Annotated in this window: 102 protein-coding genes, 4 tRNA genes and 1 riboswitch (2 of these 107 only partly in view); of the genes, 52 read left to right on the plus strand and 54 right to left on the minus strand. The window is 70.7% G+C overall.

From position 1 onward, the window contains the following. On the plus strand, positions 1-356 hold the 3' end of the coding sequence (locus DI272_RS22195; protein WP_109497042.1) for an RNA polymerase sigma factor SigF. Its footprint begins 538 nt before the window's first position; only the last 356 of its 894 coding nucleotides appear in the window; its start codon lies off the left edge, out of view; it ends in the stop codon at positions 354-356. Between the two features lie 78 nt (positions 357-434). Beyond that, entirely contained in the window at positions 435-1,103 is a 669-nt protein-coding gene (locus tag DI272_RS22200; RefSeq protein ID WP_309221666.1) for a hypothetical protein, read from the plus strand. 9 nt (positions 1,104-1,112) lie between these two features. Here the strand turns inward: DI272_RS22200 and DI272_RS22205 are convergent, their stop codons facing one another. Beyond that, the gene (locus DI272_RS22205; RefSeq protein WP_181387278.1) at positions 1,113-1,316 is read right to left on the minus strand and encodes a hypothetical protein; all 204 of its coding nucleotides are present in this window, start codon (positions 1,314-1,316) and stop codon (positions 1,113-1,115) included. A gap of 194 nt (positions 1,317-1,510) precedes the next feature. Here DI272_RS22205 and DI272_RS22210 point away from each other — a divergent pair, with 194 nt between their 5' ends. The 4 genes from DI272_RS22210 (at position 1,511) to DI272_RS22225 (ending at position 5,981) form a co-directional block, all read left to right on the plus strand. Beyond that, on the plus strand, positions 1,511-2,020 hold the full coding sequence (locus tag DI272_RS22210; RefSeq protein ID WP_109497045.1) for a MarR family winged helix-turn-helix transcriptional regulator: 510 nt from the start codon (positions 1,511-1,513) through the stop codon (positions 2,018-2,020). Between the two features lie 13 nt (positions 2,021-2,033). Then, positions 2,034-4,568: an MFS transporter gene (locus DI272_RS22215; RefSeq protein ID WP_109497046.1), complete on the plus strand. Its 2,535-nt coding sequence runs from the start codon at positions 2,034-2,036 to the stop codon at positions 4,566-4,568. Positions 4,569-4,651: 83 nt separating this feature from the next. Continuing rightward, on the plus strand, positions 4,652-5,476 hold the full coding sequence (locus DI272_RS22220; RefSeq protein ID WP_109497047.1) for a YceI family protein: 825 nt from the start codon (positions 4,652-4,654) through the stop codon (positions 5,474-5,476). A 31-nt stretch (positions 5,477-5,507) separates the two neighbouring features. Next, complete coding sequence (locus DI272_RS22225; RefSeq protein ID WP_109497048.1) at positions 5,508-5,981, plus strand: PPOX class F420-dependent oxidoreductase; 474 nt, start codon at positions 5,508-5,510, stop codon at positions 5,979-5,981. Here DI272_RS22225 and DI272_RS22230 read toward each other — a convergent pair. The 8 genes from DI272_RS22230 to DI272_RS22265 all read right to left on the minus strand — a co-directional run bounded on the left by DI272_RS22230 (position 5,978) and on the right by DI272_RS22265 (position 15,994). After that, positions 5,978-6,751 (minus strand): TetR/AcrR family transcriptional regulator, encoded by a 774-nt coding sequence (locus DI272_RS22230; protein WP_109497049.1) that lies wholly within the window; start codon positions 6,749-6,751, stop codon positions 5,978-5,980. The genes DI272_RS22225 and DI272_RS22230 overlap by 4 nt on opposite strands. Before the next feature lie 35 nt (positions 6,752-6,786). Next, positions 6,787-8,280 (minus strand): MFS transporter, encoded by a 1,494-nt coding sequence (locus DI272_RS22235; RefSeq protein ID WP_109500976.1) that lies wholly within the window; start codon positions 8,278-8,280, stop codon positions 6,787-6,789. Between the two features lie 148 nt (positions 8,281-8,428). Continuing rightward, positions 8,429-10,573, minus strand: coding sequence for a glycosyltransferase family 39 protein (locus DI272_RS22240; RefSeq protein ID WP_109497050.1), 2,145 nt, complete (start codon positions 10,571-10,573; stop codon positions 8,429-8,431). Next, positions 10,570-12,078 (minus strand): bifunctional glycosyltransferase family 2/GtrA family protein, encoded by a 1,509-nt coding sequence (locus tag DI272_RS22245; RefSeq protein ID WP_109497051.1) that lies wholly within the window; start codon positions 12,076-12,078, stop codon positions 10,570-10,572. Before DI272_RS22245 ends, DI272_RS22240 begins: the two co-directional genes overlap by 4 nt. Positions 12,079-12,092: 14 nt before the next feature. Then, positions 12,093-13,721: a HAMP domain-containing sensor histidine kinase gene (locus DI272_RS22250; RefSeq protein ID WP_109497052.1), complete on the minus strand. Its 1,629-nt coding sequence runs from the start codon at positions 13,719-13,721 to the stop codon at positions 12,093-12,095. Then, positions 13,718-14,458 carry a response regulator transcription factor gene (locus tag DI272_RS22255; RefSeq protein WP_194078854.1) on the minus strand — a complete coding sequence of 247 codons (741 nt, stop codon included), beginning with the start codon at positions 14,456-14,458 and terminating at the stop codon, positions 13,718-13,720. The genes DI272_RS22250 and DI272_RS22255 overlap by 4 nt, the downstream gene beginning before the upstream one ends. A 122-nt stretch (positions 14,459-14,580) precedes the next feature. Then, complete coding sequence (locus DI272_RS22260; protein ID WP_109497054.1) at positions 14,581-15,453, minus strand: DUF2797 domain-containing protein; 873 nt, start codon at positions 15,451-15,453, stop codon at positions 14,581-14,583. A 178-nt stretch (positions 15,454-15,631) separates the two neighbouring features. Beyond that, positions 15,632-15,994, minus strand: a complete 363-nt coding sequence (locus DI272_RS22265; protein ID WP_109497055.1) for an HGxxPAAW family protein — start codon at positions 15,992-15,994, stop codon at positions 15,632-15,634. Between the two features lie 97 nt (positions 15,995-16,091). Here DI272_RS22265 and DI272_RS22270 point away from each other — a divergent pair, with 97 nt between their 5' ends. Continuing rightward, positions 16,092-16,601, plus strand: a complete 510-nt coding sequence (locus tag DI272_RS22270) for a MarR family transcriptional regulator (protein WP_109497056.1) — start codon at positions 16,092-16,094, stop codon at positions 16,599-16,601. Positions 16,602-16,634: 33 nt separating this feature from the next. On the opposite strand, the gene DI272_RS22275 is transcribed toward DI272_RS22270, so the two are convergent. Next, positions 16,635-17,918: a hypothetical protein gene (locus DI272_RS22275; RefSeq protein ID WP_181387279.1), complete on the minus strand. Its 1,284-nt coding sequence runs from the start codon at positions 17,916-17,918 to the stop codon at positions 16,635-16,637. Positions 17,919-18,184: 266 nt separating this feature from the next. Between DI272_RS22275 and DI272_RS22280 the strand changes: the two genes are divergently transcribed. Then, on the plus strand, positions 18,185-18,364 hold the full coding sequence (locus tag DI272_RS22280) for a hypothetical protein (protein ID WP_109497058.1): 180 nt from the start codon (positions 18,185-18,187) through the stop codon (positions 18,362-18,364). Between the two features lie 15 nt (positions 18,365-18,379). On the opposite strand, the gene DI272_RS22285 is transcribed toward DI272_RS22280, so the two are convergent. From DI272_RS22285 to DI272_RS22295, 3 genes are all read right to left on the minus strand, one after another. Next, entirely contained in the window at positions 18,380-19,072 is a 693-nt protein-coding gene (locus DI272_RS22285) for a signal protein (RefSeq protein WP_109497059.1), read from the minus strand. Between the two features lie 68 nt (positions 19,073-19,140). Beyond that, positions 19,141-19,213: transfer RNA gene (locus tag DI272_RS22290), tRNA-Arg, on the minus strand. 188 nt (positions 19,214-19,401) lie between these two features. Next, positions 19,402-19,492: transfer RNA gene (locus DI272_RS22295), tRNA-Ser, on the minus strand. Between the two features lie 171 nt (positions 19,493-19,663). Between DI272_RS22295 and DI272_RS22300 the strand changes: the two genes are divergently transcribed. Both DI272_RS22300 and DI272_RS22305 read left to right on the plus strand, forming a co-directional pair. Then, a complete protein-coding gene (locus DI272_RS22300) occupies positions 19,664-20,137 on the plus strand; it encodes an SSI family serine proteinase inhibitor (protein WP_109497060.1) in 474 nt (157 codons plus the stop codon). Positions 20,138-20,492: 355 nt separating this feature from the next. Then, on the plus strand, positions 20,493-25,061 hold the full coding sequence (locus DI272_RS22305; protein WP_109497061.1) for a PAS domain-containing protein: 4,569 nt from the start codon (positions 20,493-20,495) through the stop codon (positions 25,059-25,061). A gap of 39 nt (positions 25,062-25,100) precedes the next feature. Here the strand turns inward: DI272_RS22305 and DI272_RS22310 are convergent, their stop codons facing one another. The 6 genes from DI272_RS22310 to DI272_RS22335 form a co-directional block, all read right to left on the minus strand. After that, the gene (locus tag DI272_RS22310) at positions 25,101-26,777 is read right to left on the minus strand and encodes a long-chain fatty acid--CoA ligase (protein ID WP_109497062.1); all 1,677 of its coding nucleotides are present in this window, start codon (positions 26,775-26,777) and stop codon (positions 25,101-25,103) included. 193 nt (positions 26,778-26,970) lie between these two features. Continuing rightward, positions 26,971-27,537 carry a SigE family RNA polymerase sigma factor gene (locus tag DI272_RS22315; protein WP_109497063.1) on the minus strand — a complete coding sequence of 189 codons (567 nt, stop codon included), beginning with the start codon at positions 27,535-27,537 and terminating at the stop codon, positions 26,971-26,973. 196 nt (positions 27,538-27,733) lie between these two features. Further along, positions 27,734-28,900: a lipid-transfer protein gene (locus tag DI272_RS22320; protein WP_109497064.1), complete on the minus strand. Its 1,167-nt coding sequence runs from the start codon at positions 28,898-28,900 to the stop codon at positions 27,734-27,736. After that, positions 28,897-29,292: a MaoC family dehydratase gene (locus DI272_RS22325; protein WP_109497065.1), complete on the minus strand. Its 396-nt coding sequence runs from the start codon at positions 29,290-29,292 to the stop codon at positions 28,897-28,899. The genes DI272_RS22320 and DI272_RS22325 overlap by 4 nt, the downstream gene beginning before the upstream one ends. After that, entirely contained in the window at positions 29,289-30,257 is a 969-nt protein-coding gene (locus DI272_RS22330; protein ID WP_109497066.1) for a bifunctional MaoC family dehydratase N-terminal/OB-fold nucleic acid binding domain-containing protein, read from the minus strand. The genes DI272_RS22325 and DI272_RS22330 overlap by 4 nt, the downstream gene beginning before the upstream one ends. Before the next feature lie 334 nt (positions 30,258-30,591). After that, complete coding sequence (locus DI272_RS22335; RefSeq protein ID WP_109497067.1) at positions 30,592-30,906, minus strand: hypothetical protein; 315 nt, start codon at positions 30,904-30,906, stop codon at positions 30,592-30,594. A gap of 348 nt (positions 30,907-31,254) precedes the next feature. Here DI272_RS22335 and DI272_RS22340 point away from each other — a divergent pair, with 348 nt between their 5' ends. Both DI272_RS22340 and DI272_RS22345 read left to right on the plus strand, forming a co-directional pair. Then, positions 31,255-32,151, plus strand: a complete 897-nt coding sequence (locus DI272_RS22340; protein ID WP_109497068.1) for a bifunctional DNA primase/polymerase — start codon at positions 31,255-31,257, stop codon at positions 32,149-32,151. 218 nt (positions 32,152-32,369) lie between these two features. Then, entirely contained in the window at positions 32,370-32,831 is a 462-nt protein-coding gene (locus DI272_RS22345; protein WP_258314630.1) for a hypothetical protein, read from the plus strand. Between the two features lie 53 nt (positions 32,832-32,884). Here DI272_RS22345 and DI272_RS22350 read toward each other — a convergent pair. Both DI272_RS22350 and DI272_RS22355 read right to left on the minus strand, forming a co-directional pair. Then, positions 32,885-32,971: transfer RNA gene (locus DI272_RS22350), tRNA-Ser, on the minus strand. A gap of 90 nt (positions 32,972-33,061) precedes the next feature. Beyond that, entirely contained in the window at positions 33,062-34,657 is a 1,596-nt protein-coding gene (locus DI272_RS22355; protein ID WP_109497070.1) for a S1C family serine protease, read from the minus strand. 294 nt (positions 34,658-34,951) lie between these two features. On the opposite strand from DI272_RS22355, the gene DI272_RS22360 reads away from it, so the two are divergent. The 3 genes from DI272_RS22360 (at position 34,952) to DI272_RS22370 (ending at position 37,657) form a co-directional block, all read left to right on the plus strand. Further along, positions 34,952-35,761, plus strand: a complete 810-nt coding sequence (locus tag DI272_RS22360; protein ID WP_109497071.1) for a glycerophosphodiester phosphodiesterase — start codon at positions 34,952-34,954, stop codon at positions 35,759-35,761. 173 nt (positions 35,762-35,934) lie between these two features. Next, on the plus strand, positions 35,935-36,573 hold the full coding sequence (locus DI272_RS22365; protein ID WP_109497072.1) for an ATP-binding protein: 639 nt from the start codon (positions 35,935-35,937) through the stop codon (positions 36,571-36,573). A 118-nt stretch (positions 36,574-36,691) separates the two neighbouring features. Beyond that, on the plus strand, positions 36,692-37,657 hold the full coding sequence (locus tag DI272_RS22370; protein ID WP_109497073.1) for a DUF5926 family protein: 966 nt from the start codon (positions 36,692-36,694) through the stop codon (positions 37,655-37,657). Between the two features lie 254 nt (positions 37,658-37,911). On the opposite strand, the gene DI272_RS22375 is transcribed toward DI272_RS22370, so the two are convergent. Together DI272_RS22375 and DI272_RS22380 are read right to left on the minus strand one after the other, a co-directional pair. Then, entirely contained in the window at positions 37,912-38,493 is a 582-nt protein-coding gene (locus DI272_RS22375) for a hypothetical protein (RefSeq protein WP_109497074.1), read from the minus strand. Positions 38,494-38,550: 57 nt separating this feature from the next. Continuing rightward, positions 38,551-39,216 (minus strand): bifunctional DNA primase/polymerase, encoded by a 666-nt coding sequence (locus DI272_RS22380; protein ID WP_109497075.1) that lies wholly within the window; start codon positions 39,214-39,216, stop codon positions 38,551-38,553. A 492-nt stretch (positions 39,217-39,708) separates the two neighbouring features. On the opposite strand from DI272_RS22380, the gene DI272_RS22385 reads away from it, so the two are divergent. From DI272_RS22385 to DI272_RS22400, 4 genes are all read left to right on the plus strand, one after another. Continuing rightward, positions 39,709-41,220, plus strand: coding sequence for a PP2C family protein-serine/threonine phosphatase (locus DI272_RS22385; RefSeq protein ID WP_181387280.1), 1,512 nt, complete (start codon positions 39,709-39,711; stop codon positions 41,218-41,220). 109 nt (positions 41,221-41,329) lie between these two features. Continuing rightward, positions 41,330-42,826 carry an aminopeptidase P family protein gene (locus tag DI272_RS22390; RefSeq protein WP_181387281.1) on the plus strand — a complete coding sequence of 499 codons (1,497 nt, stop codon included), beginning with the start codon at positions 41,330-41,332 and terminating at the stop codon, positions 42,824-42,826. 112 nt (positions 42,827-42,938) lie between these two features. Beyond that, positions 42,939-44,291, plus strand: coding sequence for a PLP-dependent aminotransferase family protein (locus DI272_RS22395; protein ID WP_258314631.1), 1,353 nt, complete (start codon positions 42,939-42,941; stop codon positions 44,289-44,291). 175 nt (positions 44,292-44,466) lie between these two features. Then, positions 44,467-45,885 (plus strand): MFS transporter, encoded by a 1,419-nt coding sequence (locus tag DI272_RS22400; protein ID WP_109497079.1) that lies wholly within the window; start codon positions 44,467-44,469, stop codon positions 45,883-45,885. A 268-nt stretch (positions 45,886-46,153) separates the two neighbouring features. Here the strand turns inward: DI272_RS22400 and DI272_RS22405 are convergent, their stop codons facing one another. The 4 genes from DI272_RS22405 to DI272_RS22420 form a co-directional block, all read right to left on the minus strand. Then, complete coding sequence (locus tag DI272_RS22405) at positions 46,154-46,993, minus strand: triphosphoribosyl-dephospho-CoA synthase (protein ID WP_109497080.1); 840 nt, start codon at positions 46,991-46,993, stop codon at positions 46,154-46,156. 9 nt (positions 46,994-47,002) lie between these two features. Then, complete coding sequence (locus DI272_RS22410) at positions 47,003-47,950, minus strand: intradiol ring-cleavage dioxygenase (protein ID WP_181387282.1); 948 nt, start codon at positions 47,948-47,950, stop codon at positions 47,003-47,005. A gap of 114 nt (positions 47,951-48,064) precedes the next feature. After that, on the minus strand, positions 48,065-48,625 hold the full coding sequence (locus tag DI272_RS22415; protein ID WP_109497081.1) for a GNAT family N-acetyltransferase: 561 nt from the start codon (positions 48,623-48,625) through the stop codon (positions 48,065-48,067). A 118-nt stretch (positions 48,626-48,743) separates the two neighbouring features. Further along, positions 48,744-49,193 carry an ATP-binding protein gene (locus DI272_RS22420; protein WP_109497082.1) on the minus strand — a complete coding sequence of 150 codons (450 nt, stop codon included), beginning with the start codon at positions 49,191-49,193 and terminating at the stop codon, positions 48,744-48,746. 232 nt (positions 49,194-49,425) lie between these two features. Here DI272_RS22420 and DI272_RS22425 point away from each other — a divergent pair, with 232 nt between their 5' ends. The 9 genes from DI272_RS22425 (at position 49,426) to DI272_RS22465 (ending at position 59,375) form a co-directional block, all read left to right on the plus strand. Next, positions 49,426-50,256: a hypothetical protein gene (locus DI272_RS22425; protein ID WP_109497083.1), complete on the plus strand. Its 831-nt coding sequence runs from the start codon at positions 49,426-49,428 to the stop codon at positions 50,254-50,256. Between the two features lie 221 nt (positions 50,257-50,477). Beyond that, positions 50,478-51,224 carry a YcnI family protein gene (locus DI272_RS22430; RefSeq protein WP_109497084.1) on the plus strand — a complete coding sequence of 249 codons (747 nt, stop codon included), beginning with the start codon at positions 50,478-50,480 and terminating at the stop codon, positions 51,222-51,224. 90 nt (positions 51,225-51,314) lie between these two features. Beyond that, positions 51,315-51,968, plus strand: coding sequence for an SCO family protein (locus DI272_RS22435; RefSeq protein ID WP_109497085.1), 654 nt, complete (start codon positions 51,315-51,317; stop codon positions 51,966-51,968). Further along, complete coding sequence (locus DI272_RS22440) at positions 51,965-52,414, plus strand: copper chaperone PCu(A)C (protein ID WP_109497086.1); 450 nt, start codon at positions 51,965-51,967, stop codon at positions 52,412-52,414. Before DI272_RS22435 ends, DI272_RS22440 begins: the two co-directional genes overlap by 4 nt. 14 nt (positions 52,415-52,428) lie before the next feature. Continuing rightward, a complete protein-coding gene (locus DI272_RS22445; RefSeq protein WP_109497087.1) occupies positions 52,429-54,384 on the plus strand; it encodes a copper resistance protein CopC in 1,956 nt (651 codons plus the stop codon). A gap of 6 nt (positions 54,385-54,390) precedes the next feature. Further along, a complete protein-coding gene (gene efeB / locus DI272_RS22450; protein ID WP_109497088.1) occupies positions 54,391-55,680 on the plus strand; it encodes an iron uptake transporter deferrochelatase/peroxidase subunit in 1,290 nt (429 codons plus the stop codon). Between the two features lie 123 nt (positions 55,681-55,803). Continuing rightward, positions 55,804-56,736 carry a prephenate dehydratase gene (gene pheA, locus DI272_RS22455; protein WP_109497089.1) on the plus strand — a complete coding sequence of 311 codons (933 nt, stop codon included), beginning with the start codon at positions 55,804-55,806 and terminating at the stop codon, positions 56,734-56,736. Between the two features lie 540 nt (positions 56,737-57,276). Further along, positions 57,277-58,554: a serine--tRNA ligase gene (serS, locus tag DI272_RS22460; RefSeq protein ID WP_109497090.1), complete on the plus strand. Its 1,278-nt coding sequence runs from the start codon at positions 57,277-57,279 to the stop codon at positions 58,552-58,554. Continuing rightward, positions 58,551-59,375 carry an HAD family hydrolase gene (locus DI272_RS22465; RefSeq protein WP_109497091.1) on the plus strand — a complete coding sequence of 275 codons (825 nt, stop codon included), beginning with the start codon at positions 58,551-58,553 and terminating at the stop codon, positions 59,373-59,375. The genes serS and DI272_RS22465 overlap by 4 nt, the downstream gene beginning before the upstream one ends. Before the next feature lie 90 nt (positions 59,376-59,465). On the opposite strand, the gene DI272_RS22470 is transcribed toward DI272_RS22465, so the two are convergent. From DI272_RS22470 to DI272_RS22495, 6 genes are all read right to left on the minus strand, one after another. Next, positions 59,466-59,550, minus strand: a tRNA-Ser gene (locus DI272_RS22470). 264 nt (positions 59,551-59,814) lie between these two features. Next, positions 59,815-60,048 (minus strand): hypothetical protein, encoded by a 234-nt coding sequence (locus tag DI272_RS22475; protein WP_109497092.1) that lies wholly within the window; start codon positions 60,046-60,048, stop codon positions 59,815-59,817. Between the two features lie 95 nt (positions 60,049-60,143). Then, entirely contained in the window at positions 60,144-60,863 is a 720-nt protein-coding gene (locus tag DI272_RS22480) for an ABC transporter permease subunit (protein WP_109497093.1), read from the minus strand. 10 nt (positions 60,864-60,873) lie between these two features. Further along, positions 60,874-61,785 (minus strand): ABC transporter ATP-binding protein, encoded by a 912-nt coding sequence (locus DI272_RS22485; RefSeq protein WP_109497094.1) that lies wholly within the window; start codon positions 61,783-61,785, stop codon positions 60,874-60,876. Next, on the minus strand, positions 61,782-62,690 hold the full coding sequence (locus tag DI272_RS22490; protein WP_109497095.1) for an ABC transporter permease subunit: 909 nt from the start codon (positions 62,688-62,690) through the stop codon (positions 61,782-61,784). Before DI272_RS22490 ends, DI272_RS22485 begins: the two co-directional genes overlap by 4 nt. Next, positions 62,680-63,654, minus strand: coding sequence for an ABC transporter ATP-binding protein (locus tag DI272_RS22495; RefSeq protein ID WP_109497096.1), 975 nt, complete (start codon positions 63,652-63,654; stop codon positions 62,680-62,682). The genes DI272_RS22490 and DI272_RS22495 overlap by 11 nt, the downstream gene beginning before the upstream one ends. 306 nt (positions 63,655-63,960) lie before the next feature. On the opposite strand from DI272_RS22495, the gene DI272_RS22500 reads away from it, so the two are divergent. The 7 genes from DI272_RS22500 to DI272_RS22530 all read left to right on the plus strand — a co-directional run bounded on the left by DI272_RS22500 (position 63,961) and on the right by DI272_RS22530 (position 71,042). Beyond that, a complete protein-coding gene (locus DI272_RS22500; RefSeq protein WP_181387283.1) occupies positions 63,961-64,803 on the plus strand; it encodes a M24 family metallopeptidase in 843 nt (280 codons plus the stop codon). 5 nt (positions 64,804-64,808) lie between these two features. Continuing rightward, entirely contained in the window at positions 64,809-66,563 is a 1,755-nt protein-coding gene (locus DI272_RS22505; protein ID WP_109497097.1) for an SDR family oxidoreductase, read from the plus strand. Positions 66,564-66,939: 376 nt separating this feature from the next. Then, a complete protein-coding gene (locus DI272_RS22510; protein WP_258314896.1) occupies positions 66,940-67,854 on the plus strand; it encodes a MerR family transcriptional regulator in 915 nt (304 codons plus the stop codon). A gap of 123 nt (positions 67,855-67,977) precedes the next feature. Then, positions 67,978-68,526: an RNA 2'-phosphotransferase gene (locus DI272_RS22515; protein ID WP_109497099.1), complete on the plus strand. Its 549-nt coding sequence runs from the start codon at positions 67,978-67,980 to the stop codon at positions 68,524-68,526. Between the two features lie 45 nt (positions 68,527-68,571). Next, positions 68,572-69,036 carry a hypothetical protein gene (locus DI272_RS22520; protein ID WP_109500979.1) on the plus strand — a complete coding sequence of 155 codons (465 nt, stop codon included), beginning with the start codon at positions 68,572-68,574 and terminating at the stop codon, positions 69,034-69,036. 117 nt (positions 69,037-69,153) lie between these two features. Further along, positions 69,154-70,065, plus strand: coding sequence for an LLM class flavin-dependent oxidoreductase (locus tag DI272_RS22525; protein WP_109497100.1), 912 nt, complete (start codon positions 69,154-69,156; stop codon positions 70,063-70,065). 95 nt (positions 70,066-70,160) lie between these two features. Then, positions 70,161-71,042 (plus strand): Cof-type HAD-IIB family hydrolase, encoded by an 882-nt coding sequence (locus DI272_RS22530; RefSeq protein ID WP_109497101.1) that lies wholly within the window; start codon positions 70,161-70,163, stop codon positions 71,040-71,042. Positions 71,043-71,055: 13 nt separating this feature from the next. Here the strand turns inward: DI272_RS22530 and DI272_RS22535 are convergent, their stop codons facing one another. From DI272_RS22535 to DI272_RS22555, 5 genes are all read right to left on the minus strand, one after another. Then, positions 71,056-72,120 carry a M23 family metallopeptidase gene (locus DI272_RS22535; protein ID WP_109497102.1) on the minus strand — a complete coding sequence of 355 codons (1,065 nt, stop codon included), beginning with the start codon at positions 72,118-72,120 and terminating at the stop codon, positions 71,056-71,058. 169 nt (positions 72,121-72,289) lie between these two features. Next, positions 72,290-73,993 (minus strand): GAF domain-containing sensor histidine kinase, encoded by a 1,704-nt coding sequence (locus tag DI272_RS22540; RefSeq protein WP_109497103.1) that lies wholly within the window; start codon positions 73,991-73,993, stop codon positions 72,290-72,292. Between the two features lie 96 nt (positions 73,994-74,089). Then, the gene (gene cydD, locus DI272_RS22545) at positions 74,090-77,686 is read right to left on the minus strand and encodes a thiol reductant ABC exporter subunit CydD (RefSeq protein ID WP_109500980.1); all 3,597 of its coding nucleotides are present in this window, start codon (positions 77,684-77,686) and stop codon (positions 74,090-74,092) included. An 87-nt stretch (positions 77,687-77,773) separates the two neighbouring features. Beyond that, positions 77,774-78,793, minus strand: a complete 1,020-nt coding sequence (gene cydB / locus DI272_RS22550; RefSeq protein WP_109497104.1) for a cytochrome d ubiquinol oxidase subunit II — start codon at positions 78,791-78,793, stop codon at positions 77,774-77,776. An 18-nt stretch (positions 78,794-78,811) separates the two neighbouring features. Beyond that, positions 78,812-80,326, minus strand: a complete 1,515-nt coding sequence (locus tag DI272_RS22555) for a cytochrome ubiquinol oxidase subunit I (RefSeq protein WP_109497105.1) — start codon at positions 80,324-80,326, stop codon at positions 78,812-78,814. Positions 80,327-80,579: 253 nt separating this feature from the next. On the opposite strand from DI272_RS22555, the gene DI272_RS22560 reads away from it, so the two are divergent. Next, entirely contained in the window at positions 80,580-80,966 is a 387-nt protein-coding gene (locus DI272_RS22560; RefSeq protein ID WP_109497106.1) for a cyclophilin-like fold protein, read from the plus strand. Here the strand turns inward: DI272_RS22560 and hisC are convergent. Beyond that, entirely contained in the window at positions 80,963-82,042 is a 1,080-nt protein-coding gene (hisC, locus tag DI272_RS22565) for a histidinol-phosphate transaminase (protein WP_109497107.1), read from the minus strand. The genes DI272_RS22560 and hisC overlap by 4 nt on opposite strands. Positions 82,043-82,471: 429 nt before the next feature. On the opposite strand from hisC, the gene DI272_RS22570 reads away from it, so the two are divergent. The 3 genes from DI272_RS22570 to DI272_RS22580 all read left to right on the plus strand — a co-directional run bounded on the left by DI272_RS22570 (position 82,472) and on the right by DI272_RS22580 (position 85,937). Next, on the plus strand, positions 82,472-83,584 hold the full coding sequence (locus DI272_RS22570; protein WP_109497108.1) for a LacI family DNA-binding transcriptional regulator: 1,113 nt from the start codon (positions 82,472-82,474) through the stop codon (positions 83,582-83,584). A gap of 222 nt (positions 83,585-83,806) precedes the next feature. Further along, positions 83,807-84,877, plus strand: coding sequence for a metallophosphoesterase (locus DI272_RS22575; protein ID WP_109497109.1), 1,071 nt, complete (start codon positions 83,807-83,809; stop codon positions 84,875-84,877). Between the two features lie 193 nt (positions 84,878-85,070). After that, positions 85,071-85,937 (plus strand): hypothetical protein, encoded by an 867-nt coding sequence (locus DI272_RS22580; protein WP_109497110.1) that lies wholly within the window; start codon positions 85,071-85,073, stop codon positions 85,935-85,937. 182 nt (positions 85,938-86,119) lie between these two features. Here DI272_RS22580 and thiC read toward each other — a convergent pair whose 3' ends face one another. Beyond that, positions 86,120-87,928, minus strand: coding sequence for a phosphomethylpyrimidine synthase ThiC (thiC, locus tag DI272_RS22585; RefSeq protein WP_109497111.1), 1,809 nt, complete (start codon positions 87,926-87,928; stop codon positions 86,120-86,122). Next, positions 87,921-88,110: riboswitch (TPP riboswitch) on the minus strand. (Overlaps the previous gene by 8 nt.) A 230-nt stretch (positions 88,111-88,340) precedes the next feature. On the opposite strand from thiC, the gene DI272_RS22590 reads away from it, so the two are divergent. Further along, positions 88,341-90,053, plus strand: a complete 1,713-nt coding sequence (locus tag DI272_RS22590; protein ID WP_109500981.1) for a YibE/F family protein — start codon at positions 88,341-88,343, stop codon at positions 90,051-90,053. A 157-nt stretch (positions 90,054-90,210) separates the two neighbouring features. On the opposite strand, the gene DI272_RS22595 is transcribed toward DI272_RS22590, so the two are convergent. The 4 genes from DI272_RS22595 to DI272_RS22610 form a co-directional block, all read right to left on the minus strand. Then, positions 90,211-90,648, minus strand: coding sequence for an SsgA family sporulation/cell division regulator (locus DI272_RS22595; protein ID WP_109497112.1), 438 nt, complete (start codon positions 90,646-90,648; stop codon positions 90,211-90,213). Positions 90,649-90,747: 99 nt separating this feature from the next. Beyond that, positions 90,748-91,683 carry an IclR family transcriptional regulator gene (locus tag DI272_RS22600; RefSeq protein WP_375138057.1) on the minus strand — a complete coding sequence of 312 codons (936 nt, stop codon included), beginning with the start codon at positions 91,681-91,683 and terminating at the stop codon, positions 90,748-90,750. A gap of 197 nt (positions 91,684-91,880) precedes the next feature. Next, on the minus strand, positions 91,881-92,093 hold the full coding sequence (locus DI272_RS22605) for a DUF5326 family protein (protein WP_109497113.1): 213 nt from the start codon (positions 92,091-92,093) through the stop codon (positions 91,881-91,883). Between the two features lie 149 nt (positions 92,094-92,242). Then, positions 92,243-92,560 (minus strand): cupin domain-containing protein, encoded by a 318-nt coding sequence (locus DI272_RS22610; protein ID WP_109497114.1) that lies wholly within the window; start codon positions 92,558-92,560, stop codon positions 92,243-92,245. 60 nt (positions 92,561-92,620) lie between these two features. Here DI272_RS22610 and DI272_RS22615 point away from each other — a divergent pair, with 60 nt between their 5' ends. From DI272_RS22615 to DI272_RS22635, 5 genes are all read left to right on the plus strand, one after another. Then, positions 92,621-92,998 carry a phage holin family protein gene (locus tag DI272_RS22615; protein ID WP_109497115.1) on the plus strand — a complete coding sequence of 126 codons (378 nt, stop codon included), beginning with the start codon at positions 92,621-92,623 and terminating at the stop codon, positions 92,996-92,998. Between the two features lie 8 nt (positions 92,999-93,006). After that, positions 93,007-93,498: a low molecular weight protein-tyrosine-phosphatase gene (locus DI272_RS22620; RefSeq protein WP_109497116.1), complete on the plus strand. Its 492-nt coding sequence runs from the start codon at positions 93,007-93,009 to the stop codon at positions 93,496-93,498. Continuing rightward, entirely contained in the window at positions 93,495-94,652 is a 1,158-nt protein-coding gene (locus tag DI272_RS22625; protein WP_109497117.1) for a cystathionine gamma-lyase, read from the plus strand. Before DI272_RS22620 ends, DI272_RS22625 begins: the two co-directional genes overlap by 4 nt. Before the next feature lie 296 nt (positions 94,653-94,948). Next, positions 94,949-95,854 carry a LysR family transcriptional regulator gene (locus DI272_RS22630; protein ID WP_109497118.1) on the plus strand — a complete coding sequence of 302 codons (906 nt, stop codon included), beginning with the start codon at positions 94,949-94,951 and terminating at the stop codon, positions 95,852-95,854. Positions 95,855-95,942: 88 nt separating this feature from the next. Continuing rightward, positions 95,943-96,425 (plus strand): NUDIX domain-containing protein, encoded by a 483-nt coding sequence (locus tag DI272_RS22635; RefSeq protein ID WP_109497119.1) that lies wholly within the window; start codon positions 95,943-95,945, stop codon positions 96,423-96,425. A gap of 14 nt (positions 96,426-96,439) precedes the next feature. Here the strand turns inward: DI272_RS22635 and DI272_RS22640 are convergent, their stop codons facing one another. Together DI272_RS22640 and DI272_RS22645 are read right to left on the minus strand one after the other, a co-directional pair. Then, positions 96,440-97,831 (minus strand): globin domain-containing protein, encoded by a 1,392-nt coding sequence (locus tag DI272_RS22640; RefSeq protein WP_109497120.1) that lies wholly within the window; start codon positions 97,829-97,831, stop codon positions 96,440-96,442. Between the two features lie 406 nt (positions 97,832-98,237). Beyond that, a complete protein-coding gene (locus DI272_RS22645; protein WP_109500983.1) occupies positions 98,238-98,870 on the minus strand; it encodes an HAD family phosphatase in 633 nt (210 codons plus the stop codon). A gap of 221 nt (positions 98,871-99,091) precedes the next feature. Between DI272_RS22645 and DI272_RS22650 the strand changes: the two genes are divergently transcribed. Continuing rightward, complete coding sequence (locus DI272_RS22650; RefSeq protein ID WP_109497121.1) at positions 99,092-99,958, plus strand: GNAT family N-acetyltransferase; 867 nt, start codon at positions 99,092-99,094, stop codon at positions 99,956-99,958. Between the two features lie 90 nt (positions 99,959-100,048). On the opposite strand, the gene DI272_RS22655 is transcribed toward DI272_RS22650, so the two are convergent. After that, the gene (locus tag DI272_RS22655) at positions 100,049-101,266 is read right to left on the minus strand and encodes an MFS transporter (protein ID WP_109497122.1); all 1,218 of its coding nucleotides are present in this window, start codon (positions 101,264-101,266) and stop codon (positions 100,049-100,051) included. Between the two features lie 141 nt (positions 101,267-101,407). Here DI272_RS22655 and DI272_RS22660 point away from each other — a divergent pair, with 141 nt between their 5' ends. Further along, positions 101,408-101,866: a MarR family winged helix-turn-helix transcriptional regulator gene (locus DI272_RS22660; RefSeq protein ID WP_109497123.1), complete on the plus strand. Its 459-nt coding sequence runs from the start codon at positions 101,408-101,410 to the stop codon at positions 101,864-101,866. A gap of 9 nt (positions 101,867-101,875) precedes the next feature. Next, positions 101,876-102,328, plus strand: coding sequence for a GNAT family N-acetyltransferase (locus tag DI272_RS22665; protein ID WP_109497124.1), 453 nt, complete (start codon positions 101,876-101,878; stop codon positions 102,326-102,328). A gap of 102 nt (positions 102,329-102,430) precedes the next feature. On the opposite strand, the gene DI272_RS22670 is transcribed toward DI272_RS22665, so the two are convergent. Together DI272_RS22670 and dnaB are read right to left on the minus strand one after the other, a co-directional pair. Beyond that, positions 102,431-103,816 carry a serine hydrolase gene (locus DI272_RS22670; protein ID WP_109497125.1) on the minus strand — a complete coding sequence of 462 codons (1,386 nt, stop codon included), beginning with the start codon at positions 103,814-103,816 and terminating at the stop codon, positions 102,431-102,433. A 61-nt stretch (positions 103,817-103,877) separates the two neighbouring features. Next, entirely contained in the window at positions 103,878-105,350 is a 1,473-nt protein-coding gene (dnaB, locus tag DI272_RS22675) for a replicative DNA helicase (RefSeq protein WP_109497126.1), read from the minus strand. Positions 105,351-105,808: 458 nt separating this feature from the next. Here dnaB and DI272_RS22680 point away from each other — a divergent pair, with 458 nt between their 5' ends. Beyond that, positions 105,809-107,146, plus strand: a complete 1,338-nt coding sequence (locus DI272_RS22680; RefSeq protein WP_109497127.1) for an MATE family efflux transporter — start codon at positions 105,809-105,811, stop codon at positions 107,144-107,146. Between the two features lie 215 nt (positions 107,147-107,361). Here DI272_RS22680 and rplI read toward each other — a convergent pair whose 3' ends face one another. The 4 genes from rplI to rpsF all read right to left on the minus strand — a co-directional run bounded on the left by rplI (position 107,362) and on the right by rpsF (position 109,086). Beyond that, the gene (gene rplI, locus DI272_RS22685; protein WP_059194386.1) at positions 107,362-107,808 is read right to left on the minus strand and encodes a 50S ribosomal protein L9; all 447 of its coding nucleotides are present in this window, start codon (positions 107,806-107,808) and stop codon (positions 107,362-107,364) included. A gap of 18 nt (positions 107,809-107,826) precedes the next feature. Continuing rightward, a complete protein-coding gene (gene rpsR / locus DI272_RS22690) occupies positions 107,827-108,063 on the minus strand; it encodes a 30S ribosomal protein S18 (RefSeq protein ID WP_003949403.1) in 237 nt (78 codons plus the stop codon). Between the two features lie 57 nt (positions 108,064-108,120). After that, entirely contained in the window at positions 108,121-108,714 is a 594-nt protein-coding gene (locus DI272_RS22695; protein WP_109497128.1) for a single-stranded DNA-binding protein, read from the minus strand. A gap of 81 nt (positions 108,715-108,795) precedes the next feature. Further along, positions 108,796-109,086, minus strand: coding sequence for a 30S ribosomal protein S6 (gene rpsF, locus DI272_RS22700; protein WP_005482942.1), 291 nt, complete (start codon positions 109,084-109,086; stop codon positions 108,796-108,798). 264 nt (positions 109,087-109,350) lie between these two features. Between rpsF and DI272_RS22705 the strand changes: the two genes are divergently transcribed. The 3 genes from DI272_RS22705 (at position 109,351) to DI272_RS22715 (ending at position 112,094) form a co-directional block, all read left to right on the plus strand. Further along, entirely contained in the window at positions 109,351-109,665 is a 315-nt protein-coding gene (locus tag DI272_RS22705) for a hypothetical protein (protein WP_109497129.1), read from the plus strand. 180 nt (positions 109,666-109,845) lie between these two features. Next, positions 109,846-110,967: a peptidoglycan bridge formation glycyltransferase FemX gene (femX, locus tag DI272_RS22710; protein WP_109497130.1), complete on the plus strand. Its 1,122-nt coding sequence runs from the start codon at positions 109,846-109,848 to the stop codon at positions 110,965-110,967. Positions 110,968-111,062: 95 nt separating this feature from the next. Next, positions 111,063-112,094 (plus strand): alanine racemase, encoded by a 1,032-nt coding sequence (locus DI272_RS22715; RefSeq protein WP_109497131.1) that lies wholly within the window; start codon positions 111,063-111,065, stop codon positions 112,092-112,094. A 109-nt stretch (positions 112,095-112,203) separates the two neighbouring features. On the opposite strand, the gene DI272_RS22720 is transcribed toward DI272_RS22715, so the two are convergent. Further along, on the minus strand, positions 112,204-113,376 hold the 3' portion of the coding sequence (locus DI272_RS22720) for a glycosyltransferase family 87 protein (protein ID WP_109497132.1). 336 nt of this gene lie beyond the right edge of the window; the window shows 1,173 of its 1,509 coding nt (coding positions 337-1,509); its start codon lies beyond the right edge, outside the window — the gene reads right to left on this strand; the stop codon is at positions 112,204-112,206.

Consider the following 113,376-nt stretch of genomic DNA (forward strand, 5'->3'; position numbering starts at 1 on the left):
TCGCCGCCGTCCTCGGGGTGTCGGAGGAGGACGTCGTCGACGGCCTCGCGGTCGGCAACGCCTACACCGCGTCCTCGCTGGACTCACCGGCGCCGGAGGACGACGGCGGCGAGGGCTCCCTCGCGGACCGCCTCGGCTACGAGGACAGCGCCCTGGAGGGCGTCGAGTACCGCGAGTCACTCAAGCCGCTGCTCGCCAAACTGCCGCCCCGTGAACGGCAGATCATCATGCTGCGCTTCTTCGCCAACATGACCCAGTCGCAGATCGGCGAGGAGGTCGGCATCTCCCAGATGCACGTCTCCCGGCTGCTGACCCGGACGCTGGCGCAGCTGCGGGAAGGCCTGATCTCCGACTGACCCCTTCATAATTGACGGGGCGTCAGCCACTATGGCCCGATGCTGCGTACGACATGGACGTATGGCCGTCGAGGTGCCGTGACCGGCGCATCGGCGGCCGTCGTCTGTCTGGGCGTGGCGCTGACCTCGTGCGGGAGCACCGGTGAGGGGCGGGTGGCCGTCGGGGCGGCGGGCGGGCCGTCCGCGTCCGCGGCGGCGAGACCGACGGGGAGCGTCCGGGTGGTGCCGCTGGACGGCGAGCCCACGCCCCGCGCGAGCACGCCGGGCAGCGGCGACTCCCCCGCCCCCGGTGACACTTCGGCACCTGCGGCACCCGCGACGCCGAGCGGCGGCCCGACGGGCGGTGGTCCGATGAGCGGTGCTCCGACGAGCGGCGTCAAGTCCGGTCGTACGGGGTCCGGTTCACCGTCCCCGACGGCCTCCTCCAGCCGTACCACCGCACCCGCCGCCCTCACCTGGGACGACCCGGTGCGGGCGGCCGGAGAGCGGCGGTGGTGCGAGGACGTGACGCTTGTCTTCCACAACTCCGGGGACGCCGCGGTCCGTTCGGGGACCGTCGGGTTCGGGACGCACATCATCGGTGCGCTCGGGGTGGACTGGGGGACCGTCGAGTCGGAGGTGGACCTTCCGGCGCCGATCGCGGGCGGCACGCGGAAGGAGCGGACGTGGACGGTGTGCGTCGAGGCGTGGCGGGTGCCGCTCGGCATGCACGTCGAGACGCGGGACGTCGACGTCCGCTGGACGTGACGTCGGGAGCTACTTGAGCGCCAGCCAGGCCACGGCGGCGACGATCGCCACCGCCACGACGACACCGACGATCAGGCCGAGGCGCGGGCCGGAGGAAGAGGGGGCGGCGGCCGCCTGCTGCCGGCCCTGCGGGCCCTCGTCGACGAACGCGCGGAACATCTGGGTGCTGCCGGCGGGGTCGTAGTTGCCCTGGGGGTCCTGGGTGTTAGCCATGCCCCGAGACACTAGCGAATCCGCCGTGACGGCCCAAGTGCGGGGCAGGGACCGGATACGGCCCCTCTCACATGCGTGTTTACGTTCGCAATACTTGCCTTTGCCAAGTTTTTATGCGCATCCACCCCGTTTTATTTGCCTGTAGCAACCAACCGCTCCTATGGTTGCCCCAAGCAACGAATACGGGAGATGGGATGGCCGGGCAGTCGCAGTACGAGGAGCTGATGCGCCAGTTCAGTGCCTTCGGTGCCGTGAAGCGGGAGATGGGACGGATCCTGCCGTCCGACTGCCCGAGCGGTTCCGCCGCCGTGCTGACGCTGCTCGCCCGTCATGGGGACATGCGCATGAGCAAGCTCTCGGAGCTGCTCGCCGTGGACATGTCGGTGACCAGCCGGCACGCGGCGCACCTCGCCGAGCGGGGCTGGCTCGACCGGTCCCCCGACCCGGCGGACAAGCGCTCCCGCATCCTGCACGTCACCCCGGCGGGCCTGGCCCAGCTGGAGAAACTCTCGCAGCGGACCTGCGAACTGCTGGCCGAGCGGCTCAGCGACTGGAGCGACGACGAAGTGGCCCAGCTGACCGACCTCATGGCCCGGCTCCGGGCGAGCTTCGACGACTGCCGCGGCGCCCCTCACGTATCCGAAGCCGTAGACGTATCCGCGGACGTGTCCGCGCAGACCACCCGTACACCCGCGAACACTTAAGAGAAGGAAGACCATGGCAACGACCACACCAGCCGGTGTGCGGGCTCATGCCAAGCACGGGGGAGGCGCGGAGCACGCCCCCATGACGCACCGGCAGATCATGGAGGCGCTCTCCGGGCTGCTGCTCGGGATGTTCGTGGCGATCCTGTCGTCGACGATCGTCTCGAACGCCCTCCCGGAGATCATCGGTGACCTCGGCGGCGGCCAGTCCGCCTACACCTGGGTCGTCACCGCCGCGCTGCTGTCGATGACGGCCTCCACCCCCCTGTGGGGCAAGCTCGCCGACCTCTACAGCAAGAAGGCGCTCGTCCAGATAGCGCTGGTCGTCTATGTGCTGGGATCGGCCGCGGCCGGACTCTCCCAGAACGCCGGCATGCTGATCACCTTCCGGGTGGTGCAGGGCATCGGCGTTGGCGGTCTGTCCGCCCTGGCGCAGATCGTGATGGCGGCGATGATCTCGCCGCGCGAGCGCGGCCGCTACTCCGGCTACCTCGGCGCCACCTTCGCCGTCGCCACCGTCGGCGGCCCGCTGCTCGGCGGCGTCATCACCGACACCTCCTGGCTCGGCTGGCGCTGGTGCTTCTACGTCGGTGTGCCCTTCGCCGTGATCGCGCTGATCGTGCTCCAGAAGACCCTGCACCTGCCGGTCGTGAAGCGGGACGTGAAGGTCGACTGGGCCGGTGCGTTCTTCGTCGCGGCGGCGGTCTCGCTGCTGCTGATCTGGGTCACCTTCGCCGGTGACAAGTACGACTGGGTGTCCTGGCAGACCTACGCGATGGTCGGCGGCTCGATCGCGCTCGCCCTGATCTTCGTGCTCGTGGAGTCCAGGGCCGCCGAGCCGCTCATCCCGCTGCGGCTGTTCCGCAACCGCACCATCACCCTGTCGTCGATCGCCTCGATGTTCGTCGGCACCGCGATGTTCTCCGGCACGGTCTTCTTCGCCCAGTACTTCCAGCTGGCCCGCGACGAGTCGCCGACCATGTCCGGCGTGCTGACCATCCCGATGATCGGCGGGCTGTTCGTCTCCTCCACCGTCTCCGGGCAGTTCATCACCCGCACCGGCCGCTGGAAGGCCTGGCTGGTCAGCGGTGGCGTGCTCATCACGGCGGGCCTCGGCCTGCTGGGCACCATCCGCTACGACACGGACTACTGGAAGACCGCGATCTTCATGGCCCTGCTGGGGCTGGGCATCGGCATGATGATGCAGAACCTGGTGCTGTGCACGCAGAACCAGGTCGAGCCCAAGGACCTCGGCTCGGCGTCCTCCACGGTCACCTTCTTCCGGTCCCTCGGCGGTGCGATGGGCGTCTCGGTGCTCGGTGCCGTGATGGCCAACAAGATCACCGACTACGTCAAGGACGGCCTGACCGACCTCGGCCCCAAGTACGCCTCCCTCGCCTCCGGTTCGAGCGGCTCCAGCGAGATCCCGGACATGGACAAGCTGCCGGCGCCGCTTCGCACGGTCATGGAGAGCGCGTACGGCCACGGCATCGCGGACGTGTTCCTGATCGCCGCCGGTCTGGCCGCGGTCGCCTTCCTGATCTCGCTGTTCATCAAGGAGGTTCCGCTGCGGACGAAGGGCGCGATGGCCCAGGAGGCCGCTCCGGCCACCGAGGAGACCGTGGCCCCGGCTGACGAGGAGGCCGCGGCTCCGGCCGCCGCCGAGGCCGTCGCCGAGGAGCGCGTTCCCAGCTGGGCCGTCGCCGCCGAGACGCAGCCCGCCGCCACCGACGGCGGCACGCAGAGGCTCGCCGCCGTCGCCACCGTCGAGGCGCCCGCCGCCGGCGGCGGCATCCCGGTCCGCGGTCACGTCCGCGGCGCCGAGTCCGCGCCCGTGCCGCAGGCCGCGGTCACGCTGATCTCGCTCGCGGGACGGCAGCTGGGCCGGTCGGTGACGCAGGCGGACGGTTCGTACGGTCTGGAGGCGCCGAGCGTCGGGTCGTACGTCCTGATCGCCTCCGCGGACGGCTTCCAGCCGCAGGCGTCCACCGTCGTGGTCAACGGCGAGCCGGTGGCCTACGACATCCTGCTCAGCGGCACCAGCGGGCTGAGCGGTGTCGTGCGGGCCTCGGACGGCGCCCTGCCGGTGAAGGACGCCATGGTGATCGTCACCGATGTGCGCGGTGATCTGCTGGCCACCGGGACCACCGGTGAGCAGGGCGAGTTCGGCTTCGCCGAGCTGGTGCCGGGCGCCGTGACCGTCGCGGTGAACGCCGCCGGGTACCGGCCGCGCGCGCTGCCCGTCGAGGTCGGCGGCACCGGCGTCACCCGCGTCGAGGTGGAGCTGGACTCCGGCGCCCAGGTCCAGGGCGTCGTACGAGCGCCGCACGGTCCGCTGGCCGACGCACGGGTGACCCTCGTGGACGCGGCCGGGAACGTGGTCGGCACCGCCACCACCGGGTCGGACGGGGCGTATGCCTTCACCGACCTGGACGGCGGCGAGTACACGGTCATCGCGACGGGCTACCCGCCGGTCGCGACGGCCCTGACGGTGGCCGGCCGGGGGACGGACGGCCACGACATCGAGCTCGCGCACCCCGGCGAGTGAGGCACTGAGAAACCCCGGCCCGTGGGGCGCGTCCCGAGCGGAGGCGTGCCCCACGGGCCGGTTTCCTGCGAGGAGTTGTTGAGATGGGACTGACCGCGAGGATCCGTACCCGGGACGGATGGGCCGTGTCGCACGCGGTCGTCACGGTGACCGACATGACCGGCACCCAGGTGCTGCGCGTGGAGGCCGACGAGGAGGGCGCGGTACGCGACCCCGAGCCGCTGCCGCCCGGGGCGTACACCGTCATCGTCACGGCCGTCGGCTACGCGCCCGCGGCGTCGAGCGCGATCGTCACCGCGAGCGGCCGGGCAGAGGTCGGCACCGTCACCCTGGCCCGCCAGGGCGGTACCGAACTGCCGCCGCCGGGACCGTGGACCGTCGACCCGGCGCACTCCAGTGTCGGCGCGGTGGCCCAGCACCTGGGCATCTCCAGCGTGCACGGCCGCTTCACGGACTTCTCCGGCACGATCGAGATCGCGCCGGACGACGTCACCAAGTCCCGGGTGGAGGCGGTGATCCGGGCCGCCTCGATCGACACGGGCAACGCCATGCGCGACGGGCACCTGCGGTCGGCGGACTTCCTGGACGTCGAGGTGCACCCCGAGATCACCTACCGGTCCACCGGGATCTCGGTCGCCGGGGCCGACCGCTGGACCGTGCACGGGGAGCTGGGCATGCACGGTGTCGTACGGCCCGTCGACCTGGACCTCGCCTACCTCGGCACCGGAGCCGACCCGTGGGGCGGGACGCGGGCGGCGTTCCGGGCGACGACCGAGCTGCGGCGGGAGGACTTCGCCATGCACTACAACCAGGTCGTGCAGGCGGGCATCGCGGCGATCGGTACGACGCTGCGGGTGGAGCTCGACATTCAGGCGGTGCAAGGGGAATCGCTGCCTGCGCAGGGCTAGGCGGGGACACGGCGGGCCTAGGCTGGGCGTCATGGCACCGAACATCGCTACCAACACCCGGGTATCCCTCGACGAGTTGCTGGACTTCGTACGGCCCCGACACCGGGCTCTGCTGCTCACGCGGCGGAATGACGGCGGCCCGCAGGCGTCTCCGCTGACCTGCGGGGTCGACGACTCGGGGCGGATCGTCGTCTCGACCTACCCCGAGCGGGCCAAGACGCGGAACGCCAAGCGGGACGAGCGGGTGAGCGTCGTCGTGCTGAGCGACGACTGGAACGGGCCGTGGGTGCAGATCGACGGAACCGCCGAGGTCGTCGACTCCCCCGACTCCGTCGAGCCACTCGTGGAGTACTACCGGAACATCGCCGGGGAGCACCCGGACTGGGACGAGTACCGGGCGGCGATGCTGAAGCAGGGGAAGTCGATCATCCGGATCACGCCGGAGAAGTGGGGACCGGTGGCCACCGGCGGGTTCCCGGCGCGGCTGGTCTCCCCGGAGGCCTAAGCCGTACCGCCCGCCTTCTGCACCATCGCCTCGATCCCCGCGATCAGCAGGTCCAGGGCGAAGTCGAAGTCCCGCTCCCACATCTCCTCGACCGTGTCGCCGCCCCGCGCCGCCATGATGTCCTTGGCCTCCTCGACGAGGTCGGCGGTCTGCGGGGCCTGGCTCACCGCGCTCATCGCGTCCCGGAAGTACTCGTCCGGGGTCATGCCGACCTGCGCGGAACGGGCGTTGAACTGGCCCTCGATCGTGCCGAAGCCGTACACGAACTGGAAGACCGCGGAGATGGCCGCCGCCAGGCCGTGCGCGGGCAGGCCGGTGCGGCGGATGACGCCGTGGATGACCCGGGAGGAGGCCAGGCTGTTCGGGCCGATGTTGAGGAAGGTGCCGACCAGCGGGGAGATCCAGGGGTGCCGCACCAGGAGGGAACGGTAGCCCCGGGCCAGGGTGCGGAGCTGGTCCCGCCAGTCCTCGCCGTCCGCCTCCGGGTCGGGCAGGTCCAGTTCGCCGTAGATGGCGTCGAGGGCGAGTTCGAGGAGGTCATCCTTGGTGTCGACGTACCAGTAGACGGACATCGCGGTGACGTTCAGCTCGGCGGCGAGACGGCGCATGGAGAACTTGGCCAGTCCCTCGCCGTCGAGGAGCCGGACGGTGGCCGAGGTGATGCGGTCCCGGTCGAGTCCGGAGGGCTGACCACCGCCCCGGCTGCCGCGCCGTGCCTTGCCTTCGAGCCACACACTGGTACGCGCCGCCCGCTGCCCCGCCTCCACCATGGCGCACCTTCCTAGGTCTGATGATCCCGATCAGCCTAAACGGCCCCCTGGGCGCTCTCTCCCCGCTCAGCCCTCCGCAGCAACGCGGCAGCGACAAGTCCTCCCGCCAACACCGCAACCGCCCCCACCAGCAAACTGCTCTCCAGCCCGGAAGAGAACGCCTCCGTGATGCGCGCCTTCTCCCCGGCCGACCCCGCCTCGGCCAACGCCGCCGGCAGTGAGGACGCCGCCACCGGAATCAGCGCGGCGAACCGCGAGCTCAGCACAGCGCCCAGCACCGCGACCCCGAGCCCCTGCCCGAACTCCGCCACCGTCCCGTTGATCCCGGCCCCGATGCCCGCCTTCTCCGGCGGGATCGAGCTCATGATGGCGTGGGCCATCGCCGGGTTGGCGATCGCCGCCCCCGCCCCGATGAGCAGCAGGCCGAGCAGCGTCCCGGCGTAGCCGCCGGAGGCGACCGTCGCGATGGACACCAGGCCGGCCGCCATCAGCACCATGCCCAGTCCGATCGCGGCCGGGTTCCCCAGCTTCGTCGCCCATGCCGCCGCCAGGCCGGAGAAGTTGAGGACGACGATCGACAGGGCGAGCGGCGCCGTGCGCAGGCCGGCCTCCAAGGGGCCGTAGCCGAGGACGAACTGCATGTGCTGGGTGAGCAGGAAGAGCGAGCCGCCCATGCCGAAGGTGATGAGCACCGCGCCGGCGATGGCGCCCGTGAAGCGGCGGTTCTTGAAGAAGTGCAGGTCGAGCATGGGGTGTTCGATACGGCTCTCCCACCACGCGAACCCGGCCAGGACGGCTGCCGCGACGGCCGCGGTCAGCAGTACCCGGCCCGAGGTCCAGCCGTGTTCGGGGCCGGAGATGATCGCGAAGACGAGGGACGCCATGCCGATCGTCGACAGCAGCGCGCCGAGCAGGTCCGGGCGGTCGCCGCGCGGGTTCTTGGACTCGGGGACCAGCGTCACCGCCGCGGCCAGGCCCACCGCCGCGACCGGCAGGTTGATCAGGAAGATCGCGCCCCACCAGAAGTGGTCCAGCATGAAGCCGCCGAGCAGCGGCCCGCAGGCGAAGCCGAGGGCGTTGACCGCGGCCCAGATGCCGATGGCCTTGGCGTGCTCCTCGGGCGCGAAGATCTGCATCACCACGGCGAGGGTGGTGGTCAGCAGCAGCGCGCCGCCGACCCCCATACCGGCCCGCGCGGCGATCAACTGCCCCGTGCTGTCGGCCAGTCCGGCGATGAGTGAGCCGAGGCCGAACAGGCTCAGACCGGCTGTCAGCATCTTCTTGCGGCCGTAGCGGTCGGCGGCGCTGCCCGCGGTGAGCAGCAGCCCGGACTGCACCAGGGAGTAGGCGTTGATCATCCACTGGATGTCCGAGGTGGCCGCGCCCAGTTCCCGGGTGAGCGAGGGGATCGCGACGTTCAGCACGGTGTTGTCGAGGACGACGGTGAGCTGGGCGAGACAGATGACACCGAGGATGAGCCAGCGCTGGGGGTGGCCCTGAGCGACGGTGACCGGCGTGGAGGCGGACATGCTGTACACCGTAGAACAGTTCCTATACGGCGTACAACGCGATTTTTCGTCGTACGACGAGGAGGGCTCGTCGCACGACGAAGAGGGCTCGTCGTACGACGAAGAGGGCGGCGACCGCCGTGGTCGCCGCCCTCCCTCGTGCGTTACGTCAGCTGCTCGCCTTCTGCGTCAGGTCGTAGAAGGTGGACGAACCCACCGTCACCTTCTTGAAGTTGGCCTCGACCCATGAGGTGATCTGCGAGGACGTGCCGGTGCTGCTGCCGCCCATGCCGCCGCCGGAACCGGACGAGATGAAGTAGTGGATCCTGCCGTCCTCGACGTACTGCTTGAACTGGGCCAGCGTCGGGGACGGGTCGGTGCCGTTGAAGCCGCCGATCGCCATCACCGGGTCGCCGGTGGACAGCTGGTAGCTCGCCGCGTTCTGGGCGCCGATGGCCGCCGCGACCCACGTGTAGTCGCCCGAGTCGGTCTCCAGCAGCTTCTTGGCCTCCTCGGAGACGGTCGCGCCGTTCAGCAGCCCGCCGACGCCACCACCGCCGCCTTCGCCGCCCATGCCGCCTGGCATGCCGTCGTTCTGCTGGTTCTGGGTGCTGCCGTTGCCGTTCTGCTGGTTCTGGCCCGGCATGCCGCCGCCCGGGAAGCCGTTGCCCGGCCCGCCGTTCTGCTGGCCCTGCTGGCCCTGCTGGCCCTGTCGGCTGTTCTGGCCGCCGCCCGGGAAGCCGCCGCCACCGGGACCGCCGCCCCGGCCGCCGCCCATGCCCATGCTCGCGCCCGCCGGACCGGCCGTCACGATGGAGCCGGTGTGGCCCTCCTGGAGCGTGCTGACGGTGTACGCGGTCGGACCGGCGAGGGCGGCCACCAGGCCCAGGGACGCCGCCGCGAGGGCGAGCTGCCGGTTGAGCCGGCCCGCGAAGATCAAGCCGAGCGCGGCGACCAGACCGCCGACGAGGACCAGCCACTTCAGCCAGGGCAGGTAGTCGGGGGTGCGGTTGAGGAGGACGTACCCCCAGGCCGCCGCCGCCACGACCGAGGCCGCGAGGGTGATCGACGCCCACGTCTCGGCGCGCTTCTCCCACAGCAGGCCCGCGCCCATGCCGATCACGGCCGCCAGGTAGGGGGCGAGGGCCACGGTGTAGTACTGGTGGAAGATGCCCGCCATGTAGCTGAAGACGATCGTGGTGATGAGCAGCGAGCCGCCCCAGACCAGGAACGAACCGCGGGTCACGGACGTCCTGCGGGCCTTCCGCGTCGCCCACACTCCCGCGACCAGCAGGATCAGGGCCGCCGGGAGCAGCCAGGAGATCTGGCCGCCGATCTCGGAGTTGAACATCCGGTCCCAGCCGGTCTCGCCCCACTGGCCGCCGCTGTTGCCGCCACCGCCGCCGACGCTGCCGGTCTCCTCGCCGTTCAGGCGGCCGAGGCCGTTGTAGCCGAAGGTCAGTTCCAGGAAGGAGTTGTTCTGGGAGCCGCCGATGTAGGGGCGGGAGGCCGCCGGCCACAGCTCGACGATCGCCACCCACCAGCCGCCGGAGAGGACGAGGGCGCCGGTCGCGGCGGCCAGCTGGCCGAACCGCTTCTTCAGCGACACCGGCGCGCAGACCGCGTAGACGATCGCGAGCGGCGGCAGGATCAGGAAGGCCTGGAGCGTCTTGGCGAGGAAGGCGAAGCCGATCGCCACGCCCGCCCACACCAGCCACTTCGTGCGGCCGTCCTCCAGGGCCCGCACGACGAGGTGGCAGGCGACCGCCATCAGCAGGGCCAGCATCGCGTCGGGGTTGTTGAACCGGAACATCAGCGCCGCGACGGGGGTGAGCGCGAGCGTCGCGCCCGCGATCAGACCGGCCGCGGGGCTGAAGCGGCGGCGCACGGAGGCGTGGACGACGGCGACCGTGCCGACGCCCATGAGGACCTCGGGCATCAGGATCGCCCAGGAGCTGAGGCCGAAGATCCGCACCGACAGGGCCATCGGCCACAGCGAGGCCGGGGGCTTGTCGACGGTGATCGCGTTGGCCGCGTCCAGCGAGCCGAAGAAGAACGCCTTCCAGGACTGGCTGCCGGCCTGCACGGCCGCGGAGTAGAAGGAGTTGGCGTAGCCGGAGGAGCTCAGGTTGTAGAAGTACAGCACCGCGGTCGCGAGCAGCAGGGCCCAGAAGGCCGGGCGCGCCCAGCGGGGGTCCTCGGGCCGGCCGCGCCAGAGTCTGCGCAGGAACGGCTGCTGGGGCTCACCGGCGTCGGGAGCGGGCGGGGCCGGGGGAGCCGAGGGCTCCTGCACGGCCGTACTGGCGATGGTCATCGGGCGTCCCTCGGGTCGGTGTCGGCCGGGCGCACCGGCTGCAGCTGCATGGTGGCGTCCGCCCAGGTGCGGTCCGCGGCTTCACCGGCGCGGAACTGGTCATGGTGGTCGTGGTGGTCGTGGTGGTCGTCGTGGTCGGCGTGGTCGGCGTGGTCGGCGTGGTCGGCGTACGAGAAGTGGTTGCCGCCCGCGCGCACCGGCAGCGGTGGGTGGGGAGGCTGCTGTGGGGCGGGGGCGGGCGTGTGGCCCGCCACCACCGTCGACTCGCGGCGCTCGGGGAACACCCAGGCGCGGAAGAGCAGGAAGCGCAGGACCGTGGCCGCGAGGTTGGCGGCGATCAGGACCGCCAGCTCGGTGGAGTGGGCGGGGTCGCTGCTGGCCGCGTTGAGGGCGGCGAGGGAACCGCTGGTCAGGGCGAGGCCGATGCCGAAGACGACGAGGCCCTGGGCCTGGTGGCGGACGGCGCCGCCCCGGCCGCGCACTCCGAAGGTGAGCCTCCGGTTGGCCGCCGTGTTGGCGACGGCGGAGACCAGCAGCGCGAGCGCGTTGGCGACCTGCGAGCCGGAGAAGGTGCGGAAACCGCTGTAGAGCAGGAGGTAGAAGAGCGTCGACAGGCCACCGACGACACAGAACCCGACGAGCTGGCGGGCCAGCCCCTTCGGTACGTCCTTGATCTCGCGGTCGCGCGGGTCGTCGCCGAAGGGACGCGCGATCCGGTCCAGCGGCAGCGAGCCGGAGGCCAGCGCCTTGCCCACCCGCCACACCCCCTTCAGGTCGTCGGTCGCCGTCCTGACGATGTGGACGGTGGAGTCGGGGTCGTCGACCCAGTCGACGGGCACTTCGTGGATACGCAGTCCCGCGCGCTCGGCGATGACGAGCATCTCGGTGTCGAAGAACCAGCCGGTGTCCTCGACCATCGGCAGCAGCACCTGCGCCACATCACGCCGGATGGCCTTGAAGCCGCACTGCGCGTCCGAGAAGCGGGCCTGGAGCGAGCCGCGCAGGATGAGGTTGTACGAGCGGCTGATGAACTCCCGCTTGGGGCCGCGCACCACGCGCGAGGAGCGGGCGAGCCGCGATCCGATGGCCAGGTCGGAGTGGCCCGAGATCAGCGGGGCCACCAGCGGGAGCAGGGCGTTGAGGTCGGTGGACAGGTCCACGTCCATGTAGGCGAGGACCGGCGCGTCCGAGGCGGACCACACGGTGCGCAGGGCGCGCCCGCGCCCCTTCTGCTCCAGTCGGAAGGTCCGGACCTCCGGAATCTCCGCCTCCAGCCGTTGGGACACCTGGGGGGTGGTGTCCGTCGACGCGTTGTCCGCGATCGTGATGCGGAACGCGTACGGGAAGGTGCGCGAGAGGTGCTCGTGCAGTCTCCGCACACACGGCTGGAGGTCCTTCTCCTCGTTGTAGACGGGGATCACTACGTCCAGGACAGGCGTACCGGCGTGTCCGGCCGGGAGGTGCTCCCGCGCCGGCAGGGTGCCGGGAGAAGGGTCGGTTCGCATGGGACCGACTCTGGTCAAGTGCCCTGTTGCACCCATGTGCTGGCACTGTGCTGTACCTGTGAGTGCGATTGCCAGTTCGTTTCGGGCGCCGGGCGGGGCATCACGGGGGTGAGCGCGGGGAGGTGGACGGTGAACACGGTCCGCCCCGGAACGCTGTCCACGGTCACGGCACCGCCGTGCGCGGTCGCCACGGCCTGCACGATGGCGAGCCCGAGCCCGGTCGACCCGGAGGCCCGGGAACGCGACGAGTCGCCGCGCGCGAACCTCTCGAAGACACGCGGCAGCAGATCCGGCGGGATGCCCTGGCCGTTGTCCTCGACGTCCACGCACATCCAGGGACCGCGCCGCTGGATGCGGGCGGTGATGGTGGTGCCGGGCTCCGTGTGCTTACGGGCATTTCCGAGCAGGTTGATGAGCACCTGCTGGAGGCGGGCGGCATCGCCCGACACGAGAGCGGGTTCGTCGGGCAGATCGAGCCGCCAGTTGTGTTCCATGCCGGCGGCGCGGGTGTCGCTGATGGTGTCCACGACGAGGGGGATGAGGTCGGTCTGCTCGAACTGAAGCGGCCGGCCGGCATCGAGCCGCGCGAGCAGCAGCAGATCCTCCACCAGCAACGTCATACGCCCCGCCTCGGACTCGATGCGTCCGAGCGCGTGGCGGGTGTCGGGGCCGATCTGCTCTCTGCCGCGTCTGGTCAGCTCGGCGTAGCCGCGGATGGAGGCGAGGGGGGTTCTGAGTTCATGGCTGGCGTCGGCGACGAACTGCCGGACGCGCATCTCGCTCTGCTGGCGGGCGTGAAGAGCGCCGTGGACGTGATCGAGCATCCGGTTGAGGGAGGCACCGACCTTGCCGACCTCGGTGTCCGGGTCGCACTCCGACTCCGGGACCCGCTCGCTGAGGTTCACCTCGCCGGTGTGGAGGGGCAGTTCGGAGACCCGGGCCGCGGTCGCGGCGACGCGGCGCAGGGGGCGGGTGGCGACGCCGACGATGACGGTGCCGGCGATACCGGCCGCGATGAGACCGGCGGCGGTGACGCTGGCTTCTACGGCTATGAGGGTGTTGAGGGTGTTGTTGACGCCGGTGGTGGGGATGGCGACGTAGTAGCTGTTGCCGGCGTCTGTGGTCTTGAACACGACGCGGTACTCACCGAGGCCGGGGAGATCGACGGTGTGCTCGCCGTCATCCTGGGAGACCTCGTTCAGCGCCGCCTGCGCGGCCTCGCTGACGCTCTCGGCCTTCATCCCGCTGATGTCGGTGTTGTCCTCGTCCTTCTCACCGACCCGGGCATCGGTGATGCTGCCGTGCACGACCTTGGCGATGATCGTGCCCTCCGGCTGCGGGCCACGCTTGACGAAGTCGTCGAGGCTGAGGCTGTTCAACTGGGAGCTCTGGGGAACGGCAGCACCGCCCTTGTCTCCCTCGCCGGGCGGCTTGGTGCCCATGTACACGCGCGCCGAGACGTCACCCAGCTGCTTGTCCAACTGCTCGTACAGATGTGACCGCAGCGCCAATGTCGTCACGGTCCCGATCACCGCACACACCACGGCGACCAGCACCACCGACGCGACGACGAGCCGCGCCCGCAGGGTACGCGGCTTGCCCAGTCGCTTCCTCTGCGGACGCGGCCGTCGTCGTCCGCTCATGACGCCGCGGGCTTGATCAGGTAACCGGCACCGCGCCGGGTGTGGATCATCGGCTCGCGACCGGCGTCGATCTTGCGCCGGAGGTACGAGATGTAGAGCTCGACGACATTGGCCTGGCCGCCGAAGTCGTAGGACCACACGCGGTCGAGGATCTGTGCCTTGCTGAGCACGCGCCGCGGATTGCGCATCAGGAAGCGCAGCAGCTCGAACTCGGTGGCCGTGAGGTGGATGGACTCCCCGGCCCGCGAGACCTCGTGACTGTCCTCGTCGAGGGTGAGGTCACCGACGACCAGCACGGAGTCCGAGCGCCGGTCGGCGGCACCGGAGCGTCGTATGAGCCCCCGCAGCCGGGCCACGACCTCTTCGAGGCTGAACGGCTTGGTGACGTAGTCGTCGCCGCCGGCGGTGAGGCCGGCGATACGGTCCTCGACGGCGTCCTTCGCGGTCAGGAACAGCACCGGAACGTCCGGCAACTCACGCCGCAGGCGCCCCAGGACGGTCAGCCCGTCCATGTCGGGCAGCATCATGTCGAGAACGACGGCGTCGGGCCGGAACTCCCGGGCGGTCTGGATGGCGCCCGTGCCGTCTCCCGCGCTCCGGATCTGCCATCCCTCATAGCGCAGGGCCATGGACAGCAGCTCGGTGATCGACAGCTCGTCGTCCACCACAAGCACTCGGACGGGGCTCCCGTCCGGCCTCAGCAGTTCGGTGCGCCCCTGGGGCGAGGTCGTGGTCATGGTGGACACACTGTCTGCACCCTCTGAGAGCACCCTTTCGGCAACCTGTGATTTTCCTGAGAAACCCACAGGGACCTCTCAGGGAATCCCTGGGGAGGCCTCGCCGCACGCCGCCCGGGGGGTCAGAACAGCCCGTCCTGAACCCCCGTCTCCCTCCTGAACTCCCTTACCGGCACGCAAAGTTCCTCCGTCCCCACCGGAACCAGCCCCCACCCCCTCATCAACCGGGTGTCCAGCACGACCACCCCGCCCCCGGTGTCCAGATGCAGGTCCGGTCCGGCGGCGGCGACCAGCCGTCCGCCCACCGCACCGCCCGCGACCAGCTCGGTCACCGCGCCGACGGCGACCGGCAGTCCCGCGAGGCCGAAGTCCCGCACATGGTCCACGGGCCGGAACGGCTCGGCCCGCAGCGACTCCGGCCAGCCGCCCAGCGTCACCGCCCGTCCGTGCAGTTCCGCGATCTCGGCCGCCCGCTCCGCCTCCGTCCCCGGCAGGGCGGACCGCACCGCGCGCTTGTCGGCGTACGGAATCCGGTCCGGCACCCGGAGGGCGGCCCGCAGCAGCTCCTCCGCACGCCGGGCGGCCATCAACGGGCCTACGCCGAGCCAGCTGAAGCAGACGGCGCCCTGTTCGAGCAGCCGGGCCGAACCCCGCTCCTCAGCCGTGATCCCGACCTTGGTCATGCCGGGGCCGAACCACGCCAGATATACGTGGTACGGGCGCGGATCGTCCGCGATCGTGTCGGCCGCCACGGAGTGCGCCCGGTCCAGCCGCGCACACTCCTCGCACCGCGCCCCTGTGCTCCGCCCCGGCACGGTCGCCCGCACCGGGCACGCATGCCCCCGCGCTCCCACGCATGTCCGCACACCCCCGTCCGCGACCCCGAAGGCCACCCGTTTACCCCAGGTCAGCGCGGACCGCCGACCGCCGTCCCACGCCAGCACGGGGCCGTCCGCCGACCATCGCAGCCCCGAGCACTTCCATGCCTGTGCCATCTCTGACGAGATTAGAGGGCGGCACTGACAACGACCCGGCCTGCGGCCACGCCCCCACGAAACGACCCGGGCCCGCAGCCACGCCCCCGCGGCCACCCCCTCGCCCGCGTCCGCGGTGACCGGCCTCGCCTCACCCGACCACCGCCGCCCGCGGCGACCGCCCCTCCCTCACCCCCGCTCAGCCACCGACGTCCGCCGTGACGGCCTCCGGCTCCGCAACGGGGACCACCGCGGCCGAACTCCGCCCGCGCCCCGCCAACCGGCATCCCACACACCCCGGATGCCCGTCGCGCGCCGACCGGTCCCGCGTCCGCATCCCCCACTCCGCCCGCGGGCGCCGCCCCGGCGGCTTGCCCCAGCCGGCGAGGTGCAGGGCCCAGGTCACCAGGAGCCCCAGCGCCACGATGACGCCCCCGCCCGCCAGCACCGGGACCGACACCATGACCACCCCGAGGCCCAGGACGACGCAGCCGACCGTGGCCACGGCGCATCCGGTCCACCCGGCGATCGTGTGCCCCTCGTCATACTGGTGCGCACTCACGTTCCGCCCTCCCGTTCACCCGGCAAGAGCCGCTCGAATCTCTCACGACGTAAGCAATTTAGCACCGAAACCTCTCACGACCTAAGGTAATCAGAAGATGCCAGCCAAGCCCCGCCCCGCCACCACCCCGGCCGAGGCGCTGTCGTCGATGGACTCCCTCATCGCGACGCACCTGCTCGGCCAGCAGGAAATGGCCCAGCGGCTGGGACTGAACGTCACCGATCTGCTCTGCTTCGCCTGCGTCCTGAAGGCCGGCGAGAACCTGCTCACCGCGGGCGACCTCGCGGAGCACGCCCATGTCACGACGGGCGCGATGACCGGCATCCTGAACCGCCTGGAACGCGGCGGCTTCATCACCCGCCGCCCCGACCCGAGCGACCGCCGCCGCGTCCGCGTCGCCGCCGTCCCGGCCGCGGTCACCCGTGTCGAGGCCCTGTACGGCCCCTACTACGCCCGTCTCAACACCCTCTTCGCCGACTACTCCGCGGCCGAGATCGCCGTGCTGAACGACTGGTTCACGAGGACGACGGGCCTGGCACTGGAGTACATCGAGGAACTGCGGGGGCAGGACGCGCGGGACGCGCAGGGCGGCGGGCGCGGCAAGTAGGCCGGCCTTCAGCCCGCGCGTCGGTACACGTGGCTACGAACCGTCCGCCCGCACCGCGTAGACGTACCGCAGACCGTCGTACTCACTGACGTTCCAGATCACGGACTCCCCGTACGCCCACCCGGACGCCCCGCTGCTGTGGAAACTCAGGTCCTCGCAGCCGATGGCGAGGTCGGCGACGGTGGTGGCGGTGGACGAGCCGGAGGTGAAGGTGCGCAGGGCGCCCTTGGTGGACGGGCCCGCGCTCACCGAGAGGTAGTGCTTGCTGTTGCGGGAGACGATGCCCTGGATCTTCTTCTGGGCGACGGTGACGGCCTCGGTCGCGGTGAGCGAACCCGGGTGCCGGTCGGTGTAGTCGAGCGGCCAGCGCACCACGTGGGGAGTGGTCTCGGCGGGCGCGCCGGTGCCGTTGAAGGTGTGGCCGGGGTCGTTGTAGGAGACCACGCCGTCCAGCGAGTACTCGCCGATCACGAGGCTGTCGGGGGTGCTGGCGCGGTCGAGGCCGATCGTCGAGTAGCGCAGATACGTTCCGGCGTTGTCGTAGGCGTGACTCTGCGGGAGGACGTACTGGTAGCCGTATCCGTAGTACTTGCCGTCGGTGTGCAGCCCGCAGACGTCCTTCTCGGCGGTCTCCACCATGAACAGGGTGTCCAGGTCGAAGATCCGCAGGCCCTTGTAGGTGTCGACGACGTACAGCAGGTTGCCGTACCACATGATGCCGCCGGCGTGCTTCTGGACGGGCTCGAAGGAGTACGCGCCCGTGGCCGTCCGTACCGGCTCGACCAGCAGAACGTGCCGGTAGGTCGGTGCGGCGGGGGTGTTGTAGTCGACGAAGGTCAGGCGCATGCCCTTGTCGACGGCGTACTCGTCGCCCGGGGTGTCGGGGTCGGTGTCGGTCTCGAAGTACCAGGAGACGAGGACGACCTTGTTGCTGCCGCCGGCCGGGTAGAGGCCGTTGCCGTAGGCGTCGGCGCTGGTGGTGACGCCCTGCGGTATCCAGTACAGGACGTCCTGGTCGGCGGGGTCCCAGGCGAAGCCGGTCTGGAAGGCCTCGGCCGTACTGGGCGCGCTGCTCAGCGGCTTCGCGTCGCGGTTGGTGGCGGCGACGACGGCGGTGGCGTCCACCTTGGTCAGCCGGGCCGCCAATCCGTCCGCCAGCGCGGCGAATTCACCGTGGCTGTTGGAGGAGCGGCTGGTCAGGGCGTACCGGCTCGCATCGACGGTCGCCGCATGGGCGGGGGCGGCGGAGAGGACGCCCGCGGCCGCACCGGCGAAGGGGGCGGCGGCCATGCCCCGGAGGACTGATCTTCTCGTCATGGTCATGGCGAGAGAAGCTAGGCGCATTCGAACGCATGACACAAGCGCAAATGTTCGCCTCAACGGGCGCGCGCGGCAGGGAACTTGAGCCGTCCCACGGCCCGGGCGGGGCAGCCGTACGCCCGGGGTGAGGCTGGCCGTACCCCCGGCCCGGTAGGCGACTCCATGGTTCCGCGAGGGGGGTCACGGCATGGTGGAAGTCGGAAGAAGTTCGAGGAACGCATCCCGCCCCAGGGGCTCGGTCCCCGCACCGGAAGGAAGCTCCCATGAACACACAGCCCACCACCCCGTCCCCGGCCGAGGAGAGCGAGCTGGCCCCGCTGCTCACCGCCTGGGACCAGGCCCACCCGACCGCAGCCGACCCCGAGTGGCGCCACCTGCTGGACGAACTCGTCCACCCCCGCACGACCGAGGCCTTCCGCCGCCTGGCCGGCACGGCGGCCTGAGTCCCCGAACGGGGTCTACGACGCGGCTGTCACGGCGAGTGTGTAGTCGACCCCGGTCGCGAAGTCCCCGGCCCGGCCCCGGATCCTCAGCGTGTGCGAACCGCTCTCCAGCGCGGGCAGTTGGACCCACAGCCCGCACCCGGTGCCCTGGAACGTCTCGTCCGTACCCGTGACGGGATTTCCGGCGACGCTCTCCACGGTGACCGCCTGCCCCCGGTAGCTCTCCGCCTCGACCTCCTTGCCGTCCAGGACCGCCGAGCCCTCGACGCCGTCCATGAAGGCCGCGCAGTCGGCGGGCCCGCCGATGCGGTTCACGAGGGGAAAGGCGACCGGCACCCCTGCCGGAACCGGGCAGCTGCGCCGGGCCCGCGTACCGAAGGTGCCGGCCAGGAACCACACGTCCTCCGGCTGGTTCCGCGCACAGTCACCCCCGTCCTCGTCGGCGACCGGGTTCGTCGCCTCCGGCTCCGACGCCGCCCAGGACCACCAACGGCTCTGGAGCACATCGGGGGCGAGCCGCCCCCGCACGGAAGCGGATGCGGACGTGGAAGGGGACGCGGACGCGGATACGGGCGCAGACGCGGATGCGGACGCGGAATCCGGCGCCTCCGCGGCTTCCTCGCCGCCGTCGCCGCCACCGCACCCCACCAGCACGGCAGCCAGTGCCACACTCACCAGCCCGGTTCTGCCGCCGCCCCTGACCTTCATCACGCTCTGCCTCCCCGACACCGTGAAACGCGAAAGGCCCCGGATCTCTCCGGGGCCTTTCACCTGTGTGCACTCGGCAGGATTCGAACCTGCAACCTTCTGATCCGTAGTCAGATGCTCTATCCGTTAAGCTACGAGTGCTTGTTTTGTTTTCCCGCCGCTCCTTGCCCTTCCGGGCCGCTCGCGGCGACAGGAAGAACATTACATGACTGCCGCCGCCATGTGAAATCCGTTAGCCATACCCCTTGTGACCTGCGAAAACGCCACGAGAGACCGGTTCAGGCAACGACGAAGCCCCGGTCCGGGGACCGGGGCTTCGTGATCAAGCGCGGAGGCGGAGGGATTTGAACCCTCGATGGGCTTTAAGGCCCAAACCGCATTAGCAGTGCGGCGCCATAGACCGGACTAGGCGACGCCTCCAGCACAACCGCCCGCGCGAGCGCGAGTGGTGCGTGCAGATGATGACACAGTCGAGCGTGCTGTCACCAATCGCCCCCCACGGTACTAGGCACTCGGGCCGCAGGGCAAAGCCCTACTCGCGGTGGTTCGGCCTCGGCGCAACCGGCCGGGGCGGGCCGCGTTAGTCAGGTCATGTTCCTGTTCCGGAAGTCCCGCGCCCCGTTCGCCCGGCTGCTCGTCACCGGTGCCTCCGCCCTCGTCGCCGTCGGCTCCCTGGCCGCCTCGCCCGCCGGCGCCCTCGACCGCATGCCCCCGCCCGCCCGCGACGACCTCGCCGGCGGCGACCACCTCACCGTCACCGTCAGGAACGCCGGCGGCGGGAAGGACGGCACCTTCGACCTGTACTGCCATCCCGGGGGCGGGACCCACCCCGACGCCGACCGGGCCTGCGCCGCGCTCGACCGCGGGACCCAGTGGGGCAAGGACACCTTCGCCCCCGTACCCGACGACAGCGTCTGCACCATGCAGTACAGCGGCCCCGCCACCGCGCATGTCACCGGGACCTGGGCCGGGCGGCCCGTCGAGGCGACGTACGACCGCAGCAACGGGTGCGAGATCGGGCGGTGGGACCGGATGGTGCCGGTGCTGCCCGACTTGCGGGCGTGAGGCCATGCCGGGAGATCGCGTACGCCTGTCGTGTCCGCACAGGCAGTGCACGGCGGAATCAGCGGGGACGTAAATGACGTAAATGCGGCGCGAAGGTCCGGCGGAGGCGAAGCGAGAGGTTGCGGGAGAGGAAGGGAGAGGTTGCGGGGAGCGAAGCGAGAGGTCGTGGGATGCGAAGCGAGAGGTCGTGGGATGCGGTCACACGTTCTGCGTCACTTCGTCGTGCGACCTCCCTCTCATCCGGGGCCGCGGGCGCAACCGCAGCCCTTAGACTCCCTCGCGTGACACGCTGCGGACCGGTTGGCAAGATGGCCCGAGCGGTCGGCAAGGTGCGGTAACAGGGAGGAAGCGTCTCGTGAGCAGCAGGCCATCCCGAGGCGCTGCTCGCCTCGCAGCGATACTCGACGCGCTGCCCGACGCGTTGGTACTGGTCAACGCCAACGGGACCGTCGTCAACGCCAACACGATCGCCCTGGAGGCCTTCGAGGCCCCGGGCACCGCGCTCGTGGGGCGCGGGCTGCTCGATCTGCTGCCCGAGTTCGACTCCAAGCTGATCCCGGGCTCCATGCGGCGGCCCGATCACATGGACCCGGCCGGGCGGACCAAGCCGACGCGGATGATCGCGCGCCGGACCGACGGGGTCGAGTTCCCCGTCGAGGTCACCAGCGCCAACCTGGAGAACGGCCAGCAGGCCTACGACAGCTACGGCTACAGCGGTGACGAACTGCTGATGCTCGTCGTACGCGACCTCACCGGCACCGTCGACACCGAGGCCGAACTGGCCCGGTCGCAGCGGCAGACCGAGATGATCCTGCGGGCCGCCTCGGAGGGCGTGGTCGGGACCGACACCGACGGGCGGATCGTGCTCGTCAACCCCGCCGCCGCGCAGATACTGGGCTACCGGGCCAGCGACCTCGGCGGACGCGAACTGCACGAGCTGATGCTGCACTCGCGCGCCGACGGCACGCCCTTCCCCTACGAGGAGTCCCCGCTCGCCGACACCCTGCGCTCCGGGCGCAAACACCGGGTGCGCGGGCAGGTGGTGTGGTCGAAGAAGGGCGAGAAGGTCTCCGTCGACCTGACGACCGCGCCGGTACGGGACGGCGACCAGCTCGTCGGCGCCGTCATGACCTTCACCGACCGGCGGCCGTTCGACGCCCTCGCCGAGGAGAAGGCCGCCGTCGAGAAGGCCCACGCCGAGGAACTGGAGCGGCTCTCCGAGGAACACGCCTCCGAACTCACCGCGCTGCGCCAGAAGCACGTCACCGAGGTCGAGGAGCTCCAGGAGCGGCACGAGGAGGAGCTCGCCGCCGGTGAGGAGCGGTACGCCGCCCTCGGCGAGCGCGAGAAGGACCGCTACGAGGCCCTCGCCGGACGGCACGAGCAGTTGCTGATGCTGCTCGGGGCCTCGCTGCGCGGGCCGCTCGACGAACTGCGCCGTGAACTGTCCGCCCTGGCCGCCGACGACGCCGGGCAGCTGTGGCCCGAGGCCAACCAGGTCCTGCACCACCTGTCCGCCGGGTACTCGCGGATCACCCAGCTCATCGACAACGTCCTCGCCTACCAGCGGCTCGACGCCGGTACCGACGGCATCACCCGCACGAAGGTCATGCTCGACGCCGTCGTCGCGGCGGGCGTCGAAGGGGCCGTCGAGCTCATCGGGCCTGGCCGCGTGCAGTTCGCCGTGCACGCGCCGCCCATCGAGGCCGAGGTCGACCACTCGCTGCTCGCCCGTGCCCTCGCCCACCTCGTGGCCGACGTCGCCGGCGTCGACGCGACCGGCAACGCGCCCGTCTCGGCGGGCGGTTACATGGACAACACGGTCGTGGTCGCGGCCGCGCAGCGCGGCGAGGTCGTACGGATCGAGGTGCGCGGGCCGTACGCCGGGGGAGACCCGGTGCACGAGCCGATCGTCCGCGGGATCGTGCGGGCGCACGGCGGTGTGCTCCAGACCCATGAGGTGCCGGGGATGAGCGGCAACGCGTACGTCCTCGAAGTGCCGATCGGAGGTGGCGCGGGGGCTGTCGCGGCCTCCGCCGCGGACTCCGGCCCGGCCGCGATCGAGGCCGCTCCGGAGGCCACCGAGGGGAGTGGGCGACGCCGGGCGCGGCGGTCGTCCGTCGACGCGTTCCTGGAGAGCGAGGACCTGTCCGAGTCCGACGGCGCCACCGAGGGCCCGGCCGAGAGCGGTGGCGTTCCCACCGGGCGGCGCAGGAGGCGTACGGCGGACGAGGCGGCGCCGGTTCCGGCGCAGGGGGGCGAGGAGTCCGCGGTCGGGTCCGGGTCCGGTGGGACCGGGCGGCGGCGGGGGCGGCCTGCCGAGGACGCCGGCGGGGACGTGGCCGGCGGTGAGGTCGCGGTGGCCGGTGCCGTCGAGGGCGCGGGGGCGGTCTCTGGGGCGGTTCCCGGGGCAGTCCCCGGGGTCGGTGTCGCCGAGGGTGCTGTCGTGACCGCCGCCGAGCATGCCGCGGGTACCGCGGCCGCGGGCAGCGGGCTGGGCGGGACCGTGCCGCCGCAGGGTGTGCCTACGCAGGGCGTGCCGGCGCCTGCCGAGGGCCGTCGTGCGCGGCGGGATTCCGGCGAGCAGAACGCGTTGCCGCCCGCCTTGCCCGCGGTGGCGTCCGGGGACGGTGCCGGTGCGACGGCTCAGCCGACCGGGCGTCGGCGCCGTGCCCTGGCCGCCGCGAACGAGCGTGCGGCCGCGCAGGAGGCGGCGCCGCGTGCGGTGTTCGCCCTGCCGCCCGCGGAGGCGGACCGGGGGCCTGAGGGTGCCGGTGCCGGTGCCGGTTCGGATGCGGGTATGGGAGTGCCGGGGCAGGTGGGCGCCGGGGTCGTGCCTGCTCAGGTTTCCGCTCAGATGCCAGCTCAGATGCCCGCACAGGTTCCTACGCAGCAGCAGGGCACGGGGCCGGCTGCGGGTCCGGTTCCGGTTCCGAGTCCGGGCCCGGGTCCGGGTCCGGTTGGTGGGCCTGCCCCGGTTCCTGGTCAGGCTCCGGTTCCTGGTCAGACCCCGGTACCTGGTTCGGCTCAGGCGGCCGTACCTTCGCAGGCGTCCGGCGCCCAGGTCGCCGTGCACGTGCCTGGACAGGCCGTTCCCGCTGCCGGGATCGTCGACGACGGGCGGCACGACGCGGTGCCGCATGATCAGGCCGAGGACCACACTCCGCCGCAGCCGCACCCCGCGAGCGCGCCGACCGGTCGGCGTCGGCGGGCCGTGGGGCAGCCCGCGGAAGCCGCCGGGGTTCCCGCACCCGGGGTTCCGGTCCAGCAACCGGCGGCCGGGAACGCGAACGCGGCCACGGGGCAGGGCGTCCAGGTGGCAGCGGCTCCGGCGCAGCCGGTGCCTGCCCAACCGGTGCCTGCCCAGCCGGTGCCGGCGCAGGCTGCCGCTCCTGGTGTGCCCTCTTCCGTGCCCGTGCCCGCCCAGGACGCCACCGGTCAGACCGCGTTGCCCGCCCAGGCACCGGCTCCGCAGCAGGCCCCGTCCGCCGCGCCCGCGCAGCCGCTCCCGGCGGCGGCCGGCCCGCAGCCGTGGCCCGCGGCCGACGGCACTGACGGCACCGCCGGTGCCGGGGTCGCCGTAGCGGCGGGCGTCCCGCAGCCCGTGCAGTCTCCGCAGCCCCCGCCCTCCCCGCAGTCCGCCGCCACTCCGGCGCCCGGCACGCCGCTGCCGCCGGAGGCCACGGCCGGTGCGGCGCAGGCGGCGCGTGCCGCGCAGCCGCTGCCCGCCGAGGCCGCGGCGCCTGTCGCTCCCGCCGCTCCCGCCGCTCCCGTCGACCCGAACTCCACCCAGGGGCGGGCGATCAGTGTGCGGACCCTGGGGCAGGGGGTGCCCTTCACCCGGCAGGCCGCCCAGGTGCAGCAGCCGCAGGGGCCGGCGACGCCTGCCCCGCATCAGCCGGGGGGCTCCGGCCGGCGCCGCAAGCTCGGTACGCCGCCCGACCCGGCCGCCGGCCGACCGCACCCCACGGCGGAGGCCCCCGCACCCGCGCCCACACCTGTGTCCGCGCCCGCGCCCGCGGCGCCGCAGCCGTCGCTCGCCGGACAGTCGCGGCTCGCGCAGACGACCGAGGGCACCGGACGGTCGTACGCCATAGGAGCACCGGACGAGAACGCCGCCGAGGGGCCCGAGCCGCTGGACGGGCCGGGCGGGGCGGTCGAGGTGCCCGATCCGCCGCGGCCGCAGCCGCTGGACGACGAGCTGCCGCCGGAGCCGCTGGACAACCCGCGTCGGCTGCTGGTGTGGCCCGCGCCGGACGTGACGACCCAGCAGGCGCTGAGCGACCGCGGGTACCGGCCGGTCATCGTGCACTCGCGCGAGGAGGTCGACGCGCAGATCGCCGCCTTCCCGGCCGCGCTGTTCGTGGACCCGCTGACCGGGCCGATCACCCGGACCGCGCTGCAGTCGCTGCGGGAGGCCGCCGTCACCGCTCAGGTGCCGGTGATGGTGACCGCGGGGCTGGGGCAGGCGACGCGGGAGGCCGCGTACGGCGCCGATCCCGCCGTTCTGCTGAAGGCGCTCGCGCCGCGGGACAGTGAGCAGCATCCGCCGCGCGTGCTGCTCATCGAGGAGCACGCCGAGATCGCCCTCGCCCTGACGGCGACGCTGGAGCGGCGCGGGATGCAGGTGGCGCGGGCCGCGAGCGACGCGGACGCGGTGGCGCTGGCGGGGCAGTTCCGGCCGAACCTGGTGGTGATGGACCTGTTGCAGGTGCATCGGCGGCAGGCCGGGATCGTGGACTGGCTGCGCGCGAACGGGCAGCTCAACCGCACCCCGCTCGTCGTCTACACCGCCGCCGTCGACCAGGCCGACCTGCCGCGGCTGGCGTCCGGGGAGACGGTGCTGTTCCTCGCGGAACGATCGACCAGCGCCGAGGTGCAGGCGCGGATCGTGGACCTGCTGGCGCGGATCGGCACCAACTGAGCCCTGGAGGGGGTCAGTCGGTGCCGGTGAGCGGACTCGTCAGAGCTTCGTGACGTCCAGGGTGCCCTCCGCGTACTGCTTGCGGATCACCTTCTTGTCGAACTTGCCCACGCTCGTCTTCGGGACCGACTCGATGATCGTCCAGCGCTCCGGGAGCTGCCACTTGGCGATGTGGCCCTCGTCGGCGAGGAAGGCGCGGAGGGTCTCGAAGGTCGCCGTGGAGCCCTCGCGGAGGACGACCGTGGCCAGCGGGCGCTCGCCCCACTTCTCGTCGGGGACGGCGACCACGGCGGCCTCGGTGACGTCCGGGTGGGACATCAGCGCGTTCTCCAGCTCCACCGAGGAGATCCACTCACCGCCGGACTTGATGACGTCCTTGGCGCGGTCGGTGAGGGTGAGGAAGCCGTCGGGGGAGATGGTGCCGACGTCGCCGGTCTTCAGCCAGCCGTCCTCGCTGAACTTGTCGGCGGGGCGCAGGGGTTCGGCGTCCGGGCCGTTGTAGTACGCGCCCGCGATCCAGGCGCCGCGGACCTCCAGCTCACCGGCCGACTCGCCGTCCCAGGGCAGGCGCTCGCCGCCGGGGCCGGTGAGGCGGGCCTCGACACCGGCCGGGAAACGGCCCTGGGTGAGCCGGTACGCGAACTCCTCCGGCGTGCCCACCGCGTGGGCCGGCGGGCGGGCGATGGTGCCGAGCGGGGAGGTCTCCGTCATGCCCCAGGCGTGGCAGACCCGCATGCCCAGCTTGTCGAAGGCCTCCATGAGGGAGGGCGGGCAGGCGGAGCCGCCGATGGTGACCTGGCCGAGGGAGGAGACGTCACGCGGCTTGGCGGTCAGCTCGGCGAGCAGGCCCTGCCAGATGGTGGGCACGGCGGCGGCGTGGGTCGGCTTCTCGCTCTCGATCATCTCGGCGAGCGGCGCGGGCTGCAGGAAGCGGTCCGGCATCAGCAGGTTCACGCCGGTCATGAAGGTGGCGTGCGGCAGGCCCCAGGCGTTGACGTGGAACTGGGGTACGACGACCAGCGAGGTGTCCTGGTCGGTGAGCCCCATCGACTGGGCCATGTTGACCTGCATGGAGTGCAGGTAGATCGAACGGTGGCTGTACACCACACCCTTGGGGTCGCCCGTGGTGCCGGAGGTGTAGCACATGGCGGCGGCCTGCCGCTCGTCCAGCTCCGGCCAGTCGTACGCGGTCGGCTTGCCGGCGATCAGCTCCTCGTACTCGTGCACGCGCGCGTGGGCGCCGTCGAGGAGGGAACGGTCGCCGGGGCCGGTCACCACCACGTGCTCGACCGTCTTCAGGTGCGGGAGCAGCGGGGCGAGCAGCGGCAGCAGCGAACCGTTGGCGATCACCACCCGGTCGGCCGCGTGGTTGACGATCCACACCAGTTGCTCCGCCGGGAGCCGGAGGTTCAGCGTGTGCAGGATCGCGCCCATGGACGGGATCGCGAAGTAGGCCTCGACGTGCTCGGCGTTGTTCCAGGCGAGCGTGGCGACCCGCTCGTCGTCGGCGACGCCCAGGTCCTCGCGGAGCGCGTGCGCCAGCTGGGCCGCGCGGGTGCCGATCTCGGCGAAGGAGCGGCGGTGCGGCTCGCTCTCACCGGTCCAGGTGGTCACCTGCGATGCGCCGTGGACCGTCGACCCGTGGGTCAGGATCCTCGAGATCAACAGCGGTACGTCCTGCATGGTGCTCAGCACGGCGTCCTCCCGGGGCGACATTGCCTACGCGGTAGTAAGGGTTGGGCTGATTCTGCTCACATACCGCGCGGTATGTCACTAGTGAGCGGTGATCGATCACGTCACGTTGCGTTCACAGCGCCGGGCCGCTACCGGGAGGAACATCGGGCGGGGGCTGCTACCAGGAGGAACATCGGACAGGGCATTTACCGGGAAGAAGATCGGGCCGGGGCCGCTACCGGACCAGACCCAGCTCCGGGTCCTCACGCAGCTTGCCCAGCGCCCGCGACACCGCCGACTTCACGGTCCCCACCGACACCCCGAGCACCTCCGCCGTCTGCACCTCGCTCAGATCCTCGTAGTACCTGAGGACGACCATCGCCCGCTGCCGCGCCGGCAACTTCATGATCGCCCGCCACATCGCGTCGTGCAGCGCCTGCTGCTCGGCCGGGTCGTCACCGCCGGGCAGCGGCTCGGGCTCCGGGATCTCGTCGGTCGCGAACTCGTCCACCTTGCGCTTGCGCCACTGCGACGTGCGCGTGTTCAGCAGCGCGCGGCGCACATAGCCGTCGAGCGCCCGGTGGTCCTCGATCCGCTCCCAGGCGACGTAGGTCTTGGTGAGCGCGGTCTGCAACAGGTCCTCGGCGTCGCTGGGGTTCGCGGTCAGCGACCGGGCGGTACGCAGCAGCACCGGCTGGCGTGCCTTCACGTACGACGAGAAGGAGGGGTACGTCGCATACGGGCGGGCCTGCCTCGCCGGTACTGCGGCGTCCGAAGCACTGGTGCAGACGGGTGTGGTCATGGCTCCACGCTAGGAGCGAGGGGGCCTCCCGCTCATCGGCCGCAGGTCCCGAAGACGACTCCGCCTCAGGTTGTAGGGGTGGGGGTGGCTCCACCTCCTGAGGGTGGACGAGGGGGCCGGATCTACTGCGGGATGACCCCTGGGTGGTCGTCCGAGGGTGCCGGTGACGGGGTCGGTCACGGGCCAGTGGTGGGCGTCATCCGTCCGCCGTGAGCACCAGCCCTGACGTCGGTACTCCCGTCCCCGCCGTCACCAGGACCCGGCGGGCCGCGGGTATGAGGTTCACGGCCGTCCCCCTTATCTGACGCACGGCTTCCGCCATGCCGTTCATCCCGTGCAGGTACGCCTCCCCCAGCTGCCCCCCGTGCGTGTTCAGCGGCAGTCTCCCCTCGGCCACGAAGTCCGCGGCCTCCCCCTTCCCGCAGAACCCGAACTCCTCCAGCTGCATCAGCACGAACGGCGTGAAGTGGTCGTACAGGATGCCCACGTCGATGTCGGCCGGGGTGAGGCCCGACGTCCGCCACAGCTGGCGGGCCACCACGCCCATCTCCGGCAGGCCGGTCAGGTCGTCCCGGTAGAAGCTGGTCATCTGCTCCTGGGCCCGGCCGGCTCCCTGCGCGGCGGCGGCCACCACGGCGGGCGGGTTCGGAAGATCCCGCGCCCGCTCCGGCGAGGTGACGACGAGGGCCTGGCCGCCGTCCGTCTCCTGGCAGCAGTCCAGGAGGCGGAGCGGCTCGACGATCCAGCGGGAGGCGGCGTGGTCGGCGAGGGTGATGGGGCGGCCGTGGAAGTACGCCGCCGGGTTCGTCGCCGCGTGTCTGCGCGCGGTGACGGCCACCTGTCCGAAGGCCTCCGGGGTCAGACCGTACGTGTGCAGATACCGCTGGGCCGTCATCGCCACCCAGGACGCCGGGGTGAGCAGCCCGAACGGCAGCGCCCAGCCGAGCGCGACCCCTTCCGCGGAGGGTTCGCGGTGCTGCACCCCGGAGCCGAAGCGACGCCCCGAGCGTTCGTTGAAGGCGCGGTAGCAGACCACCACCTCGGCCACGCCGGTCGCCACGGCCAGCGCCGCCTGCTGGACGGTCGCGCAGGCCGCGCCGCCGCCGTAGTGGACGCGGGAGAAGAAGGACAGCTCGCCGACACCGCAGGCCTGGGCGACCGTGATCTCCGGGCTGGTGTCCATCGTGAACGTCACCATCCCGTCCACGTCGGCGGGCGTCAGCCCGGCATCGTCCAGCGCGGCCCGCACCGCCTCGGTGGCCAGCGTCAGCTCGCTGCGACCGGAATCCTTGGAGAACTCCGTGGCCCCGATGCCGACGATCGCGGCGCGTCCGCCGAGGGTGTCTCTCGTCCGGACGCTCATCGGGCACCTCCGGACGGGACGGTGACCGTCACCGTGCCCGAGACATGCCTGCCGATGCTGTTGTCACCCGACACGCGGACCGTAGCCGTGTCCCCGTCGACCGCCTCGACCGTGCCCGCCAACACCATGGTGTCGCCCGGGTAGTTGGGCGCCCCCAGCCGTATCGCCACCTTGCGGAGCACGGCCGCAGGACCGAAGTGGTCGGTGATGTAGCGGCCGACCAGGCCGTTGGTCGTCAGGATGTTCATGAAGATGTCCGGGGAGCCCTTCTCCCGGGCCAGTTCGGCGTCGTGGTGAACGTCCTGGTAGTCGCGGGAGGCGATCGCGCCGGCGACGATCAGGGTGCGGGTCACCGGGATCTCCAGCGGCGGGAGCCGCTCACCGGGCTTCATGCGGCCTCCTCCTGGGCACGGAACACCGGCAGCACCAACTCCTCGTCGTACTCCTTGAATTCGAGCCGTACCGGCATGCCGATCCGCACCTCGTCGCACGGCACCCCGAGCACGTTGCTGATCATTCGCACTCCTTCCGTGAGCTCTATCAGGGCGACCGCGTAGGGAGGGTCGAACGCCGGGAAGGGCGGGTGGTGCATGACGACGTACGAATAGACCTCGCCCGCGCCGCTCGCCTCGACCGTGTCCCACTCCGGGTGTCCGCAGGCGGCGCAGCCGGGCAGCCAGGGGTGGCGCAGGGTGGAGCAGGCGGTGCAGCGCTGGATCAGCAGGCGGTGCTCGCGGACGCCCTCCCAGAAGCCGGCGTTGTCGCGGTTGACGACGGGGCGGGGGCGCGGGGGTTTCTCCTGCGAGGGCGTCTCCTGCCGGGGGCTCTTGGGCTGCGCCCCCTCCTTTCTCTGTGCCGGCGCGTACTTGAGGATGCGGAAGCGGTGGGTACCGGCCAGGTCGGGGCCTACGCGGATGTCCATGCGGGTGGTGACGAAGTAACCCGTGCCGAGTTTCGTCGTCTTGCGGTCGGACACCGACTCGATGACCGCGTCGAACGTGATCTCGTCGCCGGGGTGCAGTGGGCGGAGGTACTCCTGCTCGCAGTCGGTGGCGACGACCGAGGTGCAGCCCGAGGCGTCGAGGAGGGCGAACAGTTCATCGAAGGCCGACGAGCGGCCCGTATGACCGGAGAGGCCGCCCATGGTCCATGCCTGGAGCATGGTGGGGGGCGCGATGGCGGCCGGGCCGGTGTACGCGGGGTTGGTGTCGCCCATGGCCTCGCACCAGTGCCGGATCATGGGTGCGTTGACGGGGTCCTTGCCGGCGGCGGAGACGGCGGCGGCCTGTCCCTCGTACGCCTTCAGGCGCATGCCCAACTCGTCGCTCGCCTGCGGCTCGTGTCCCACGGCTTCCATGGCCTCCCCCTTCGGTCCGCCCGTCCCGTCGTCCCGTCGTCCCGTCGTCCTGTCGTCCCGCCCGTCTCGTTCTGTCATTTCTGGTACACCGCAGCCGCCGCCCGGGTTCCCACTCGCCGGACGCGAACTTCGCGAAGATTTCTGACTGTCCGTCAGATCAGGTGGCGTGTCAAGGTCGACGGCCCCCGCCGAGGCATTCCGCGCCCACGCGAGAACGCCTGCGCGGCGGCACCGAAGCACCGCCGCGCAGACGTCTCACCACCCCACGGAGCACACCACGAAGAGGTCGGCCGGCCCCCACCGGCCGCCCCTTCCCTCAGCTCACCTCCTCAACTCACCACCACAGCGGGGTGAAGTTGATGGACGTGTTGTCGTTGCCCTGATTGATGGCCGTGAACGCGGAGCCGTTGACCTGGGCGGTGTTGCTCTGGTTCGAGGCGCCGGAGCCGACCGCGTTCTGCTGCGTGGTGGACGAGTTGCCGTTGTTGGTGCCGCCGACCCCACTGCCGACGATGCTCGCGACACCCGCGTTCGATCCGTCGTCCGCGAAGCCACCGTTGTCCGCCGTCGCGACGCCGGTGAACAGAGCCGCGGCGAGCGGGAGGGCGGAGACAGCGGCGATGACGCGGGCGGTACGGATGCTTGCCATGTTCTTCCTCCAGAACCCGGCCTCTTGAGCCGGAAGTACGTCAAGTAAGTCTGTTACCAGGGCAGTTGGCCGACCGCCTCGGTGTCGTTCACGACGTCGCGAGATCAGAGTTGCCCACCGAATCCCCGGCGAACCAGTCCGGATGCGGCTATTCCCCCTGAAGCGTGAGGACAAGTCGATAAACCCCTTTCGCGATCTACGGCGTCAGACTGGCCCTGGCAGGACATCTCCACCCCAAGCGCCGCAAGAGGTGAAGCGTTCCGGCGGTTTTCCGGCCAATCCGCCCCGCCCGGCGAGTCGCCCCCGAACTCCCTTCCCTTTTTCGAACACCCGTACGAAAATAGAACCATGGCCACCACAGACCGGCAGGCCACGACGCTGGCCCTCGCACACGCCCTGTCAGCCGCCGAACGCGGACTGGCCGTCATCCCCCTGTCCAGGACCAAGCTCCCGGCGCTCCGCTCCCCGCACCGCGACGACACCGAGGCCCCCGGAGCCCCCGAGGCCGTGCCGGGCCCGCCCTGCCACGGCGAGTGCGGCCGCCTCGGGCACGGGGTCTACGACGCCTCCACCGACCCGGCCCGCATCCGCGAACTGTTCGCCGCGGCCCCCTGGGCGACCGGCTACGGCATCGCGTGCGGCCTCCCGCCCCACCACCTGATCGGCATCGACCTCGACACCAAGTCCGGTACGGACTCCTCCGCGGCCCTGCGCGAGCTGGCGCTGCGTCACCTCTTCACGATCCCGGCCACGGTGGTCGTGCTGACCCCGAGCGGCGGCCGCCATCTGTGGCTGAGCGGCCCGCCGGACGTCGTCGTCCCCAACTCGGCCGGGCGGCTGGCGCCCGGCATCGACATCCGCGGCGCCGGCGGCTATCTGGTCGGCCCCGGCTCCCGCACCGACCAGGGCGTGTACACGACGGCCCCCGGCACGGCCCGCCTCGCCCCCGCGGCCTGCCCTCCCGCCCTCCTGCGCCTCCTGCTCCCGCCGCCCCGCACCACCCGCCACCCCACGCCCGCCGCGACCGGCGACCACGGGCAGGGCCTGGTCCAGTTCGTGCTCGCCGCGCACGAGGGCCAGCGCAACACCCGCCTGTTCTGGGCGGCCTGCCGCGCCTACGAGGACGGCATCGGCCCCGCCTTGGTGGACCCTCTCGTCGAGGCGGCCCTCAACACCGGCCTCTCCGAACGCGAGGCCCGCGCCACGATCGCATCGGCGGCGCGCATGACGGGGCACCGCCCATGAGGACGGAACGGGTGACGGGACACCGGCCATGAGGAGGGAACGCGTGACGGGACACCGGCCGTGAGGACAGGACGCCTGACAGGGCACCGGCCACGACGGGACACCGACCGTGAGAACAAAAGGCGTGACGGAGCACCGTCCGTGAGGACCGATGCCCCGGCACCACAGCACGCACCACCCCCGGGAGCACGATGCGCCACCGTCCCAGAGTGCCGACCATGGCCCTGGCACGCCTCACCCTCGCCTCGGGCCGCAGTGTCGTCCTGTCCGAGCTGCGGCTGTCCTCGACGTACGGCGATCTGCCGGAGGGCTATCCCTGCGGGCCCGGCAACGAGGTGAGGATCCAGGGCCTGCTGCGGTCGGCCGCCCGCGACTTCCCGTCCGCCCCGGTCCATCTCGTGCCGCCCCCGCGTGAGTATCCCGACCAGTACGCGGGCGCGTACGGCCCCGTCGAGATCCTCCCGTCCGTGGCCTGCGTCGGCGCCTTCCGCTCCACGGCCCTCGACCCGGCGCACGACCCGGTCCTGTACCACTCCCGTCTCACCGTCGTCTGGTTCCAGCCCACGGCCGACGTGCCGTCCGGCTGCGACGCGGAGCGGGCCCTGCGGGACGTGGACTGGGACGAGCTGGCCCGGGACCACGAGCTGCGCCCTGACGCCCCGCCCGGCGGCCCGCTCTGACGACAGCGAACGGCCCCTGACCGCAGTACGTGGTCAGGGGCCGTCGATCAACGCGGTGGGTGTGGGATTTGAACCCACGGTGACATCGCTGCCACGACGGTTTTCAAGACCGTTCCCTTAGGCCGCTCGGGCAACCCACCCCGCGCCGACCGTCGACCGGGCGGCGCGGGGACAAGAGTAACCGGTGCCCACGCGCGCGTGGGGTCAGCGGTGCGCCCGCGCGCGTGGGGTCAGCTGTCGCCCTCGCGGGAGCCCAGGGTGAGCTCCACGGTGTTGGTCTTGCCGCCCCGCTCGTAGGTGACGGTGACCTTGTCGCCGGGCTGGTGGGTCCAGATCTCGCCGATGAGGGTGGGGCCGGAGTCGATCACCGTGTCGTCGAGCTTGGTGATCACGTCGCCGGGCTTCAGGCCCGCCTTGTCGGCCGGGCCGCCGGACTCGACGGCGTCGGAGCCGCTGGCGCCCTGCTCGGTGATCTTCGCGCCGCCCGTGGAGTCCTCCAGGGAGACCGAGGCGCCGATCTTGGCGTAGACCGGCTTGCCGGTCTTGATGAGCTGCTGGGCCACGTACTTGGCCTGGTTGATCGGGATGGCGAAGCCGAGGCCGATCGAGCCGGACTGGCTGCCGCCGCCGAGGCCGCCGCTGCTGGTCGACTGGATCGCCGAGTTGATGCCGATCACGTTGCCCTGGGCGTCCAGCAGCGGGCCGCCGGAGTTGCCCGGGTTGATCGAGGCGTCGGTCTGGAGGGCGCTCATGTAGGAGGCGTTGGAGCCGGTGCCGTCGCTCGACGCCACCGGGCGGTTCTTGGCACTGATGATGCCCGTGGTGACCGTGTTGGACAGGCCGAAGGGGGCGCCGATCGCGATCGTGGAGTCGCCCACCGCCACCTTGTCCGAGTCGCCGAGCGTCAGCGGCTTCAGGTCGCCCGGCGCGTTCTTGAGCTTGATCACCGCCACGTCGTAGCCCTGCGCGTGGCCGACGACCTCGGCGTCGTACTTCTTGCCGTTCGGGAAGGTCGCGGTCAGCTTGCCGCCGTCCACCGCGTCCGCCACCACGTGGTTGTTGGTGAGGATGTGGCCCTCGCGGTCGAAGACGAAGCCGGTGCCGGTGCCGCCCTCGCCGCTGCTGGACTCGGCCTCGATGGTCACCGTGCTGGGCAGGGCCGCGGCGGCCACGCTCGCGACCGTGCCCGCGGCGCGCTTGACGTCTCCGCCGCTGTCGGAGGCCGAGACGGTCGTCGAGGAGGTGTTGTCGTCGTTCTTGGCCAGGGTGTAGCCGAGGCCGCCGCCCAGGCCGCCGGCGACCAGCGCCGCGATCAGGACGGCCGCCATCAGGCCACCGCGCCCGCGGCCGGACTTGGGGGCGGGCTGCTGGTAAGAGGCGCCCCAGCCGCCGGCACCCGCGCCACCCGCACCGCTGTCGGCGTACGTCGGGGTCGCGGGCGGCGGGGGCGGCCAGGCGGCGTCCGGGGCCTGGGGGGCGTGGCCCGGGGCGCCGTAGCCGGGCGCCTGATGAGCCGGGGCGCCCTGGCCGGGAGCCTGACCCGGGGTGCCCTCACCCGGCGAGCCCTGCGACCCCTGGGAACCCTGAACGCCCCCCGCGCCGTGCGCGGCCGCCGAGGCATAGGCCGGCGCCTGGCCCGCGTGGACCAGTTCCTGCTCCGGTGCGCCGGGGGCGTGCGGGGGCGTCGTGGGGAGCGGGGTCGTCGGGGCGCCGCTGTCGGGCGCGGTCGCCTGCGGGGAGGCCGGGGAGGCTGCGGGGGAATCCACCGGCACGGGAGGTGCGGACGGGGCCGGGGGTACCGCAGTGCCCTCGTTCTCGGTGCTCACAGCTTCTCTCCTCGATCCACGGCTGTTGTCCTCGGTCGCACTCGGTCACGCTCGCTCGGTCACGTTCGATCACGTTCGCCGACGGTCCGGCGCGATGCAGCTGTGCATGTGCTTTTGTATGCCGTCAGCTTTTCCCACCGGGCGTCAGAGCACCATAAGCGGTGGCTGTGGGTCCACGACCATCCTTTATATGGGACTTTATGGACGAAGCGGTCGCATCTCGACGCTTCCTCCCCGTCCTGTCATCGACCACCTCGTGCGACGCGTACCCCGCCGCGATGGCACCATGACGCGGTGACCCACGCACGGCAGCACAGCATTCAGGTCGTCGCCCACCGCGGAGCCTCCGAAGAGGCTCCCGAGCACACTCTGGCCGCGTACAGGAAGGCGATCGAGGACGGCGCCGACGCCCTTGAGTGCGATGTGCGCCTGACGGCCGACGGCCATCTCGTCTGCGTCCACGACCGACGCGTCAACCGTACGTCCAACGGACGCGGGGCGGTCTCCGCCCTGGAGCTGGCCGAGCTGGCCGCCCTGGACTTCGGCTCCTGGAAGAACCGGGACGAGGAGCCCGACTGGGAGCACCGCCCCGAGGACCGCGAGGACACTTCCGTACTCACTCTGGAGCGGCTCCTCGAACTCGTCGCGGACGCGGGGCGGCGGGTGGAGCTGGCCATCGAGACCAAGCACCCCACACGGTGGGCGGGCCAGGTGGAGGAGCGGCTCCTGGTGCTGCTGAAGCGGTTCGGCCTGGACGCGCCCGCCGCGGCCGCCGACTCCCCGGTACGGATCATGAGCTTCTCGGCGCGCTCGCTGGCACGCGTGCGTGCCGCCTCGCCGGCGCTGCCGACGGTCTACCTGATGCAGTTCGTCTCGCCCCGGCTGAGGGACGGCCGGCTTCCGGCGGGCGTGCGGATCGCGGGCCCCTCGATCCGGATCGTGCGCAATCACCCGGGGTACATCGAGCGCCTCAAGCGTGCCGGCCACCAGGTGCACGTGTGGACGGTGAACGAAACCGAGGACGTCGACCTCTGCGCCGAGCTCGGCATCGACGCCATCATCACGAACCGGCCGCGCGCGGTCCTGCACCGACTGGGCCGCTGACCGGTTCGCCGCGGGTCGGCCGTCTGACGGTGAGTCACTGGTAAAGACCTGTGAAGAAACCTTGACCCCACGAGTCGACTGAAGCATCTTCGGTCTCGGCCAAATCGTCGAAATCCGGCCACACGATTACAGGGAGTGCTCCGGCGCGTTCGTTCCGTATTCGATCGTTACGAATGCGTCAGCGGACCCGCACTGGCCGGTTTCCGGTACAGGCCAATGGGGCATCCACACCGTGGCGTGGGGCAAAGGAGGTCTCGGGGGTGGCGTTGGTGGTGGCACAGGAGGTGCCCACGTCGTCGAGCATGGCCGTACCCCATGGCCCTGCGGGCGTGGGGGAAGCAAGACACCGGATGCGTTCTCAGCTGCGCAGGGGCGGTGTGTCGGAAGCGGTCATCGACGATGCCGTACTGATTCTTTCCGAACTCTTGAGCAACGCGTGCAAGCACGGCCGTCCTCTGGGCGACGCCCTGGCCGGGGACGGCGACGTCCGCGCCGCGTGGCGCGTGGAGCCGAGCGGCAGACTCACGGTCGAGGTGACGGACGGCGGCGGGCCCACCCGCCCTGCTCCGGCCACGCCCTCGGTCACCGCCCACGGCGGCCGCGGGCTGAACATCATCACCGCGCTCTCCGACGACTGGGGCGTACGGGACGACGCCCGCGGCGAGGTCACGGTGTGGGTCGTCGTGCACGGCGACGTTCATGATCCGGACGCCGGTCACCGCCGGGACGACTTCGCTACGCGCGTCACGGCACCCTCGGTGTCGACGATCGCCGACCTGGACTTCGCGGACGCCTTCACCGACCTGGACTGAGGCACCGTCCGCAGGACGCCCGGCACATCGGGCACGTTGTCCACAGGCTCCCGTCGCACATGGCGTGAACGGCTAGGCTCCCGCCGTACGAGACGAGCCGTAACCGGGAGACCCCACGATGGCCAAGAAGCGACCCCAGACGAAGGCCCAGCGCCCTCAGATCGCCGACGGGGAGGTCCCGGTCGTCGGTGCCCGCGAACCCTGCCCCTGCGGCAGCGGCCGCCGCTACAAGGCGTGCCACGGCCGGGCCGCCGCGCACGCGGTGACCGAGCTGGTGCAGCGCCCGTTCGAGGGTCTGCCCGGCGAGGGCGACTGGGTGGCCCTGCGCGAGCTGGTCCCGGCCGCCACGGCCGAGCTGCCCCTGAAGGGCGGCCTCCCCGAGGGCGTCCCGTCGGTCACGCTGGCCACCGTGCTGCCGATGGCGTGGCCGGCGCTGCGCCGCGACGACGGCTCGGTGCTCCTCGGCCTGCAGAACGACACGGCGTCGGGCGACATCAGCCGCGACCTCGCCGACACCCTGCAGCGCGCCCTCACCGCCGAGCCGGGCACCCCCGTCCAGGGCCGCCGCGCGCCCGCCGACGGTCCGCGGCTGCAGGATCTGCTCGACCCCGAAGGCGCGTTCGAGCCAGTCGTGCACGAGGGCTTCGAGTTCTGGGTACCGGACGCGGAGAACGCCACCCCGGAGGTGACCGCCTCCCTGGAGCGGGCCAACGCCGCGGCCATCCCGACGGTCAAGCTCCAGGGTGTGGACGCCGCGTACTGGTGCGAGACGCCGGAGAAGAACCACCTGCGCTGGGTCATGCCGTACGGCGAGGAGCAGCTTCTGGACGCCCTCGCGCGGCTGCACGCGGCCGGGAGGTCGAGCCTCGGCGAAGGCACCCGGCTGGTGGGCTCCTTCCGCGCCCACGGCCTCACCGTGCCGGTCTGGGACCTGCCGAGCGGGGTCTCGGCGGAGGACGTGGAGAAGCCGGCGGCCGAGTTCGCCGAGCGGCTCACCGCCGCGCTGGCCTCGGACGCACCACTCACCGCGGACGAGCGCCGCGCGCGCGGCGGCCTGACCAACCGACAGGTCACGCTCAGCTGACACACAGGTTCGAGACGGGGTTCGGCTGACTGGTCGGTCAGCCCGAACCGGTCCCGGCGGTCCGCCGGAGCGGATCACAACTGACGCCCGCCGCAAGTGAGTCGGTGTCCGGAAAGCCGACGAACTTACGAGATCGAATTTGCGAACAGCCGATCTCTTGTTACCGTTCGAGTAGCCCGGTTGCTGGTGCATCCCCCGTCGCCAGCAACCGGGTCTTTGTATGCCCGCTTCCGTTTACGGAAGGCTGACGCCTGTCAACTGCCGTTAGGCGCCGGAGAGTTGCTTCCGCTTCGCAGCAGCAGCGGCCCGCTCCCGGCCTCGCCCGCGAACTCCGCGACCGCGGTGTAGGCGTCCGGGCCGCCCCGGGTCCGCTCCCTGGGCGTCTCACAGGTCCCCGGTTCGTCCCCCGCCCCCACGGCACATCGCATCTGCACCGTCCGGTCGCCCGGGCCCATCAGAGTCAGCACGGAGTCCAGCGCGCCGCCGGTGACATTGCGGTAGTAGGTACGCGCCCAGGTCTCCTCGCCCTGCGTCAGGACACAGGTCTGTGCCTCGATGCCGTCCGGGGAGGTGAGTTCGGGGCCGCAGCGCGCCGCGGTGGCCAGGCCGAGGCCGAGCAGGAAGGGGGAGCGGGAGGGAGCGGCGGAGGGCGCCGCGGCATCGGCCCCGGCACGCTCGGGCACGGACGCCTTGGCGTCGTCGCGTCCGGCGGGCTGTACGGCCGTACGTGCGACCTCGCGTACGTCGTCCCCCACCTGCCCCGCGGACGCCACGGCCAGCGGCAGCGCGACCGCGCATGCCACGACGCCCGAGAGGGCGAGGAGACGAAGGTTCATGGAAGGGGACGATAACGACCGGGCGCGCACGGCTGGTTCCGTGCGCGCCCGACACCCCTACAACTCGGGCGCGCTCACACCCGTACGAGTGAGGGCGTCGACGACCGCGTCGACCACGGCCTCGACATCCGGCACCCACGGGGAGGCCGAGCCGGGCAGCGGGGCGCGCTCCCAGCGGATGGCGCCGTGGCCCGTCTCGGACGGGGGCAGGGCGATGTAGCCGCCCTCGCCGTGGAACCGGAGGGAGCCGGGGACGAAGTCCTTGGCGTACAGCAGTTCGCCCAACTGCTCCATGGAGTACGGCTTGACGAGGATCGCCCAGCGGTGCTGCGAGGCGATCACCGGGCCGAGGCGCATGCCCTGGCGGTCGAGGGCGGTGAGCGCCCGGGAGGCCGCGAGAGCGGGCAGTGAGACCGCGCAGGGCGCCTTGCCGCCGGTGGCCAGGACGATCGGCGCGGCGGGCCGGTTGGCCCACCACCAGCGCACCATGCGCCCGTCGGTGGTGGCCGCGAGGAGGCCGGGATCGAAGGGGTGCGCCCCGGGCACCGTGCACTCGGGGTCGGGGCACGAGCAGCGGGCCCGGCCTTGCGGGTCCGGCGCCGCGCCCGGGAGTACGGGCCACTGCCATTCCGTCGCGAAGGTCAGGGCCGCGCTGATCAACTCAGGCGCCCCGTCGTTCCGCTTGGACAGGAGCCTGCGTGCCTTTCCGAGGATCTCGCGCATGAGCGCTCGTTCCTTTCCGTTGCACCGCTGGCAACACCGTGGGCCACATCACACCATGTGTCGATCACTGCACTGTGCGTACCTGTTGGCGCATCACACCCTTGTCGTGGACAAGGGGAACCCCTATGGGCCGGACGTCGGCTGCGTCGGCGGCAGCCGGGCCCACACTGCATCTATCAAAAGCATGGGCGTGGCGTGGGGGTGGCGAAGTCTGGCGTTTGCCGTCCCGCGTGTTTCTCTTCGCCTCCGCCACGGGAGGATGGGGCTCGGTCGTCGGTGGCTAAGACGCCCGGGTCCGTCACCAGGTTCCGGGTGGTTGTCAACCACCCCTGGCCTTCTCCGAGTACGTACCCATCACGACCGCTGTGACGCTCTGTGGAGCAAGGCCAGTCGACCGCAATAGGGCGTTACCTGAGTCAGTTTCAAGCCAACTTCGCTTTTCGGCAAGGGGTGCACCGGTGACCCACGGACACCAGGAAACCCGGCAGGACAATGCTGGACATCCCCTCACGAGTGCGTGTACATGTGGAGACACCGCTAGCGGCGCAGAATGACATGGGGGTTTGCGATGCTTTTGAGCAATACGCACCGGTCGGAAAGCCGGACGCCATGAACGCCCCTCACCCTCCGAAAGTGGCCGGAATCGATTCAACGGTTCCCTCGCCCGCACACACTGTCGCGCCCGCGCCCGTAGCCCCGGACACCCCTCCGGCCCCGCCACCGGGCGCTCCCGGTGCCCTGCTCCAGGACCGGCTCGCAGGCTGGGTGTCCGACCTCACGACCCTCCACGAGCTCACGGAACGGCTGGCCCGCACGGACGCACTCGCGGACGCACTGACCGAACTGCTGCGCGCCGGAGCCGCCCTGGTGGGCGCCCGGCGCGGTCTCGTCGTACTGGAACCCGGCGACGGCCTGGGCCCCGCCACCACGATCGGCCTCGGCCTCGCCCGCGCCGACCTCGGCCACATCGAGACCGTCCCGCGCAGCGCCATGGCCTACGGCCGCATCCTCGACGGACTCCCCGACGGCGACGGCGAGATCGCCGAGCCCGACCTCTTCGCCGAGGACGGCCTCGACCCCCGCCACCGCGAGGTGGCCGCCCGCCTCGGCTACGCCGCCAGCTACGCACTGCCTCTGGCGTCCGACGGAGCGGGCCGGCTGGGCGCGGCCGTATGGCTGTACGACGAGCCGGCCGAGCCCGTCGAGCGCCAGCGCCACCTCGTCGGCCTGTACGCCCGCTACGCCACCGAACACCTCGCGCGCCTCGTCGAGGTCGAGCGCACGCGCGCGTGCATGGCGACGATGGCCGAGGAGCTGCTGCCGTCCCGGCTCCCCCGCGTCGCCGGCGTCCAGCTCGCCGCCCGGCACCGCACCGGCCCGCACGGCGGCGGCGACTGGTACGACGCGCTGCCGCTGCCCGACGCCGCGCTCGGCCTCGCGGTCGGCTCGGTCACCGGCTCCGGCCCCAGCGCGGTCGCCGCGATGGGCCGGCTGAGAGCCTCGCTGCGGGCGTACGCCGTCATGGAGGGCGAGGACCCGGTCGCGGTCCTGTCCGACCTGGAGCTGCTGCTGCGCCTGACCGAGCCCGCCCGCTCCGCCACCGCCCTGTTCGCCTACTGCGAGCCCGCGCTGCGCAAGATCACGCTGGCCGGCGCCGGGCACTGCCCGCCGCTGCTGGTCGGCGAGCGGCGCACCGAGTTCGTGGAGACGTCCGTGTCGGCGCCGCTCGGCATGCTCGCCTGCTGGGAGGCGCCCAGCGTGGAGCTCCAGGCCGAAGCCGGAGAGACGGTTCTGCTCTACACCGACGGACTGCTGCACCGCACCGGCGACGCCACCGACCGCGCCTTCGCCCGCCTGCACGCGGCCGCCGCCGGCGTACCGAGGGCGCTGCGGCACGACCCGGACGCGATCGCCGACCACGTGCTGCGCACGGTGCTGCCGGACGGGCTGGACGCGGCGGACTCCGACGAGGACGTCGTGCTGCTCGCGGCCCGCTTCGAGTAGCGCTGCGGGCCGCGCCGCGAGCGGTTGTCGGCGTAGCGGCGCGTGTAACGCCGGGCAGCGGTGTGTAACAGGTCTTCCGGCCCTGGGCCCCCTTCCGTACGACCGTACGATGGAGGGGGTCCAGTGCCGTATCGAGGAGGATGACGTGGCCGACGAGCTCAACCCGGAGACCCCGGAGACTGAGTCGGAAGAGCCCATCGAGCAGCGGAAGAACGGCCTGTACCCGGGCGTCTCCGACGAGCTCGCCGAGAACATGAAGTCCGGCTGGGCCGACACCGAGCTGCACGACCTGGAGCCGATCGCCCAGGCCGCCGAGACTGCGGCCCGCCGTGCGGCTCTCTCCGCGCGTTTCCCGGGCGAGCGGCTGGTGATCCCCGCGGGCAACCTGAAGACGCGTTCCAACGACACCGAGTACGCCTTCCGGGCCTCCGTGGAGTACGCCTACCTCACCGGCAACCAGACCGAGGACGGCGTCCTCGTCCTGGAGCCGGTCGCCGACGGCCACCAGGCGACGATCTACCTGCTGCCGCGCTCCGACCGCGAGAACGGCGAGTTCTGGCTCTCCGGCCAGGGCGAGCTGTGGGTGGGCCGCCGGCACTCCCTGACCGAGGCGGAGAAGCTGTACGGCATCCCGGCCTCCGACGTCCGCGAGCTGGCCGACCGGCTGCGGGAGGCGACCGGCCCGGTCCGCGTCGTACGCGGCTACGACGCCGGCATCGAGGCCGCCCTGACCGACAAGGTCACCGCCGAGCGCGACGAGGAGCTGCGGGTCTTCCTGTCCGAGGCGCGGCTGGTCAAGGACGAGTTCGAGATCGGCGAGCTGCAGAAGGCCGTCGACTCCACCGTGCGCGGCTTCGAGGACGTCGTGAAGGTCCTCGACAAGGCCGAGGCGACCTCCGAGCGCTACATCGAGGGCACGTTCTTCCTCCGCGCGCGGGTCGAGGGCAACGACGTCGGCTACGGCACCATCGCCGCGGCCGGTCCGCACGCCTGCACGCTGCACTGGGTGCGCAACGACGGCCCGGTCCGCTCCGGGGACCTGCTGCTGCTGGACGCGGGCGTCGAGACGCACACGTACTACACCGCCGACGTCACGCGCACGCTGCCGGTCAACGGCCGCTACAGCGAGATCCAGAAGAAGATCTACGACGCCGTGTACGACGCCCAGGAAGCCGGCATCGCGGCCGTGCAGCCGGGCGCCAAGTACCGCGACTTCCACGACGCCGCGCAGCGCGTGCTGACCGAGCGGCTCGTCGAGTGGGGGCTTGTCGAGGGGCCCGTGGAGCGGGTCCTGGAGCTCGGCCTCCAGCGGCGCTGGACGCTGCACGGGACCGGGCACATGCTCGGCATGGACGTCCACGACTGCGCCGCCGCGCGCGTGGAGACGTATGTGGACGGGGTCCTGGAGCCCGGCATGGTGCTGACCGTCGAGCCCGGACTGTACTTCCAGGCCGACGACCTGACCGTGCCCGAGGAGTACCGGGGTATCGGTGTGCGGATCGAGGACGACATCCTGGTGACCTCTGAAGGCAACCGGAACATGTCTGACGGGCTGCCTCGGCGGTCCGACGAGGTCGAGAGCTGGATGGCTGCTCTCAAGGGCTGACGTCGGGATGAGGGCCGGGTACCTGTGGGGTACCCGGCCCTTCGTTGCGGTGTGCGGGTGTGGGGGGCTTGTCGCGCAGTTCCCCCGCGCCCCTGGAGGCAGGGGGAACGGTGTGGACCTGCATATTGAGCTGCTCGCTGCTGAAGGGCGGCGGTCCGGGCTGGAACGGGCTCTTCGGGATGCCGTGCGGGACGGACGGCTCGCCCCTGGGGCACGGCTGCCCGCCACCCGGCGGCTGGCCGAGGAACTCGGCGTTTCCCGGGGCACCGTCAAGGCTGCCTACGACCAGCTGGTCGCCGAGGGCTATCTGAACGCTCGGCAGGGATCGGGGACAGAGGTCGCCTCACTGGCGTCCGCCGATGTCGCACCGTCCTCCGTCGCCTCACGCGCGCGTGCGCCCCGTTTCGATCTGCGGCCCGGCAGTCCGGATGTCGGGGCCTTCCCGGCCGCCGCCTGGTTGCGGGCGCTGCGGCGGGCCATCGCGACGGCGCCGTCATTGGCGTACGACTACGGCGACCCGCGCGGGCGCATCGAGCTGCGGACCGCGCTGTCGGGGTACCTGGGACGGGCGCGCGGGGTCCTCGCGCCGCCGGAGCGGATCGTGATCATCTCGGGGTACGTCCAAGGGCTCGCGCTCCTCACGCGCGTGCTGGACGGAGCCGAGATCGCCATGGAGGATCCCGGGCTGGCCTTCCACCGGGACGTGGTGCGCAGGGGCGGCGGCCGGGTCGTGCCGGTGCGGGTCGACGAGAAGGGTGCCTGTGCGGAGGAGCTGGGGGACTCGCGGGCGGTCGTGCTGACGCCGGCGCACCAGTATCCGACCGGGGTCACGCTGCATCCCTCGCGACGGCGGGCGGTCACCGACTGGGCACGCGCGCGTGGCGGACTGATCGTCGAGGACGACTACGACGGGGAGTTCCGGTACGACCGGCAGCCCGTCGGGGCGCTCCAGGGCATGGCTCCCGCGCACGTGGTCTACCTGGGCACGGCGTCGAAGACCCTGGGGCCGGCGCTGCGGCTCGGGTGGATGGTGCTGCCGGCGCACCTCGTCGACGCGGTCGCCGACGCCAAGCTGCACAGCGATCACCACACCGAGACCATCGGGCAGTTGGCGCTCGCCGAGCTGATCGACAGCCATGCCTACGACCGCCATGTGCGGGCCTCCCGGCTGCGGTACCGGAGGCGTCGGGACCAGTTGGTGCACCGGCTCGGGGCGCGGCGGGCGGTGCGCGGGATCGCGGCCGGGCTGCACGCGCTGGTCGAGGTCGCCGACGAGGAGGAGGCCCTGGCGCGGGCCGAGGCGGCGGGGCTCGCGGTGGGATGCCTCGGCGACCACTGGCATGCGGCGGACGGCGGCGACGGGCGGGCACAGGGGCTGGTCGTGGGGTACGGGACGCCTCGGGAGCGGGTTTATCCGGAGGCGCTGGAGGCGCTCGGACAGGTGCTCGACGGGTTGGCCCGGTGAACGGGGCGGGGGGAAGGCCGGTGATCGGGACAGGGGGCCGGTGAGGAGGCCGGTGATCGGGACAGAGGGCCGGTGAGGAGGCCGGTGATCGGGACAGAGGGCCGGTGATTGGGCCACTGAGAAGGCCGGTGATTGGGCCTGTTTGTCGGTCCAGTCGGCTTCTAAGGTCGTGCGTATGACGAACTCGCTCGTCCCGCCTCGGGGTCCGCAACGCGTCCTCGCCGTGGCTCAGTTGACCAACGCCGTCGGTGACGGCGCCTTCCTCGTGACCTCGGCGCTCTACTTCACGTACGTCGTCGGTCTCGCCCCCGCGCGAGTGGGTCTCGGGCTGACCCTGGCGTGGGCCGTCGGGGCGGCGGCGGGGGTGCCGCTGGGCAAGCTCGCGGACCGGCGCGGGGCGCGCGGGACGGCGGTGCTGCTGGCGGTGGTGGCGGGGCTCGCGGTCGCGGCGTTCCTTTTCGTACGCGGGTTCGTGCCGTTCGTCGTGGCTGCGTGCGTCTACGCCGCCGCGCAGTCGGGGCTGGCCGCGGCCCGGCAGACGCTGCTGGCGGGGCTGGTGTCCGCCGGCGAGCGGACCGGGCTGCTGGCGCATCTGCAGTCGGCGTTCAACGCCGGTCTGGCGGTGGGGGCCGGTCTGGGCGGGCTGGCGCTCCAGGCCGGGACGCGGGCGGCGTATCTCGGGGTGTTCGCGCTGGACGTGGCGAGCTTCGCGGTGTGCGCGGGGGTGCTGCTGCGGCTGCCTTCGGCGGCGCCCGGCGCCGGGGGGCGTGGCGGACGGAAGGACAACGGCGGCGGTGCCGTGGGCGAGCGGCGGGGCCGTGAGCGGCACGACGGGGGCGGTGTCCTGGGGGACCGGCGGGACCGTGCGCGGATCGACAGCCGTGGCGTCCTGCGTGACCGGCGCTATGTCGCCGTGGCGGTGCTCAACACCGTTCTGCTGCTGCGGATGCCGCTGCTGAGCCTCGCGCTGCCGCTCTGGATCGCCGAGCGGACCGACGCCCCGGCCTGGCTGGTCTCCGCGCTGTTCGTGCTCAACACCGGGGCCGTGATGCTGTTCCAGGTGCGGATGGCGCGCGGGGTCACCGGGCTCTCCTCGGCCACGCGCGCGGTGCGGCGGTCGGGGTGGGTGATGCTCGCGGCGTGCGCGGTGTTCGCGCTGTCGGCGGGGGCGCCGGCGTGGGTGGCCGCCGGGGTGCTGGTCGCCGGAGCCGTGCTTCAGGTCGTCGCGGAGATGGGGCAGTCCGCCGGGGCCTGGCAGCTCTCCTTCGACCTGGCGCCGGCCGACCGGGTCGGCGAGTACCAGGGCTTCTTCGGCACCGGTGTGACGGTGGCGCGGACCCTGGGGCCGCTGGTGCTGACGACGCTGCTGCTCGGGTGGGGCACGGCTGGCTGGCTGGTCCTGGGAGGGGCGACGCTCGTGGCGTCGTACGCCATGGGTCCGATGGCGCGCCGCGGGGGCGCCGCCGCCGGGCCGGACATGGAGTCGGAGGTGAAGTCGGCCGTGCAGTCGGGCGGGAAGGCGGCTATGCAGTCGGACGTGAACGCGGACGGCGAGCCTGACGCCGAGCCCCGGTCAGCCGCGCTGGTCGGCTGACCGGCCCGCCCTCACGCTCCCCCGCTCGCGGGGAGACCGACAGAAGACCGACCACGCGCGCGGGGCGACCGGCGCAAGGCCAGCCGCAGTCGGGCCCGACCCGCACGGGACCGAATCCGCTCGCAGCCCACCCTCCGCAGGACCGACCCCACTCACAGTCCACCCCCCGCAAGACCGACCCCTCCCGCTCGCAGCCCACCCTTCGCAAGACCGGCCCCGCTCACAGCCTGACCCGCGCAAGACCCCGGCCTCGCTCGTGTGGGGAGTGTCAAGCTGCCCGGGTCGGTGAGCTCGTCCGTGTCGGCAGTGAGTCCAGGAACAGTGCCCCGGCCAGCAGCCCCGCGCTGCCGCGGGGGCTCCACGCGCGTGTGTGCAGGTCCGCGTCGAAGGCGGCGAGGGCCGCCGCGCCCGCCGCCGTGGATGTGCCGCCCGCTTCCAGGACCTCCCGGGCGCCCGCCTGCACGTGGCGGAGGCCGAGCGGGCCCGCGGTGTAGAGGAGTTCGGTGTCCTGGAGGGTGGACATCACGCTGAGCAGGGCGTCCAGGCGGGCCTCCGCCTCCGTGGCGCCGGCCTTACGGGCGGCGGCCAGCGCGTCCAACGCCCGCCGTACGTGCGGGAATCCGGCCCGGGCCTCGCCGCGCGCCCCGGCCGCCCCGTACTTCGCCGACACCGACGAACCGCGCGACGGCCGCCGCGGGGCCCGCTTGTCGGGGTGCCGGGCGATGCTCTTGGCGGTCGCGGCGACGTCCCAGCCCTTCCCTCCCGGGTTCAGGGCGGCCGCGGCGACCAGCAGGCCGAGGGCCCACAGGGCGCCCCGGTGGCCGCCGCCGGCGAGGCCCACCGAGTGCTCGGTGCAGCGGCCGATCGCCCCGAGTTCCGTGCGGAGCCCAGGAGTCGGCTCGCCGGTGCGACGGGCCGCGGCGGCCATGGCCGCGAGGCCGGGTACGAGTGCCTTCGCCGACCAGCGCAGGGCGCGGTGGTCCAGGCGGGTGGTGCGGGCGTCCAGGTCGCGCGGGTCGGGCAGACCGGGCTTGGGGGCCAGGGCCAGCTGCCCGGTCAGCGCGGTCACGGCGGCCTGCGCCAGCGCTTCGTCCTCGCGGCTGCTCATGGCCGTACCTTACGAGGACGCCGAGGCCGAGGCAGTGGCACTTTCGGACGGAGCACCGGACGGCGGTTCGCCCGTCGGGGCGCCGCTCGGGGGCGTGCCGCCCTCGCCGCCGGCGCCGCTGCCCGCGCCGGTGTTCTCGGCGTCGGGGTCGATGCCGAGGGTGAGGAAGCCCTTGTACCCCTTGGACGGGTCGGCCTTCTTGACCGCCTTGAGGGTGAGCAGGCCGCTGGAGGCGCCGCCGCCGTCGTACACCATGTCGTTGTCGAGGGTGGTGTAGCTGCCGGAGTGCTGGGAGTAGGGCTCCAGGGTGAAGATCTCCTGGGCGATGCCGTCGTCGAAGAAGAACTGGCCGGTGTAGTTGACCTTGCCGCCCTCGTAGGTGCCGTCCTCCTTCTCGCCGCCGGTGTGGACCTTGACGTGGATGTGGCAGGTGCGCGGGGTGTACCAACCCGGGAAGATCGTCTCGAACTTGACGACTCCGTTGGCGTTGGCGATCTGGTAGCCGCGCAGGTAGGTCTGGTCGTTCGCGGTCGAGCCGTCCTCGCTCTCGGCGGGGGCCGAGCCGCCGGGGTTGGCGGTGGTGTAGCCGGAGTAGTAGCCCCAGGCGTCGCAGTGCCAGATCTCCACGGCCGCGCCGGGGACCGGGGTGCAGCCGTCGGTGGCGTCGACGACGGTGAGGCGCAGGGTGAGCGGGACGCCGCTCTTGCCCTCGGTGATGTCCTTCCTGACCAGGGCGCCGTCCAGGTAGTACGGGCCTTCGGTGACGCTCGTCATGAGCGTCATGCAGGCGCTGCTGCTCGTGGCCGACGCGGTGGCGGTCGCGTCGGCGGTGGCCTCGGTGTCGGCGAACGCCGACTGGTAGCCGGCGACGGCGAGGCCGCCCGCGGCGACCGTGCCGCCGGTCACGGCGAGGGCGCGGCGCCGGGTGATCGACTTGTCCTTGTGGTTTCCCGTCATGGTCGGGAAGTTAGGGACGCCGCCCGTCAGGGGGTTCTCAGGGCGCTGAGAACGGCCTGTGAATCCTGAGGAAGCTGAAATGCCGCTCCGCGGCGGGCGCTTGCGTGTGCTCTGTCACGGCTGGGGGTCGTCGTCGTGCAGGATCTTCTGGAACATCCGGTGGTCCCGCCACGCGCCGTTGATGTGCAGATAGCGCGGTGCCAGGCCGATCGGCTCGAAACCGCACTTGCCCAGCACCCGCTGCGAGGCCGCGTTGTCCACCACCGTGGTGGCCTCGATCCGGTGCAGTCCGACCGTCTCCCGAGCGATCCGGCACACCCGCTCCACGGCGGCCGTCGCGAGCCCGCGGCCCTGCTGGTCGGCGCCGATCCAGTAGCCGAGGTAGGCGCTGCGGAACGGCCCCAGGATGATGCCGGTCAGGGTGATCGCGCCCACGATCCGCCCGTCGGACTCGAGGTGCCACGGCACGAGCCGGCCCTCCGTGAACTGCCGGAGCCGCTCGTCCAGGCGTATGCGCTGGCCCGCGACCGTGAAGAAGTCCTCGGGGCGGCGGGGCTCCCACGGTTCGAGATGCTCGCGGTTGGCGACGTAGGCCGCGCACAGCGCGTCGGCGTCACCGGCCGTGGCGAGGCGCAGGGTCACACCGCCGGGCAGCTCTTCGGACTCGATCTCCATGCCGCGACCCTAACCGGGGCCACTGACAACGGCAGTTGGACGGCCACCGGCCCATCGACAGAGGCAGTCGGCCGGCCGCCGGGCCAATGACCACGGCAGTGGCCTGCCGCGCCGGCGGCTAGACCGCCATCAGCGGGGCGTCCTTGCGCCACTTCAGGATCTTGTCGAAGCTCACCACCGCGCCGCCCCGGCCCGGCTTGTTGCCGATGTGGACGTGGTCGGCGAGTTCCTGGATCAGGCACAGCCCGCGGCCGTGCTCCGCCTCGCTGGGCGCGCGCCGGAAGCCCGGCGAGGAGCGGAGGAAACCGGGGCCGGAGTCGGCGACCTCGATACGGCACTTCTCGCCGTCCAGGTAGGCGGTGACGCGGTACGCCTCGGACCTGCCGCCCTGTCCGGTGCCGCCGCCGTGCTCGACGGCGTTCGCGCAGGCCTCGCTGAGGGCGACGGAGAGGTCGTAGGAGATGTCGGGGTCGACGCCCGCGGTCTCCATGGTGCCGAGCAGCAGCCGCCGGGCGAGCGGAACGCTCGCAGCCTCGCGCCGCAGATGGAGTGACCACCAGATGCTCATGCTCCAGCCTCCCGGCCGCGGCTCGACATACCGTTACGTATTGCCGCCCGTGCCCGGGTGTAAGCACACCGTTGACGTGACGCCGCCCATACGGGGGATGCGTGCCTGGCATCGAATGGGGTATGTAGTGCCGGTTCACCCCAGAAAGTGATCTTCTGGTCGTACGACGCGTACGTCATCTTGTGGACCTGCCGTATGGCGGCCGTAAGGCCAGTGCGATGATGAGCCCGCCATGACTGCCCCCCACCCACGCACGGCGCGCACCGGAACCGGACTCCGGGTCCTGCGGGCCGCGGTGTTCGCCGCGGTCTGCGTCGTGCTGGCCGCGGGCGGGCACACGCTCGCCTCCTGCGCCACGGTTCCGCTGTGGACCCTGGGCGCGGGGTTCCTCGGGGTCCTCGTGGTGGCCGCACCGCTCGCCGGACGCGTCCGGTCGCTGCCGGGCATCGCGGCACTGCTCGCCGCCGGACAGGTCGTGCTGCACGTGCTGTTCGGGATGGGGCAGCACGCCGCCGCGGCCAAGCCGTCGATGGCTCCCCTGCCCACCGCGAGCGACGCCTCCCTGATCGAGCAGGCCGCGCGCCTGGTCTGCGGGACCACCGCGGCGGCGATCAGCCCGGCCCAGGCGGTCCGGATCCTGACCGAGGCACGCCTGTACCAGGGCACGCACGCGCACGCGTCCATGGGCTCCATGCAGATGTCCACGGACACCGTGTCCGACGGCTCCCCCGTCTCGCCGCTGCCGTCCCTGTCGATGCTGCTCGGCCACGTCCTGGCGGCCCTGGCCGTCGGCTGGCTGCTGCGCCACGGCGACCTGGCCCTGCTGCGGCTGACGGAACTCTCGGCGCACGGGGTCGCCGAGGCGGCACTCGTACGGTCGCTGCGCGGGGCCCTCGCCCTGGTACGCGCCCTGCGTGCGGGGCTCCCCGGCGCACCCCGGACCGGTCCGGCGCTGCCGCGCACCGCGCTGCTCGCGCCACCGGCACCTTGTACCACCGCACTCCAGCACACGGTGATCAGGCGCGGCCCGCCGGCCGCCGACGCTCTCGCGCTCGCCGCCTGACACGACGCGCCACTTCCCGGAAAGAGGGGAGGCCGCCGTCGTGCGGCCCGCGCACGCGTACGGCCGCCGTCACACGGCCGCATACGCGCGCGTGCGCCGTCCCGCGGCCCGCGCCTGCGCACGCGTGCCTGTGTCCGTGTCCGACGCCCGTCGGCACCTCCACGCGCGCGTACCCCTCTTCATCACCGGAAACCATCTCTCGAAGTGGAGTGCCCCTTTTCATGAAGGCTTCTCGGATCGCCGCCGTCGGCGCCCTCACCGCCTCGGCCGTCGTCGTCCTGTCCTCCCCCGCGTTCGCGCACGTCAGCGTGCAGCCCGAGGGCACCGCGGCCAAGGGCGGCTACGCGGTCGTCGACTTCAAGGTGCCGAACGAGCGCGACAAGGCCTCGACCACCAAGCTCGAGGTCACCTTCCCCACCGACCACCCGCTGGCCTCCGCGATGCCGGAGCCCGTCGACGGCTGGGACGTGAAGGTCACCAAGGCCAAGCTCGACAAGCCGATCGAGATGCACGGCGAGAAGATCGACCAGGCCGTCTCCAAGATCACCTGGACCGCCAGCGGCGACGGCATCCAGCCCGGTTTCTTCCAGAAGTTCCCGGTCTCCGTGGGCGCCCTGCCCGAGGACACCGACGAACTGGTCTTCAAGGCGATCCAGACGTACTCCAACAAGGAGGTCGTCCGCTGGATCGAGGTCCAGCAGGACGGCCAGGAGGAGCCCGAGAACCCGGCGCCCGTGCTGACGCTGTCCGAGGCCGCCGAGGACGGCCACGCGCACGGCTCGACGGCCGCCGACAAGACGTCCGACGACGCCAAGTCGGCCGAGAAGGCCGCGGCCGAGGCCGCCGCCCCGGCCGACAGCAGTGACACCACCGCCCGCGTCCTCGCCGTCGTGGGCATCGTCGTCGGCGCGCTCGGCGTGGCCTACGGCGTGCTCGCCGGACGCCGCCGCACCGGCGCCGACGCCTGAGTCCGACCGTCCGCGCGCCGCACCGGGGCGGCACGGCCGCCCGTACCGCCCCGGTGCCCGCCGGAGCCATCACATCTGGGACATTTCTCTATGCGCAAGAAGACGTTCGCCGCGGCCACCCTGCTCGCCGCCGCCTCCCTGACCCTGACCGCCTGCGGCGGCGGTGACGACACCGGCTCGCCCGTCTCCGTGGTCTCCGAGGACTCCGCCGCCGCCAAGGCCGCCATCGTCCTCGACAAGCCCTTCGAGAAGCCGGACCTCGTCCTCACCGACACGAACGGCAAGAAGTACGACCTCCGCGAGCAGACCGAGGGCCACCCCACGCTGGTCTACTTCGGCTACACCAACTGCCCCGACGTCTGCCCGACGACCATGAGCAACATCGCCGTCGCCAAGAGCAAGCTGTCCAAGGCACAGCAGGACGAACTGCGGGTCGTCTTCGTCACCACCGACCCCGACCGGGACACCCCCAAGGCGCTCGGCAAGTGGCTCAAGGGCATCGACTCCCAGGTCGTCGGCCTCACCGGCGACTTCGCCACCATCCAGGCCGGCGCCCGCACCCTCGGCATCACCATCGAGGCCCCGCACAAGGACAAGAACGGCAAGACCGTCTCCACCCACGGCACCCAGGTCGTCGCCTTCTCCCCCAAGACCGACGCCGGATACGTCCTCTACACCGAGGACGCCACCGTCGACGACTACATCAAGGACCTCCCCAAGCTCGTCGAGGGAGAGACCCCGTGAAGCGGACGGCCCTTCTCGGCGCCGGACTGACCGCGGCCCTGCTGCTGACCGGGTGCGGCTCCTCCGACGACGGCAAGGCCGAACTCTCCGTCAGCGGCGCCTACATCCCGCAGCCGGTCTCCGACTCGATGGCCGCCGGCTTCCTGACCGTCAGCAACAAGGGCGGCACTAAGGACGAGCTGACGTCCGTGACCAGTGACCTCGGCGAGGTCACCATGCACGAGACCGTCGACTCCGCCATGCAGGAGGTCAAGAACCTCGACGTGCCCGCCCACGGTCAACTCGTGTTCAAAAGCGGCGGCAACCACCTGATGTTCGAGAAGCTGAAGCGCAAGCCGAAGCAGGGCGAGACCGTCTCCGTCGAACTGCACTTCGCCGACTCCGACCCGGTCACCGTCGAGATGCCGGTGAAGTCCGCGACGTACACCCCCAAGACCGGTCACTGAGGGAGGGACCCACCTTGACGCAGACCATCGCCCCCCGCGCACGGGTCCTGGTGCTGCTGCTCCTCGCGGCCACCGGACTGCTCCTCGCCGGGGCCGGGCCGGCCTCCGCGCACGCCGCGCTGACCGGCAGCGACCCCCAGCAGGGGACGGTGGTCGACAAGGCCCCGACCCAGATCTCGCTCACCTTCTCCGAGAAGGTCGCGATGTCCGACGACTCGCTGCGGGTCCTCGATCCCAAGGGCAAGCGCGTCGACCAGGGCAAGGCGTCCAACGTCAGCGGCACCACCTACGCCGTGGGCCTGCACAGCGGACTGCCCGACGGCACGTACACCGTCACCTACCAGGTCGTCTCCGAGGACAGCCACCCCGTCGCCGGGGCCTACACCTTCTCCGTCGGCGCCCCCTCCCGGACCACCGTCTCCGTCTCCGGCCAGACCGCCGGCGGCGGAGTCGTCGGCTGGCTCTACGGCTTCGGCCGCTACGTCTCCTACGCCGGCTTCATCGTCATGGTCGGCGGCGCCGCCTTCGTCCTGGCCTGCTGGCAACGCGGCTCCGGCGTACGGGCCGTACAGCGCACCGTCGTCGCCGGATGGCTCGCGCTCACCGCCGCCACGCTCCTGCTGCTGCTCCTGCGCGGCTCCTACACCAGCACCGGCTCCTTCGGCGACGTCTTCGACCTGAGCCTGCTCAGCCAGGTCCTGCAGACCAAGACCGGCGCCGCGCTCGTCTCCCGGCTGCTGCTGCTCTCCGCGGCGGCGCTGTTCATCGCCGTGCTCTTCGGGGCGTACGACAAACGCGAGGACGAGGAGAAGCGCGACCTCACCTTCGGGCTCGCCATCGGCGGCACCGTCGTCGCCGCCGGACTCGCCGCGAGCTGGGCCATGGCCGAGCACGCCTCCACCGGCCTCCAGACCGGCATCGCGATGCCCGTCGACGTGCTCCACCTGCTGGCCGTCGCGGCCTGGCTCGGCGGCCTGGCCACGCTCCTGGTGGCCCTGTACCGCGCGGACACCCCCATCGAACGCTCCGCCGTGGCCCGCTTCTCCACCCTCGCCTTCGGCAGCGTCCTCACCCTCGTGGCGACCGGCATCTACCAGTCCTGGCGGCAGCTCGGCTCCTGGTCCGCCTTCACCGACACCGGGTACGGCCGGCTGCTGCTCGTCAAGATCGGGCTCGTGGCGCTGCTCGTCGGCATCGCGTGGATCTCACGGCGGTGGACGCGACGGCTGGGGAACGCGAGCGCGGTGGAGACCGCACAGGCCGCAGAGACCGAAAAGACCGACGAGGCCGAAGAGACCGACGAGGCCGACACGGAAGGGGCAGCCGTCCGGGAGAAGGAGCGCGTCGGAGCGGGGGCGGCCGGTGCCGACTCCGTGCGGGCCACCCAGCTCGCCCGGCAGCGGGCCGCCGTCGACGCCGCCCGGCGCAAGCGGCAGCGGGACGCCGACCCCGACCGGTTCGGGCTGCGCCGCTCGGTGCTCGCCGAGGCGGGCGTCGCCGTCGTCCTGCTCGCCGTCACCACCGTGCTGACCCAGACCGAGCCCGGCCGCACCGAGGAAGAGGCCAAGGCGGCCACGTCCTCGTCCGCCGCCTCGTCGTCCTCCTCGTCCTCCTCCGGCGACACGTCCTCCGCGGTCACCCTGGACATCCCCTTCGACACCGGCGGCGAGGACGGCAAGGGCATCGTGCGGATCGACCTCAACCCCGCGCGCGTGGGCGCCAACGAGATGCACGTCTACGTGGAGCGACCCAACGGCCGGGCCTTCGACGTCCCCGAGGTGAAGGTGTCCTTCACCCTGGAGGCCAAGAACATCGGGCCGCTGCCCGTCACCCCCGACCGCATCACCACCGGCCACTGGTCGGCCGGCGGTGTGCAGCTCCCCATGGCGGGCGACTGGAAGGTCGCCGTGACCGTGCGGACCTCCGACATCGACCAGACCACCGTCTCCAAGAACGCGCAGATCGGCTGAACCACCGTGGCTGACCAGTCCCTTCCGCAGACCCGGACCGCCGAGAAGGCAGTTAATGACGGCGTTTCCGAAAGCGCCCCCAAGGAGGGCCTTTCGCGACGCCGGCTGCTCGGCACCGCCGGTGCCACCGGGCTCGTGCTCGGCGCCGCCGGCGGAGCTGCGGGCTACGCCGCCCGGCCCGCCGAGGCCACCCCGCTGACCTCGCTCGGCGCCGAGGAGGTGATGTTTCACGGGAAACATCAGCCCGGCATCCTCCAGGGCCTCCAGGCCCGCGGCCACCTCATCGCCTTCGACCTGGCGGCGGGCGCGGGCCGCAAGGGAGCCGCCGCGCTGCTGCGCCGCTGGTCGGAGACGGCACGGCGGCTCATGGCGGGCGAGGCGATGGCGATCGACGACACGGATGTCGCGCGGGACGCCGGACCGTCCTCGCTGACGATCACCTTCGGCTTCGGGCACAGCTTCTTCGCCCGGACCGGGCTGGAGAAGCAGCGGCCGACCGCCCTCGACCCGCTGCCCGACTTCTCCTCCGACCGGCTCGACAAGGCGCGCAGCAACGGCGACCTGTGGGTGCAGGTCGGCGCCGACGACGCCCTCGTCGCCTTCCACGCCCTGCGCGCGGTCCAGAAGGACGCGGGCGACGCGGCGAAGGTCCGCTGGCAGATGAACGGCTTCAACCGCTCGCCGGGCGCCACCGCCCACCCCATGACCGCCCGCAACCTCATGGGCCAGATCGACGGCACCCGCAATCCCAAGCCGGCGGAGTCCGACTTCGAGCGGCGCATCTTCGTCCCCTCGTCCGGGGACCCCGCGTGGATGGCGAACGGCTCCTACGCCGTCGTACGCCGCATCCGCATGCTCCTCGACGACTGGGAGCAGCTCACGGTGAAGGCGCAGGAGCAGGTGATCGGACGTCGCAAGGCCGACGGGGCGCCGCTGACCGGCGGCTCCGAGACGACCGCGATGGACCTGGAGAAGACCGACGCCAAGGGCGACCTGGTGGTCCCCCTCAACGCCCACGCCCGGATCACCCGGCCCGACCAGAACGGGGGCGCGGCCATGCTCCGCCGCCCCTGGTCCTTCCACGACGGCATCGGCACGGACGGCACCCCGGACGCGGGGCTCCTCTTCGTCTGCTGGCAGGCCGACCCGCTGCGCGGCTTCGTCCCCGTCCAACGCAAGCTCGACCGCGGGGACGCCCTGTCCCAGTACATCCGCCACGAGTCCAGCGGCCTGTTCGCGGTGCCGGGCGGGGCGGCGGAGGGGGAGTACGTGGGGCAGCGGCTGCTGGAGGGATGAGGAGTCGGCGTGCGGCGTGCGGGCCAACGGGCGGGACGGCATTCGGTCACGGCCATTCACTCAGCGGAGGGGCCGTGGTGGAACGAGTGCCCTCCGTTTCGCAAGGCCCATTAGGGTGAGGTCATGCCAGCCAGCTATGCGTACCTCGGCCCCGAGGGCACCTTCACCGAAGCCGCTCTGCGCAGGCTTCCGGAGGCGGCCACACGGGAGCTGATCCCGTACGTGTCCGTGCAGTCCGCCCTGGACGCGGTCCGGGTCGGCGAGGCCGAGGCCGCGTTCGTGCCGATCGAGAACTCCGTCGAGGGCGGCATCACCACCACCCTCGACGAGCTGGTCGCGGGCGCCCCGCTGATGATCTACCGCGAGGTGCTGCTGTCGATCACCTTCGCGCTGCTGGTCCGGCCCGGCACGAAGCTCTCGGAGATCAAGACGGTCTCCGCGCACCCGGCGGCCCAGCCGCAGGTCCGCAACTGGCTGAAGAAGAACCTCCCGGACGCCGACTGGGAATCCGCCGCCTCCAACGCGGACGCCGCCCGGCTGGTCCAGGAGGGCCAGTACGACGCCGCCTTCGCCGGTGAGTTCGCCGCCGCGCTCTACGGCCTCGAGGCCCTGGAGACCGGCATCCACGACGCGGAGAACGCGCAGACGCGGTTCGTGCTGGTGGGCCGGCCCGCCCGGCCCGCCGCGCCGACCGGCGCCGACAAGACCTCCGTCGTGCTGTGGCAGCGCGACGACCATCCCGGCGGCCTGCGCGACCTGCTCGGCGAGTTCGCCACCCGCGGCATCAACCTCATGCTGCTCCAGTCCCGCCCCACCGGCGCCGGCATCGGCAACTACTGCTTCTGCATCGACGCCGAGGGCCACATCTCCGACCGACGGGTCGCCGAGGCCCTGATGGGGCTGAAGCGGATCTGCCTGGAGGTGCGGTTCCTCGGTTCGTACCCGCGTGCGGACGTGACCAAGGGCGAGGTGCGTGCGCCGCTGCGTGGCACCTCGGACGACGAGTTCATGGCCGCGTCGGACTGGGTGGCTCGCTGCCAGGACGGACGTTTCTAGCAGGTTTCCGGCCGCTCCTACCTGCATATTTTCGTTATCCACAGGTGTTATCCACAGGCTGCCATCTCGACCTGGGGACAAGTCGACACGGAAGTGCTATCCAGTCGACAAATCGCCCTACAGCCCCCAACTTCGTCCACAGGCCCACAGGTCACCCTTCGTCCACCCGTTTCCATCGATCAATCCTTTGGAGCGACCCATTTCCACTCGAAAGTGGGCGTGAAGACGGTTTGGATCGAGAATTCTTCGCCTCGCACATCCGAATCGGAATGATCATTTTCGAAGTCCACAGATCTTTCGCACAGCCTGTGGATAACTCATCCGGGGTGTGGATTCCTGTGGACAGAGCCGCCGCCAAGTCCCGCCCTCCACAAGGGAATCCAGTCAACCAGGCGTCCGGAACCTGCCTCGTTCCAGGGAGTGAGACGCCTTTTATTGACACGGGCGAACACAGAGGGCAATTCCCCCATAACGGTATGTAACGCGCGGTTCGGAATAGCGAGTCGTGGGCTGACATCCGGCACCGGTAGCCTTGAGCGCGTGATTGACCTTCGCCTGCTCCGTGAGGACCCCGACCGAGTTCGCGCGTCCCAGCGCGCCCGTGGAGAGGACGTCGCGCTCGTCGACGCTCTCCTGTCCGCCGACGAGCGGCGCAGGTCGTCCGGCGTCCGCTTCGACGAGCTGCGCTCCGAGCAGAAGTCGCTCGGCAAGCTCATTCCCAAGGCCACCGGGGACGAGAAGGCCGAGCTGCTGCAGAAGGCGAGCCAGCTGGCCGCCGACGTCAAGGCGGCCGACGCCGCGCAGAACGAGGCCGACGAGGAGACCAAGCGCCTGGTCCTCCAGCTCGGCAACCTCGTCCACCCCGACGTCCCCGTCGGCGGCGAGGAGGACTTCGTCGTCCTGGAGACGCACGGCACCATCCGCGACTTCGGCGCCGAGGGCTTCGAGCCCAAGGACCACCTGGAGCTCGGCGAGCTGCTGGGCGCCATCGACGTCGAGCGCGGCGCGAAGGTCTCCGGCTCGCGCTTCTACTACCTCACCGGCGTCGGCGCCCTCCTGGAGCTCGCCCTCGTCAACGCGGCGATCGCCCAGGCCACCGAGGCCGGCTTCGTCCCGATGCTCACCCCCGCGCTGGTCCGCCCGCGCGCCATGGAGGGCACCGGCTTCCTCGGCCAGGCCGCGGAGAACGTGTACCACCTGGAGAAGGACGACTACTACCTGGTCGGCACCTCCGAGGTCCCGCTCGCCGCGTACCACATGGACGAGATCCTGGAGGCCGACCAGCTGCCGCTGCGCTACGCCGGCTTCTCGCCGTGCTTCCGCCGCGAGGCCGGCACGTACGGCAAGGACACCCGCGGCATCTTCCGCGTGCACCAGTTCGACAAGGTCGAGATGTTCTCGTACGTCGCCCCCGAGGACGCCGAGAACGAGCACAAGCGGCTCCTGGAGTGGGAGAAGCAGTGGCTGACCGGCCTGGAGCTGCCCTTCCAGGTCATCGACGTCGCCTCGGGCGACCTGGGCGCCTCCGCCTCGCGCAAGTTCGACTGCGAGGCGTGGATCCCGACCCAGGGCAAGTACCGCGAGCTGACCTCGGCCTCCAACTGCGACAGCTTCCAGGCGCGCCGTCTCTCCGTCCGCATGCGCGACGGCAAGAAGGTGCAGCCGCTGGCGACGCTCAACGGCACGCTGTGCGCCGTACCGCGCACGATCGTGGCGATCCTGGAGAACCACCAGCTGGCCGACGGCTCCGTCCGCGTCCCCGAGCTGCTGCGCCCGTACCTGGGCGGCCGTGAGGTGCTGGAGCCGGTCGCCAAGTGAGCGACTCGACTTCGACCTCGGCCGGGGGATTTCCGTACAGGCTGATCGCGACCGATCTCGACGGGACGCTGCTGCGTTCCGACGAGTCGGTCTCGGACCGCACCCGTGCCGCGCTCGCCGCGGCCACGGCGTCCGGTGCCGCGCACATCGTGGTGACCGGCCGCGCGGTCCCCTGGACCCGGCACATCCTCGACGACCTCGGCTATGAGGGCCTCGCGGTGTGCGGGCAGGGCGCGCAGGTGTACGACGCCGGTGCGCACCGGCTGCTGACGTCCGTGACGCTGGACCGGCAGCTGGCCGGGGTCGCCCTCGCCAAGATCGAGGCGGAGGTCGGCCCGCTGTACCTGGCGGCCAGCCGGGACGGGCTGGAGGGCGAGGTGCTGGTGGGGCAGGGGTACGCGCTCACCGGCGACCTGCCCGCGACGCCGTTCACGGACGCGGCCGACCTGTGGACCGCGCCGCTGAACAAGATCTACATACAGCATCCTGAGCTGTCGGACGACGAGCTGGCGGAGGCCTCGCGGCAGGCGGCGGGCGGGTTCGTGACCGTCGCCATGGCCGGTGAGGGCATCGTGGAGCTGCTCCCGCTGGGCCTGTCCAAGGCGACGGGGCTGTCCTTGGCCGCGCGTCGGCTGGGGCTCAAGGCCGCCGACACGATCGCCTTCGGCGACATGCCGAACGACATCCCGATGTTCGGCTGGGCGGCTCGGGGCGTGGCGATGGCCAACGCCCATGAGGAGCTCAAGGCGGTGGCCGACGAGGTGACGTCCTCGAACGAGGAGGACGGGATCGCGGTGGTGCTGGAGCGGTTGCTCGGTTGATGCCGCCGTCATCGGTTGCGCCGGCGGTGACGTCGGCGGAGCCGGTTGCGTCGGCAGTACTGTCGGCGGAGTCGCGGTGACGACGTATCGCGGAGGATGCACGGATCGAACGTGCGCGGGGTTTCCCCCGACCACGGCTTAGCAAGCCGGTGCCTTACCTCTCGGCCAATCCTCCGGGTGGGCGGCCCACGCGAGAGCGACATCGCGTGCTCGAAGCGGCCGCCCCGGGCAGTCCGGTGCGGTGGACTCGACGGTGGGGTAACTACACCGGAGTCCTCCGCCGACTGCCCTGACGGGAGCTGGACGTACTGTCGTGCATGGACATCGCCCGGCTCCTCTCCCAGAACGTGGCGCCGGTTCGTTCACCGGCCGCGGGGACACAACCATCGTGCCGGTAAGCCGAGTTGGGCGCCACTGAATTAATCGGCCGGGTGTTCGCCTACCGGCGCCACCACCTGCGGCGGGCCTTGCTGAAGAACCAGCCCGCGGGCGGTTCGTCGGAGCGCCACGGCCTCGGCTCGGGCTCCTCGCGGCGCCAGCGCGCGGCGAGCATCCGGGCCCGGGCGGACGGCTCCGAGGTCTCCGCGGAGCGTATGAAGTCCTCGTCCAGGACGAGACCGTCCCAGGACTCGTCCCCGGGCCGGTCCCGCCCGTCGTGGTGCGCGTCCGCCATCTCCGTTCCTCCTAGCCGTGCATCCCGTCGGCCCAGTGTGCCGGGACGGGGGTGAAGCCCCCGTCAATAAGCGTGGCGTCCGTACCTCGTGGCACCTACTCCTCGCCGGCCAGCGTCAGCGTCCGCAGCTTCTGACCCGCGTACCAGGTGGCGAGCACGGTCACCACGACCAGGAGCACCGTCGCCGTCGGCAGGCCGACGTCGGAGGTGACCAGGTCGCCGCCCGCGACCTTGTGGGCCACCGCCAGCGACCACTGCTGGACGCTGAGCGTGCGGGCCCCGGAGACCAGGGAGCCGAAGAGTGCCTCCCAGACCAGGGCGTAGACGAGGCCGAAGACGACCGCGTGCCGCGACACCGTGCCCAGGAGCAGGAAGAGCGCGGCGTAGGCGATGGAGGAGACCAGCGCGGCGACCGTGTAGGCGACGGCGATCTGCTGGCCGTTGCCATTGAGGATCAGGCCCGCGATCAGGGTCGGCAGGGCCGAGAAGACCATGGTGACCGCGATCGCGACGATCAGCTTGGTGAAGATGATCGTGGGCCGCTTGATCGGCTTGGACAGCAGGTACACCACCGAGCCGTCGTCGATCTCCGGGCCGATCGCGCCGGTGCCGGCGATGACGCCGATGATCGGCACCATGGTGGCGAGCGCGAGGCCGCCCAGCAGGTCGGACGCCGTCTGGTCGTCGGCGCCCACCAGGGCGCGCACGATCACGGAGATCACGATCAGCAGCAGGGGCAGGGCGCCCAGGATGAGGGCCCGGCGGCGGCCGAGCAGGGCCCGGTAGGTGAGTCGGGCGACTGTGGGGTCGTACATCTTCGGCCTCCTACGCCGCGACCAGGTACGAGAACACGGACTCGAGGGACTCGTCGGACGGCGAGACCGTCAGCAGCCGGATGCCGTGGTCACGGGCGACCTTCGGCAACAGGGCGGTGAAACGGCCGAAGTCGACGGCCTGGATGCGCAACGCGCCCTCCGCCAGGTCGACTTCGATGCCGGACGTCGACGGGTCGGCGATCAGCGCGGCCGCGAGGGCGCGGTCGTCGCTGGAGCGCACCAGGTAGCGGTGCGGGCGGTCGGTCATCAGGCGGCGGATCTTGGGGAAGTCACCGCTCGCCGCGTGCCTGCCCGCGACCACGACCTCGATGTGCCAGGCGAGTTGCTCGACCTCTTCGAGGATGTGGGAGGAGAACAGAACGGTGCGGCCCTCGTCGCCCATGCGGCGCAGCAGGTCCATGAGCTGCATGCGCTGGCGCGGGTCCATGCCGTTGAAGGGCTCGTCGAGGAGCAGCAGCGAGGGGTCGTGGACCAGGGCGGACGCCATCTTCACACGCTGGCGCATGCCCTTGGAGTACGTCTGGATCTTGCGGTCCTGCGCGTACTCCATCTCGACGGTGGCCAGCGCCTTCTGGGCGGCCTTGGCGCCCAGGCCGTGCAACTCGGCGTTGGCGACGACGAATTCACGGCCGGTGAGGAAGTCGTACATCGCCTCGCGCTCGGGGACGATGCCGATGTGCTTGTAGATGGCCTCGTTGCGCCACACCTGCTCGCCGTCGAGGGTGACGGTGCCGGTGGAGGGGGCGAGAAAGCCGCCCATCATGTTGATCAGGGTGGACTTTCCGGCGCCGTTGGGGCCGAGGAGGCCGGTGACGCCGGGGCCGATCGTCATGGTGATGTCGTTGACGGCGACCACGTTGCCGAACCAGCGCGATACGTGGTCGATGGAGAGCGTGGTCACAGTCCCACCTTCTTGTAGCGGCGGATCATCAGGCCGTAGGAGGCGGCGATCAGGCCGAGGACGACGAGGACGTACACCACGCCCTGGCCGTTCGAGGGCCCGTGCCCGCCCGGCAGCGCCGGGGTCGCGCCGAGGAAGGCGGACTGCACGCCGTCGATGAGGGTGACCGGCGAGAAGAGGCCCATCCACGGGATGGCGGAGGTGCTGCCCTGGGCGTCGGCGATGGCCTGGAGGGTGGTGACGGCGCCGTAGGAGATGGTGAAGACGGCGATCACGGCCGCGATGCCGAAGCCGCGGCGCGGAGTGACGGCGGCGATGACCAGGCCGATGCCGGCGAACAGCAGCGAGAGCAGTGCCACCGAGACAAGTCCCTGCGCGAATCCCTTGGTCTGGTCGGTGAAGTCCAGCTTGGCGAGCAGGGCGCCCACATAGAGGACGAGCAGCGGGGCGGCGGTGAGGATGAACATCGCCGAGGCCAGAGCCGCGTACTTGGCGCGGACGTAGTCGGCGGTCTCGATGGGCCGCGAGAAGTACAGCGGGACGGTCTTGAAGCGCAGGTCGCGCGAGACGGACTGCGGGGCCTGCGAGGCGACGTACAGGCAGATCACGGACTGCATGATGATCGCGTAGCGCGTGTACTCGACGGGCAGGGCGCTCGCCTTGGTGGCGACCGTGACGGCCACCATGATGGCCGCGGGCACGCACATCACCGCGAACAGCAGCATCGGCAGCACCTTGGACTTGACCGAGCGGCCGAGGCCGTAGGCGCCGCGCAGGGACTGCGAGTACAGGGACCGGGTCGCGTACGAGCGGCCTAGGCGGGGGCCGTCGTAGGCGCGGTAGCCGATGTTGTGGATGCGGGTCTGGTCGCCCGCGGGGGTGGCGACCGGGTGTTCAGCTGCCATGGCCGACGGCCTCCTTCCGCTGCTGTTCCTCGGTCTCCTGGTCGTCCTGGAAGACCTCCGAGATGTGGTGGCGGCGCTGCTCCATGCGGACCAGGCCGAGGCCGAGGTCGGTGACGACGTCCCGGACGACGTCGTAGGTCTCCTCGCCCTGGGCGGTGAGCAGCAGGATGTGGCCGGCGCCGGGCAGGCCGCTGCCCGCCTCGACGGCCACCCCGCGCGCGTGGAGCGCTTCGCGCATCGCGCGGGTGCCGTCCGGGTGCTCGTCGGTGTCGGTGACCTCGATCGCGAGGGTGGTGGTGGTCTGGGTGAAGTCGGTGGTGGAGCTGGAGCGCAGGAGCTTGCCGCCGTCGATGACGACCACGTGGTCGCAGGTGCGCTCCAGCTCGCCCAGGAGGTGGGAGGTGACCAGGACCGAGATGCCGAAGTCGGTGTGGATGCGCCGGATCAGGGCGAGCATCTCGTCGCGGCCGACCGGGTCGAGGCCGTTGGTCGGCTCGTCGAGGAAGACCAGCTGCGGGTCGTGGACGAGGGCCTGGGCGAGCTTCACGCGCTGCTTCATGCCCGTGGAGTAGCCGCCGATGGGGCGGTAGCGCTCCTCGTACAGACCGACGTGGCGCAGGGTGTCCGCGGTGCGCTCGCGCGCGGCGGCCGGCGGCAGGCCGGACATGCGGGCCATGTGCACGACGAACTCGGTGGCGGAGACGTCGGGCGGCAGGCAGTCGTGCTCCGGCATGTACCCCACGCGTTCGCGGATGGCGCCGCCCTTGGTGGCGACGTCGAGGCCGAGCACCTCGGCGCGGCCCTCGGTGGCGGGGGACAGACCCAGCAGGATCTTGATCAGTGTGGACTTGCCGGCCCCGTTGGCGCCGACGAGTCCGGTCACACCGGGTCCGACGTCCACGGAGAGCCGGTCAAGCGCGGTCACCCGGGGGAACCGCTTGCTCAGGCTTTCGGTCGCGATCACAGTCACGTCTTCGACAGTAGTGACCCACGCCACTGGAGGTCGTCACACCGCAGAGCTGTCTTCGGGTCAGACTCCAGGCGTACGGGCCCGTAGGGGATGCCATGCCTGAGAGCTACGCGGGGGCCGGGGCGGGGGCTGGGGCGGGCTGTGCGGGGGCTCGGGGGGCGGCTTCGGCAGGAGCTGCGCCGGAGTTTTCCACAGGGCGGACACCGCCTATTGACGCAGCCTCTAACAACTGTCACATTCGGCGGTGTCAAGTTACGGGCACGTAGCGCAGTCGGCGCGGACTGGGTGGGACGAGGTGGCATGACGACGGCAGTGGCAGGCGAACGGACCGCGGAACTGCGGGGATTCAGGAAAGTCCAGCGGCTGGCGTACGAGTGCGCCGAGGCCGTCGCGGCCCGGCTGGAGCCCGGCGTCACCGAGCGTGAGGCGGCGCGGATGCAGCGCGAGTGGCTGCGCGAACGCGGAGTGCGGGACTGGTTCCACCTTCCCTTCGCCTGGTTCGGGGACCGCACGGCGTTCGTGAACTTCCGTATCCCCCTGCAGTTCTTCCCCACGAACCGCAGGCTCGAGCCCGGGATGCCGTTCATCCTCGACATGGCCCCGGTCTACGAGGGCTTCACCGCGGACATCGGCTACTCCGGCTCCCTAGGCCTGAACCCGGTGCAGGACAAGCTGATGGACGACCTGGAGGCCCACCGCGAGCTGATCCTGCGCGAGGTGCGCGAGCGGCGCCCGCTGCGCGCGATCTACGAGGACGTGGACCACCTCATGGTCCGCCAGGGCTATGCCAACCGGCATCGCGCCTACCCCTTCGGCGTGATCGCCCACAAGGTCGACCGGGTCGAGCATCGACGCTTCTCCCCGCACCTCTTCGGGTTCGGCACGCAGTCCCTGAAGGGCCTCGTCGCCGACGCGCTGCACGGCCACCGCGAGGGCTGGTCGCCGCTGTGGTCGCCGTACCGCTTCTCCGACCACCCGCCGCAGCCGGGTCTGTGGGCGGTCGAACCCCACCTCGGATTCCGCGGGACGGGTGCGAAGTTCGAGGAGATCCTCGTCGTCACCGACTCCAAAGACCCCGAGGAGAGCGCCTTCTGGCTGGACGACGACCTGCCGCACGTGCGGCGCTGGGCCGAGGGGAAGTGACCGGAATGGTTCTCGAGAACGCGCGCGAGCGCTGGGTGCGGACCGGCGGTGTCGAGCTGTGCGTCGCCGAACTGGGTGAGCCCGGGCAGCCGACCGTGGTCCTGGTGCACGGCTACCCCGACAGCAAGGAAGTCTGGACCCAGGTCGCCACCCGGCTGGCCGACCGCTTCCACGTCGTGCTCTACGACGTCCGGGGCCACGGCCGCTCCACGGCACCGCGACCGCTGCGGGGCGGCTTCACCCTGGAGAAGCTGACGGACGACTTCCTGGCGGTGGTGGACGCGGTCAGCCCACACCGGCCGGTGCACCTGGTCGGGCACGACTGGGGTTCGGTGCAGTCCTGGGAGTTCGCCACGGTGGCCCGTACCGAGGGCCGCATCGCGTCCTTCACCTCGATGTCCGGGCCGTCCCTCGACCACTTCGGGCACTGGATCAGCAGCCGCCTGCGACGCCCCACCCCGCGCCGCTTCGGCCAGCTCCTCGGCCAGGGTGCCAAGTCCTGGTACGTGTACGCGCTGCACACGCCCGTGCTGCCCGAACTCGCCTGGCGCGGCCCGCTGGGAAAGGTCTGGCCGCGCCTCCTGGAACGCGTGGAACGGGTCCCCGGCGACGGCTACCCCACCTCGTCCCTCCCGACGGACGCGGCCAACGGAGCCTGGCTGTACCGGGACAACGTACGGGCACGACTGCGCCGCCCCCGCTCGGACGCCTATGCGCACGCGCCCGTGCAGCTCATCACGCCGCTCGGCGACGCCTTCCTGTCCGAGCGGCTCTACGACGAACTGGAGCAGTGGGTGCCGCAGTTGACGCGGCGCACGCTCCCGGCCCGGCACTGGATACCCCGGTCCCGGCCCGACCAACTGGCAGCCTGGATCGGAGAGTTCGTGACAGCCAACGAAGGCGGCAGGACCGTCACCACGCCGGGCGGGAAGTACGCCGACCGATTCGGCGGCCAGCTGGTGCTGGTCACCGGCGCGGGCAGCGGCATCGGGCGGGCCACCGCGTACGCCTTCGCCGAGTCGGGCGCGCGCGTGATCGCCGTCGACCGGGACGCGGAGGGCGCCGCCCGCACCGCCGAGATGTCCCGCCTGCTGGGGGCGCCCGAGGCCTGGGCGGAGACCGCCGACGTCTCCGACGAACAGGCCATGGAGAAGCTCGCCGACAAGGTCGCCGCCGAGTACGGCGTGCTGGACGTGCTCGTCAACAACGCGGGCATCGGCCTGTCCGGCTCCTTCTTCGACACCACCCCCGACGACTGGAAGAAGGTCCTCGACGTCAACCTGTGGGGCGTCATCCACGGCTGCCGGCTCTTCGGCAGGCAGATGGCCGAACGCGGCCAAGGCGGCCACATCGTCAACACCGCGTCCGCCGCGGCGTACCAGCCCTCCAAGGCGCTGCCCGCCTACAGCACCTCCAAGGCGGCGGTGCTCATGCTCAGCGAGTGCCTGCGCGCGGAACTGGCCGGACAGGGCATCGGCGTCAGCGCCATCTGCCCGGGCTTCGTCAACACCAACATCACCTCGACCGCGCGCTTCGCCGGTGTCGACGGCGCGCAGGAGAAGCGGCGCCAGAAACGGACCGCGCGACTGTACGGGCTGCGCAACTACCCGCCGGAGAAGGTCGCCGACGCGATCCTGCGGGCGGTCATGCGCAACGAGGCGGTGGTACCGGTGACGCCCGAGGCACGCGGCGCCCACCTGATGTCCCGCTTCACGCCCCGCGCACTGCGGGCCATCGCCCGCCTGGAACCACCGCTGTGAGGGCGGGGGGCGGCTCGCGCGGGGGGTGCTTCGACCGGCCGGGGGCCGCTCCGCGCGGGGGGCGTTTCGACCGGCTGGCGGGCGACTCGCGCCGAGTCCCTCTCGACCGGCCAGTTGCCACCTCGCGCCGGGTTCCTCTCGACCGGCCGCGTACACCCCGGCGCCCGCTGCCCGGTGAGCCGACCGCGACGCGCGTCTTCGACGTGTCACATCTGCTGCTGCCAGAAGGCGCGTCGAGCGCGGCGGCCACCTGTCCGCCAGAGCCACCGGCAGCAAGGGCGACCGCGTGACCGCCGACGCCGGTGCCAGCACCGGTGCCAGCGCCGCTTCCGGCGCCGGGGCAGGCGTCACCGCCGCTTCCGGCGCCGCATACCGGATCGAGGACCTCGCCCACCGCAGCGGCGCCAGCGTCCGCACCATCCGCGCCTACCAGGACCGCGGCCTGCTGCCCCGCCCCGAGCGGCGTGGCCGTGCCAACGTGTACGCGGACGCCCATCTCGCTCGCCTTCACCAGATCGCCGACCTCCTCGACCGCGGCTACACCCTGGCGTCCATCAAGGAACTGCTGGAGGCCTGGGACAGCGGCCGTGGGCTCGGCGGGGTGCTCGGGCTGGTCGCCGAGATCGACGGTCCGTGGAGCGACGAGGAGGCGGTACGCATCTCGCGCACGGAACTCGACGAACGGTTCGGCGGCAGTCCCGACGACGCGGCGATCGCCGACGCCGTGGAGCTCGGCGTGCTGGAGCCGGTGCCCGGCGACGCGGACTCCTTCCTCGTTCCGAGCCCTCAAGAACTGGCTGTCGCGGTGGAGTTGGCCGCGGCAGGCGTTCCGCTGTCCGCGATCTCAGGGCACCTGCGGGAGTTGAGGGGGCAGGTCGAGCACATCGCCGCTCGTTTCCTGGAGTTCACCACCGAGCACGTCTTCGCCCGCTACCTCGACGGACCGCACCGTCCGAGCGACGCCGAGGCGGCCGAGGCAGCATCTCTCGTTCGGCGTCTGCGGCCGCTCGCGCAGCAGACGGTGGACGCGGAACTAGCGCGCGCAATGCGCCTGTTGGCGGTGCGGCAGCTGAGAAAGCACCTCGGCACGGACGAGGAGTCGCCACAACCGCTTGCGGCACGTTCCGTGGCTTTGCCCGAGGAGACGATGCGGGCTGTGGAAGGGCTGGTTGGCGAGACGAGGGCCGCCGAGTTCGTGGCGCTGGCGGCTGAACGGGAGGTACGGGCAAGGGCATTGGACGCGCTCACGTCAATGAGGCGGCCCCCTGACGATCTTGACGAAAAGGGCTGACATGACGGGGAGTTGTCCACAGAAACTCCAACTGGCCTGTGGATAACTGGACTTGATTGTGGATCAAACATCCGGAGCAAAATCATTCGCGTGATTCACATCTCCCCCGTCACGCTGAGGAGCATGGACGAACGACGCACCGTGAAGGTGTCGAAATACCTCTCGAAGCACTTGCGTCACCAACCGGAACGCATCGGGATCACGCTCGACGAGGGCGGCTGGGTCGAGATCGACACGTTGATCGCGGCGGCGGCGGCACACGGGTTCCGCTTCACCCGGGAAGAGCTGGACCACGTGGTCGCCGCCAACGACAAGAAGCGCTTCGCCGTGGAAGGCCCCCGCATCCGCGCCAGCCAGGGCCACAGCATCGACGTCGACCTGGGCCTCCCCCCGGCGACGCCACCGCCGTACCTCTACCACGGCACCGTGGCCCGCAGCCTGGACGCGATCCGCGCCGAGGGGCTGCGTCCCATGAACCGGCACGACGTGCACCTCTCCGCCGACCGCGAGACCGCGACTCGGGTGGGCGCCCGGCGCGGCCGCCCCGTCGTGCTCTCGGTCGACGCCGGCGCCATGCACCGCGACGGCCATGTCTTCCACGTCAGCGCGAACGGGGTATGGCTGACCCGGACCGTACCGCCTGCATACCTGCGGTTTCCCGAGTCCCACTGACCCCTTCCACCTACCCCGGAGACAGACCCCGGCATGATCGGCGACATGGATCATCTCCCCACCACCGAGGCCGCCGTCACCGCACTCCGCGCGCTCGCCTCCGAATATGCGCTCGCGATCGAGGTGACCCACGACATCGGGGCCGACCAGACCTCCCGCCGCACCGCCGCGGGCGTCGGCGTCACCGCGGACCCGGACGGCTCCCTGCCTCACGAGGCCTACGTCGAGCTCGGCGGCCGGCCCCGGGTGGATGTACGGCTCTACGCGGACGACGATGCCCTGATCACCGTGGACGGCGTCGAATGCCCCGACATCGCCCGCGACGACGTGCCCGCTTTCCTTCGCTCCCTCTACGAGGGGCACGCCTGGGTCAAGAGCCGGCGCTTCCCTCCGGGCAACTTCCTGATGGTGCCGTTGCCGGGCGACCGGGTGCACAAGGAGTTCATCCTGGTCGGCCTGAGCCCGTGGCTGAGCGGCCGCGCACGGGGACGCGGGAACGCTCGGCCGTGACTGCGGGCCGGTCGAGCCGTGACGACGAGTCGGTCGGACCGTGACGACGAGTCGGTCGGACCGTGACCGCGGGTCACTGTTTCACGTGAAACCCGTTCGGCCGCATACGCTCGAAACATGAGCCTGCGCCTGAGCACCGTGATCCTCCCGTACCGCCGTTGGTCCGAGGGGAGCCGTGAGGCATGGCAACGGGCGGAGCAGCTCGGCTTCCACACGGCGTACACCTACGATCATCTGTCCTGGCGGAGCTTCCGCAACGGCCCGTGGTTCGGTGCCGTACCGACGCTGACCGCCGCCGCGGCCGTCACCGACCGGATGCGCCTGGGCACGCTGGTGACCTCGCCGAACTTCCGGCACCCGGTGACCCTCGCCAAGGAGCTGATCTCCCTCGACGACATCTGCGGCGGCCGCGTCACGCTCGGCATCGGCGCGGGCGGCACCGGCTTCGACGCCACCGCCCTCGGCCAGGAGCCGTGGACGCCGCGCGAGCGGGCCGACCGGTTCGCGGAGTTCGTGCGGTTGCTGGACCGGCTGCTGACCGAGGACGGGCCCAGTGGGGTGTCGTACGAGGGTGACTTCTACTCGGCGCACGAGGCCCGCAACATCCCCGGCTGTGTGCAGCGGCCCCGGCTGCCCTTCGCGGTCGCGGCCACCGGTCCGCGCGGTCTGCGGCTCGCCGCCCGGTACGGGCAGGCGTGGGTGACCACCGGCGACCCCAAGCTGTACGAGAAGGGCACTTCTGAACAGTCGATTCAAGCCATTCGCGGCCAGGCCGAGAAGCTGGCCGACGCGTGCGCCGAAATCGGGCGGGACACCAACGAACTCGACAAGATCCTGCTGACCGGATTCACCCCGGACCGCGGCCGTCCACTGGAGTCGCTCGACGCGTTCGTGGACTTCGCGGGGCGTCACCGGGAGCTGGGCTTCACCGAGATCGTGATCCACTGGCCCATCCCGGACTCGGACTTCGCCGCCGACGAGAAGATCTTCGAGCAGATCGCCATGGAGGCCCCGGCACAGCTGCGGTGAGACCACCGTGCGTGATGATGCAGCTGAGAGTCTGTAATCACTCACATGTGCAGGCTCCCGCACGGTCGTGCGGGCATATGCGGGAGAATGGCCGGGTGACCTCAGCGACTCGACAGCCCGAGACCCCGGCCGCCGCCGTCCCCCCGCGCCTGATAGCCACCGACCTCGACGGCACGCTGCTGCGCGACGACAAGTCGGTCTCCCCACGCACGGTCGCGGCGCTCGCCGCCGCCGAGGAGGCCGGCATCGAGGTGTTCTTCGTCACCGGCCGCCCCGCTCGCTGGATGAATGTCGTCAGCGACCACGTCCACGGTCACGGCCTGGCGATCTGCGGAAACGGCGCCGCCGTCGTCGACCTGCATGGCGGCCCCGGCGCCCACCGGTTCGTGAAGGTGCGCGAGCTGGCCCGGGAGAACGCGCTGGACGCCGTACGACTGCTGCGGGACGCGGCGCCCGGCACGGTGTACGCGGTCGAGCAGACGTACGGCTTCCACCAGGAGCCGGACTACCCGAAGCTGCACATGGAGATCCCCGACGAACTCCAGCCCGCCGAGAAGCTGCTGTCGCAGGACGGGCCCGGGGCCGGTGAGCCGGTCCTGAAGATCCTCGCCTTCCATCCCACGCTGGACCCGGACGCCTTCCTCACCCTCGCCCGGCTCGCCCTCGGCGGCATCGCCAACGTCACCCGTTCCAGCCCCAGCGCCCTGCTGGAGATCAGCGGCCCGGGTGTCTCCAAGGCCAGCACCCTCGCCCTGTGCTGCGCCGAGCGCGGCATCTCCCACGAGGAGGTCGTCGCGTTCGGGGACATGCCGAACGACGTCGAGATGCTCACCTGGGCGGGCCGGTCGTACGCCATGGGCAACGCGCACCCCGATGTGCTCGCCGCGGCCTCGGGCCGGACGGTCGACAACAACGAGGACGGCGTCGCGGTCGTCATCGAGCGACTGCTGGCCCAGCGCGAGGACGACCTGGCGTAGCGCCCGGGCGGGGTCAGCCGAGCGGTACTCCCCGTGCCGCCAGCCACGGCACCGGGTCCACGCCCGAGCCCAGTTCCGGTGTGACCCGCACCTCGAAGTGCAGGTGCGGGCCGGTGGAGTTGCCGGTGGTGCCGGACTGGCCGATCCACTGCCCCGGCGCCACTCGGTCGCCCTGGTCGACGGTGACGGCGGCGAGGTGGGCGTACTGCGTGTAGTAGCCGCCCGCGTGCTCGATCACGATCTCGATGCCGAAGGCGCCCCCGCAGGACACCTTCACCACCCGGCCCGCGCCGACCGCCCGCACCGGCGTGCCGATCGGCACCGCGAAGTCCTGCCCGGTGTGCCGGTTCGCCCACCGGGAGCCGCCGCTGCCGAAGCCCGCGGACAGCTCGTACGTCTCCACCGGGGTCACCCAGGCGCCCGTGACCTGCACCGCGGGCTGATCGAGCCGGACGGCGCCGCGGCAGGAGCCGGCCGCGACCGAGGCGTCCGCCTGGCCCTGCAACTGCTGACGCGCCTCTTGAAGTTTCTGCTCGATCCCGTTCTTCAGCTCCGCCAGCTCGACGTTGCGCGTCTCCAGCGTCTGCCATGCCGATGCGGCCTTCGCCTCGTCCGCCGCGAGCTTCGCCTCCGCCCGCCGGCTCTTCTCGATGGCGTTGTCCACGGCCAGATTCGCCTGGGAGAACACCTGCTGACCGCGCATCAACTCCTCCGGGCTGCCCGCGAGGATGATCTGCGCGGTGATCGGAAGCTCGCCCCCGTTGCGGTACTGGGCGCGCGCGATCCGGCCCAGGTCCTCGTGCAGGACGGCGATGTCCCGCCGCTCCCGGTCGAGCAGCGTCTCCAGCCGTTGCGCCGTCGCCCGCTGCACCTCGGCCTCCTGGCGCCCGGCCTCGTACTGCTGCGTCGCCACCGCCGCGTCCTCGTACAACCGGGCCACCTGCGCGCTGATCCCGGCGTCCGTGCCACCGTCACCGGTCGCCTTCTTCTCCGAGGCGTCGGTCGGACGGGCCGCCAGCACGGCGAGAGCGCACAGCAGAGCCGGGACGAGCAACGGGTGGCGGCGGGACGGTCGCATGCCAGCGATCCTGACCCGAGCACGCACAGGCGGTCCTGTTCAAGTCGTACGGCCGGGGGACAGCGGTCCCCGGATGGCGCAGTCGTACGACTGAACGGCCCCTGCCAGGATGCGGAGTGACGTCACGTCATGTGAGCGGGACGTACGGCTGTCACGGGTTGACGGCCTGTCATGTTCCGTCCCGGTGCTGCTGTTCGAGCGGCGCCTCCCACACCACCGTCGTACCGCCCCCGTCCTCGCCGATGCCCGGCCCGTGCCTGCTGTCGCCGCCGAGGGACTCCGCGCGCCGCTTGAGGTTGTTCAGGCCGCTGCGCCGCCCGCCCTCCGGGATGCCCACACCGTCGTCCGCGACCGTGAGCCGGACACCCTTGCGCCCGTCCGGCAGGGTGACGTCGGCGTCGACGACCACGTCGATACGGGACGCCTGGGCGTGCCGGAAGGCATTGGACAGGGCCTCCCGCAGGGCCGCGACGAGGTTCTTGCCGGTGAGGTCGCCGACCAGCGCGTCGACCGGGCCGACGAAGCGGTACGAGGGCTTGAAGCCGAGGGGCACGGCGGCCGTGTTGATCTCCCGCAGCACGCGCGTACGCAGCCCTGAGGGCGCCTCGGCCGGACCCTGCTGGAGCGCGAAGATCGCGGTGCGGATCTCCTGGATGGTGACGTCGAGCTCGTCGACGGCGTTGCCGACGCCCTCGCGCACGTCCGGCACGACCGACCTGCGTTGTGCGCTCTCCAGCATCATGCCGGTGGCGAACAGCCGCTGGATGACGAGATCGTGCAGGTCACGGGCGATGCGGTCGCGGTCCTCGTAGACCGCGAGCCGCTCCCGGTCGCGCTGCGCGTCGGCCATCATCAGCGCGAGCGCGGCCTGCGCGGCGAACTGGATCGCCAGCGTGCGCTCGGTCTGCGTGAACGGCCGCTCCCCCCGCGCCCGCGGGGTGACCAGGGCGCCCAGAATCCGGCCGTCGCTGTGCAGCGGCACCAGCATGGTGGGCCCGTAGCCGTGCGCCAGCGCGGTGATCACGCGGGGGTCACCGGCCGCGTCCTCCAGGAACACCGCCTGTCCGTCGAGCAGCTCGGCGACGATCCCGCTCTCCGGCGGGACGACCGCGCCCAGCAGGGCCGACGGCTCGTCGGCGGCCACGGCGGCGATCTCCAGGCCACCCTCGTCGGCGGGCAGCAGCACGATCCCGGCCGTCGAGCCCGACAGCCGGCGGGCCTGCTCGGCGACGACCTGGAGGGCGTCGTCGGCGTCGCCGCCCGACAGCAGGGCGGTGGTGACGGCGACCGACCCGTCGATCCAGCGCTCACGCTGCTGGGCCGCCTCGTACAGCCGGGCGTTGCCGATCGCGATCCCGGCCTCCGTGGCCAGCACCCTGACCATGTTCAGGTCGTAGTCGTTGAACGGCTCCCCGCCGCGCTTCTCCGTCAGATACAGGTTCCCGAAGATCTCGCCCTGGACGCGGATCGGCAGCCCCAGGAAACCGCGCATCGGCGGGTGGTGTTCGGGGAAGCCGCAGGAGCGCGGATCGGCCGTCAGATCCGCCAGCCGCACCGGTTCGGGGTCGCGGATGAGCGCGCCGAGCAGGCCCCGGTGCCCGTCCGGCAGCCGACCGATACGGCGGGCGGTCGCCTCGTCGACGCCGTGGTAGACGAAATCCGCCAGCCCCCGGCCGTCCTCGTCGATGACCCCGATGGCCGCGTAGCGGGCGTCCGCCAGCTCCGCCGCGGTCTCGCAGATCCGGTCCAGCGTGGAGTGCAGCTCCAGACCGCTGCCGACGGACCGCATGGCCTCCAGCAGCTGCGGAACCCGCGCGGTCAGCTCGGCCGACAGCGTCGGGGGCGGGGGAGCGGGGGACGGTGCCTCGGACATGAGCCGAGCGTAATTAGTCCTGTTTGCGGGGGAAAGTCGAGTTGCTGCGGGGCGTTGCGCTCCCAGTGACCGCCGACCGGCGGGTCCGGCATCCGCTCACGCCGTGAGCACCAGCGCCTCCGACTCCGCCTCCCGGTCCACCATTTCCCGCAGCGGCCCCGGCACGGCCGCCAGCTCGGCATAGGAGCCCCGCTGCACGACCCGGCCCTCGTCGAGGACGACGATCTCGTCCACCGCCTCCAGCCCGGCGAGCCGGTGCGTGATGAGCAGCGTCGTACGGCCCTGGGTGGCGGCCAGCAGATCGGCGGTGAGCGCGTCGGCGGTGGGCAGGTCCAGGTGCTCGGCGGGCTCGTCCAGCACGAGGACGGGGAAGTCGGCGAGCAGCGCCCGGGCCAGCGCCAGCCGCTGCCGCTGGCCTCCGGAAAGCCGCGCCCCGTGCTCGCCTACCAGCGTGTCGAGCCCGGCGGGCAGTCCGTCGGCCCAGTCCAGCAGCCGGGCCCGGCGCAGGGCGTCACGGAGGTCAGCCTCGGTGGCGTCCTTCTTCGCGAGCAGCAGGTTCTCCCGCAGCGAGCTGTCGAAGAGGTGCGCGTCCTGGGCACACAGTCCGACCAGCCGCCGTACGTCGTCCCCGCCCAGGGCGTACGCGTCCACGCCGCCCAGCGTGTACGCACCGGCGTCCGCGTCCAGGAACCGCAGCAGCACCTGCGCGAGCGTCGTCTTGCCCGACCCGGACGGGCCCACGACGGCGATCCGGCGGCCCTCGGTGACGGTCAGGTCGACACCCGCGAGGGCGTCCCGCTCCTGCCCGGCGTACCGGGCGGACAGCCCCCTCACGACGACCGGGAACGGCGCCGCGGGCGCCTCGCACGGCCGCTCCGGCTCCCGTACGGGTTCCGGGGCGTCCAGCACCTCGTAGACCCGCTCCGCGCTCTTGCGGACGCGCTGGCGGTACTGCACGGCGAGCGGGAGGCCGAGGACGGCCTCGAAGGCGGCCAGCGGAGTGAGGACGACGACGGCCATGGCCACGCCGCCCAGCCGTCCGTCGGCGACCGCCTGGACACCCGCGAGCGCGGTCGCGGCGACCGTGAGACCGGAGATGAGCGCGGTCAGCCCGTCGCCGAGCGCGGTGGCGGTGGCGCCCCGCGAGGCGATCCGCGCGAGCACCCCGTCGGCCTCGCGGGCCTCGGCGCTACGCGCGGGGAGGGCGCCGGCGACGCTCAGTTCGGCGGTGCCGGTGAGCAGGTCGGTCACCCGCGTCGCCAGCTCGCCGCGCGCCGGCGCCAGCCTCCGTTCAGCACGCCGGGCGACCGCGCCGGTGATCAGCGGCACGCCGACCCCGGCCGCCAGCAGTCCGGCAGCGAGGGCGGCACCGGCCTCGGGCAGCAGCCAGGCGGTGAAGCCGACGGCCGCGGCCGACACCGTCAGCGCCGCGCCGGCGGGGAGCAGCCAGCGCAGCCAGTAATCCTGGAGGGCGTCGACGTCGGCGACGAGCCGCGACAGCAGGTCGCCCCGGCGGGTCCGCCGCAGCCCCGCCGGCGCCAGCCGCTCCAGGCGCCGGTACACGGCGACCCGGGTGTCGGCCAGCATCCGCAGTACGGCGTCGTGCGACACGAGCCGCTCGGCGTAGCGGAAGACGGCCCGCCCGATGCCGAAGGCCCGCGTCGCCGTCACGGCGACCATCAGATAGAGCACCGGCGGCTGCTGCGAGGCTCGCGAGATCAGCCACCCGGAGGTCGCCATCAGCCCGACCGCGCTGCCGAGAGCGAGGCTCCCGAGCAGCAGGGCGAGTGCGAGCCGGCCGCGCCGGGGGCCGGACATGGCACGGACACGGGCGAGGACACCACGGCGTGCGGTTGCCGGCCCCGCTTGGTGATGCGCGGCCTCGGCGGCCTGAGGCGTCCCCGATTCGGCCTGCCGCGGAGCGTGGACCGTCCCGGCCGCGGCGGGAGCGGGGAGCGCAGCCTCGGCAGCCGCGGGCCGTACGGGGTCCGCAGCCTCGGCAGCCGCGGGCCGTACGGGGTCCGCAGCCTCCGGCAGCTCGGCTCCGGTAGACGTGGGCAGCATGGGCTCCGCCAGCCGCACCACCCGGTCCGCCACCCCCAGCAGCGCCGGCCGGTGCACGACGAGGAGCACGGTCCGGCCCACCGCCAGCCTGCGCACCGCCGCGACGACCTCGGCCTCCGTGGCCCCGTCGAGCGCGGCCGTCGGCTCGTCGAGCAGCAGCACGGGCCGGTCCGCGAGGAAGGCACGGGCCAGTGCGAGCCGCTGTCGCTGTCCGGCGGACAGCCCGGCCCCGTCCTCGCCGAGCACGGTGTCGGCGCCCTGCGGCAGCGCGTCGACGAACTCCAGGGCCCCCGCGTCCGCGAGTGCCCGCCGTACCGCGGCGTCGTCCGCAGCGGGCCGCGCCAGCCGGACGTTCTCCGCGATCGTCCCGGCGAACAGCTGCGGCCGTTGCGGCACCCAGGCGACCTGTGACCGCCACTGGTCCAGGTCGGCCTCGGCCAGATCGACTTCCCCGACCCGCACCCGCCCCGCAGCGGGCGGCACGAACCCCAGCAGTACGTTCAGCAGCGTCGACTTGCCCGCCCCGCTCGGGCCGACGAGCGCGACCGTCTCCCCGGGCTCGACGGCGAAGGACACGTCGTGGACTGCATCACCGGACCGTCCCGGGAAGCGGACGGTGACGCCCTCGAAGGCCAGCACACCAGCCGGCACGGCAGCCGTGCCCGCCGCCGGCACAGGTGTCTCCAGCACCTCGAAGATCTCCTCCGCGGCGGCCAGCCCTTCCGCCGCCGCGTGGTACTGCGCCCCGACCTGCCGCAGCGGCAGATACGCCTCGGGCGCCAGCACAAGGATGACCAGCCCGTCGTACAGGTCCATCTCGCCGTGCACGAGCCGCATGCCGATCGTCACGGCGACCAGCGCCACCGACAGCGTGGCGAGCAGTTCCAGGGCGAAGGACGAGATGAAGGCGATCCGCAAGGTGCGCATGGTCGCCTGCCGGTACTCGCCGGTGATGCGCTTGATCGAATCGGCCTGCGCCTTGGCCCGGCCGAACACCTTCAAGGTGGGCAGCCCGGCGACGACGTCGAGGAAGTGCCCGGACAGCCGGGACAGCAGCTGCCATTGACGGTCCATCCGGGCCTGCGTGGCCCAGCCGATGAGCACCATGAAGATCGGGATGAGCGGCAGCGTGCCCACGATGATGGCCGCCGAGACCCAGTCCTCGGTGACCACCCGCGCCAGCACCGCCACCGGCACGACCACCGCCAGCCCCAGCTGCGGGAGGTAGCGCGAGAAGTAGTCGTCGAGGGCGTCTACACCTCGGGTGGCGAGCGCGACCAGCGAGCCGGTCCGCTGTCCGCTCAACCACCCCGGCCCCAGCCCCGCGGCCCGCTCCAGCAATCGCCCCCGCAGTTCGGACTTCACCGCCGCGCTCGCCCGATGGGCGGCCAGTTCGGTGAGCCAGGAGGCCAGGGCACGCCCGCAGGCGACCGCCGCCAACAGCAGCAGCGGGGTGCCGAGTTCACCGACCGACCGGCCGTGCTGGAAGGCACCGACCACCACCTCGGCGATGAGCATCGCCTGCGCGATGACCAGCGCTGCTCCGACGACGCCCAGGCCGACGACCGCGACCATGAACAGACGGGTGGCGCGGGCGTATCGGAGGAGACGCGGGTCGATCGGTTTCACGTGAAACACACCCTCTTCTCAAGGGACATCAAGGCCCACAACGGACCCAAGGGGCATGTTTCACGTGAAACATGCCCCACGCGGAATTCAGTGCACGGCTCCGGCGGCAGCGTCCGGCGCGATGTGCTGCGTGCCGATCCGCTTACGGAACACCCAGTAGGTCCAGCCCTGGTAGAGCAGCACGATCGGGGTGGCGATCGCCGCACACCAGGTCATGATCTTCAGGGTGTACGGGCTCGACGAGGCGTTGGTGACCGTCAGACTCCAGTCCTCATTGAGCGAGGACGGCATGACGTTCGGGAAGAGCGACAGGAAGAGCATCGCCACGGCAGCCACGATGGTGACGCCGGACAGTGCGAACGACCAGCCCTCGCGCCCGGCCTGATTGGCCACCAGTGCGGCGACCAGGGCGGCGACGGCCACGATCAGCGCGACCAGACTCTTGCCGTCACCGCTGTCGACCTGCGTCCACAGCAGGAAGATCAGCGCGAACACGGCCGTGACGAGCCCGACTTGGAGCGCCAGCTTCCGTGACCGCTCCCGGATGTCCCCGACGGTCTTGAGTGCCGTGAACACCGCCCCGTGGAAGGTGAAGAGCGTGAGCGTCACCAGGCCACCGAGGAGGGCGTACGGGTTGAGCAGGTCCCAGAAGTCGCCGACGTACTCGAGGTTCTTGTCGATCTTCACGCCCCGCACGATGTTGCCGAAGGCGACGCCCCACAGGAATGCGGGGATGAGCGAGGTCCAGAAGATCGCGGTCTCCCAGTTGCGCTGCCAGTTCTCCTCGGGCCGCTTCGCCCGGTACTCGAAGGCGACACCGCGGACGATCAAGCAGACCAGGATGATCAGCAGCGGCAGGTAGAAGCCGGAGAAGAGCGTGGCGTACCACTCGGGGAAGGCGGCGAAGGTCGCGCCGCCCGCCGTGAGCAGCCAGACCTCGTTGCCGTCCCAGACGGGGCCGATGGTGTTGATCAGCACCCGCTTCTCGGGCCGGTTCCGGGCCAGCAGCTTGGTGAGGATGCCGACCCCGAAGTCGAAGCCCTCGAGGAAGAAGTAGCCGGTCCACAGGACGGCGATCAGCACGAACCAGACGTCGTGAAGTTCCATGACTCGATCTCCCTCGGCCTAGTACGAGAAGGCCATCGGCTTGTCGGCGTCACGGGTGTCGCCGCCGATCTTCGTGGGCGGGTTGAGGTCGGCCTCGGTGAGCTCGGGCGGCCCGGCCTTGACGTACTTCACGAGCAGCTTCACCTCGACGACGGCGAGGATGGCGTACAGCGTGGTGAAGACGATCATCGAGGTGAGGACCTCACCCTGGGAGACACCGGGGGAGACCGCGTCGCGGGTCTGCAGGACGCCGTAGACGACCCACGGCTGACGGCCCATCTCGGTGAAGATCCAGCCCCAGGAGTTGGCGATCAGCGGGAAGCCCATGGTGAGGACGGCGATGCGCCAGTACCACTTGGTGAGCTTTGGGCCGAGGGCCTTCTTGGCCCTGGGCAGCAGCACCAGATGCGGCACCTCGTCGTCGGCCACCCGCAGATGCTGCGGCAGCATGAACTTCTTGCGGGTCAGCCACAGCCCGAGCACGCCGATCGCGAGCGATGCCATGCCGAAGCCGATCATCCACCGGAAGCCCCAGTAGGCGACGGGGATGTTGGGCCGGTAGTCGCCCGGCCCGTACTTCTGCTGCTCCGTCTTGTTGACGTCGTTGATGCCGGGGACGTACGAGCTGAAGTCGTCCTTGGCCAGGAAGGACAGCAGGCCCGGAATCTCTATGGCCACCCTGTTGTGGCCCTTGTCGACGTCACCGACGGCGAAGATCGAGAAGGGGGCGGGCTTCTCGCCGTCCCAGAGCGCTTCGGCAGCGGCCATCTTCATCGGCTGCTGGTCGTACATGATCTTGCCGAGGGTGTCGCCGCTGATCGCCGTGAGAAGACCGCCGACGATGACCGTGACCAGACCGAGCCGCAGCGAGGTCTTCATGTCGCTGATGTGCTTCTTGCGCAGCAGGTGGAAGGCGGAGATGCCGACCATGAAGGCGCCACCGGTCAGGAACGCCGCGGTCAGGGTGTGGAAGGCCTGGGCGAGCGCGGTGTTCTGCGTCAGCACCGCCCAGAAGTCGGTGAGCTCGGCCCTCCCCTTCGCCTCGTTGATCTTGTAGCCGACGGGGTGCTGCATCCACGAGTTGGCCGCGAGGATGAAGTACGCCGACAGGATCGTGCCGATCGAGACCATCCAGATGCAGGCCAGGTGGATCTTCTTCGGCAGCTTGTCCCAGCCGAAGATCCACAGCCCGATGAAGGTCGACTCGAAGAAGAAGGCGATCAGGGCCTCGAAGGCGAGCGGGGCACCGAAGATGTCACCGACGAAGCGCGAGTAGTCGGACCAGTTCATACCGAACTGGAACTCCTGCACGATGCCGGTGACCACGCCCATCGCGATGTTGATCAGGAAGAGCTTGCCCCAGAACTTCGTCGCTCTGAGGTACTTCTCCTTCTCCGTGCGCACCCAGGCGGTCTGCAGGCCGGCCGTGAGAGCGGCGAGCGAGATCGTCAGGGGGACGAAGAGGAAGTGGTAGACGGTGGTGATGCCGAACTGCCAGCGCGCCAGTGTCTCCGGCGCCAGAGCCAAGTCCACGTCGTCAGTCTCCTTACGTCGCCGTGGTACAGCGGCAGTTTGCCCCTTATGTCACACACATCACTGGAGCAACCGGGACACGCTTGTGAACGCGTTCACATTCACAAGCAATTATGACGCACTGATTTTCGACAGTGAAAGGGGGGTCCCGCATGGGGCCATGTGGCACTCACCACGGGGGCGTGCGGCACTCATCGTGGGGGTGCGAGCACCCCCTTGGCAGCAACTTCAACATCTTGTTGAATTGCCGGTCATGCAGATACGGATCTCCTGGCCCTCGGGCCACCTCACCGCAACCCTCGACGCCACCCCGACAGCACAGGCCCTCGTCAAGGCACTGCCTCTCGCCTCCACTGCCCATACCTGGGGTCAGGAGGTCTACTTCGACACGGGCGTCTCGGTTCCACGTGAAACCAACGCCCAGCAGGTCGTGGAGCCCGGCACGGTGGCCTTCTGGACCGACGGCGACGCCCTGGCACTCCCCTACGGGCCCACGCCGATCTCGCGGGGCGACGAGTGCCGCCTCGCGAGTCCGTGCAATGTCGTGGGCCGCCTGGACGGCGACCCTCAGCTGCTCGCCACGGTGCGGGCCGGAGACCCGGTCCGTGTGGAACTGGCCGACGGTGAGGGCCTGTCCTAGAGCTCCTTACGGAACCCTTCCGCCACCTTCAGGAAGATGTCGTTCGCCTCGGCCTCCCCGACCGTGACCCGCACACCCTCGCCCGGGAACGGCCGGACCACCACGCCGTGCCGGTCGCACGCCGTCGCGAAGTCGGCCGTGCTCTCCCCCAGCCGCAGCCACACGAAGTTGGCCTGGGTCTCGGGCACCGTCCAGCCCTGAGCACGCAGCCCCTCGACGACCCGGTTGCGCTCACACACCAAAGAGCCCACCCTGCCGAGCAGTTCGTCCTCCGCGCGCAGCGAGGCGATCGCCGCGTCCTGCGCGAGCTGGCTGACGCCGAAGGGCACCGCGGTCTTGCGCAGCGCCGCCGCCACCGGCTCATGGGCGATGGCGAACCCGACCCGGAGGCCGGCGAGGCCGTACGCCTTGGAGAAGGTCCGCAGGACACAGACGTTCGGCCGGTCGCGGTACAGCTCGACCCCGTCCGGCACCTCAGCGTCGCGGATGAACTCGCGGTACGCCTCGTCGAGGACGACGAGCACATCGCTCGGCACCCGGTCGAGGAACCGCTCCAGCTCCGCCCGCCGCACGACCGTGCCGGTCGGGTTGTTGGGGTTGCAGACGAAGACCAGCCGCGTCCGGTCGGTGATGGCCTCGGCCATCGCATCCAGGTCGTGCACATCGCCCGGCGTGAGCGGCACCCGCACCGAGGTCGCGCCGCTGATCTGCGTGATGATCGGGTACGCCTCGAAGGACCGCCAGGCGTAGATGACCTCGTCGCCGGGCCCCGATGTCGCCTGGACCAGCTGCTGGGCGACGCCGACCGAGCCGGTGCCGGTGGCCAGGTGCGCCAGCGGGACGCCGAAGCGCTCGGACAGCTCGTTCATCAGGCCCGTGCAGGCCATGTCCGGGTAGCGGTTGAAGGACGTGGCCGCCGCCGTGACGCTCTCCATCACGCCCGGAAGGGGCGGATAGGGGTTCTCGTTGGAGGACAGCTTGTAGGCGACCGGGCCGTCGGCCGCGGCGGGCTTGCCCGGCTTGTAGGTGGGGATACCCTCCAGCTCGGCGCGCAGCTTGGGGCTCGTCTCGCTCACCGCAGTCCTCCTCACGACCCCCGGCGGCCCCGTCCACGCCGCCGGCTTCCAATACTCCACACCTTATGAGGATTCGGCGCCGGTGCGTACAGGTGCGACGCAGGAGATCGCAAACCTCATGAGCCCCACTGGCATCAGGGGCATCACCGCCCGAAGGCAGACGAATCGCAGGGCGCTCTCACATATATCTATGCGCCGGTGGTGCGCGCCGTGGCGCGCATCCCTCGTGAAGGTGAGTTGAGACCTCTTCGAAACATCGAGGACTTGGCAGGCTCATGCGTGCCGACAAGTCACGTCGTGCCATTGGATCGTTCAACTCTCTTTCATTCGAAGGGAATTGACGGGTAATGACCTTGCAGAAACGTGCCTGTCAACGCGTGCATATGCGTCCGCACTACCCCACCGCATGAGCCCTACTATCGGCTCGCCATGACAGCAGCAGGGAAGCACCAGGTGAGCCGAGCGGAAACCTCACGCCGAGGCAGCCGACCGGGCCGGGCGGGCATCAGAGACGTGGCCGCCGCCGCCGGAGTCTCCATCACGACCGTCTCCGATGCCCTCAACGGCAAGGGCCGGCTCCCGGACGCCACCCGACGCCATGTCCGAGAAGTCGCCGACCGACTGGGCTACCGCCCGTCGGCAGCGGCCCGAACCCTCCGTACCGGCAAGTCGGGACTCATCGGCCTGACCGTGACGACGTACGGGGATGAACCTTTCACCTTCACCGAGTTCGCGTACTTCGCCGAGATGGCCCGGGCCGCCACCTCGGCCGCGCTCGCCCGCGGCTACGCGCTCGTCATCCTCCCGGCGACCTCGCGCCACGACGTGTGGTCCAACGTCGCCCTGGACGGCACGGTCGTCATCGACCCCTCCGACCAGGACCCGGTCGTCGGCGAACTGGTCCGGCAAGGGCTGCCGGTCGTCTCCGACGGCCGTCCGGTCGGCGAGCTGCCGGTCACCGCGTGGGTCGACAACGACCACGAGGCCGCCGTCCTCGGCATCCTCGACCACCTGGCCGACGCCGGCGCCCGCCGCATCGGCCTGCTGACGGGGACGTCGACCGACACCTACACCCATCTGTCGACGACGGCGTACCTGCGCTGGTGCGAACGCGTCGGCCAGGACCCGGTGTACGAGGCCTACCCGGCGCATGACCCGTGCGCGGGCGCCGTGGCCGCCGACCGGCTGCTGGCCCGGCCCGACCGGCCCGACGCCGTGTACGGCCTCTTCGATCCCAACGGCACCGATCTGCTCGCCGCCGCCCGGCGCTACGGACTGCGCGTACCGGAGGACCTGCTTCTGGTCTGCTGCAGCGAATCCACGGTGTACGCCAGCACCGAGCCGCCCATCACCACGCTCTCGCTGAAGCCCCGGCGCATCGGCACTGCAGTGGTCCAGCTCCTCATCGATGCCATCGAGGGGGTCGAGTCGGACCATCCGGTCGAGCAGGTGATACCGACCGAGCTGATCGTGCGCACCTCGTCCCAGCGCCGCGCGCCGCGGACGACCGTCAGCCCGCCCCGGTCGCCGGAGGAGAAGTAGAGCGACGGCGTCGCACGACCGTCGCCGGGCCGTCAGCAGGTGGCCGAAGCCCTGCCCAATCGGGGCGAAAGCCGCGGTGAACTGGACTCTTGCGCCGATTCACCACCCCTGGGTCATCACATGGCGCGATCCGCATTCCTATGATGGGCCCACGACACCGCGGGCCGCTGCGACCAGGCAGTCCGAAGCGGTGCAGATGCGGCGCGATGGTGGAGGGGTCTGATGACTCAGGGGGCCGGTCAGGGACCCGAGGTGGAGCGGACGGCGACGTTGCGCGACTTCCGGGTGCCCGCGTACGTCCACGAGACCGGTCCGTACGGCCACAGCGCGCACCCCGGCGACGTCGTACCGCCCCACGAGGCCGACTACCCCGAGGGGTACACGCCCACCGCGCGCGACCTGCCGGTGATCAACCGCGGGGACACGCTCCAGGTGAGCGTCGACCCCGTGGCCGCGCCCCAGCCGGAGGTCGGAGCCGGCGCGCTGTACGTCGTCGGGGACGTCCACGGCTATCTCGACGAACTGATCGCCGCCCTCCAGGAGAAGGGCCTCATCGACTCCGCGGGCAACTGGTGCGCGGGTACCGCCCGGCTGTGGTTCCTCGGCGACTTCACCGACCGCGGTCCGGACGGCATCGGCGTCATCGACCTGGTGATGCGGCTGTCCGCCGAGGCCGCCGCGGCCGGCGGCTACTGCAAGGCCCTCATGGGAAACCACGAGTTGCTGCTGCTCGGCGCGAAGCGGTTCGGCGACACTCCCGTCAACTCCGGCGCGGGCACCGCCACCTTCCAGGCGGCCTGGCTGCTCAACGGCGGACAGAAGACCGACATGGACCGCCTCCAGGACCACCACCTGCAGTGGATGGCCCGCCTCGACGCCATGGAGGCCGTCGACGGTCATCTGCTCGTCCATTCGGACACCACCGCCTACCTCGACTACGGCGACTCGATCGAGGCGGTCAACGACACGGTCCGCGAGACCCTCACGCGCAACGACGCGGACGAGGTGTGGGATCTGTTCCGCAAGTTCACCAAGCGCTTCTCCTTCCGCGACGAGGGCGGTGCCGACGCCGTCCGTTCCCTGCTCGATACCTACGGCGGCACCCGCATCGTTCACGGTCACAGCCCGATCCCCTATCTGCTGGGCGAAGTCGGCTCCGAGGACGGCGAGGACGGGGGCGGCCCGGTGGTCGAGGGACCGCACGTCTACGCCGACGGCCTGGCCATCGCGATGGACGGCGGCGTGACCATGGCCGGAAAGCTGCTGGTCCAGCAACTTCCGCTGGATATCTGAACGTTCACCGGGCAGACGATCCCCCATGACGGACTGAGCGGAGACGGTGCAGGCCAGGGGCCAATTTCTGGAAACCCCCTGTCACCGTGTGCCGTGACCGCTCTACCATCGGCTTATCCGTAGCAGGCTCCCCTCCGTTTCTGCCCGACGGCTCACAGTCATGCGAGCCCCAAGCCCTACGGAGCATCGGGGGATGCACATGAACAGCGTTCCGCAGCACCTGCTGAGCGAGGACCGCCAGGAATACGAGCGGATCCTCGATGAGGCGCTGCGCTCCGCCCCACACCGCCCGGAACTGGCCGCTGTCGGACAGCGGCTGAATCCCGAACAGCTGCGCACCATGGCGCTCAACGCCACCGCGATCATCACGGCGGCCGCGGCGACCGAGTACCAGCACTATGTGAAGGTCCGCGAGGAACTGCGCCAGCCGGCGCCGTCCACCCCGACGTCCGTGCGTGAGACCGGCTCCGCGGAGTCCGGCTCGGGCGCGGCGGGGCTCGCCGCCACCGTGGGAGAGGTCACCGAGGCCGCCGGCGCGGGCGCCGTCGCCGTCGTCGCGGTGCTGGCTCCCGTCCTCGCCGGAACGGCCGCGGCGATATTCCTGCTGGTCGGCTACATCCTCAAGATGCTCGATCCGGAACGGGCCTTCGCCCAGACGATGCTGACCACGGGCTGGGTGTTCGGCGCGATGACCGCGGTGGCGATCCTGGTCGCCGCGGTGGGGCTGCTGCTCACCGCCCTGCGCAACCGTCCCTCGCTCGTCGACACCGGCCCGTACGCCGAACTGACCGGGGAGGTCGCCCGCGCCCGGGAAGCCTGGCACGACGCCCTGCTGGAGCGAGGCGTCCTGCCCTTCCTGCGGGACGCCCTGGCCGACCCCGGCACGGCGGCGGCCCTGCACCGCACGGCACCGCAGGCGCCCAGCCGCATGCCGAACCTCGGCTACGACCGCCCGGGCTTCAGCAGCCCGGACGACGGCTCCGCGGGCCCCCGGCCCAGCTTCACCAGCCCGGACTACACCAGCCCGGACTTCGGCGGCCCCGAACACCAGCCGGAGTGACGCCCGGCTTGCGCCCCTCGCCGCGGTGATCCGCCTTCGAGGGAGCGCAAGCCGGATGTCCGGCAGCGTCACGAACAGCACGAACGGGGCCCTCGCCTCCACCCCCCGCATCGCCCGACGCCCCACAGGCGCCCTCAGAACCTCTTCAGGCTTCGAGCGCCTTCCGGGGTCCCGTCTGCCGTTCAGTCCGCGATCGGCAGATACACCCGGTTCCCAGCAGCCGCGAACTCCTTCGACTTCTGAGCCATGCCCTCCTCGATCTCGTCCTGACTGCCGCCGTGTCGGCGGCGGATGTCCTGGGAGATCTTCATCGAGCAGAACTTCGGCCCGCACATCGAGCAGAAGTGGGCCGTCTTGGCAGGCTCCGCCGGGAGGGTCTCGTCGTGGAACTCGCGGGCCGTGTCGGGGTCGAGGGCCAGGTTGAACTGGTCCTCCCAGCGGAACTCGAAGCGGGCGTCCGACAGCGCGTCGTCCCACTCCTGTGCGCCAGGGTGTCCCTTGGCGAGGTCCGCCGCATGGGCCGCGATCTTGTAGGTGATGACGCCGGTCTTCACGTCGTCACGATTGGGCAGGCCCAAGTGCTCCTTGGGCGTGACGTAGCAGAGCATCGCGGTGCCCCACCATGCGATCATCGCGGCGCCTATGCCCGAGGTGATGTGGTCGTACGCCGGGGCGACGTCCGTGGTCAGCGGGCCGAGCGTATAGAACGGAGCTTCATCGCAGATCTCCTGCTGAAGGTCGATGTTCTCCTTGATCTTGTGCATCGGGACATGCCCCGGGCCCTCGATCATGGTCTGAACATGGAAACGCTTCGCGATCCGGTTGAGTTCCCCGAGAGTCCTCAACTCCGCGAACTGAGCCTCGTCGTTGGCGTCGGCGATCGAACCGGGGCGCAGGCCGTCCCCGAGCGAGTACGTCACGTCGTAGGCGGCGAGGATCTCGCACAGTTCCTCGAAGTTCTCGTAGAGGAACGATTCCTTGTGGTGCGCCAGGCACCACGCCGCCATGATCGAGCCGCCGCGCGAGACGATGCCCGTCTTGCGGTTGGCGGTGAGCGGGACGTACGGCAGGCGCACGCCCGCGTGCACCGTCATGTAGTCCACGCCCTGCTCGGCCTGTTCGATCACCGTGTCCTTGTAGATCTCCCAGGTCAGCTCCTCGGCCTTGCCGTCGACCTTTTCCAGGGCCTGGTAGAGCGGCACCGTGCCGATGGGGACGGGAGAGTTGCGCAGCACCCACTCGCGTGTGGTGTGGATGTTGCGGCCGGTGGAGAGGTCCATGACCGTGTCGGCGCCCCAGCGGGTCGCCCAGGTCATCTTCTCCACTTCTTCCTCGATGGACGAGGTGACCGCGGAGTTGCCGATGTTGGCGTTGACCTTCACCAGGAACCGCTTGCCGATGATCATCGGCTCGATCTCCGGGTGGTTGACGTTCGCCGGCAACACCGCGCGTCCCGCGGCGATCTCCTCGCGCACGACCTCGGGGGAGACGTTCTCCCGGATGGCCACGTACTCCATCTCGGGTGTGATCTCGCCGCGGCGCGCATACGCCAGCTGCGTCACCGCTCCGCCGTCACGGCCCCGGCGCGGCAGCCGGGGCCGCCCCGGGAAGACCGCGTCGAGGTTGCGCAGATTGCCGCCCCGCGGCGAGGTGTGCTTGATGCCGTCGTCCTCGGGACGGACGGGACGGCCCGCGTACTCCTCGGTGTCGCCGCGGGCGATGATCCAGTTCTCCCGCAGCGGGGCCAGACCTCGGCGGACATCGGTATCGACCAGTGGATCGGTGTACGGGCCCGATGTGTCGTACAGCGTGACCGACTGCCCGTTCGTGAGGTGCACCTGACGGACCGGCACCCGAAGGTCGGGGCGCGAGCCCTCGACGTACCCCTTGTGCCAGCCGATGGACTTCCCGCTCTCCGCCGTGGACTCTTCACCCTTGATGGGCTGTTCGTCCTGGCTGGAGGCAGGCGTGCGTGCGTCCTTGATGGTCATGAGACCTACTCCCTACGCCGGCATTACCCGGTAACAGGTTCGGCGGTCGACGCAGCGGTATCCGTCTGCCGACGTTTCGTGGGGAACGTCACTCACAGGTGACGACGTTCCACGTGAAACATCGCTGGGACGGAGGTCAGCGCCCTCTCAGCCCGGTGCTCCGAGCTCCCGCGTGTACAAAGGTGCCTCCACGCTAGCGTCAATTCGGGCGCGGTGAACAGAGGGCCCCTGCCGTTCTTGCGATGATCGGTCGGTGACCACGACACCTCAGCCCCCGTACCCGCCCGAGCCACCCCGTGGCCCCGGCCGCAGAGGCGGCGTCCCCGGGACCGGGCCCGGACCCGGGGGCCGGCCTGGGAGCGGGCGCGGAAGCGCAAGCGGGGGCGGAAGCGGAGGTGGAGGCGTGGGCAACATGGCCGGGGACGGTTCCGGATACGGCTCCCCGTACGGGCCGGGTGACTGGAACGGGCCCGGATCGGGTGACTGGAACGGGTCCGGTCCCGGACACGATCCCGGCACCCCTTCCGGTCACGCCCCTGGTCACAGGCATGAGCACGAACAGGACGCCGACGGTGGACATGGCTCCTTCCCGAGCGGCGGCAGCGGCACTGGAGCGGGAAGCGGTGGCGGTGGCGGTGGCGTCCCAAGCGGCGGTGGCGTCCCGAGCGGCGGCGGGGGTGGAGGTGGCGGTGGGCACGGTCACTCGCACGGCCACAGTCACAGCCACGGCCCCGCGACCCCCGTCTCCAAGCATCTCCGCAAGGTCATCGCGGCGATCCTCATCCCGTTCGGCGCCGCCGTCCTGGTGGGCCTCGCCGTGCTGTGGCCCGGTGGTGCGCCCGCGCACGAGCGCACCGGCGTCGGCTTCGACCGGCAGACCCAGCAGGCCACGGTCACCAAGGTCGAGAAGGTGAGCTGCAAGTCGGTCAACGCCTCGGGCGAGACCCCGACCGGGGACACCTCCACCGCCGAGGGCTCGTCCGCGCAGCAACAGGCCGACGGCACCTGCAAGAAGGCCACGATCCGCGTCGACACCGGCAAGGACAAGGGCCGTACGTTCACCGAGATCGTGCAGCCGGACCAGACGCGGCAGCTGCACGAGGGCGAGAAGGTCGTGGTCGCCTATGAGCCCTCGGCCCCGAAGGACCTCCAGTACTCGGTCACCGACGTCAACCGCCGGTTCCCCATGGCGCTGCTCGCCGGGATCTTCGCGCTCGCCGTCGTGATCGTCGGCCGGCTGCGGGGCGTCATGGCCCTGGTGGCGCTGGCGATCAGCTTCCTGATCCTGAACTTCTTCATCCTGCCCGCGATCCTTCAGGGCTCGAACCCGCTGGTCGTGGCCGTGATCGGGTCGAGCGCGATCATGCTGATCGCGCTGTACCTGTGCCACGGGCTGTCGGCGAGAACCTCCGTGGCAGTACTCGGCACGCTGATCTCGCTGCTGCTGATCGGCATCCTCGGCTCGCTGTTCATCGGCTGGGCCGCACTCACCGGCAACACCGACGACAACACCGGTCTGATCCACGGCCTGTATCCGTCGATCGACATGAGCGGCCTGCTGCTCGCCGGCGTCATCATCGGCTCGCTCGGTGTCCTCGACGACGTGACGGTCACGCAGACCTCGGCGGTCTGGGAACTGCACGAGGCCAACCCTTCGATGGGCTGGCGCGGGCTGTACCGCGCGGGCATCCGCATCGGTCGCGACCACATCGCGTCGGTTGTCAACACGCTCGTCCTCGCCTACGCGGGCGCCGCGTTGCCCCTGCTGCTGCTCTTCTCGATCGCGCAGAGCAGCGTGGGGACCGTCGCCAACAGTGAGCTGGTCGCCGAGGAGATCGTGCGCACACTGGTGGGTTCGATCGGCCTGGTGGCCTCCGTCCCCGTCACCACAGCCCTCGCGGCGCTGGTGGTGTCGGCCGACCGGCCGGGCTCCGGAACGGTACTCGCGGGCGGCGAGCCGACTCCGGCAGGTACGCGGGCGGGCGGGCCGGCGGGTGGGCAAGCCAAGGCGCAGGCCGGAGTTCGACCGGGCGGCCAGACGGGAGCGTACGGCCCGCAGGGCGGTTCCCAAGGTCCGCAAGCGGCTGCCGCACGGGGTGGCCGTGGTCGGCGGCGCAAGCGCTGACGCAGGCGGCGCAAGGGCTGACGCCGTCGGCCCGGCCCGGCAGCCGTACGACAGCCACGTCCACATCCGCATGGCGCAGAGCCCGTCCTCAGGAGAAGCGTTCCTGCGCCCTTCCATGCCGCGCTGAAGCGTTACGCCTCCTCACCGGCGCGACGCTTCAGCCCGCGCTCTGCTCCTCCGCCAGAATGCGGTCCAGCGCCTCGTCGAGATGGGCGTCGAAATCGGCGATCGCCCCCTCCTGCCCCAGCGGCACCAGCTTGTCGGTGCGGTCGAGGAAGGCGATGAGCGGGGCCGCCGACGAGCGGAACAACGCCTGGTCGGCACCGACCTGAAGCCGGATCAGAACCTCGCCGAGCGTCTCGGATTCGGCCGGCGCGATGCGCACATCCCCGTCGCCGCTCGGCCGCCCCACCCCATCGATGAGCAACTCACGCCCAAAAGCCCAGGTCACCGGCGCGTCCCCGGGCAGATGGAAAGTCAGTCGCACCGCGTAGGGATCACAGGTCTCGTAGCGCAGCTCCACCGGGATACGGAAAGAGAGCTCCTCGGAGACGAGAAAACTCATCATGACCTCTGCCTGCACGGACGCGTCCATCGCCTACCCCGTCATCTGCCGTCGACTGGCCGGGAATGACCCCTTTGACACTGCTGGAATCTTGCTGAACGTACACGACAGATCACAAGGAGTGAGTTTTCAGATACTGATAGAGATCGCGAGCGACCCGAGAAGCTGTCCGATCTCGCTCTGCAGCCGTCGCGTGGCCGCCAGCAGTCGGTCCGCCTGGTGGTACGGGAGAGAAATGGCCATGGTCGCGGCCGTCGGTCCGACCGTGATCGGGATGGCCGCGCACACCGTGCCGAGCGCGTACTCCTGCTGTTCGAAGACGGGATCCATCCGCCGCATCCGGTCCAGGCGCCGGAGCAGCGCATGGTTGTCGTGCACGGTGTACGGGGTGATGGCCTGCGCGGGATGGCGTTCGAGATGGTCGCGGCGGGCGCTCTCGTCCAGTTGGGAGAGCAGGCACTGGCCGATGGCGTGTGCGTGTCCGGTCTCACGGAAGTCGGCCCACTCCTCGACCGCGGGATTGCCCGGGGTGTCGGAGACGCAGACGACCTCGATCTCACCGTCGCGGTAGATCGCGTAGTACACGGGTACGCCGATCACGTCCCGCCAGTGGGCCAGCGCCTCGACGACCGTGCTGCGACGTTTCTGCTGGGCTCCGCTGCTGCTCAATCGCTCGGCCGCCTCACCGAGGAAGAACAGCCCTTTGTCCCGGCGCAGATAGCCCTCGTGCACGAGGGTGCGCAGCAGGTGGTACGCGGTGGGCAGCGCCAGGCCGGTCTCTCGGGCCAGTTGCTTGGCGGGGGCGCCGTGTTCATGCTCGGCGACGGACTCCAGCAGCCGCATCGCGCGCTGGACGGAGCCGATGAGGGTCGTGGAGGGCGTTTGTTCCGGCTGGTCCGCGAGCTCCGGCCGCGCCGACGACTCCAGCCGTTCCGGCTGCTCCGGCTGCTCCGGCCTTTCGATGGGGTTCGCCGGGTGGGGTCGTACGGCCGTTGCCGGTCGCGCATGGGGTGCCGTCTGCACTGGTACGTGCAGTTCTGCGGGTGCGGTGTCAACCGTGGCCAAGGGTCACTCCCGAAGCGCGAGGGGGCTGCCCGTGCGGGGGGACACGGGAGGGGGTGTACGCCGCTCACGGGGGATCGTCCCCGCGTCGAATTCCGGACTTTAACCCCCTGCCACCGCGTGCAGACGGCCTGGCCCGAAAACTTCCCTCGCGCGAGGGAACCGATGATTCCTGTTACCGGGTGCTCAGCTCCCGGTCCTCACCAGTCGCTGCGCGACGAGGAGCTGGACGTGAACTTCCGTACGACGTAGACCAGCCCGCCGACCAGGGCCACGAAGACGAGTGCCTTGAACAGCAGCCAGACGACGAAGTGCAGGACGCTGGCTATCAGCCCGCCGAACACGACCAGGGCGATGACGGGCACCGCGATCCACTTCACCCACCACGGCAGTCCCGCGAAGATCTCACGCATCGCCCCAACCTCTCTCGTCCCCGGCTTCTTCTGCCGCCGGATCCTTTCGATGTCCTGCTTCGATGCTAGGGCGGGCAATGTGCCGAACGGGGGCCTCGCACCCCTCGTCGTCCCCTGATCGATCCCCTAGGGAACCCCGAGGCGGCGGCTCAGCTCTCCGGCGGAGAGAACACCACCAGAACCCGCAGATCCTCGCTGATGTGGTGGAACTTGTGGGCGACACCGGCCGGCACGTACACCACGCTGCCGCGGGCCACCTGGGTCGTCTCCAGCCCCACCGTGATCGCGGCACGGCCGCTCACAACGAAGTAGACCTCGTCCTGGTTGTGCGGCTTCTGTGGATCATGCTCACCGGCATCGAGCGCGTACAGGCCGACCGACATGCTCCGCTCCCGCAGAAACTGCAGGTAGGCGCCGTCGTTGGCGGCACGCTCCGCCTCCAGTTCATCCAGCCGGAATGCCTTCATCGCCGTAGTCCGCCCTCGTCACACTGCTGGTAACCGATCTCTTCTGCCACGATCAGACACATGAAGAATTTCGTAGTCAAGACGATCGCCAACGCGGGCGCCCTGGCGGTCGCCGTGTGGCTGCTGGACAAGATCACCCTGACCGGTGACAGCACCGGCAAGAAGGCCGGCACCCTGATTCTCGTCGCGCTGATCTTCGGCGTGGTGAACTTCCTGGTCAAGCCGATCGTGAAGCTGTTCAGCCTGCCGCTGCTGATCCTGACGCTCGGCCTGTTCACCCTGGTCGTCAACGCGCTGATGCTGCTGCTGACGTCGTGGCTGGCCGACAAGGTCGACCTGAGCTTCCACGTGGAGGGCTTCTGGACCGCCGTCCTCGGTGGCCTGATCATCTCGATCGTGTCCTGGGCGCTCCACGTCATCCTTCCCGACGGGGACTGAGCCCGGCGATGACCTACCGCGTCTGTTTCGTCTGCACCGGCAACATCTGCCGCTCGCCGATGGCCGAGTCCGTCGTGCGTGCCCGCATAGCGGAGGCCGGGCTCGACGACCGGGTCGAGGTCGACAGCGCCGGCACGGGCGGCTGGCACGAGGGCGACGGCGCCGACCCGCGCACCGTGTCCGTCCTGGCGGAGCACGGATACGACAGCGCCCATACGGCCCGTCAGTTCCAGTCGTCCTGGTTCTCCCGCCTCGACCTTGTGATCGCCCTCGACCACGGACACCTCAAGGCCCTGAGGCGCCTCGCACCGACACCGGAGGACGCGGCCAAGGTGCGGCTGCTGCGCTCGTACGACGCCTCGGCGGGCGACGATCTCGACGTACCGGACCCGTACTACGGCGGGATGGACGGTTTCGAGGAGTGCCTTGAGATGGTGGAGGCGGCGAGCGAGGGCCTGCTCGCCGCCGTACGCGAGCACGTGGGAGGACAGGCGGCATGAGCGAGACGACCGGGGCCGCAGGAGCCAAGGGGGCTGTGGGGGAAGGCACGCGCGCGGTGCGGGCCGGACTGCCCGAACCCGTCAAGAACGAGCCCACCCTTCCCGGCCCGGTCTTCGCCGCCCACTTCCATCTGCCGGGCGATGTCGAAGGGCCGTACACCTACGGCCGCGACGAGAACCCCACCTGGACCCTGCTGGAACGGGCCGTCGGCGAACTGGAGGCGCCCGGGCAGGACGACGTCCAGACGCTCGTCTTCGCCTCCGGCATGGCCGCCATTTCGTCGGTGCTCTTCTCGCAACTGCGCGCCGGGGACACGGTCGTCATGCCCGACGACGGGTACCAGGCGCTGCCCCTGGTCCACGAACAGCTGCGGGCGTACGGCATCGAGGTCCGGACCGCCCCGACGGGCGGGGACGCCCAGCTGGCCGTCCTGGACGGCGCGAAGCTGCTGTGGATCGAGACGCCGTCCAATCCCGGGCTGGACGTTTGCGACATCCGGCGGCTCGTGGACGCCGCACACGCGCGTGGTGCCCTCGTCGCGGTCGACAACACGCTCGCCACGCCGCTCGGACAGCGCCCGCTGGAGCTCGGGTCCGACTTCTCCGTGGCCAGCGGCACCAAGCAGCTCACGGGGCACGGAGACGTCCTCCTGGGGTACGTCAGCGGCCACGACGCCGAGGCAATGGCGGCCGTACGACGCTGGCGCAAGCTCGTCGGGGCGATCCCGGGCCCCATGGAGGCCTGGTTGGCGCACCGGTCGATCGCCACGCTGCACCTGCGTGTGGAGCGGCAGAGCGCCAACGCCGTCGCCGTCGCCGAGGCGTTGCGTGCCGCGCCCGAGGAGCTCGGGGTGCGCTACCCGGGGCTACCGGGCGACCCGTCGTACAAGATCGCTTCGCAGCAGATGCGCCGCTTCGGGTGCGTGGTCTCCTTCACGCTGCCCTCACGCGCGCGTGCCGAGCGTTTCCTGGCGGCGCTGCGACTCGTGGACGACGCGACCAGCTTCGGCGGGGTGCGCTCGACGGCCGAACGGCGGGGGCGCTGGGGCGGCGACGCGGTGCCGGACGGTTTCATCCGTTTCTCGGCGGGTGCCGAGGACACCGAGGACCTGGTGGCGGATGTGCTGCGTGCGCTGCGCGAGTCGGCCGACTGAGCCATACACGTACCCACCGGCCGGTGTCCGGCTACGCACAACGGACGGTCCGAGCCTCCCCCCTCGTGGCTCGGACCGTCCTCGGTTCTGCGCGCGAAGAACCGCGCGAACAAGGCTAGTTGACTCTGTGTCAGTGTCCAATCACTGTAGCGACAGAGACCTATCGACATATTTATAGTGGGGGCCCGGCCGGGGGTTGGTAACGGGTGCGGAAGGAGCTCTGTCAGGGGCCGGAGCAGGGCCCGGGAAGGGCTCTGCCAGGGACTGCTGCAGGGCGTGGAAGGGGAGGGCGCGGCATGGATCTGGCCTTGTTGCGAACCTTCGTGACCGTGCACCGGGCCGGCTCCTTCACTCGCGCCGCCGCGTTGCTCGGACTGTCACAGCCGGCTGTGACCTCGCAGATCCGCACTCTGGAGCGGCAGTTGGGACGCCCCTTGTTCCTGCGGCAGGCCCGCGGTGTGACCCCGACGACCATCGGCGACGAGCTCGCCCACAAGGCCGCGCCGCATCTCGACGCTCTGGTGGAGATCGCCGAGACCGGACTCGACGACGAGTCCTCCTTACGTACCCTGCACCTCGCCGGGCCACCCGAGTTCACCGCGGAACGAGCCCTGCCCGCGCTCACCGAGCTGACCGGCGAGGACGGCCAGGGCTTCGCACTGCGCGCATCCTTCGGAAACGCCGAGGAGAGCCTGGAGGGGCTTGCCGCCGGGCATCACGATCTGGCCATCAGTACGGCCCGTCCGCGCGGCGCCCTGCTCACCGCGACTCCGCTCTGCGACGAAGTGCATGTCCTGGTGTCCTCCCCGCGCCGGGCCGAGCAGGTCGGCGCGGGCATGCTGCGCCGCAAGGGGGCCACCGCCCTGGAAGACATTCCGGTGGTCGAAGTGCACGAGTCGCTGCCGTTCGTCTCCCGCTACTGGGCTTCCGTCTTCGACTCCCGCCCGGCCGCCCCGGGCACCGTCATCGTCCCCGACCTGCGCGCGGTACTGGCCTGCGCCGCGGCGGGGGCCGGGCTGGCGGTGCTGCCCCGCTATCTGTGCGCCGAGGCCCTGGAGCGCGGTGACGTGGTCGCCCTGCACCATCCCGCGGTGCCGCCGCTGCGGACGTACTTCCTGGTGGTCCGCACCGGCACGCTGGCGATGCCCCATGTCGCGCGGGCGCACGACTGGCTCCTGCGGGAGGCCGACAACTGGGGCTGACCTGCGTTTTCCGACAGGTGACCCGGTGAGCTCGCGCGATGACCGCATGCGATGTTTCACGTGGAACCAAGCGGGCCACATTTCACCCATGACCGTCCGACCCGTGGTCAAGCGCACCGCCCGTGCCGTTCTGCTCGACGGCGACGACCTCATTCTGATCAAGCGCACCAAGCCCGGTGTGGATCCCTACTGGCTCACTCCCGGCGGGGGTGTCGAGCCGAGCGACCCGACCGTCGTCGACGCCCTGCACCGCGAGGTGTACGAGGAACTCGGCGCCAAGATCACTGATGTGGTGCCCTGTTTCGTCGACACCGTCGAGCACATCGGCGAGGACGCCGGCGCGACCGGGGTGAAGGTCCAGCACTTCTTCGTCTGTCGCCTGGAGTCCATGGACACCTCGCTGCGGCACGGCCCCGAAGTGGACGAGCCCATCGGTGAGTACGAAATCGTGCGGGTACCGTTCACCCGGGTCGGCATCGCCTCCGTCCATCTCGTCCCGCTGTCGCTGCGGCACTACCTCGACGGCAACATCGAGGGTGTCCGTGCCATGCACGCACCGGACCTGGGCTGAGGCCGGGCGGACACTCAGTCGCCGATGACGGCCAGCTCCTCCAGCGAGTCGTGGCGTATGCGCGCGGACGGGATGCCGATGTCCCGCAGCGCGTCCACACCGCTGCGGATCATCCCAGGCGGTCCCGAGACGAAGGCGTCGAACTGGTTCCAGGGGCCGTACCTGCGGATCGCGTCGGGGAGCTGGAGACGTGTCTGCTGGTCGATGACCGCGCGTACCGAGAGCCAGGGATGCGACTGCTGGAGGCGGAGCATCGTGTCGATGTCGTACAGATCGATGTCGGTGCGGGCGCCGTAGAACACCTCCACCGGTCGGCGCTCGCCGTGTTCGGCCACGTCCTCGACCAGAGCCTTGATGGGCGCTATGCCGGTGCCGCCGCCCAGGCAGAGAAGACCGCTGTCGGTGGTGTGGTCCACGGTCATCGAACCGGTCGGCGGGCCGAGGCGGAGGACGTCGCCGGGCCGGGCACGGTGCACCAGGGCGCCTGAGACCCAGCCCGCGGGAACGGCCTTCACATGGAATGTCAGCAGACCGTCGGAGCGGGGCGCCGAGGCGAAGGAGTACTGCCGCCAGATCCGCGGCCACCACGGCGTCTCCAGGCTCGTGTACTGCCCGGCGAGGAAGGGGTACGGCTGGTCCGGGCGGACGGTGACGACCGCGATGTCCCGCGTCCTCAGCTCGTGCGCCACGATCTCCGCGTGCCACCAGGCAGGGGCGCGCAGTTCGTCCGCTGCCGCCGCGTCGATCATCACCTGCGAGATCGTCGTGTACGCCCGGACCCAGGCCGCCTCGAACTGCGGGCCCCAGATGTTCTCGGTGTACTTGCTCAGGGCGCCGATGAGGCACTCGCCGAGGGCCGGGTAGTGCTCGGGGCGGGTGCCGTACTTGCGGTGGCCGCGGCCGAGGTTCTGCAGGTAGTCGACGAGGACGGGTGTGTTGTCGATGTGCTCCGCCGCGGTGAGGAGCGCCTTGAGCAGCCGGTCCCGCTGGGTGTCCATCGCCGCGGGGAAAAGCGAGCGCAGCTCGGGGTGGCGTACGAAGAGCAGGGCGTAGAAGTACGAGGTGACCTTGTCGGCCACGGGGCCGACCTCCGCCATGGTCCGGCGGATGAGGACCGCGTCCGGGGAGGCTTCCTGAGCGCTCGCGAGGGCGGTCCGTTGAGGGGTCACGTGGTGTGGGACAGGCGGCGCCGTCCCTCGTGTCGCCCTGTCCCCGTCGCGGCCCGGTGCGGTCCTGCCGACCGGGCGCAGGGGCGCCCATCGGTTTTCCTCGGCGGTCTCCTGCTCGCCGCTCGGTGTCGTGGTGGGCTGCGTGTGCGGCGTGAACCAGCCGCCCCCGCCGCCGGACGTGCCGTTGTCGGCCGACGTGGTGGTCGGAGCGTCCATGGTGTGCCTCGCCTCGAACATCTTTCGGTCGGTCTGCGCACTTCCCCGATCGGGATGTGCCTGCTTCCCCCCGCAGACGGCTTGCTTTTCCGCTCATGACCACGGCCGATGCGGCCATATCGAGTCTGTATTCACACCCCATACGGACAAGTAAGGCGAGAGTGCGACATTGGTCGCAGCACTCTCACCGCAGCATCGCATCGTGCGCGGATACCCCGGCCGCATAACCGAGAATGCGAGTCTTCGATCTCTCCGTCCCATTAGGCTGCGTTGCCTCGTTCTCGGCCCGGCACACGGAGATACGTACCTGGCACTCCCCTCGACGGACGAGAAACCGGAGTCGACCCTACCGGTCGCCGACCCGCACACAAGTCCCCCCTCGCTCCGTGATGGATGAGGCAAGGGTGCGAACCATGAATTCGCTCAATCACCAGGAACGACAGACCAATTCATAGGCTTCCCACAGATTCTTCCCCACGTAGGAGTGGGTCGCGAGACCGGCCAGATGACTGTCGGCATTTACCGCGACAGAGACCGGAACCATACCGAAGAGGTCCTTGTCCGACGACGAGTCTCCATAAGCGACGCAATCGGCCCGGGCGACCCCGAACTCCTCGCACAGGCGATCAGCGATCAGAACCTTGGCCGCCGCACTGAGAACTCCGGCCGGATCCACGGGCTCGGTGAACGGTACGGCCGGGAAGCGCGATCCGTACGCCGCGTGCGCACCCCAGGCGATGAGCCGCTCGACGAAGAAGGAAGGGGACAGTGACACGACGGCGCAGTAGTCACCGTTGCTCCGGATATCCGCCCAGACCTCACGAATTCGAGCCAGCCACGGCGCACCGTCGAATGCGGCCGTCACATGGGCGTCCGTGAGCTCCGCCCACAGGGTGTGCACTCGCGCCGCATACTCGGGCGGCTCGATGAGACCTGACGAGACCGCCTGGTCGAGAGCCACGGTCTCGGCTTCCAGGCCGAGTTGCCGGGATATCTCAACCGGAGCGGAGGTCCCGTGCAACAGCGTGCCGTCGAGATCGAAGAGATGAAGTCTGGCCATGGAGCGCGAGGCTAGCGGGGCCGGATGGAGCCCAAGACCGGTACAGGTCGACCGCCGGTACGTCAGCGAGGATGCCGGGCCCCGGGACCCGTCCACGTTTCACGTGAAACAACGGCCAGCTGACGCCGCGCTGTGCGGACGGCTACGACATGGCCAAAAGCTCGTACTTCTCGCCGGAAACGGGTGGACGCCAGGGGTGCCGGTCAGACAGCCTGACCTGCGTGTCGACACCTTCTCCCGCTTCTCTGCCCATCCGCCGTCTGACGCATCGCGACCTCGCCGCCTGCGCCGACTTGTCCGAGGACCGGGGGTGGCCGCGCGAGGAGCACAAGTGGGGCTTCCTCCTCGCCGCAGGAACGGGATACGGCATCGACGACCCCGAGGGTGGACTCGTGAGCGCCTGTGTCGTCACCGAGTACGGCCCACAGGAGCGCCCGGATCTGGGGGCCATCGGCATGGTCCTGGTCGCCGAGCGGCACGCCCGACAGGGGATCGGCCGCCGACTGATGCGCCATGTGCTCGCGGCCATGGGCACCATCCCTCTGACCCTGCACGCGACACCGAACGGCCGCCCCCTCTACGAGGAGCTCGGCTTCAAGGCCACCGGCCGAGCGGAAATGGTGAGTGGGCATTTCACGGCCGCCGGGTACCGGCCCACCGTCACGACCCGAGCGGCCACGGGTGGGGATCTCTCCGCCATTCTTCGGCTCGACGAGGAAGTGTTCGGCGCCGACCGCACGCACATCGTCACGCGCCTGCCCGCCTTCGCCGACCACCTGCGGGTCGCGGAGGAGAACGGCCGGATCATCGGATACGCGGCCGCCTGGCCCAACATGGACACCCACGTGGTGGGGCCACTGGTCGCCCGGGACACCGAGACGGCGAAGGCGCTCATCGCCTCCCTCGCCGCCCAGACCAAGCGGCCGTTGCGCACCGACATCGACGTGCGGCACGAAGAGCTGCTGACGTGGGTGAAGGAGCATGGCCTGGCGTCCATCGCCTTCAACGCGGTCATGACCTATGGCATCCCGGAACTGCCGGGCGACTGGAGCCGACGGTTCGCGCCGGTGACAGTGGCGGCGGGATGACATCGCCGCAGTAAGGGGCCGAGAGGCTCCGGCATACGACTGCGCCGGTCCCCGAGGAATTCAGGGACCGGCGCGGTCGACCATCGGAGCTCAGCGGTGGACGGCGGCCCGCTGCTCGGTCTGCACGGCTCCGGCGACGACCTGGCTCGGCGTGCCGGCCGTGCTGTCCCGGCGTTCCAGGGCCGCCGAGAGAACGGCGAGGCCCAGGGCACCCGCGGCGAGGGCGGCACCCACCCAGTTAGGGGCTGTGTAGCCGAGGCCGGCGCTGATGACCAGGCCACCGAGCCAGGCGGAGAGCGCGTTGCCGAGGTTGAAGGCGCCGATGTTCACGGCCGAGGCGAGCGTCGGGGCGCCGTGCGCCTGGTCGAGGACGCGCTTCTGCAGCGGGGGGACCGTGGCGAAGCCGAGGGCGCCGATGAGCGCGATGGTCACGGCCGCGAGGACCTTGTCGTGCGCGGTGAGCGTGAAGAGCGCGAGGACGACCGCGAGGGCACCCAGGGAGACGTACAGCATGGGCATCAGGGCGCGGTCCGCGTACTTGCCGCCGACGAGGTTGCCGCCCACCATGCCGAGGCCGAAGAGGACGAGCAGCCAGGTGACGGAGCCGTCGGCGAAACCGGCGACATGGGTCATCATCGGCGCGATGTAGGTGATCGCCGCGAAGACGCCGCCGAAGCCGAGCACGGTCATCGCCATGGCGAGCAGGACCTGGGCGTTCTTGAAGGCGGCCAGTTCGTGGCGCAGGTGCACGCCCTCGGGCTTGGGCATGTCGGGGACGAGCTTGGCGATGCCGGCCAGGCCGACGACGCCGAGCGCGGCGACGATGGTGAAGGTGACCCGCCAGCCGACGGTCTGTCCGACGAGGGTGCCCAGCGGAACGCCGACGACGTTGGCGACGGTGAGCCCGGTGAACATCATCGCGATGGCTCCGGCCTTCTTGTCCGGGGCGACCAGGTCGGCCGCGACGACCGATCCGATGCCGAAGAAGGCGCCGTGGGCGAGTGAGGCGACGATCCGGCCGATCAGCATGACGCCGAAGGCCGGTGCCAGGGCGGAGAGCAGGTTGCCGGCGATGAACAGGCCCATCAGCACCATCAGCATCCGTTTGCGGGAGACCTTGGTACCGAGCACCGTCATGAGCGGGGCGCCGAACATGACACCGAGCGCGTAGCCCGTCACCAGGAAGCCGGCTGTGGGGATGGAGACACCGAAGTCTCCCGCGACCTCGGGCAGCAAGCCCATGATCACGAATTCGGTGGTTCCGATGCCGAAGGCCCCGATCGCGAGGGCCAGGAGCGCGAGAGGCATGGAGGTCTGCCCTTCCCGGTTGATTGCACAAGCGCTTTACAGTTGATGACAATACTTGCAGACGCCTGATAATTGCAAGCGCTGGATATTGCGAGCCTGCCCTATCCTGGTTTCAGCCGTTCCGGGACGAAGGAAACGCCAATGACAGCGACGGACCCCGCACTCACCGCCCTCGCCCAGGGCTGGTGCGCTCTCTCCCTGCTGCACGGGAGGATCGAGGCCCACATCGAGCGGGCCCTCCAGGCCCGGCACGACCTCAGCGTGCGCGAGTACTCCCTGCTCGACGTCCTCAGCCGGCAGCACGAAGGCGAGGGGGGCCACCTCCAGATGAAGCAGGTCGCCGACGCGGTCGTCCTGAGCCAGAGCGCCACCACCCGACTGGTGACGCGCCTGGAGGACCGCGGCCTGCTGACGCGCTATCTGTGCCCCACCGACCGCCGAGGCATCTACACCAACGTCACCTCGGAAGGCATCGCCCTGCTCGAGGAGGCGCGACCGACCAACGACTCCGCCCTGCGCGAGGCGTTGGACGAAGCGGCCAAGAACCCCGAGCTGGCACCTCTGGTGAAGGTCGTCGAATCGCTGAAGGTGCCCGCATAGGCTGGCGCCATGGGAGATCTTGAAATACGCCCCGCCACCTCCGAGGACGTCACCCCGATCGTCGCCATGCTCGCCGACGATCCACTGGGTGCCCGGCGCGAGTCGCCGGACGATCTCGCCCCCTACCTGGCCGCCCTGGAACGGCTCAGCGCCGACCCGAACCAGCACCTGGTCGTCGCCGTGCGTGAGGGCCGTGTCGTCGGCACCCTCCAGCTCACGATCGTTCCCGGCCTGTCCCGGCGCGGCTCCACCAGATCGATCATCGAAGGCGTCCGTGTGCACGCGGACGAACGCGGCAGCGGACTGGGCACCCAGCTCATCGAGTGGGCCATCGAGGAATCCAGGCGCCAGAAGTGCCAGTTGGTGCAGCTGACCTCTGATGTCACCCGCACCGATGCCCACCGCTTCTACGAGCGACTGGGCTTCGAGGCCTCACACGTGGGCTTCAAGCTCCCTCTCTGAGGCCTCCGCGCGGCCGTCTGCCATGCCTCCGCCGAAGCTGCCGCCATCGACCGGTGGGCGTCCTGTTTCACGTGAAACAGGACGCCCACCGGTCGATGGCGGCTAACCGATCCCGCGCCATCCCTCCGGGTCCACCCCACCAGGCACAGGAGCCCCCTCGTCGTACGGCTCACGCGTGAACACGAACGACCCGAGGTCCAGGTGGCTGACGCTGCCGTCAGGCCGCCGTAGGGCCCGCAGAAGCTCTCCGGCGTAATAGCCCTCCAACCCCGTCCAGGTGCCGTCACCGTTGGCCCGGAAGCGCGAGCGTCGGCCGCTGCCGGACAACGGACCCATCGAGACACCCCCCTCGGGGATGAGCCGCAGGGCGAAGGCATGCGTGCCCCAGTACCACGGGCCAGCCAACTCCAGTACGCTCGCGTCGACTTCGGGCAGCGGGCGCCACGGCTCGGGAATGCGCGGCTCGGCTTCCACGACGATCCGGACCAGGTCGGCGCCGACGGCGGACAGCATCGGGCCGGATGTGCAGTTGGCCAGCACCACCGCCGCGACGTCGTCCGCCACGCTGATGGTGAGGTTCGCCAGGAACCCGGGCAGGGAGCCGGAGTGCCCCACGAGCAGTCGGCCGTCCCGGTGCTGGATCTGCATCCCGAGGCCGTAGGTGGCCCCGTCGACGACATCCGCGGCCTCGGCCGGGGCGGCAGGCGTGCGCATCTCCCGCACCGTCTCCGCGCTCAGAACCCGGTCGTCCCCCCGTACCAGGAAGGCAGCGAACTTCGCCAAGTCTCCTGTGGTGGACCACAGTTGGCCTGCCGCAGCCATCCTCCCCAGGTCCTCGGCCGGCTCCGGGAGCATCGCATCGGCCCACGGATGCACGGCCCAGCCACCCGCGTGCGGGGCCCGAGGATGAGCACTCGTACGGTCCAGGCCCAGAGGTTCGAGCACTTCACGCCGCAGAACCTCCTCCCATGCGGCCCCACGCACCTTCTCCACCAAGGCGCCCAGCAGGGTGTACCCGGGGTTCGAGTAGTGATGGCGGCGGCCGGCCGGATGCAGGAAGGGCTGTTCGCCGAGAACGTCGGACAGTTCAGGACGCAGGGCGCCCGGGGTCCGCTCCCACCAAGGCCCGGGTGACTCGGCCGCCAATCCGGCCGTGTGCGCGAGCAGTTCGGCGATGGTCGCCTCCCCCGCGCCGGTGCCGGGCACGTACTTCTCCAACGGGTCACCGAGGTCGAGCACACCCTCGTCACGCAGCCTCAGCACGAGCACGGCGGTGAAGGTCTTGGTGATCGAGCCGATCCGGTACTGGACGTTCTCGTCCGGCCCGTGACCGTCCACCGAGGTCCGTGAACCGTGCCAGACGGCCCGGCCGTCCCGCACGACCACCGCGACCAGCGACGGCGCCCGCCCTTCCGCCTGCGCCACGGCGATCCGATGCAGCAGAGCGCGGCGCGTGCCGGGTAGCAGCTGTTCCTGAGATGTCGTCATGGCCCCAGTCCACCCCGGCGAGTGCCGAGGCGTCGAGCTCATTCCGCCAGGGGTGGGGGGCTCAGGTCTGGGCCATGTCCACGAAGCGCGAGTAGTGGCCCTGGAAGGCGACCGTGATCGTCGCCGTCGGACCGTTACGGTGCTTGCCCACGATGATGTCCGCCTCGCCCGCGCGCGGCGACTCCTTCTCGTAGGCGTCCTCGCGGTGCAGCAGGATCACCATGTCGGCGTCCTGCTCGATGGAGCCGGACTCACGCAGGTCGGACACCTGAGGCTTCTTGTCCGTACGCTGCTCGGGGCCACGGTTGAGCTGCGAGAGCGCGATCACCGGGACCTCGAGCTCCTTGGCCAGCAGCTTGAGGTTTCGGGACATGTCCGAGACCTCCTGCTGGCGGCTCTCGGAGCGCTTGCCGGACTGCATCAGCTGGAGATAGTCGATGATCACGAGCTTGATGTCGTTGCGCTGCTTGAGCCGGCGGCACTTCGCGCGGATCTCCATCATCGACAGGTTCGGGGAGTCGTCGATGTAGAGCGGCGCCGCCGAGACCTCGGGCATCCGGCGCGCCAGGCGCGTCCAGTCCTCGTCCGTCATGGTGCCGGAGCGCATGTGGTGCAGAGCCACCCGTGCCTCGGCCGACAGCAGACGCATCGCGATCTCGTTGCGCCCCATTTCGAGGGAGAAGATCACGCTCGGCAGGTTGTTCTTGATCGACGCCGCCCGTGCGAAGTCCAGCGCGAGCGTGGACTTACCCATGGCGGGACGGGCCGCGATGACGATCATCTGGCCCGGGTGCAGACCGTTGGTGAGCGAGTCGAGGTCCGTGAAGCCGGTGGGCACACCGGTCATCTCACCGGTGCGGGAGCCGATCGCCTCGATCTCGTCGAGCGCGCCCTCCATGATGTCGCCGAGCGGGAGGTAGTCCTCGCTGGTGCGCTGCTCGGTGACCGCGTAGATCTCGGCCTGGGCGCGGTTGACGATCTCGTCGACGTCGTCGTCGGCCGCGTATCCCATCTGGGTGATGCGCGTACCGGCCTCGACCAGCCGTCGCAGCACGGCCCGTTCGTGGACGATCTCGGCGTAGTACTCGGCGTTCGCCGCGGTAGGAACCGTCTGCACGAGAGTGTGCAGATACGAGGCGCCGCCCACCTTGTTGATCTCGCCGCGCTTGGTCAGCTCGGCGGCGATCGTGATGGGGTCGGCCGGCTCGCCCTTGGCGTAGACGTCGAGGATCGCCTGGAAGATCGTCTCGTGGGCCGGCTTGTAGAAGTCGTGGCCCTTGATGACCTCGACGACGTCGGCGATGGCGTCCTTGGACAGGAGCATGCCGCCGAGTACGGACTGCTCCGCGTCGAGGTCCTGCGGCGGCACGCGCTCGAAGGAGCCGCCCCCACCGTCCCATTCGCCGTTCTCACGTCCGCGGTCGTGCTGCTCGTCGCGGCCCCGGCCTCCGTCGCCGCGTCGGCGCGAAGCAGGCAGGCGATCACTGGGACCGCTGTCGGCCCACGGATCGTCCAAGGGCTCGGAAATGCTCACCGAGCCACCTCCTCCCGTCCGCCGAGCGGACCTCGCCGTGCCTCTCTTTCTACGGCACGGCACTGACAAATGAGAGGCCCAACTCCGTTTGCGGCGCGTCGGCTTTGTGACGATTTCCCGGCCGACGGATGGAGCGGGCGCCGGACCACGGTAGGCCCGTCGGCACCGTCAGCCAATCTGGTTATCCACAGGCCATGTGGACGACGGCCCGGATGCTGTGGAGAACTCGCCGAAACCTGTGCACGACCCGGTGGACAGGCCTGTGAACAAGCTCGCCCTCCGTCCGGCCGAACCGCTCTGACCTGCCCGTTTCCCGTCCACCGGCTGTGCAGAAGAAAAACTTTCCCAGTCGGATCAAGATCACATCGAATGGCGCCCCCAAGCGCGCGACACACCACGCCAAGTAAGGGTCACTAATCAATTGCATCCATTACCTGTGGACGATTAGATTGGTGCTCATGACACACGCTCCCGCGACCTCGCGCGCCGCACGGCGACAGCACGACCGAGAGATCGTCGCACTGGCCGTCCCGGCCTTCGGTGCGCTCGTCGCCGAGCCCCTGTTCGTCATGGCGGACAGCGCGATCGTGGGCCATCTCGGCACCGCCCAACTCGCGGGCCTGGGGGTCGCCTCCGCCCTCCTGACGACCGCAGTCAGTGTGTTCGTCTTCCTCGCCTACGCCACCACCGCGGCCGTCGCCCGACGGGTCGGCGCCGACGATCTCCAGGCCGCCATCCGCCAGGGCATGGACGGCATCTGGCTGGCCCTCCTGCTCGGCGCCGCAGTGATCGCCGTCGTTCTGCCCACGGCACCCGCCCTGGTGGAACTCTTCGGCGCCTCGGACACCGCCGCCCCGTACGCGACCACCTATCTGCGGATCTCGTCCCTCGGCATCCCGGCCATGCTCATCGTCCTCGCCGCGACCGGTGTCCTGCGCGGCTTGCAGGACACGAAGACCCCCCTGTACGTCGCCATCGGGGGCTTCGTCGCCAACGCGGCCCTGAACGCCGGCCTCGTCTACGGAGCCGACCTCGGCATCGCCGGCTCCGCCTGGGGCACGGTCATCGCCCAGTGCGGCATGGCCGCCGTCTACCTGGTGGTGGTCGTACGCGGTGCCCGTGCCCACGGCGCCTCCCTGCGTCCCGACGCAGCGGGCATCAGGGCCTCGGCCCAAGCCGGCGCCCCGCTGCTCGTCCGCACCCTCTCCCTCCGGGCGATCCTGATGATCGCCACCGCGGTAGCGGCCCGCCTCGGCGACGCGGACATCGCGGCGCACCAGATCATCCTGTCCCTGTGGAGCCTGCTCGCCTTCGCTCTGGACGCGATCGCCATCGCCGGGCAGGCCATCATCGGCCGCTATCTCGGCGCGGGCGACGCTCAGGGCGCCCGGGAGGCATGCCGCCGCATGGTGCAGTGGGGCATCGCGGTCGGCGTGGTGCTCGGCCTGTTGGTCGTGGTGACCCGACCGGCGTTTTTGCCCCTGTTCACGAGCGACTCCTCGGTGAAGGACGCCGCTCTGCCCGCACTGCTCGTCGTGGCGCTCTCCCAGCCGATCTGCGGGATCGTCTTCGTCCTGGACGGCGTCCTGATGGGCGCCGGTGACGGCCCGTATCTGGCCTGGGCGATGGTAATGACCCTCGCGGTCTTCACCCCCGTGGCCCTGCTCGTCCCGACACTCGGCGGAGGCCTCACCGCCCTGTGGGGAGCGATGACGCTGATGATGGCGGTCCGCATGGCGACCCTGTGGGTTCGAGCGCGGTCGGGACGCTGGATCGTCACGGGTGCGACCCGCTGACGTTTCACATGAAACATCACGCCGTTCACAGGAGACATCACGCCGTTGCCTGACCGTTTCACGTGAAACACGTCGCCTCATGACGTTTCACGTGAAACACCGCATGCCCGATCACTTCACTCAGACAGGGCCCGGCAGCGACTCAGCCATGCAAGAGGGGGCCGTACCCGATGGGTACGACCCCCTCTCACAACTGCTCAAACCGAGCGCAGCGATCAGGCCGCGACAACCTCGATGTTGACCTTGGCGGCAACCTCGGGGTGCAGACGCACGGACGTCTCGTGGGCGCCCAGGGTCTTGATCGGCGAACCGAGCTCGATGCGGCGCTTGTCGACCTCGGGGCCACCGGAAGCCTTGATCGCGGAGGCGATGTCGGCCGGGGTGACGGAACCGAAGAGACGGCCGGCGTCGCCGGAGCGAACGGCCAGACGGACCTTGACCGCCTCGAGCTGGCCCTTGATCTGGTTGGCCTGCTCGATGGTCTGGATCTCGTGGATCTTGCGAGCGCGACGGATCTGCTCGACGTCCTTCTCGCCACCCTTGGTCCAGCGGATAGCGAACTTCCGCGGGATCAGGTAGTTGCGAGCGTAGCCGTCCTTGACGTCGACGACGTCGCCAGCGGCACCGAGGCCGGAGACCTCGTGGGTGAGGATGATCTTCATTAGTCGGTCACCCTTCCCTTAGCGCGCGGTGGACGTGTAGGGCAGCAGCGCCATCTCACGGCTGTTCTTGACGGCCGTGGCGACGTCACGCTGGTGCTGCGTGCAGTTGCCGGTCACGCGGCGGGCACGGATCTTGCCGCGGTCGGAAATGAACTTCCGCAGCATGTTCGTGTCCTTGTAGTCCACGTACGTGACCTTGTCCTTGCAGAAAGCGCAGACCTTCTTCTTAGGCTTGCGCACAGGCGGCTTCGCCATGGTGTTTCTCCTGTGTGATCAAGAAGTGTGGGTACGACCCACCCTCGGCCCGAAGGCCTAGAAGGGGGGTTCGTCCGAGTAGCCGCCGCCACCGCTGCCGCCGGAGTTTCCACCCCAGCCGCCACCGCCGCCGCCCTGCTGGCCACCGGCAGGAGCGCCGGTCGCCCACGGGTCGTCGGCGGGAGCGCCGCCGCCCTGCTGGCCGCCGCCGGAGTTCCCACCCCAGCCGCCGCCACCCTGGCCGCCACCGCCGCCGTAACCGCCCTGGCCACCGCGTCCGGCACCGCCGGCGGTCTTGGTGACCTTGGCCGTGGCGTTCCGCAGGCTGGCGCCGACTTCCTCGACGTCCAGCTCGTAGACCGTGCGCTTGACGCCCTCACGGTCCTCGTAGGACCGCTGCTTCAGCCGGCCCTGCACGATGACGCGCATGCCTCGCTGGAGCGACTCGGCAACGTTCTCCGCCGCCTGACGCCAGACCGAGCAGGTCAGGAACAGGCTCTCGCCGTCCTTCCACTCGTTCGTCTGACGGTCGAAGGTGCGGGGGGTGGACGCGACACGGAACTTCGCGACCGCCGCACCGGAAGGGGTGAAGCGCAGCTCGGGGTCATCGACAAGATTGCCGACGACCGTGATGACGGTCTCGCCTGCCATGGGGGAACCTCTCGGCGGGTTTGCTGCTGGCTGCTTTGTGGTGCTGCTACTCGAGTCCCGAGATCAGCTGAGCGGGAGAGCTCAGTGGGTCTCGGGGCGGAGGACCTTGGTCCGGAGGACCGACTCGTTCAGGTTCATCTGGCGGTCGAGCTCCTTGACGACCGCAGGCTCGGCCTGCAGGTCGATGACCGAGTAGATGCCCTCGGGCTTCTTCTTGATCTCGTACGAGAGACGACGACGGCCCCAGGTGTCGACCTTCTCGACCTTGCCGTTGCCCTCACGGACGACGGAGAGGAAGTTCTCGATCAGGGGGGCGACAGCGCGCTCCTCCAGATCGGGGTCGAGGATGACCATCACCTCGTAGTGACGCATGTGGAACCCACCTCCTTTGGACTCAGCGGCCACGGTCGTTCCGTGGCAGGAGGGTCGTGATGCGTACGCAACCGTATCGGCCGCCACTGACAATCGGGGCTTCCTCGCGGTAGTCCCGGTCGTGACATGGGCAGACACAGGTGCAGACGGTACAGACTACCCGCACACCGGCTTCCGGTTGAAATCCGGCCGCCGGGACCGACAATCTGTACACATCGGGTGTGTATGGCGCTACGATGCGCCGCCTTCCGCAGGAGGTGCCCTATGGCACAGGCAATGCGACCCAACACCGTCGGAGGCCTTTTCGCCACGGACGGAAAGCCCCACCCCCTCCAGGACACGCTGCTCGCGGTGACCCTGGTGCTGGGCATCACGGCTTTCGTCACGGCGATGTTCCACAACCTGCACCTGCTCAGCTCCTGGGCAGGCCTGGTCGGGATCGCCACCGGCGCCTACGGCCAGTGGATCTCGGAGACGACCCGTGAGCGCTTCGGACTGATCCTCGGTCTCGGCGCCTCAGCGGTCGGCTTCTTCCTCGGCATGGCCCATGGCGGCCTCTTCGGCGGAGTGATCAGCTGACGCCAGGGACACCGTCCTCTTCACATCACCCAAAGCACCACGGAACGCCTCGGCGGCCCTCGCAGCCGCGGCGCAGGTCCCGTACGCCCAGCCGGGGCGCTCGCAAGGCGCAGTAGGCTTCGGCGCGAGAGCCGGAGCCCCTGTACCCATGGGGACACACCAGCCCGAGGAGCGCCCCGAATGAGCCTGACCCTGAGGACGATCAGCCGCGAGCAGCATCTGGCCTACATCCAGAGCCTGCCGTCGGCGAGCCACATGCAGGTTCCGGCCTGGGCAGACGTCAAGGCGGAGTGGCGCTCGGAGAACCTCGGCTGGTTCGACGACAAGACCGGCGAGATGGTCGGCGCGGGCCTCGTCCTCTACCGCCAGCTCCCCAAGATCAAGCGCTATCTCGCCTATCTGCCCGAGGGCCCGGTCATCAACTGGTTCGCGCCGAATCTGACCGACTGGCTGGAACCGATGCTCGCGCACCTCAAGCACCAGGGCGCCTTCTCCGTGAAGATGGGTCCGCCGGTGATCATCCGGCGCTGGGAGGCCCCCTCCATCAAGGCGGGCATCCAGAACCCCGACGTGAAGCGGCTGCGGGACATCGAGGCCGACTTCATCGAGCCGCGCGCCTTCGAGGTCGCCGACAAGCTGCGTCGTATGGGCTGGCAGCAGGGCGAGGACGGCGGGGCCGGCTTCGGCGACGTCCAGCCGCGCTACGTCTACCAAGTGCCGCTGGCGAACCGCTCCCTGGAAGAGGTCCACAAGAACTTCAACCAGCTGTGGCGCCGCAACATCAAGAAGGCCGAGAAGGCCGGCGTCGAGGTCGTCCAGGGCGGCTACCACGACCTCGAGGAGTGGCAGCGGCTGTACGAGATCACGGCTGTGCGCGACCACTTCCGGCCCCGACCGCTGTCGTACTTCCAGCGCATGTGGACGGCCCTCAACTCCGAGGACCCCAACCGCATGCGGCTGTACTTCGCCCGCCACAACGGCGTGAACCTGTCGGCGGCGACGATGCTGATCGTCGGCGGGCACGTCTGGTACTCCTACGGCGCCTCCGACAACATCGGCCGTGAGGTCCGGCCCTCGAACGCGATGCAGTGGCGGATGCTGCGCGACGCCTACGCGCTCGGCGCCACCGTCTACGACCTGCGGGGCATCTCCGACTCCCTGGACGAGACCGACCACCTCTTCGGCCTGATCCAGTTCAAGGTGGGCACCGGCGGGCAGGCCGCCGAGTACCTCGGCGAGTGGGACTTCCCGCTGAACAAGCTGCTCCACAAGGCGCTCGACATCTACATGTCGCGTCGCTGATTGGCCATGTCGCGCCGCTGAGGCCGCGTCCTTCGGTTCAATTGCTTTCACACCTCTGATACACCGCAGCCACGAGAAAGGTTCCAGGTCCGGCCATGGCGCTCACGCTTTACGTCGACACCGCGCGCTGGCGGGCGCATCACAAGCACGTGCAGGAGCAGTTCCCGGGCCTGGTGCCGGTCTGCAAGGGCAACGGCTACGGCTTCGGGCACGAGCGGCTGGCGGAGGAGGCCACCCGCCTCGGCTCGGACATTCTCGCCGTCGGCACGACGTACGAGGCCGCGCGCATCAAGGACTGGTTCAGTGGTGACCTGCTGGTGCTGACGCCGTACCGGCGCGGCGAGGAACCCGTCCCGCTGCCGGACCGCGTCATCCGCTCGGTGTCGTCGATCGACGGGGTCTACGGCCTCGTCGGTGCCCGGGTGGTCATCGAGGTGATGTCCTCGATGAAGCGGCACGGCATCAGCGAGCAGGACCTGCCGCAACTGCACGCCGCCATAGAGAACGTCCGCCTGGAGGGCTTCGCCATCCACCTGCCGCTGGACCGCACCGACGGCTCGGACGCCGTCGAGGAGGTCATCGGCTGGATGGACCGCCTGCGCGCCGCCCGGCTGCCGCTGCACACGATGTTCGTCAGCCACCTCAAGGCCGAGGACCTCGCCCGGCTCCAGCAGCAGTTCCCGCAGACCCGCTTCCGCGCGCGTATCGGCACGCGGCTGTGGCTGGGGGACCACGAGGCCACCGAGTACCGCGGAGCCGTCCTGGACGTCACGCGCGTGGCCAAGGGCGACCGGTTCGGCTACCGGCAGCAGAAGGCGGCCTCGGACGGCTTCCTGGTGGTCGTGGCGGGCGGTACGTCGCACGGGGTGGGCCTGGAGGCCCCCAAGGCCCTGCACGGCGTCATGCCGCGTGCCAAGGGCGTCGCCCGTGCGGGTCTCGCCACGGTCAACCGGAACCTTTCTCCGTTCGTCTGGGGCGGCAAGCAGCGCTGGTTCGCCGAGCCGCCGCACATGCAGGTGTCGATCCTGTTCGTGCCCTCAGACGCCCCCGAGCCGAAGGTCGGCGAGGAACTGGTGGCCCATCTCCGGCACACCACCACGCAGTTCGACCGGCTCGTCGACCGCTGACAGCTGACTGACGCCTGGCGAACACGGCAGACAGCCGGAAGGCCGTGCACGGAAACCCGTGCACGGCCTTTCGCATGGGTCGTCCGCGACCACCCGACGCCTTGTTCGCTCAGAGCGAACTGCCCGCGGAGGGCGTATTTCCCTGACCGCCCCACTCCACTTGCGGGCTGTCGAAGTGGGCCGCGTGCCGCGGGGGATGGGCCGCAGGACCGAGAACGAACACGTCCTCCGCGCCGTCGAGCACACCGCCTGACGGATCGTCGTCACCGGCCTTGCGCACCACGTCGCGCTCCGGCATCCAGATGTCGCGCACGATCACGGCACACAGATACAGCGTCCCGAGCAGATGCAGGCCGATGGCCCAGTGGTAGCCCTCCTGGGGCAGGCCCTTGTGAGCGTCCGCACTGGTCGTGTACGCGAGGTACATCCAGATGCCCAGGAAGTACGCCACCTCGCACGCCTGCCAGATGAGGAAGTCCCGCCACTTGGGCCGGGCCAGCACGGCCAGCGGGACCAGCCACAGGACGTACTGCGGCGAGTAGACCTTGTTGGTGAGGATGAACGCCGCGACGATCAGGAAGGCCAGCTGGGCGAAGCGCGGCCGGCGCGGAGCGGTCAGTGTGAGCGCGGCGATGCCGACGCAGCACAGCAGGACGAGCAGCGTGGCGAGCGTGTTGACGGTGTCGGTGCTCAGTGGGTCGGACGAGTTCTGGGCGAGGATCAGCCAGAAGGACCCGAAGTCGACGCCCCGCTCCTGGCTGAACTCGTAGAACTTCGCCCAGCCGTCCCAGGCGAGCAGCATCACCGGGAGGTTCACGACGAGCCAGGAGCCCGCGGCGCCTCCCAACGCCTTCCCGAAGTCCCGCCACTTGCCGGCGCGCCAGCACAGCACGAACAGCGGGCCGAGCAGGAAGACGGGATAGAGCTTGGCGGCCGTGGCGAGGCCCAGCAGGACGCCGAACGCCAGCGAACGGCCCCGGGACCACATCAGCATCGCCGCGGCCGTCAGGGAGACCGCCAGGAGGTCCCAGTTGATCGTGGCCGTCAGCGCGAAGGCGGGCGCCAGGGCGACCAGCAGACCGTCCCAGGGCCGCCGGGCGTGTGTACGGGTCACGCACACGGCGATGACGGCGGCGCACGCCATCAGCATCCCGGCGTTGACCATCCAGTACCACTGCTCCTGGTCCTGGATGCTGCCGCTGCCCGGTGTGAGCCAGGCGGCCACCTCCATGAACACGCCGGTCAGCACCGGGTATTCGAGGTACTCCATGTCGCCGTTGAG

It is taken from the genome of Streptomyces sp. Act143, assembly GCF_003143935.1.
Taxonomy (GTDB): Bacteria; Actinomycetota; Actinomycetes; order Streptomycetales; family Streptomycetaceae; genus Streptomyces.

Bases quoted from the DNA above. Each gene is read 5' to 3' on its own strand.
- DI272_RS22225 (WP_109497048.1), top strand. From the start codon at position 5,508: ATGGCACCGAACATCGCTACCAACACCCGGGTATCCCTCGACGAGTTG.
- DI272_RS22285 (WP_109497059.1), bottom strand. From the start codon at position 19,072: ATGAAGGTCAGGGGCGGCGGCAGAACCGGGCTGGTGAGTGTGGCACTG.
- DI272_RS22410 (WP_181387282.1), bottom strand. From the start codon at position 47,950: ATGACGGGAAACCACAAGGACAAGTCGATCACCCGGCGCCGCGCCCTC.
- DI272_RS22670 (WP_109497125.1), bottom strand. From the start codon at position 103,816: ATGACGACATCTCAGGAACAGCTGCTACCCGGCACGCGCCGCGCTCTG.
- DI272_RS22640 (WP_109497120.1), bottom strand. From the start codon at position 97,831: ATGTTCGAGGCGAGGCACACCATGGACGCTCCGACCACCACGTCGGCC.
- DI272_RS22605 (WP_109497113.1), bottom strand. From the start codon at position 92,093: ATGCGTGAGATCTTCGCGGGACTGCCGTGGTGGGTGAAGTGGATCGCG.
- DI272_RS22525 (WP_109497100.1), top strand. From the start codon at position 69,154: ATGAGCCTGCGCCTGAGCACCGTGATCCTCCCGTACCGCCGTTGGTCC.
- DI272_RS22520 (WP_109500979.1), top strand. From the start codon at position 68,572: ATGGATCATCTCCCCACCACCGAGGCCGCCGTCACCGCACTCCGCGCG.
- thiC (WP_109497111.1), bottom strand. From the start codon at position 87,928: ATGACCATCAAGGACGCACGCACGCCTGCCTCCAGCCAGGACGAACAG.
- DI272_RS22715 (WP_109497131.1), top strand. From the start codon at position 111,063: ATGGCGCTCACGCTTTACGTCGACACCGCGCGCTGGCGGGCGCATCAC.
- DI272_RS22665 (WP_109497124.1), top strand. From the start codon at position 101,876: ATGGGAGATCTTGAAATACGCCCCGCCACCTCCGAGGACGTCACCCCG.
- DI272_RS22705 (WP_109497129.1), top strand. From the start codon at position 109,351: ATGGCACAGGCAATGCGACCCAACACCGTCGGAGGCCTTTTCGCCACG.
- DI272_RS22680 (WP_109497127.1), top strand. From the start codon at position 105,809: ATGACACACGCTCCCGCGACCTCGCGCGCCGCACGGCGACAGCACGAC.
- DI272_RS22655 (WP_109497122.1), bottom strand. From the start codon at position 101,266: ATGCCTCTCGCGCTCCTGGCCCTCGCGATCGGGGCCTTCGGCATCGGA.
- DI272_RS22270 (WP_109497056.1), top strand. From the start codon at position 16,092: ATGCCAGCCAAGCCCCGCCCCGCCACCACCCCGGCCGAGGCGCTGTCG.
- DI272_RS22300 (WP_109497060.1), top strand. From the start codon at position 19,664: ATGTTCCTGTTCCGGAAGTCCCGCGCCCCGTTCGCCCGGCTGCTCGTC.
- DI272_RS22205 (WP_181387278.1), bottom strand. From the start codon at position 1,316: ATGGCTAACACCCAGGACCCCCAGGGCAACTACGACCCCGCCGGCAGC.
- DI272_RS22330 (WP_109497066.1), bottom strand. From the start codon at position 30,257: ATGGAAGCCGTGGGACACGAGCCGCAGGCGAGCGACGAGTTGGGCATG.
- DI272_RS22580 (WP_109497110.1), top strand. From the start codon at position 85,071: ATGCACATGAACAGCGTTCCGCAGCACCTGCTGAGCGAGGACCGCCAG.
- DI272_RS22535 (WP_109497102.1), bottom strand. From the start codon at position 72,120: ATGCGACCGTCCCGCCGCCACCCGTTGCTCGTCCCGGCTCTGCTGTGC.
- DI272_RS22365 (WP_109497072.1), top strand. From the start codon at position 35,935: ATGCGTCAGCGGACCCGCACTGGCCGGTTTCCGGTACAGGCCAATGGG.
- DI272_RS22255 (WP_194078854.1), bottom strand. From the start codon at position 14,458: ATGACCACGACCTCGCCCCAGGGGCGCACCGAACTGCTGAGGCCGGAC.
- DI272_RS22560 (WP_109497106.1), top strand. From the start codon at position 80,580: ATGCAGATACGGATCTCCTGGCCCTCGGGCCACCTCACCGCAACCCTC.
- DI272_RS22425 (WP_109497083.1), top strand. From the start codon at position 49,426: ATGACTGCCCCCCACCCACGCACGGCGCGCACCGGAACCGGACTCCGG.
- DI272_RS22500 (WP_181387283.1), top strand. From the start codon at position 63,961: ATGACGACGGCAGTGGCAGGCGAACGGACCGCGGAACTGCGGGGATTC.
- DI272_RS22275 (WP_181387279.1), bottom strand. From the start codon at position 17,918: ATGACGAGAAGATCAGTCCTCCGGGGCATGGCCGCCGCCCCCTTCGCC.
- DI272_RS22325 (WP_109497065.1), bottom strand. From the start codon at position 29,292: ATGAAGCCCGGTGAGCGGCTCCCGCCGCTGGAGATCCCGGTGACCCGC.
- DI272_RS22575 (WP_109497109.1), top strand. From the start codon at position 83,807: ATGACTCAGGGGGCCGGTCAGGGACCCGAGGTGGAGCGGACGGCGACG.
- DI272_RS22505 (WP_109497097.1), top strand. From the start codon at position 64,809: ATGGTTCTCGAGAACGCGCGCGAGCGCTGGGTGCGGACCGGCGGTGTC.
- DI272_RS22430 (WP_109497084.1), top strand. From the start codon at position 50,478: ATGAAGGCTTCTCGGATCGCCGCCGTCGGCGCCCTCACCGCCTCGGCC.
- DI272_RS22480 (WP_109497093.1), bottom strand. From the start codon at position 60,863: ATGTACGACCCCACAGTCGCCCGACTCACCTACCGGGCCCTGCTCGGC.
- DI272_RS22420 (WP_109497082.1), bottom strand. From the start codon at position 49,193: ATGAGCATCTGGTGGTCACTCCATCTGCGGCGCGAGGCTGCGAGCGTT.
- rpsF (WP_005482942.1), bottom strand. From the start codon at position 109,086: ATGCGTCACTACGAGGTGATGGTCATCCTCGACCCCGATCTGGAGGAG.
- DI272_RS22310 (WP_109497062.1), bottom strand. From the start codon at position 26,777: ATGTCGCCCCGGGAGGACGCCGTGCTGAGCACCATGCAGGACGTACCG.
- DI272_RS22570 (WP_109497108.1), top strand. From the start codon at position 82,472: ATGACAGCAGCAGGGAAGCACCAGGTGAGCCGAGCGGAAACCTCACGC.
- DI272_RS22645 (WP_109500983.1), bottom strand. From the start codon at position 98,870: ATGGCCAGACTTCATCTCTTCGATCTCGACGGCACGCTGTTGCACGGG.
- DI272_RS22250 (WP_109497052.1), bottom strand. From the start codon at position 13,721: ATGAGCGGACGACGACGGCCGCGTCCGCAGAGGAAGCGACTGGGCAAG.
- DI272_RS22595 (WP_109497112.1), bottom strand. From the start codon at position 90,648: ATGGACGCGTCCGTGCAGGCAGAGGTCATGATGAGTTTTCTCGTCTCC.
- DI272_RS22625 (WP_109497117.1), top strand. From the start codon at position 93,495: ATGAGCGAGACGACCGGGGCCGCAGGAGCCAAGGGGGCTGTGGGGGAA.
- DI272_RS22515 (WP_109497099.1), top strand. From the start codon at position 67,978: ATGGACGAACGACGCACCGTGAAGGTGTCGAAATACCTCTCGAAGCAC.
- DI272_RS22345 (WP_258314630.1), top strand. From the start codon at position 32,370: ATGGCCCTGGCACGCCTCACCCTCGCCTCGGGCCGCAGTGTCGTCCTG.
- DI272_RS22435 (WP_109497085.1), top strand. From the start codon at position 51,315: ATGCGCAAGAAGACGTTCGCCGCGGCCACCCTGCTCGCCGCCGCCTCC.
- DI272_RS22375 (WP_109497074.1), bottom strand. From the start codon at position 38,493: ATGAACCTTCGTCTCCTCGCCCTCTCGGGCGTCGTGGCATGCGCGGTC.
- femX (WP_109497130.1), top strand. From the start codon at position 109,846: ATGAGCCTGACCCTGAGGACGATCAGCCGCGAGCAGCATCTGGCCTAC.
- DI272_RS22590 (WP_109500981.1), top strand. From the start codon at position 88,341: ATGGCCGGGGACGGTTCCGGATACGGCTCCCCGTACGGGCCGGGTGAC.
- DI272_RS22340 (WP_109497068.1), top strand. From the start codon at position 31,255: ATGGCCACCACAGACCGGCAGGCCACGACGCTGGCCCTCGCACACGCC.
- DI272_RS22540 (WP_109497103.1), bottom strand. From the start codon at position 73,993: ATGTCCGAGGCACCGTCCCCCGCTCCCCCGCCCCCGACGCTGTCGGCC.
- DI272_RS22335 (WP_109497067.1), bottom strand. From the start codon at position 30,906: ATGGCAAGCATCCGTACCGCCCGCGTCATCGCCGCTGTCTCCGCCCTC.
- DI272_RS22210 (WP_109497045.1), top strand. From the start codon at position 1,511: ATGGCCGGGCAGTCGCAGTACGAGGAGCTGATGCGCCAGTTCAGTGCC.
- DI272_RS22610 (WP_109497114.1), bottom strand. From the start codon at position 92,560: ATGAAGGCATTCCGGCTGGATGAACTGGAGGCGGAGCGTGCCGCCAAC.
- DI272_RS22260 (WP_109497054.1), bottom strand. From the start codon at position 15,453: ATGGCACAGGCATGGAAGTGCTCGGGGCTGCGATGGTCGGCGGACGGC.
- DI272_RS22370 (WP_109497073.1), top strand. From the start codon at position 36,692: ATGGCCAAGAAGCGACCCCAGACGAAGGCCCAGCGCCCTCAGATCGCC.
- DI272_RS22215 (WP_109497046.1), top strand. From the start codon at position 2,034: ATGGCAACGACCACACCAGCCGGTGTGCGGGCTCATGCCAAGCACGGG.
- DI272_RS22230 (WP_109497049.1), bottom strand. From the start codon at position 6,751: ATGGTGGAGGCGGGGCAGCGGGCGGCGCGTACCAGTGTGTGGCTCGAA.
- DI272_RS22405 (WP_109497080.1), bottom strand. From the start codon at position 46,993: ATGAGCAGCCGCGAGGACGAAGCGCTGGCGCAGGCCGCCGTGACCGCG.
- DI272_RS22385 (WP_181387280.1), top strand. From the start codon at position 39,709: ATGCTGGACATCCCCTCACGAGTGCGTGTACATGTGGAGACACCGCTA.
- DI272_RS22660 (WP_109497123.1), top strand. From the start codon at position 101,408: ATGACAGCGACGGACCCCGCACTCACCGCCCTCGCCCAGGGCTGGTGC.
- DI272_RS22315 (WP_109497063.1), bottom strand. From the start codon at position 27,537: ATGACCACACCCGTCTGCACCAGTGCTTCGGACGCCGCAGTACCGGCG.
- rplI (WP_059194386.1), bottom strand. From the start codon at position 107,808: ATGAAGATCATCCTCACCCACGAGGTCTCCGGCCTCGGTGCCGCTGGC.
- DI272_RS22280 (WP_109497058.1), top strand. From the start codon at position 18,185: ATGAACACACAGCCCACCACCCCGTCCCCGGCCGAGGAGAGCGAGCTG.
- pheA (WP_109497089.1), top strand. From the start codon at position 55,804: ATGCCAGCCAGCTATGCGTACCTCGGCCCCGAGGGCACCTTCACCGAA.
- DI272_RS22380 (WP_109497075.1), bottom strand. From the start codon at position 39,216: ATGCGCGAGATCCTCGGAAAGGCACGCAGGCTCCTGTCCAAGCGGAAC.
- DI272_RS22235 (WP_109500976.1), bottom strand. From the start codon at position 8,280: ATGTCCGCCTCCACGCCGGTCACCGTCGCTCAGGGCCACCCCCAGCGC.
- DI272_RS22240 (WP_109497050.1), bottom strand. From the start codon at position 10,573: ATGACCATCGCCAGTACGGCCGTGCAGGAGCCCTCGGCTCCCCCGGCC.
- DI272_RS22220 (WP_109497047.1), top strand. From the start codon at position 4,652: ATGGGACTGACCGCGAGGATCCGTACCCGGGACGGATGGGCCGTGTCG.
- DI272_RS22245 (WP_109497051.1), bottom strand. From the start codon at position 12,078: ATGCGAACCGACCCTTCTCCCGGCACCCTGCCGGCGCGGGAGCACCTC.
- DI272_RS22630 (WP_109497118.1), top strand. From the start codon at position 94,949: ATGGATCTGGCCTTGTTGCGAACCTTCGTGACCGTGCACCGGGCCGGC.
- DI272_RS22615 (WP_109497115.1), top strand. From the start codon at position 92,621: ATGAAGAATTTCGTAGTCAAGACGATCGCCAACGCGGGCGCCCTGGCG.
- DI272_RS22475 (WP_109497092.1), bottom strand. From the start codon at position 60,048: ATGGCGGACGCGCACCACGACGGGCGGGACCGGCCCGGGGACGAGTCC.
- rpsR (WP_003949403.1), bottom strand. From the start codon at position 108,063: ATGGCGAAGCCGCCTGTGCGCAAGCCTAAGAAGAAGGTCTGCGCTTTC.
- cydB (WP_109497104.1), bottom strand. From the start codon at position 78,793: ATGGAACTTCACGACGTCTGGTTCGTGCTGATCGCCGTCCTGTGGACC.
- DI272_RS22695 (WP_109497128.1), bottom strand. From the start codon at position 108,714: ATGGCAGGCGAGACCGTCATCACGGTCGTCGGCAATCTTGTCGATGAC.
- DI272_RS22415 (WP_109497081.1), bottom strand. From the start codon at position 48,625: ATGGAGATCGAGTCCGAAGAGCTGCCCGGCGGTGTGACCCTGCGCCTC.
- DI272_RS22390 (WP_181387281.1), top strand. From the start codon at position 41,330: ATGGAGGGGGTCCAGTGCCGTATCGAGGAGGATGACGTGGCCGACGAG.
- DI272_RS22400 (WP_109497079.1), top strand. From the start codon at position 44,467: ATGACGAACTCGCTCGTCCCGCCTCGGGGTCCGCAACGCGTCCTCGCC.
- DI272_RS22490 (WP_109497095.1), bottom strand. From the start codon at position 62,690: ATGGCAGCTGAACACCCGGTCGCCACCCCCGCGGGCGACCAGACCCGC.
- DI272_RS22635 (WP_109497119.1), top strand. From the start codon at position 95,943: ATGACCGTCCGACCCGTGGTCAAGCGCACCGCCCGTGCCGTTCTGCTC.
- DI272_RS22320 (WP_109497064.1), bottom strand. From the start codon at position 28,900: ATGAGCGTCCGGACGAGAGACACCCTCGGCGGACGCGCCGCGATCGTC.
- DI272_RS22620 (WP_109497116.1), top strand. From the start codon at position 93,007: ATGACCTACCGCGTCTGTTTCGTCTGCACCGGCAACATCTGCCGCTCG.